Annotated in this window: 76 protein-coding genes (1 of these 76 cut by a window edge); 53 read left to right on the plus strand and 23 right to left on the minus strand. The window is 71.9% G+C overall.

The window, feature by feature from the left end; genetic code table 11:
• Nucleotides 1-719, minus strand: the 5' portion of a protein-coding gene (locus ABT127_RS08945) for a peptidylprolyl isomerase (protein ID WP_351446093.1). The gene continues 73 nt to the left of window position 1, outside the view; 719 of the gene's 792 nt are visible here — the first part of the coding sequence; its start codon is at nucleotides 717-719; the stop codon falls past the left edge of the window.
• Nucleotides 720-885: 166 nt separating this feature from the next.
• Here ABT127_RS08945 and ABT127_RS08950 point away from each other — a divergent pair, with 166 nt between their 5' ends.
• On the plus strand, nucleotides 886-1,596 hold the full coding sequence (locus ABT127_RS08950) for an MBL fold metallo-hydrolase (protein ID WP_351446095.1): 711 nt from the start codon (nucleotides 886-888) through the stop codon (nucleotides 1,594-1,596).
• 12 nt (nucleotides 1,597-1,608) lie between these two features.
• Entirely contained in the window at nucleotides 1,609-2,871 is a 1,263-nt protein-coding gene (gene hisS / locus ABT127_RS08955; RefSeq protein ID WP_351446097.1) for a histidine--tRNA ligase, read from the plus strand.
• Between the two features lie 76 nt (nucleotides 2,872-2,947).
• Here the strand turns inward: hisS and ABT127_RS08960 are convergent, their stop codons facing one another.
• Genes ABT127_RS08960 through ABT127_RS08975 form a run of 4 tightly spaced genes read right to left on the minus strand, consistent with a single transcriptional unit; the run spans nucleotide 2,948 to nucleotide 6,475 of the window.
• Nucleotides 2,948-3,571, minus strand: a complete 624-nt coding sequence (locus ABT127_RS08960; RefSeq protein ID WP_351446099.1) for a response regulator — start codon at nucleotides 3,569-3,571, stop codon at nucleotides 2,948-2,950.
• Complete coding sequence (locus ABT127_RS08965) at nucleotides 3,568-4,764, minus strand: sensor histidine kinase (RefSeq protein WP_502971669.1); 1,197 nt, start codon at nucleotides 4,762-4,764, stop codon at nucleotides 3,568-3,570. The genes ABT127_RS08960 and ABT127_RS08965 overlap by 4 nt, the downstream gene beginning before the upstream one ends.
• Nucleotides 4,761-5,606, minus strand: coding sequence for an ABC transporter permease (locus ABT127_RS08970; protein WP_351446103.1), 846 nt, complete (start codon nucleotides 5,604-5,606; stop codon nucleotides 4,761-4,763). Before ABT127_RS08970 ends, ABT127_RS08965 begins: the two co-directional genes overlap by 4 nt.
• Nucleotides 5,603-6,475: an ABC transporter ATP-binding protein gene (locus ABT127_RS08975; RefSeq protein WP_351446105.1), complete on the minus strand. Its 873-nt coding sequence runs from the start codon at nucleotides 6,473-6,475 to the stop codon at nucleotides 5,603-5,605. The genes ABT127_RS08970 and ABT127_RS08975 overlap by 4 nt, the downstream gene beginning before the upstream one ends.
• A 140-nt stretch (nucleotides 6,476-6,615) precedes the next feature.
• Between ABT127_RS08975 and ABT127_RS08980 the strand changes: the two genes are divergently transcribed.
• The 4 genes from ABT127_RS08980 (at nucleotide 6,616) to rpsD (ending at nucleotide 10,556) form a co-directional block, all read left to right on the plus strand.
• The gene (locus ABT127_RS08980) at nucleotides 6,616-7,263 is read left to right on the plus strand and encodes a vitamin K epoxide reductase family protein (RefSeq protein WP_351446107.1); all 648 of its coding nucleotides are present in this window, start codon (nucleotides 6,616-6,618) and stop codon (nucleotides 7,261-7,263) included.
• A 45-nt stretch (nucleotides 7,264-7,308) separates the two neighbouring features.
• Nucleotides 7,309-8,670, plus strand: coding sequence for a replication-associated recombination protein A (locus ABT127_RS08985; protein ID WP_351446109.1), 1,362 nt, complete (start codon nucleotides 7,309-7,311; stop codon nucleotides 8,668-8,670).
• A 246-nt stretch (nucleotides 8,671-8,916) separates the two neighbouring features.
• A complete protein-coding gene (locus tag ABT127_RS08990; RefSeq protein WP_351446111.1) occupies nucleotides 8,917-9,600 on the plus strand; it encodes an HNH endonuclease family protein in 684 nt (227 codons plus the stop codon).
• 341 nt (nucleotides 9,601-9,941) lie between these two features.
• Nucleotides 9,942-10,556, plus strand: coding sequence for a 30S ribosomal protein S4 (gene rpsD / locus ABT127_RS08995; protein WP_018534860.1), 615 nt, complete (start codon nucleotides 9,942-9,944; stop codon nucleotides 10,554-10,556).
• Nucleotides 10,557-10,586: 30 nt separating this feature from the next.
• On the opposite strand, the gene ABT127_RS09000 is transcribed toward rpsD, so the two are convergent.
• Nucleotides 10,587-12,797: an ATP-binding protein gene (locus ABT127_RS09000; protein ID WP_351446113.1), complete on the minus strand. Its 2,211-nt coding sequence runs from the start codon at nucleotides 12,795-12,797 to the stop codon at nucleotides 10,587-10,589.
• 173 nt (nucleotides 12,798-12,970) lie between these two features.
• On the opposite strand from ABT127_RS09000, the gene ABT127_RS09005 reads away from it, so the two are divergent.
• The 15 genes from ABT127_RS09005 (at nucleotide 12,971) to ABT127_RS09075 (ending at nucleotide 28,713) form a co-directional block, all read left to right on the plus strand.
• Complete coding sequence (locus ABT127_RS09005; protein ID WP_351446115.1) at nucleotides 12,971-13,417, plus strand: DUF948 domain-containing protein; 447 nt, start codon at nucleotides 12,971-12,973, stop codon at nucleotides 13,415-13,417.
• A 7-nt stretch (nucleotides 13,418-13,424) separates the two neighbouring features.
• Nucleotides 13,425-13,778, plus strand: a complete 354-nt coding sequence (locus ABT127_RS09010) for a DUF6167 family protein (protein WP_351446117.1) — start codon at nucleotides 13,425-13,427, stop codon at nucleotides 13,776-13,778.
• Complete coding sequence (alaS, locus tag ABT127_RS09015; protein ID WP_351446119.1) at nucleotides 13,778-16,450, plus strand: alanine--tRNA ligase; 2,673 nt, start codon at nucleotides 13,778-13,780, stop codon at nucleotides 16,448-16,450. The genes ABT127_RS09010 and alaS overlap by 1 nt, the downstream gene beginning before the upstream one ends.
• Entirely contained in the window at nucleotides 16,450-16,914 is a 465-nt protein-coding gene (gene ruvX, locus ABT127_RS09020; RefSeq protein WP_351446121.1) for a Holliday junction resolvase RuvX, read from the plus strand. Before alaS ends, ruvX begins: the two co-directional genes overlap by 1 nt.
• Before the next feature lie 132 nt (nucleotides 16,915-17,046).
• A complete protein-coding gene (gene mltG / locus ABT127_RS09025; RefSeq protein ID WP_351446123.1) occupies nucleotides 17,047-18,738 on the plus strand; it encodes an endolytic transglycosylase MltG in 1,692 nt (563 codons plus the stop codon).
• Nucleotides 18,716-19,555 (plus strand): shikimate dehydrogenase, encoded by an 840-nt coding sequence (locus tag ABT127_RS09030; protein ID WP_351446124.1) that lies wholly within the window; start codon nucleotides 18,716-18,718, stop codon nucleotides 19,553-19,555. The genes mltG and ABT127_RS09030 overlap by 23 nt, the downstream gene beginning before the upstream one ends.
• A gap of 163 nt (nucleotides 19,556-19,718) precedes the next feature.
• Complete coding sequence (gene aroC, locus ABT127_RS09035) at nucleotides 19,719-20,903, plus strand: chorismate synthase (RefSeq protein ID WP_351446126.1); 1,185 nt, start codon at nucleotides 19,719-19,721, stop codon at nucleotides 20,901-20,903.
• Nucleotides 20,900-21,415, plus strand: coding sequence for a shikimate kinase (locus ABT127_RS09040; RefSeq protein WP_351446128.1), 516 nt, complete (start codon nucleotides 20,900-20,902; stop codon nucleotides 21,413-21,415). Before aroC ends, ABT127_RS09040 begins: the two co-directional genes overlap by 4 nt.
• Nucleotides 21,412-22,503: a 3-dehydroquinate synthase gene (gene aroB, locus ABT127_RS09045; protein WP_351446130.1), complete on the plus strand. Its 1,092-nt coding sequence runs from the start codon at nucleotides 21,412-21,414 to the stop codon at nucleotides 22,501-22,503. The genes ABT127_RS09040 and aroB overlap by 4 nt, the downstream gene beginning before the upstream one ends.
• Before the next feature lie 134 nt (nucleotides 22,504-22,637).
• Complete coding sequence (locus ABT127_RS09050; RefSeq protein ID WP_351446132.1) at nucleotides 22,638-23,465, plus strand: Pro-rich N-terminal domain-containing protein; 828 nt, start codon at nucleotides 22,638-22,640, stop codon at nucleotides 23,463-23,465.
• Nucleotides 23,466-23,570: 105 nt separating this feature from the next.
• The gene (locus tag ABT127_RS09055) at nucleotides 23,571-24,689 is read left to right on the plus strand and encodes a M24 family metallopeptidase (RefSeq protein WP_351446134.1); all 1,119 of its coding nucleotides are present in this window, start codon (nucleotides 23,571-23,573) and stop codon (nucleotides 24,687-24,689) included.
• A 61-nt stretch (nucleotides 24,690-24,750) separates the two neighbouring features.
• On the plus strand, nucleotides 24,751-25,317 hold the full coding sequence (gene efp, locus ABT127_RS09060; protein WP_111665655.1) for an elongation factor P: 567 nt from the start codon (nucleotides 24,751-24,753) through the stop codon (nucleotides 25,315-25,317).
• A gap of 2 nt (nucleotides 25,318-25,319) precedes the next feature.
• On the plus strand, nucleotides 25,320-25,754 hold the full coding sequence (gene nusB, locus ABT127_RS09065) for a transcription antitermination factor NusB (protein ID WP_351446136.1): 435 nt from the start codon (nucleotides 25,320-25,322) through the stop codon (nucleotides 25,752-25,754).
• A 102-nt stretch (nucleotides 25,755-25,856) separates the two neighbouring features.
• The gene (locus ABT127_RS09070; protein WP_351446138.1) at nucleotides 25,857-27,227 is read left to right on the plus strand and encodes an MFS transporter; all 1,371 of its coding nucleotides are present in this window, start codon (nucleotides 25,857-25,859) and stop codon (nucleotides 27,225-27,227) included.
• A gap of 46 nt (nucleotides 27,228-27,273) precedes the next feature.
• Nucleotides 27,274-28,713: a pyridoxal phosphate-dependent decarboxylase family protein gene (locus ABT127_RS09075; protein ID WP_351446140.1), complete on the plus strand. Its 1,440-nt coding sequence runs from the start codon at nucleotides 27,274-27,276 to the stop codon at nucleotides 28,711-28,713.
• Nucleotides 28,714-28,800: 87 nt separating this feature from the next.
• On the opposite strand, the gene bldD is transcribed toward ABT127_RS09075, so the two are convergent.
• A complete protein-coding gene (gene bldD / locus ABT127_RS09080) occupies nucleotides 28,801-29,301 on the minus strand; it encodes a transcriptional regulator BldD (RefSeq protein WP_093894511.1) in 501 nt (166 codons plus the stop codon).
• Between the two features lie 243 nt (nucleotides 29,302-29,544).
• Between bldD and pyrR the strand changes: the two genes are divergently transcribed.
• The 14 genes from pyrR to ABT127_RS09150 all read left to right on the plus strand — a co-directional run bounded on the left by pyrR (nucleotide 29,545) and on the right by ABT127_RS09150 (nucleotide 46,114).
• Nucleotides 29,545-30,105, plus strand: a complete 561-nt coding sequence (pyrR, locus tag ABT127_RS09085; protein ID WP_351446142.1) for a bifunctional pyr operon transcriptional regulator/uracil phosphoribosyltransferase PyrR — start codon at nucleotides 29,545-29,547, stop codon at nucleotides 30,103-30,105.
• Nucleotides 30,106-30,207: 102 nt separating this feature from the next.
• Entirely contained in the window at nucleotides 30,208-31,185 is a 978-nt protein-coding gene (locus tag ABT127_RS09090; RefSeq protein ID WP_351446144.1) for an aspartate carbamoyltransferase catalytic subunit, read from the plus strand.
• A gap of 5 nt (nucleotides 31,186-31,190) precedes the next feature.
• The gene (locus ABT127_RS09095) at nucleotides 31,191-32,480 is read left to right on the plus strand and encodes a dihydroorotase (protein WP_351446146.1); all 1,290 of its coding nucleotides are present in this window, start codon (nucleotides 31,191-31,193) and stop codon (nucleotides 32,478-32,480) included.
• On the plus strand, nucleotides 32,477-33,049 hold the full coding sequence (locus tag ABT127_RS09100; protein ID WP_351446148.1) for a PH-like domain-containing protein: 573 nt from the start codon (nucleotides 32,477-32,479) through the stop codon (nucleotides 33,047-33,049). The genes ABT127_RS09095 and ABT127_RS09100 overlap by 4 nt, the downstream gene beginning before the upstream one ends.
• The gene (gene carA, locus ABT127_RS09105; RefSeq protein WP_351446150.1) at nucleotides 33,046-34,203 is read left to right on the plus strand and encodes a glutamine-hydrolyzing carbamoyl-phosphate synthase small subunit; all 1,158 of its coding nucleotides are present in this window, start codon (nucleotides 33,046-33,048) and stop codon (nucleotides 34,201-34,203) included. Before ABT127_RS09100 ends, carA begins: the two co-directional genes overlap by 4 nt.
• On the plus strand, nucleotides 34,196-37,504 hold the full coding sequence (gene carB, locus ABT127_RS09110; RefSeq protein ID WP_351446152.1) for a carbamoyl-phosphate synthase large subunit: 3,309 nt from the start codon (nucleotides 34,196-34,198) through the stop codon (nucleotides 37,502-37,504). The genes carA and carB overlap by 8 nt, the downstream gene beginning before the upstream one ends.
• A gap of 80 nt (nucleotides 37,505-37,584) precedes the next feature.
• Nucleotides 37,585-38,688 carry a quinone-dependent dihydroorotate dehydrogenase gene (locus tag ABT127_RS09115; protein ID WP_351446154.1) on the plus strand — a complete coding sequence of 368 codons (1,104 nt, stop codon included), beginning with the start codon at nucleotides 37,585-37,587 and terminating at the stop codon, nucleotides 38,686-38,688.
• Complete coding sequence (gene pyrF, locus ABT127_RS09120) at nucleotides 38,685-39,533, plus strand: orotidine-5'-phosphate decarboxylase (protein WP_351446156.1); 849 nt, start codon at nucleotides 38,685-38,687, stop codon at nucleotides 39,531-39,533. The genes ABT127_RS09115 and pyrF overlap by 4 nt, the downstream gene beginning before the upstream one ends.
• A 274-nt stretch (nucleotides 39,534-39,807) precedes the next feature.
• Nucleotides 39,808-40,131, plus strand: coding sequence for an integration host factor (locus tag ABT127_RS09125; RefSeq protein WP_026246651.1), 324 nt, complete (start codon nucleotides 39,808-39,810; stop codon nucleotides 40,129-40,131).
• Between the two features lie 62 nt (nucleotides 40,132-40,193).
• A complete protein-coding gene (gmk, locus tag ABT127_RS09130; RefSeq protein ID WP_351446158.1) occupies nucleotides 40,194-40,751 on the plus strand; it encodes a guanylate kinase in 558 nt (185 codons plus the stop codon).
• Between the two features lie 50 nt (nucleotides 40,752-40,801).
• Nucleotides 40,802-41,074 carry a DNA-directed RNA polymerase subunit omega gene (rpoZ, locus tag ABT127_RS09135; protein WP_005319902.1) on the plus strand — a complete coding sequence of 91 codons (273 nt, stop codon included), beginning with the start codon at nucleotides 40,802-40,804 and terminating at the stop codon, nucleotides 41,072-41,074.
• A gap of 106 nt (nucleotides 41,075-41,180) precedes the next feature.
• Nucleotides 41,181-42,395: a bifunctional phosphopantothenoylcysteine decarboxylase/phosphopantothenate--cysteine ligase CoaBC gene (gene coaBC, locus ABT127_RS09140; RefSeq protein ID WP_351446159.1), complete on the plus strand. Its 1,215-nt coding sequence runs from the start codon at nucleotides 41,181-41,183 to the stop codon at nucleotides 42,393-42,395.
• A gap of 253 nt (nucleotides 42,396-42,648) precedes the next feature.
• Nucleotides 42,649-43,857, plus strand: a complete 1,209-nt coding sequence (gene metK, locus ABT127_RS09145; protein ID WP_351446161.1) for a methionine adenosyltransferase — start codon at nucleotides 42,649-42,651, stop codon at nucleotides 43,855-43,857.
• 106 nt (nucleotides 43,858-43,963) lie between these two features.
• The gene (locus tag ABT127_RS09150; protein WP_351446163.1) at nucleotides 43,964-46,114 is read left to right on the plus strand and encodes a primosomal protein N'; all 2,151 of its coding nucleotides are present in this window, start codon (nucleotides 43,964-43,966) and stop codon (nucleotides 46,112-46,114) included.
• Nucleotides 46,115-46,211: 97 nt separating this feature from the next.
• On the opposite strand, the gene ABT127_RS09155 is transcribed toward ABT127_RS09150, so the two are convergent.
• On the minus strand, nucleotides 46,212-46,772 hold the full coding sequence (locus tag ABT127_RS09155) for a hypothetical protein (protein ID WP_351446165.1): 561 nt from the start codon (nucleotides 46,770-46,772) through the stop codon (nucleotides 46,212-46,214).
• A 276-nt stretch (nucleotides 46,773-47,048) separates the two neighbouring features.
• On the opposite strand from ABT127_RS09155, the gene fmt reads away from it, so the two are divergent.
• The 6 genes from fmt to ABT127_RS09185 all read left to right on the plus strand — a co-directional run bounded on the left by fmt (nucleotide 47,049) and on the right by ABT127_RS09185 (nucleotide 52,261).
• The gene (gene fmt / locus ABT127_RS09160; RefSeq protein WP_351446167.1) at nucleotides 47,049-47,978 is read left to right on the plus strand and encodes a methionyl-tRNA formyltransferase; all 930 of its coding nucleotides are present in this window, start codon (nucleotides 47,049-47,051) and stop codon (nucleotides 47,976-47,978) included.
• Between the two features lie 103 nt (nucleotides 47,979-48,081).
• A complete protein-coding gene (locus tag ABT127_RS09165) occupies nucleotides 48,082-49,539 on the plus strand; it encodes an RsmB/NOP family class I SAM-dependent RNA methyltransferase (protein ID WP_351446169.1) in 1,458 nt (485 codons plus the stop codon).
• A 146-nt stretch (nucleotides 49,540-49,685) separates the two neighbouring features.
• Entirely contained in the window at nucleotides 49,686-50,363 is a 678-nt protein-coding gene (gene rpe, locus ABT127_RS09170) for a ribulose-phosphate 3-epimerase (RefSeq protein WP_351446170.1), read from the plus strand.
• Between the two features lie 206 nt (nucleotides 50,364-50,569).
• Nucleotides 50,570-51,553 (plus strand): sugar-binding transcriptional regulator, encoded by a 984-nt coding sequence (locus ABT127_RS09175; protein WP_351446250.1) that lies wholly within the window; start codon nucleotides 50,570-50,572, stop codon nucleotides 51,551-51,553.
• Nucleotides 51,554-51,608: 55 nt separating this feature from the next.
• Nucleotides 51,609-51,953, plus strand: coding sequence for a guanyl-specific ribonuclease (locus ABT127_RS09180; RefSeq protein ID WP_502971661.1), 345 nt, complete (start codon nucleotides 51,609-51,611; stop codon nucleotides 51,951-51,953).
• Nucleotides 51,950-52,261 carry a barstar family protein gene (locus ABT127_RS09185; protein WP_351446172.1) on the plus strand — a complete coding sequence of 104 codons (312 nt, stop codon included), beginning with the start codon at nucleotides 51,950-51,952 and terminating at the stop codon, nucleotides 52,259-52,261. Before ABT127_RS09180 ends, ABT127_RS09185 begins: the two co-directional genes overlap by 4 nt.
• A 56-nt stretch (nucleotides 52,262-52,317) precedes the next feature.
• Here ABT127_RS09185 and ABT127_RS09190 read toward each other — a convergent pair whose 3' ends face one another.
• From ABT127_RS09190 to ABT127_RS09200, 3 genes are all read right to left on the minus strand, one after another.
• Nucleotides 52,318-52,872, minus strand: coding sequence for a DUF1097 domain-containing protein (locus ABT127_RS09190; RefSeq protein ID WP_351446174.1), 555 nt, complete (start codon nucleotides 52,870-52,872; stop codon nucleotides 52,318-52,320).
• Between the two features lie 81 nt (nucleotides 52,873-52,953).
• On the minus strand, nucleotides 52,954-54,204 hold the full coding sequence (locus tag ABT127_RS09195) for an amidohydrolase family protein (protein ID WP_351446176.1): 1,251 nt from the start codon (nucleotides 54,202-54,204) through the stop codon (nucleotides 52,954-52,956).
• On the minus strand, nucleotides 54,201-55,265 hold the full coding sequence (locus ABT127_RS09200) for an acetamidase/formamidase family protein (RefSeq protein WP_351446178.1): 1,065 nt from the start codon (nucleotides 55,263-55,265) through the stop codon (nucleotides 54,201-54,203). The genes ABT127_RS09195 and ABT127_RS09200 overlap by 4 nt, the downstream gene beginning before the upstream one ends.
• Before the next feature lie 204 nt (nucleotides 55,266-55,469).
• Between ABT127_RS09200 and ABT127_RS09205 the strand changes: the two genes are divergently transcribed.
• The 4 genes from ABT127_RS09205 to ABT127_RS09220 all read left to right on the plus strand — a co-directional run bounded on the left by ABT127_RS09205 (nucleotide 55,470) and on the right by ABT127_RS09220 (nucleotide 61,702).
• Nucleotides 55,470-57,041, plus strand: coding sequence for a PucR family transcriptional regulator (locus ABT127_RS09205; RefSeq protein ID WP_351446180.1), 1,572 nt, complete (start codon nucleotides 55,470-55,472; stop codon nucleotides 57,039-57,041).
• Nucleotides 57,042-57,141: 100 nt separating this feature from the next.
• Nucleotides 57,142-58,683 (plus strand): AllF/FdrA family protein, encoded by a 1,542-nt coding sequence (locus tag ABT127_RS09210; protein WP_351446181.1) that lies wholly within the window; start codon nucleotides 57,142-57,144, stop codon nucleotides 58,681-58,683.
• The gene (locus tag ABT127_RS09215; protein WP_351446183.1) at nucleotides 58,680-60,086 is read left to right on the plus strand and encodes a YlbE family protein; all 1,407 of its coding nucleotides are present in this window, start codon (nucleotides 58,680-58,682) and stop codon (nucleotides 60,084-60,086) included. The genes ABT127_RS09210 and ABT127_RS09215 overlap by 4 nt, the downstream gene beginning before the upstream one ends.
• A 173-nt stretch (nucleotides 60,087-60,259) precedes the next feature.
• The gene (locus ABT127_RS09220; protein ID WP_351446185.1) at nucleotides 60,260-61,702 is read left to right on the plus strand and encodes a GuaB1 family IMP dehydrogenase-related protein; all 1,443 of its coding nucleotides are present in this window, start codon (nucleotides 60,260-60,262) and stop codon (nucleotides 61,700-61,702) included.
• A gap of 24 nt (nucleotides 61,703-61,726) precedes the next feature.
• Here ABT127_RS09220 and ABT127_RS09225 read toward each other — a convergent pair whose 3' ends face one another.
• Genes ABT127_RS09225 through ABT127_RS09255 form a run of 7 tightly spaced genes read right to left on the minus strand, consistent with a single transcriptional unit; the run spans nucleotide 61,727 to nucleotide 66,448 of the window.
• Nucleotides 61,727-62,083 (minus strand): ATP-binding protein, encoded by a 357-nt coding sequence (locus ABT127_RS09225; protein ID WP_351446188.1) that lies wholly within the window; start codon nucleotides 62,081-62,083, stop codon nucleotides 61,727-61,729.
• Between the two features lie 21 nt (nucleotides 62,084-62,104).
• Nucleotides 62,105-62,497, minus strand: a complete 393-nt coding sequence (locus tag ABT127_RS09230) for an STAS domain-containing protein (RefSeq protein WP_351446190.1) — start codon at nucleotides 62,495-62,497, stop codon at nucleotides 62,105-62,107.
• The gene (locus ABT127_RS09235; RefSeq protein ID WP_351446192.1) at nucleotides 62,494-63,714 is read right to left on the minus strand and encodes a PP2C family protein-serine/threonine phosphatase; all 1,221 of its coding nucleotides are present in this window, start codon (nucleotides 63,712-63,714) and stop codon (nucleotides 62,494-62,496) included. The genes ABT127_RS09230 and ABT127_RS09235 overlap by 4 nt, the downstream gene beginning before the upstream one ends.
• Complete coding sequence (locus tag ABT127_RS09240) at nucleotides 63,711-64,727, minus strand: SpoIIE family protein phosphatase (RefSeq protein WP_351446194.1); 1,017 nt, start codon at nucleotides 64,725-64,727, stop codon at nucleotides 63,711-63,713. The genes ABT127_RS09235 and ABT127_RS09240 overlap by 4 nt, the downstream gene beginning before the upstream one ends.
• A complete protein-coding gene (locus ABT127_RS09245; protein WP_351446196.1) occupies nucleotides 64,724-65,182 on the minus strand; it encodes an ATP-binding protein in 459 nt (152 codons plus the stop codon). The genes ABT127_RS09240 and ABT127_RS09245 overlap by 4 nt, the downstream gene beginning before the upstream one ends.
• Nucleotides 65,166-65,564 carry an STAS domain-containing protein gene (locus ABT127_RS09250; RefSeq protein WP_351446254.1) on the minus strand — a complete coding sequence of 133 codons (399 nt, stop codon included), beginning with the start codon at nucleotides 65,562-65,564 and terminating at the stop codon, nucleotides 65,166-65,168. The genes ABT127_RS09245 and ABT127_RS09250 overlap by 17 nt, the downstream gene beginning before the upstream one ends.
• On the minus strand, nucleotides 65,564-66,448 hold the full coding sequence (locus ABT127_RS09255; protein WP_351446198.1) for an STAS domain-containing protein: 885 nt from the start codon (nucleotides 66,446-66,448) through the stop codon (nucleotides 65,564-65,566). The genes ABT127_RS09250 and ABT127_RS09255 overlap by 1 nt, the downstream gene beginning before the upstream one ends.
• 425 nt (nucleotides 66,449-66,873) lie before the next feature.
• Between ABT127_RS09255 and ABT127_RS09260 the strand changes: the two genes are divergently transcribed.
• From ABT127_RS09260 to ABT127_RS09280, 5 genes are all read left to right on the plus strand, one after another.
• Nucleotides 66,874-68,349: an amino acid permease gene (locus tag ABT127_RS09260; RefSeq protein ID WP_502971663.1), complete on the plus strand. Its 1,476-nt coding sequence runs from the start codon at nucleotides 66,874-66,876 to the stop codon at nucleotides 68,347-68,349.
• Nucleotides 68,350-68,359: 10 nt separating this feature from the next.
• On the plus strand, nucleotides 68,360-68,812 hold the full coding sequence (locus ABT127_RS09265; RefSeq protein ID WP_351446200.1) for an Lrp/AsnC family transcriptional regulator: 453 nt from the start codon (nucleotides 68,360-68,362) through the stop codon (nucleotides 68,810-68,812).
• Between the two features lie 286 nt (nucleotides 68,813-69,098).
• Complete coding sequence (locus ABT127_RS09270) at nucleotides 69,099-70,793, plus strand: flavin monoamine oxidase family protein (protein WP_351446202.1); 1,695 nt, start codon at nucleotides 69,099-69,101, stop codon at nucleotides 70,791-70,793.
• A gap of 307 nt (nucleotides 70,794-71,100) precedes the next feature.
• Entirely contained in the window at nucleotides 71,101-71,256 is a 156-nt protein-coding gene (locus ABT127_RS09275; protein ID WP_351446204.1) for a hypothetical protein, read from the plus strand.
• A 26-nt stretch (nucleotides 71,257-71,282) separates the two neighbouring features.
• Nucleotides 71,283-72,989 (plus strand): RecQ family ATP-dependent DNA helicase, encoded by a 1,707-nt coding sequence (locus tag ABT127_RS09280; protein WP_351446206.1) that lies wholly within the window; start codon nucleotides 71,283-71,285, stop codon nucleotides 72,987-72,989.
• 13 nt (nucleotides 72,990-73,002) lie between these two features.
• On the opposite strand, the gene ABT127_RS09285 is transcribed toward ABT127_RS09280, so the two are convergent.
• From ABT127_RS09285 to ABT127_RS09295, 3 genes are all read right to left on the minus strand, one after another.
• Nucleotides 73,003-73,665: a DUF4232 domain-containing protein gene (locus ABT127_RS09285; protein WP_351446208.1), complete on the minus strand. Its 663-nt coding sequence runs from the start codon at nucleotides 73,663-73,665 to the stop codon at nucleotides 73,003-73,005.
• 218 nt (nucleotides 73,666-73,883) lie between these two features.
• Nucleotides 73,884-74,813, minus strand: coding sequence for an LLM class F420-dependent oxidoreductase (locus tag ABT127_RS09290; RefSeq protein ID WP_351446210.1), 930 nt, complete (start codon nucleotides 74,811-74,813; stop codon nucleotides 73,884-73,886).
• 99 nt (nucleotides 74,814-74,912) lie between these two features.
• The gene (locus ABT127_RS09295; RefSeq protein WP_351446212.1) at nucleotides 74,913-75,635 is read right to left on the minus strand and encodes a DUF5995 family protein; all 723 of its coding nucleotides are present in this window, start codon (nucleotides 75,633-75,635) and stop codon (nucleotides 74,913-74,915) included.
• Between the two features lie 171 nt (nucleotides 75,636-75,806).
• Here ABT127_RS09295 and ABT127_RS09300 point away from each other — a divergent pair, with 171 nt between their 5' ends.
• Nucleotides 75,807-76,931 (plus strand): glycoside hydrolase family 6 protein, encoded by a 1,125-nt coding sequence (locus ABT127_RS09300; RefSeq protein WP_351446258.1) that lies wholly within the window; start codon nucleotides 75,807-75,809, stop codon nucleotides 76,929-76,931.
• Nucleotides 76,932-76,947: 16 nt separating this feature from the next.
• On the opposite strand, the gene ABT127_RS09305 is transcribed toward ABT127_RS09300, so the two are convergent.
• Complete coding sequence (locus ABT127_RS09305; RefSeq protein ID WP_351446214.1) at nucleotides 76,948-78,336, minus strand: uracil-xanthine permease family protein; 1,389 nt, start codon at nucleotides 78,334-78,336, stop codon at nucleotides 76,948-76,950.
• A 190-nt stretch (nucleotides 78,337-78,526) separates the two neighbouring features.
• On the opposite strand from ABT127_RS09305, the gene ABT127_RS09310 reads away from it, so the two are divergent.
• On the plus strand, nucleotides 78,527-78,991 hold the full coding sequence (locus ABT127_RS09310) for an acyl-CoA thioesterase (RefSeq protein ID WP_351446216.1): 465 nt from the start codon (nucleotides 78,527-78,529) through the stop codon (nucleotides 78,989-78,991).
• Here the strand turns inward: ABT127_RS09310 and ABT127_RS09315 are convergent.
• Entirely contained in the window at nucleotides 78,954-80,174 is a 1,221-nt protein-coding gene (locus ABT127_RS09315; protein ID WP_351446218.1) for an MFS transporter, read from the minus strand. The two genes, ABT127_RS09310 and ABT127_RS09315, sit on opposite strands and share 38 nt — an antisense overlap.
• A 116-nt stretch (nucleotides 80,175-80,290) precedes the next feature.
• Here ABT127_RS09315 and ABT127_RS09320 point away from each other — a divergent pair, with 116 nt between their 5' ends.
• Complete coding sequence (locus ABT127_RS09320; RefSeq protein WP_351446220.1) at nucleotides 80,291-81,454, plus strand: ROK family transcriptional regulator; 1,164 nt, start codon at nucleotides 80,291-80,293, stop codon at nucleotides 81,452-81,454.
• The last annotated feature ends 106 nt before the right edge of the window (nucleotides 81,455-81,560 follow it).

Raw genomic sequence — 81,560 nt, forward strand, 5'->3', positions numbered from 1 at the left:
CCGGCGGCCACCCCGCCCTTCGCGACGGCCTGCACGGCCTTGAGACCGGCCGCGTCCATCTTGCCGAACGGCGTGTACGACGGCGGCAGCTTGCTGTCCTTGTAGACGAGGAAGAACTGGCTGCCACCGGTGTGCGACTGGCCCGTGTTCGCCATCGCGACCGTGCCCGCGGGGTAGGTGACCGTGCCGTCCTTGCCGGCCTTGCCGAGCCCGTCCAGGTTCTCGTCCGGGATCGTGTAGCCGGGGCCGCCCGCGCCGGTGCCCTCGGGGTCGCCGCACTGCAGCACGAAGATGCCGGACGTGGTGAGCCGGTGGCACTTCGTGTTGTCGAAGAACTTCTTGTCGGCGAGGTGCTTGAACGAGTTGACGGTGTGCGGCGTCTTGGCCGCCTCCATGGCGATCTTCACCTCGCCCTGGCTCGTCTTCATCGCCATCGTGTACGCGGCCTTCTTGTCGATGGCCATCTTCGGCTCGGGCTTCTCCGTGGAGGAGGGGCTCGGGCTGGGGCTCGCCTCGGGGCCCGCGGTGTCCTTCTTGTCGTCACCGCTGAAGGCTCCGGCGGCGTACGCGCCACCGGTGCCCAGGACGGCCACCGCGAGCACGGAGGCGATCACGGTGTTGCGGGTGCGCGCCTTGCGTCGCGCGGACTCGCGCCGCTGCTGCTGGCGCAGGAACTTCTCCCGGGCGAGCTGACGCTGCCGCTGATCCTTGCTGACCACCGGATCTTCTCCTCGTACGTGTGTATGACCATGACCGGGCTCTTGATTGTGCCCCGTACCGTATATGGGTTCGCTGTGGAATCGGCAGCGCCGGTAGGCTCTCATCTGCCGCATTGCCGTATTGCCGCATTTCGGCGGCACTTCCGACGACACATGAAGGACGATCGTGCTGATTGCCGGGTTCCCCGCCGGGGCCTGGGGCACCAACTGTTACCTGGTTGCCCCCGCCGCGGGTGAGGAGTGCGTGATCATCGACCCGGGCCACCAGGCCGCCGAGGGAGTCGAGGAAGCGCTCAGGAAGCACCGGCTCAAGCCGGTCGCCGTCGTCCTCACGCACGGGCACATCGATCATGTCGCCTCGGTCGTCCCGGTGTGCGGGGCGCACGACGTCCCGGCGTGGATCCACCCCGAGGACCGCTACATGATGAGCGACCCGGAGAAGGGCATCGGCCGCACCATCGGCATGCCGCTCATGGGCGAGCTCACGGTGGGGGAGCCCGACGACGTGCGGACGCTCACCGACGGCGCCCGGCTGGAGCTCGCCGGACTCGACTTCGGCGTCGCGCACGCGCCCGGCCATACCAAGGGGTCGGTGACCTTCCAGATGCCCGAGACCACGGACGTCCCGTCGGTGTTCTTCTCGGGAGATCTGCTCTTCGCCGGCTCCATCGGACGCACCGACCTTCCCGGTGGCTCCATGGACGACATGCTCGAATCGCTGGCCCGCGTGTGCCTGCCGCTCGACGACTCGACCGTGGTGCTCTCCGGACACGGCTCCCAGACGACCATCGGCCAGGAGCGCGCCACCAACCCGTATCTGCGGCAGGTGGCCGCCGGCCAGGGACCCTCCACCGAGGCTCCCCGACGAGGAATGTGACGAAGACTTCCTGTGAGTACCTTCCAGGCCCCCAAGGGCACGTACGACCTGCTCCCGCCGGTCTCGGCGACGTACCTGGCGGTGCGTGAGGCGATCTCCGCTCCGCTGCGCAACTCCGGCTACGGCTACGTCGAGACGCCCGGCTTCGAGAACGTCGAGCTGTTCGCGCGCGGTGTCGGTGAGTCCACCGACATCGTGACCAAGGAGATGTACGCCTTCGAGACCAAGGGCGGCGACAGGCTCGCCCTGCGCCCCGAGGGCACGGCCTCCGTACTGCGCGCCGCCCTGGAGGCCAATCTCCACAAGGCCGGCAACCTCCCCGTCAAGCTCTGGTACTCGGGCTCGTACTACCGCTACGAGCGCCCCCAGAAGGGCCGCTACAGGCACTTCTCGCAGGTGGGCGCCGAGGCGATCGGCGCCGAGGACCCGGCCCTCGACGCCGAGCTGATCATCCTGGCCGACCAGGCGTACCGCTCGCTGGGCCTCAGGAACTTCCGCATCCTGCTGAACTCGCTGGGCGACAAGGAGTGCCGTCCGGTGTACCGGGAGGCGCTGCAGACCTTCCTGCGCGGCCTCGACCTCGACGAGGAGACGCTGCGCCGCGCGGAGATCAACCCGCTGCGCGTCCTCGACGACAAGCGGGCCGACGTCCAGAAGCAGCTGGTCGGCGCGCCCTCGCTGCGCGACTACCTGTGCGACGCGTGCAAGGCGTACCACGAGCAGGTGCGCGAGCTGCTGACGGCCGAGGGCGTCGTCTTCGAGGACGACGAGAAGCTCGTCCGCGGGCTCGACTACTACACCCGTACGACCTTCGAGTTCGTCCACGACGGGCTCGGCTCGCAGTCCGCGGTGGGCGGCGGCGGCCGCTACGACGGCCTCTCCGAGATGATCGGCGGTCCCTCGCTGCCGTCCGTCGGCTGGGCGCTCGGCGTCGACCGCACGGTCCTCGCCCTGGAGGCGGAAGGCGTGGAGCTCCGGCTCCCGTCCACCACCAGCGTGTTCGCGGTGCCGCTCGGCGACGAGGCGCGGCGCGTGCTGTTCTCCAAGGTCACCGAACTGCGCCGGGCCGGGATCTCGGCGGACTTCTCGTTCGGCGGCAAGGGGCTCAAGGGCGCCATGAAGAACGCCAACCGCAGCGGCGCGCGGTTCACGCTCGTCGCGGGCGAGCGGGATCTCGCCGAGGGTGTGGTGCAGCTCAAGGACATGGAGTCCGGCGAGCAGTCCGCGGTGGCGGTGGACCAGGTCGTCGAGGTGCTCCGGGCCCAGCTGGCCTGACGTTCGTCTGCAGGCCGGTGGCCTCTTCCCGCGCAGTTCCCGCGCGGGGAACTGCGCGGGAAGCCACGACGAACCCCTACTCCAGCAACCCGTACCGCATCGCACTGGTGACGGCCGCCGTCCGGTCGTCCACCCCCAACTTGCCGAACGCCCGCAGCAGATGCGTCTTCACCGTCGACTCGGCGACATGAAGACGCCGCCCGATCTCGGCGTTCGTACACCCGTCGGAGACCAGCCGCAGCACCGCCGTCTCCCGCTCGGACAACCGCGGACGCTCCGGATTCGTCCTGAGCTGGTCCACGAGCCGCGCCGCGACCGAGGGGGCCAGCACGGTCTCGCCCCGCGCGGCGGCGCGTATCGCGCCGGTCAGCTCGGCCCGGGCCATGTCCTTGAGCAGATAGCCCGCGGCGCCCGCCTCCACGGCCCGCAGGATGTCCCGGTCCGTCTCGTACGTGGTCAGGACGATCGTCCGGCACGGCAGCCCGGCCGCCGTCATCCGGACGATCGACTCGACGCCGTCGCCGCCGGGCATCCGCAGATCCATCAGGACGATGTCCGGGGCGAGTTCGGCGGCGAGCGCCTCCGCCCGCGGCCCGTTCGCCGCCTCGGCCACGACGGTCAGGTCCGGCTCGGCGTCGAGCATGGCGCGCAGGCCCTCGCGCACCACGGGATGGTCGTCGGCGAGCAGGATACGGATCACGGAAGGGTCCTTTCGGGTACGGGAAGCCGGACGGTGACGGTGGTGCCCGTGCCGGGCGCGCTGTCGACGACGGCGGTGCCGCCGACCTCGGCGGCGCGCGCCCGCAGCCCGCGCAGCCCGAAGCCGTCGCCGCCCGCGCCCGGCACGAAGCCGGGGCCCGCGTCCCGTACGACCAGGGTCAGGTCCGCCGCGGCGTAGGCGAGCCGGACGTGCACGGCGGTGTCGGGAGCCGCGTGTTTGCGGACGTTGGACAGGGCTTCCTGACAGCCGCGCAGCACCACGACCTCCAGGCCGGGGGCCAGCGGCCGGGCCGCGCCGGTGATCCGCACGTCCGCGCCGTGCCGGGACGCGAGCCGGTGCAGCGCGTCGGGCAGGGACGCGCCGTCCAGGTCGGCGGGGGCACCGCCGGCCACCAGCGCCCGCGCCTCCGCGAGGTTCTGCCGGGCGGTGTCCGCCATCAGCCGCAGGTGGCGGCGGGCCTGCGGGACGTCCGTCGTCAGCTCGGTCTCGACGGCCTGGACGAGCATCAGCATGCTGGTGAAGCCCTGGGCGAGGGTGTCGTGGATCTCCCGGGACAGCCGCTCGCGCTCGGCCAGGGCCCCGCGGTCCGCGGAGAGCTGGGCGATCTCCTCGCGGCTCGCGTCCAGCTCCGCGATGAGATCGGCCCGCTCCTGGCTCTGCTCCATGATCCGGATCGTCCAGCCGCCGAAGGCCGCCGAGAAGACGAGCGTCACCACGGCGAACACGGAGTTGAAGAAGAGGTCCCGGCCGCTGATCTCCCACAGGAGGGCCCAGCCCACGACCGGCGCGAGGTTGACGACGGTGACCGCGACCATCGCCCTGCGGTAGCGCAGCGCCATGAAGCACTGCGGGACGAGGGCGAACGCCATCAGCCGTGTCTCGCCGACCAGGACACCCGGCATCAGGTACACGGCGACGGCCCCTGCGACGTACGTCACCGCCCGTCGCTCGTCCAATCCCTCGGTCACCAGTACGGACCGGCCGTAGCCCAGGTACCAGGGGACGAGCAGGACCATCAGACACCCCGCGCCGAGCCGGACGGGCCACGCCGGCTGGGCCGTGCCCAGGACGAACACCAGCGTGGCCAGCCACACGACCGCGAAGTAGCCGTCCCAGAGCCGGAAGGTGCGGTCCCAGGCGTGCTCTCCCCGCGGATCGGTACGGGCGGTCACCCGGCGCGTCGGTTGTTCCAGCGGAAGGTCAGCAGGCACAGCACCAATCCTCCGACGCACCAGGCCCCGAGCACCAGAGCCGCCTTCCCGAACTCCCAGCTGCCCGCCTGCTCCAGGACGTGCGCCGAGTCCGGCAGGAACACCCCGCGCAGCCCCTGGCACAGCCACTTCAGCGGGAACACCGCCCCGATGTTCAGCATCCAGTCCGGAATCGTGTCGATCGAGATGTAGACCCCGGAGATGAACTGCAGGACCAGGAACGGCAGAACGACGACGGAGGTCGCGCTCCGGCCGGACTTCGGTACGGAACCGATCGCGATGCCGAGCAGCGCGCACGCCGTGATGCCGAGCAGGAACAGCCAGCCGAACGTCAGCCACTTGCCGAGGCTCGACGGCAGCGAGACGTCGTAGAACGCCGTGCCGACGGCCAGCAGGATCGCCGTCTCCAGCAGGCCCGTGACGAGCACGAGCCAGACCTTTCCCAGGAAGTAGGCGGCCGCCGGCATCGGCGTCCCGCGCAGCCGGCGCAGCACCTTCTCGTCGCGCTCGATGGCGATCGAGATGCCGAGCGACTGGAAACTCGTCGACATGATGCCCGCCGCCATCATCGCGGGCACGTACAGCTGCGACGCGGTGACGCCCGCGCCCCGCACGTCGTCGCTGAAGATCGACGCGAACAGGAACAGGAAGACGACCGGGAAGGCGAAGGTGAACACCACCTGCTCCCGCAGCCGGAAGAACTGCTTGATCTCCAGTGCGCCGCGCCGCAGCCCCAACCGCCAGGCGCCGGGAAGGCGTTCGGCGCCTCTCGTGCCGGTCTCCGCCAGCGTGTCCGTGGTCATCGTCCCGTCTCCTGTTCCTGTCCGGTGAGGCGGAGGTACACGTCCTCCAGCGTCGGGCGGCCGACCCGCAGGCCGGGGATCTCGCCGTCGAAGCGCCGGGTGAGTTCGGCGATCGTGCGGGTGGGGGTCTCCGTGCGCTCGCTGCGCGGGGTTCCGTCGGGCTCGGTCCACTCCACGGTGGCGTCGCTGCCGTAGCGGTCCCGCAGCTCGGCGGGGGCGCCCTCCGCGACGACCCGGCCGGAGGCGATCACCGCGAGCCGCTGCGCGAGCGCCTCGGCCTCCTGGAGGTAGTGCGTGGTCAGCAGGATCGTGGTGCCCTCGGCGGCGAGCATCCGGATCAGCTCCCAGAACTGGTGACGGGCCGCGGGGTCGAACCCGGTCGTCGGCTCGTCCAGGAGCAGCAGCTCCGGATCGCCGATCACACCGAGCGCCACGTCGAGGCGGCGCCGCTGCCCACCCGAGAGCGCCTTGATCCGGGCGTTCGCCTTCTTCTCCAGACCCACCAGCTCGATGACCCGGTCCGGGTCGCGCGGCTTCGGGTAGTAGTGCGCGAAGTGCCGTACGGTCTCGCGCACCGTCAGCTCCGCGGGCGCCGACTCGTCCTGCCAGACGATGCCGACCCGGGCCCGCCAGGCGCGGCCCGCGCTGCCCGGGTCCGCGCCGAGCACGGTCACCTCTCCGCCGTCCCGGGCCCGGTTGCCCTGGAGGATCTCCACCGTCGTGGACTTGCCCGCGCCGTTCGGCCCGAGCAGGCCGAACACCTCGCCGGTCCTGATCGTCAGGTCGAGGCCGTCGACCGCGCTCACGTCGCCGTACTGCTTGCGCAGCCGCCGTACGTCCACCGCGAGTTCCGCTGTCTGTGGGGTCATGCCGACGAGCGTCCCGTCGAACCACGCGTTCCGGGCCCTACGGGAGGACATCCTTATGTCCATCGAACGGTGGACACCCGCACCCGTACGGCAGAATGAGCGTGCCCGCAGGCCTCACCTCTCACATACGGATCGGCGTGATGAGCAAGACGACCACAGCAAGCGACAGCGACAGCGTCTCCCGCGGCATCGACACCGCGGGCGCCCCACGCACGGTCGGCGGCAGTCGTGGGTTCGGACTGCTCCTGGTGATCACGGGAGCGGCCGGGCTGCTCGCCGCCTGGGTCATCACGCTGGACAAGTTCAAGCTGCTGGAGGACCCGAACTTCATCCCGGGCTGCTCCATCAACCCGGTCATCTCCTGCGGCAGCATCATGAAGAGCGACCAGGCGTCGGTCTTCGGCTTCCCCAACCCGATGCTGGGCCTCGCCGCCTACGCCGTCGTGATCTGTGTGGGCATGAGCCTGCTCGCGCGGGCCAGCTTCCCGCGCTGGTACTGGCTGACGTTCAACGTGGGCTGCCTGTTCGGCGTCGGCTTCGTCACCTGGCTGCAGTTCCAGTCCCTGTACCGGATCAACGCGCTGTGCCTGTGGTGCTGCCTGGCCTGGGTCGCCACGATCCTCATGTTCTGGTACGTCACGTCGTCCAACATCCGCAACGACCTCCTGCCGGCCCCGCGCTGGCTGAAGACGTTCTTCGAGGACTTCACGTGGGCGCTGCCCGTCGTGCACATCGGCATCATCGCCGTCCTGATCTTCACGCGCTGGGGCGACAAGCTCTGGGCCTGACGCCTCCCCGCGGGGTTGTCAGTGGGGTGACTTAGGGTTTTGTCCGTGGAACCCGACCTCTTCACCGCCGCAGCCGAAGAACGCCAGGAGAAGGACCCCTCCGCGAGCCCCCTGGCCGTCCGGATGCGCCCGCGCACCCTCGACGAAGTCGTCGGACAGCAGCATCTGCTCAAGCCGGGGTCGCCGCTGCGCCGCCTGGTCGGCGAGGGCGGCGGCGGTCCGGCCGGCGCGTCGTCGGTGATCCTCTGGGGTCCGCCCGGCATCGGCAAGACGACCCTGGCCTACGTCGTCTCCAAGGCGACGAACAAGCGGTTCGTGGAGCTGTCCGCGATCACCGCGGGCGTCAAGGAGGTCCGGGCCGTCATCGAGGGCGCCCGGCGGGCGATGGGCGGCCACGGCAAGGAGACCGTCCTCTTCCTCGACGAGATCCACCGCTTCAGCAAGGCCCAGCAGGACTCGCTGCTGCCCGCGGTGGAGAACCGCTGGGTGACCCTGATCGCGGCGACGACCGAGAACCCGTACTTCTCGGTGATCTCACCGCTGCTCTCGCGCTCCCTCCTCCTCACCCTCGAACCGCTGACCGACGACGATCTGCGCGGGCTGCTCGCGCGGGCGCTGACGGACGAGCGAGGGCTCGGCGGAGCCGTGACCCTGGCCGAGGACGCCGAGGAGCACCTGCTGCGCGTCGCGGGCGGGGACGCCCGGCGGGCGCTCACCGCGCTGGAGGCTGCCGCCGGGGCCGCCCTCGCCAAGAGCGAGGACAGCATCACCCTCGAAAGCGTCGAGGAGACCGTCAATCGCGCGGCGGTGAAGTACGACCGCGACGGCGACCAGCACTACGACGTCGCCAGCGCCCTCATCAAGTCCATCCGCGGCTCGGACGTGGACGCCGCGCTGCACTATCTGGCCCGCATGATCGAGGCCGGCGAGGACCCCCGCTTCATCGCCCGGCGGCTGATGATCTCCGCCAGCGAGGACATCGGTCTCGCCGATCCGACGGCCCTGCCCACGGCGGTCGCCGCCGCGCAGGCCGTCGCCATGATCGGCTTCCCGGAAGCCGCTCTGACGCTGAGCCACGCCACGATCGCGCTGGCGCTGGCCCCGAAGTCGAACGCGGCGACGACCGCGATCGGCGCCGCCATGGAGGACGTCCGCAAGGGTCTCGCCGGCCCGGTCCCGGCCCATCTGCGCGACGGCCACTACAAGGGCGCCGCCAAGCTGGGGCACGCCCAGGGGTACGTGTACCCGCACGACGTCCCCGGCGGTATCGCGGCCCAGCAGTACGCGCCGGACGCCATCGCCGGCCGGCGGTACTACGAGCCCACGCGGTACGGGGCCGAGGCGCGGTACGCCGATGTGGTCGAGCGGGTCCGCGAGCGGTTGCGGGGCGAGTCGGGCACCGGTTGACCCGTTGCCGTCCGGGTTGTTTTTCCGGGTGCCGCTCTCGTCGTGGCTGGTCGCGCAGTTCCCCGCGCCCCTGAGATGCGCACTTCGTGCGCCATCTCATCAAGGGGAGGCTGCGCGGAGCGCATGCCTCAGGGGCGCGGGGAACTGCGCGAGAAGCGGCCACCGGCCCGCAGCCCGCGACGAGGCCGCCACCCGGCAGACGGCGCTCGGCGGGCACTCCGGCCCGCTCCCACCTAGGCTCACCCCATGCGCATCACGGCCGCCGGCGCCACCGCGATCCTGCTGCTCGGCGCCGCCGCATGCGGCACCGGGCAGCAGAAGAACCCGGCACAGGCGGCAGCCCTGAGCCAGGGATTTCCCCCCACCGCGGCGCAGGCCAAGGCCCAGCTCACCACCCTCACCGTCGCCTGGGGCAAGAACTGGCAGACGTACAAGAGGAGCGAGTTCGGCGACGGCTGGAGCGACGACGTGGACGCCCCGGGCGGGCACAACGGCTGCGACACCCGCGACGACGTCCTGCGCCGCGACCTCGCCGACCTGCGCGAGGGCGACCGCAACCGCTGCGTGGTGATCTCCGGCACGCTGCACGACCCGTACACCGGCAAGAACCTGCCCTACTACTACCGCCGGGCCTCCCAGATCCAGACCGACCACGTCGTCGCGCTCGGCGCCGCCTGGCGGGCCGGAGCCTGGGCCTGGACACCGAAGAAGCGGCTCACGTACGCCAACGACCTCGACGTCCTGCTGGCCGCCGACAAGACGGCGAACTACGACAAGAGCAGCAAGACCCCGGACAAGTGGAAGCCCGCGAACAAGGCGTTCTGGTGCGAGTACGGGCGGCGCTGGACCGGGATCAAGACCAAGTACGCGCTGACGGTGACCCCGCCGGAGAAGCAGGCCCTCCAGGACCTGCTGGCAAGCTGCCGCTGAGCCATCCGGTAGACTTCCCCGAAGTGCTGTGTCCTGTGCCCGGTGTCCCGAAAGGGAGACAGGGCGTCACCAGAGCAGGACATCCAGCCGGATCCCCCGAACCGCGAGGCACAGGGGGTCCAGGAGCGTCGCGCACCTTCGAAGGTGTCGCGGGCAGCCCACCACCCTCCCGTACTCCGGGACCAGGTCGGTGGGCCACTCGCGTGCTGCACGTATGTGCCCAGTATCCGGGAGCGGCTGCCCACCCATCCTCGTGATGGACGGGTTTCCCGGGCTGCGGATGCGACCTCCCAAACCCTGGTGAAGCCGTATTCGCATCAGAAACATGAGGTGTTTGGTTCATGGCGAACCAGTCCCGCCCCAAGGTCAAGAAGTCGCGTGCCCTCGGCATCGCGCTGACCCCGAAGGCCGTCAAGTACTTCGAGGCCCGCCCCTACCCGCCGGGCGAGCACGGCCGTGGCCGCAAGCAGAACTCGGACTACAAGGTCCGTCTGCTCGAGAAGCAGCGTCTGCGCGCGCAGTACGACATCAGCGAGAAGCAGATGGCCCGCGCCTACGACCGCGCCAAGAAGGCCGAAGGCAAGACCGGCGAGGCCCTGGTCATCGAGCTGGAGCGCCGTCTCGACGCGCTGCTGCTGCGTTCGGGCATCGCCCGCACGATCTACCAGTCGCGCCAGATGGTCGTCCACGGCCACATCGAGGTCAACGGCCAGAAGGTCGACAAGCCCTCGTTCCGCGTCCGTCCCGACGACGTCGTGATGGTCCGCGAGCGCAGCCGCGAGAAGCCGCTGTTCCAGGTCGCGCGTGAGGGTGGCTTCGCCCCCGAGGGCGAGACCCCGCGTTACCTCCAGGTGAACCTGAAGGCCCTGGCCTTCCGCCTGGACCGGGACCCGAACCGCAAGGAGATCCCCGTGATCTGCGACGAGCAGCTCGTCGTCGAGTACTACGCCCGCTGACCGACCAGCGGACGTAGTCTCACCTGCGTTTCAGCCCGTCGTCTCCCCGCCGTTCGCGGTGGGGGAGGCGGCGGGTTCTCGCTTTTCCGGGGCGAGCGCACGGGCCGGCCGCGGCACCGTCACCGGGGCCGCCGGCGAACTCCCGCCGAGCGCCCGCGCCACCGTCTCGTCGTGGCCCAGCAGCCCGCCCTCGTGCGTCAGTTCCTCGAAACGGGCGTCGCCCAGCGCCTCGCGGGACCGCGCCTCGCACAGCTCGTGCGGCACGTTGTAGTGGCCCGAGCCGAACAGCCGCAGGCCCACCGACGACCACATCCGGCCCGCCGCGCCCTGGAGCACCGCCGCCTCGGCCGCGTCCCCCTCCGCCACCGTGACCAGCGCCAGCAGCTCCACGGCCAGCACCGTGCCGAGCAGATCACGGAACTCGTGGTCGATGGTCAGGCACTCGTCGAGGAGCCGCCGGGCGGCGGCCGGCTCGCCCTCGGTCCACCGCGCGTAGGCGAGCACATAGAGCGCGTACGCCCGGGTCCACCGCTCCCCGTGGTCCTCGCACACCTGCCGAACGTCCTCGCACAGCGCGACGGCCTGGCCCAGCTCGCCCCGGAAGGCCAGCGCCATCGCCAGCTCCACCTGCCCCATCAGCACATTGCTGTTGAGCTCACCGATCTCCCGGTAGCGGGTCAGCGACTCGCGCAGCAGCAGCTCCGCGCGCGACATGTCGTCCGTGACCAGCGCCAGGCAGCCGGTGCGGTGCACGGCGTAGGCGAGCGCCGTCGCGTTGCCCGTGCGCTCCGCCTCGTCGCGGCACTCCTGCAGCGCCGCGAGCGCGGGCACCGTGTCGCCCTGGAGGATCGCCACATAGCCGAGCACCCACAGCGCCTTGAGCCGGGAGTCCGGGTACGCGGACTCGGCGTGCCCGCCGTTCGCCGCGTCCAGCTCGATGCTGTGCTCCAGCCAGTGCCGGCCCTCCGCGAGATGCCCGCAGCCCGCCCAGTAGAACCACAGCGTGCCCGCCAGGTACTGGCCCAGATGGGTCTCGCCCGGCTCGTTCAGACAGAACTCCATGGCCGCGCGCAGATTCGGCAGCTCTCCGTCGATCCGGGCCGCCACCTCGCCCTGCCGCGGGGAGAACCAGTCCAGCTCGCACCAGGTCGCGAGGCCCATGTACCAGTCGCGGTGCCTGCGCCGCATCCGGTGGGTGTCGCCGGCGCCGTCCAGCCACTCGGCGCCGTACGCGCGGACCGTGTCCAGCATCCGGTAGCGCACTCCGGCGGGCGTCTCCTCGCGGGTCACGACGGACTGGCCGATGAGTTCCTGGAGCACGTCCAGGAGCGCGTCCGCGTGCAGCCCGTCGCCGCCGCAGATGTACTCGGCGGCCTCCAGGTCGAACGAGCCGGAGAACACCGAGAGCCGCGCCCACAGCAGCCGCTCCCGCGTCGTGCACAGCTCGTGGCTCCAGCCGATGGCCGTGCGCAGGGTCTGATGACGGGGCGGCGTGTCCCGCCCGCCGCCCGTGAGCAGCCGGAACCGGTCGTCGAGCCGCTCCGCCAGCTGAGCGGGCGACAGCGCCCGCAGCCGCCCCACCGCCAGCTCCACGGCGAGCGGCAGACAGTCCAGGCGGCGGCACACCTCCAGGACGTCGGACCGGTTGCCGTCGTCGAGGCGGAAGCCGGGCAGCAGCTCCGCCGCCCGGTCGGCGAACAGCTCCGCCGCGCCCTCCAGCGGCAGCGGCGCCAGCGGCAGCAGCCGCTCGCCGCCCAGCGCGAGCGGCCTGCGGCCCACCGCGATCACCCGCAGATCCGGCGCCGCGCCCAGCAGATCCCGTACGAGACGGGCGCAGGCGTCGACCAGGTGCTCGAACCCGTCCAGGATCAGGACCAGCGAGCGCTCGGCGAGATGCTCGAGCAGCACCTCGCGCGAGGGCCGGGTGGTGTGGTCGGTGAGGCCCAGGGCCTCGGCGAGCGCGTACTCCACCAGCTCCGGCCGGCGGACCGCCGTCAGCTCCGCCCGCCACACCCCGTCGGTGCACAGCTCCCGCGGGATCCGCGGGGCCGCGTGCGCGGCGAACCGGGACTTGCCGACCCCGCCCGGCCCGGTGACCGTGAGCAGCCGCGCGGCCGTCAGCGCCTCCTGGAGGGCCGCGAGTTCGGCGGTCCGGCCGACGAAACGGTTCACTTCATGGGGGAGGTTGCCGGGGCGCAGGGGACCTGCGGAGGCGGGGTCGGGGCGCGGAGTGCGTGACATAGCACACGGAGCGTACTCATCCGTACTCACTCCGTACAATCGGTTCGATCAAAGTGCGGCGGTACCGAGGGGAATGCGGTGTGGAGCGCGGGGCGGGGCGCGATAGGCTCGGGGGACGACTTTTCGATGTTCAGCAGCGGTGTCAACAGCAGACAACCAGGGAGCGGTGCCAAGTGTCCGGTGGAGAGGTGGCCGGGATCCTGGTGGCCGTCTTCTGGGCGATCCTGGTCTCCTTCCTCGCGGTGGCACTCGCGAGGCTGGCCCAGACGCTCAGGGCGACCACCAAGCTCGTCGCGGACGTGACCGATCAGGCCGTCCCGCTGCTCGCGGACGCCTCCACGGCGGTGCGCTCCGCGCAGACGCAGATCGACCGGGTCGACGCGATCGCCTCGGACGTCCAGGAAGTCACGTCGAACGCGTCGGCGCTGTCCTCCACCGTGGCCTCCACCTTCGGCGGCCCGCTGGTCAAGGTGGCCGCGTTCGGCTACGGGGTGCGCCGGGCCATCAGTGGCCGCGGCAAGGAAGCGCCCGCGAAGCAGACCCGCCGTACCGTGATCGTGAGCCGCGCGATCCCGCAGTCGCGCCGCGCCAAGCGGGCCAACCGGAACAAGAGGGACTGACCAAGCTATGTTCCGCCGTACGTTCTGGTTCACCGCGGGCGCAGCCGCCGGCGTGTGGGCCACCACCAAGGTCAACCGCAAGATCAAGCAGCTGACGCCGGAGAGCCTCGCCGCCCAGGCCGCGAACAAGGCGGTCGAAGCGGGCCACCGGCTCAAGGACTTCGCTCTCGACGTCCGCGACAACATGGCAGAGCGTGAGGCCCAGCTCGGCGACGCGCTGGGCCTGAGCGAGCCGGCCGAGGGCGAACTGCCCCCGCAGCGCCGCTTCGCGGTCGTCGAGAACACCTTCAGCGCCAAGCAACCCAAGCCCATCGAGTACAACGCGCGCAACGCGTACAACAACCGGAATGAGGACCACTGATGGAGTCGGCTGAAATCCGTCGCCGCTGGCTGAGCTTCTTCGAGGAGCGTGGCCACAAGGTCGTGCCCTCGGCGTCGCTCATCGCCGACGACCCGACTCTGCTGCTCGTCCCTGCGGGCATGGTCCCGTTCAAGCCCTACTTCCTGGGCGAGGTCAAGCCGCCCGCGCCGCGCGCCACTTCGGTCCAGAAGTGCGTGCGCACGCCGGACATCGAAGAGGTCGGCAAGACCACCCGGCACGGCACGTTCTTCCAGATGTGCGGCAACTTCTCCTTCGGCGACTACTTCAAGGAAGGCGCCATCAAGTACGCCTGGGAGCTGCTCACCAGCCCCCAGGACAAGGGTGGTTACGGCCTGGAGCCGGAGAAGCTCTGGATCACCGTCTACCTCGACGACGACGAGGCCGAGCGGATCTGGCACGAGGTCGTCGGCGTGCCGAAGGAGCGCATCCAGCGCCTGGGCAAGAAGGACAACTTCTGGTCCATGGGCGTCCCCGGACCCTGCGGCCCGTGCTCCGAGATCAACTACGACCGCGGCCCCGACTTCGGCGAAGAGGGCGGCCCGGCGGTCAACGACGAGCGCTACGTGGAGATCTGGAACCTGGTCTTCATGCAGTTCGAGCGCGGCGCCGGTACCGGCAAGGACGACTTCGAGATCCTCGGTGACCTGCCCTCGCAGAACATCGACACGGGCCTCGGCCTGGAGCGTCTCGCCATGATTCTGCAGGGCGTGCAGAACATGTACGAGACGGACACCCTGCGCGTCGTCATCGACAAGGCCACCGAACTGACCGGTGTCGCCTACGGCGCGAAGCACGACTCGGACGTCTCGCTGCGCGTCGTCGCCGACCACATGCGGACGTCGACGATGCTCATCGGCGACGGCGTCACGCCGGGCAACGAGGGCCGCGGCTACGTGCTGCGCCGCATCATGCGCCGCGCCATCCGCAACATGCGCATCCTCGGCGCCACCGGACCGGTCGTGCAGGAGCTCCTCGACGTCGTGATCAACACGATGGGCGAGCAGTACCCGGAGCTGATCACCGACCGCAAGCGCATCGAGCAGGTCGCGCTCGCCGAGGAGGCCGCGTTCCTCAAGGCCCTCAAGGGCGGCACGAACATCCTGGACACCGCCGTCACCGAGACGAAGGCCGAGGGCTCCACCGTCCTCGCCGGCGACAAGGCGTTCCTGCTCCACGACACGTGGGGCTTCCCGATCGACCTCACCCTGGAGATGGCCGCCGAGCAGGGCCTCTCCGTGGACGAGGACGGCTTCCGCCGCCTGATGAAGGAGCAGCGGGAGCGCGCCAAGGCCGACGCCCAGGCCAAGAAGACCGGCCACGCCAACGTCGGCGCGTACCGCGAGATCGCGGACGCCGCGGGCGCCACCGACTTCATCGGCTACACGTCGACGGACAGCGAGTCGACCGTCGTCGGCCTGCTGGTCAACGGCGTCTCCTCGCCGGCCGCCACCGAGGGCGACGAGGTCGAGGTCGTCCTCGACCGCACCCCCTTCTACGCGGAGGGCGGCGGCCAGATCGGCGACACCGGCCGCATCAAGCTGGACAACGGCGCGATCGTCGAGGTCCGCGACTGCCAGAAGCCGGTCCCGGGCGTCTACGTCCACAAGGGCGTCGTCCAGGTCGGCGAGGTGACCGTCGGCGCTCCGGCCCAGGCGATCATCGACGTGACCCGTCGCCGCGCCATCGCTCGCGCCCACTCCGCCACCCACCTGACCCACCAGGCGCTGCGCGACGCGCTCGGCCCGACGGCCGCCCAGGCCGGTTCGGAGAACCAGCCGGGCCGCTTCCGCTTCGACTTCGGTTCGCCGTCCGCCGTGCCCACGGCCGTGATGACGGACGTCGAGCAGAAGATCAACGAGGTGCTGGCCCGCGAGCTCGACGTGCAGGCCGAGGTCATGTCGATCGACGAGGCGAAGAAGCAGGGCGCCATCGCCGAGTTCGGGGAGAAGTACGGCGAGCGGGTGCGTGTCGTCACCATCGGCGACTTCTCCAAGGAGCTGTGCGGCGGCACCCACGTGCACAACACCGCCCAGCTGGGCCTGGTGAAGCTGCTCGGCGAGTCGTCCATCGGCTCGGGCGTCCGCCGTATCGAGGCGCTGGTCGGCGTCGACGCGTACAACTTCCTGGCCAAGGAGCACACGGTCGTCGCCCAGCTCCAGGAACTGGTCAAGGGCCGCAGCGAGGAACTGCCCGAGAAGATCTCCGCGATGCTCGGCAAGCTGAAGGACGCCGAGAAGGAGATCGAGAAGTTCCGCGCGGAGAAGGTCCTGGCGGCCGCCGGCGGGCTCGTCGACTCCGCCAAGGACGTACGCGGCGTCGCCCTCGTCACCGGTCAGGTGCCCGACGGCACGAGCGCCGACGACCTGCGCAAGCTGGTCCTCGACGTCCGCGGCCGCATCCAGGGCGGCCGCCCCGCGGTCGTCGCGCTGTTCACGACGGTCAACGGCAAGCCGCTGACGGTCATCGCCACGAACGACGCGGCCCGCGACCGCGGCCTCAAGGCCGGCGACCTGGTCCGCACCGCCGCGAAGACCCTCGGTGGCGGTGGCGGCGGCAAGCCGGACGTCGCGCAGGGCGGTGGCCAGAACCCGGCCGCGATCGGCGACGCCATCGACGCCGTCGAGCGCCTCGTCGGGGAGACCGCAAACTGATGCGCAGAGGCCGCCGGCTGGCGATCGACGTCGGGGACGCCCGGATCGGGGTCGCGTCCTGCGACCCCGACGGGATCCTCGCGACTCCGGTGGAGACCGTGCCGGGACGAGACGTCCCGGCCGCCCACCGGCGGTTGAAGCAGCTCGTCGAGGAGTACGAGCCGATCGAGGTGGTCGTCGGACTGCCCCGCTCCCTCAAGGGGGGCGAGGGTCCGGCCGCCGCCAAGGTCCGCGGCTTCGCCCAGGAACTGGCGCGAGGCATCGCACCCGTTCCGGTGAGGCTCCTGGACGAGAGGATGACCACAGTGACGGCCAGTCAGGGCCTGCGCGCCAGCGGCGTAAAGTCCAAAAAGGGCCGTTCTGTCATCGACCAGGCGGCGGCCGTCATCATCCTCCAGCAGGCACTGGAGTCCGAACGGGCGTCAGGAAACGCCCCTGGCGAGGGCGTCGAAGTGGTTGTCTGATCGCGATACGGTAACGTTCCGCGCGATCGGCGGCGTTCGAACAGCTGCCGCACAGCATCAAGAGGCGGAACGGTTGCCCTCCCGATCGGACATCGGGTCCTCCCTCCCCGCCTCGCGGCTTGTAGGGGACCGATGACTGATTATGGCCGGGGCCAAGGCTCCGAACCGTGGCACCCCGCGGACCCGTTGTACGGGGACCAGGGGTGGGAGCAGCAGGCCGGCCACGGCCAGGCTGCCTACGGCGGCCAGGGGAGTTACGACCCGCAGCAGCCGCAGCAGGCCTACGGCGGGGAGTGGGGCCACGGCCAGCAGCAGGGCGGTCACGGCTACGGCCAGGAGCCCGGTTACGGCCAGGACCCCGCCTACGGTCAGGGCTACGGTCAGAACCAGGAGTACGGCCAGGACCCGGGCTACGGACAGCAGGGGTACGGCGGTCAGCAGCAGGGCCAGGGCGGCTGGGACGCCGGCGGCCAGGGCCAGATGCCGTACGGCGTCGACCCCACGGACCCGTACGGAACCGGCCACCAGGCCGCGTACAACGGTGGCGATCAGCCGGACTACTACAGCACCCCCGACGCCTACCCGCCGCCGGAGCCGCCCGGCCGCCGTCGCGCGCCCGAGCCGCAGACCGAGTGGGACGCGGGCCCCGACCAGGGCGAGGACGCGTTCTTCAACGGCGGCGGCGATGACGACGACGAGGGTGACGACCGGGGTGCCCGGCGCGGCGGCCGCAAACCGAAGAAGCGCCGCAGCGGCTGTGCCTGCCTGGTGCTCACGGTGATCTTCGCGGCCGGTGTCGGCGGCGTCGGCTATTTCGGCTACCAGTTCTACCAGGACCGCTTCGGTACGGCGCCGGACTACTCGGGCGACGGCAACGGCGAGACGGTCAGTGTCGTCATCGACAAGGGCTCCGACGGCTACACCATCGGCCAGAAGCTCAAGGCGGCCGGTGTCGTGCAGAGCGTCGACGCCTTCGTCGCGGCCCAGTCCGCGAACCCGCAGGGCAAGACGATCCAGGCGGGCGCCTACATCCTCGAGCGCGAGATGTCGGCGTCGAGCGCGGTCAAGCTGATGCTCAGCCCGAAGAGCAAAGCCAACATGATCGTCTCCGAGGGCATGCGCAACGCCACGGTCTACAAGAAGATCGACAAGAAGCTGGGCGTCGACGCGGGCACCACGGCCAAGGCCGCCAGGAGCGGCTACAAGGACCTCGGCCTGCCGGCCTGGGCGCTCAACCACAAGGACGTGAAGGACCCGCTGGAAGGGTTCCTGTATCCGTCCAGCTACGCGGTCGCCAAGGGCATGAAGCCCGAGGACGTGCTGAAGCAGATGGTCGAGCGGGCCGACGAGAAGTACAAGCGGCTCGACCTGGAGGGCCAGGCCAAGAAGCTGAACCTCGACGGTCCGTGGCAGCTGCTCACCGTCGCCAGCCTCGTGAACGCCGAGGGCAAGACCCACGACGACTTCCGCAAGATGGCCGAGGTCGTCTACAACCGGCTCAAGCCCGGCAACATGGAGACGGTCGGCAAGCTCCAGTTCGACTCGACGTACAACTACGCCAAGGGTCAGAGCAAGATCGACATCGGCGAGTCCGAGATCAACACCGACTCGGACCCGTACAACACCTACTACCACAAGGGTCTGCCGCCCGGCCCGATCGGCAACCCCGGTGACGAGGCGCTGGCCGCCACGCTCAATCCGACCACCGACGGCTGGCTGTACTTCGTGGCGACGGACGGCATGCACAAGACCGAGTTCGCCAAGACCAACGCAGAGTTCGAGAAGCTGAAGGACAAGTTCAATGCCAGCCAGCAGGGCAACTGACGCACGCAGGGCGGCAGTTCTCGGTTCCCCGATCGCCCACTCGCTCTCGCCTCAGCTGCACACCGCGGCGTACCGGGCCCTCGGCCTGGACGGCTGGACGTACGACCGGTTCGACGTCGACGAGGCGGCGCTGCCCGGGTTCTTCAGGAGCCTCGGCGCCGAGGAGTGGGCCGGGCTCTCGCTGACGATGCCGCTGAAGCGGGCGGTGATGCCGCTGCTCGACGGGATCACCGACACCGCGGCGTCGGTCGAGGCGGTGAACACCGTCGTCTTCCACGCCGACGGACGGCGGACCGGCGACAACACCGACATCCCCGGGCTCGTCGCCGCGCTGCACGAACAGGGCGTCGAGAAGATCGGGTCCGCCGCGATCCTCGGCGCGGGCGCCACCGCCTCCTCGGCGCTCGCCGCGCTGGCCCGGATCTGCACGGGCGAGGTCGTCGTCCATGTCCGCAGCCGGCAGCGGGCCGACGAGATGCGCGGCTGGGGCGAGCGGCTCGGCGTCCCCGTGCGCATCGCCGCCTGGGACGACGCGGCCCGCGCCTTCGAGGCGCCGCTGGTCATAGCGACGACGCCCAAGGGCAGCACCGACCACCTGGTCGACGCGGTGCCCGCGCGCGTGGGCACGCTGTTCGACGTGATCTACGACCCGTGGCCGACACCCCTCGCGGCGGCCTGGCAGCAGCGCGGCGGGCCCGTGCTCAGCGGCCTCGACCTGCTCGTGCACCAGGCCGTCTTCCAGTTCGAACAGTTCACCGGCGACACCCGCCCGGTGCTGGGCGCGATGCGTGCGGCGGCGCTGGGCTCGCTGGGCTGATCCCTCCGCGTGTTCCCCGTCTCACCCCGCGTCCGCAGGGCGGACACGGGGACGAGTGCCCGGCCGGGCATGGGAGGATCAGAGGATGCGCGGTGGGCCGGACATGTGCCGTCCGGGGCCGCCCGCAGAGCCGTAACGCAGAGCGCGAGCATGAGGAGCACCGTTGAGCAGGTTGCGCTGGCTGACCGCGGGGGAGTCGCACGGACCCGCACTTGTCGCGACGCTGGAGGGGCTTCCCGCCGGCGTTCCGATCACCACGGAGATGGTGGCGGACCACCTGGCACGGCGGCGCCTCGGCTATGGCCGCGGCGCGCGGATGAAGTTCGAGCGGGACGAGGTCACCTTCCTGGGCGGCGTCCGGCACGGCCTGACCCTGGGCTCCCCGGTCGCGGTCATGGTGGGCAACACCGAGTGGCCGAAGTGGGAGCAGGTCATGGCGGCCGACCCCGTCGACCCCGAGATCCTCAAGGACCTCGCGCGCAACGCGCCGCTGACCCGCCCCCGCCCCGGCCACGCCGACCTGGCGGGCATGCAGAAGTACGGCTTCGACGAGGCGCGGCCGATCCTGGAGCGCGCCTCCGCGCGCGAGACCGCGGCCCGGGTCGCCCTCGGCGCGATCGCCCGGTCGTACCTGAAGGAGACGGCGGGCATCGAGATCGTCAGCCACGTCGTCGAGCTCTGCTCCGTCAAGGCCCCGCACGGCGTGTACCCGACGCCGGCCGACGTGGAGAAGCTGGACGCCGATCCGCTGCGCTGCCTGGACGCCGTCGCCTCGAAGGCGATGGTCGCCGAGGTCGACCAGGCCCACAAGGACGGCGACACCCTCGGCGGCGTCGTCGAGGTGCTGGCCTACGACGTGCCGGTGGGCCTCGGCTCGCACGTGCACTGGGACCGCAAGCTCGACGCCCGGCTCGCGGGCGCCCTCATGGGCATCCAGGCCATCAAGGGCGTCGAGATCGGCGACGGCTTCGACCTGGCCCGGGTGCCGGGCTCGCAGGCCCACGACGAGATCGTCAACACCGCCGAGGGCATCCGCCGCGTCTCCGGCCGCTCCGGCGGCACCGAGGGCGGCCTGACCACCGGTGAGCTGCTGCGGGTCCGCGCCGCGATGAAGCCGATCGCGACCGTGCCGCGCGCCCTGAAGACCGTCGACGTCGCCACCGGCGAGGCCGCGCAGGCCCACCACCAGCGCTCCGACGTCTCCGCCGTGCCGGCCGCCGGCATCGTCGCCGAGGCCATGGTCGCCCTCGTCCTCGCGGACGCCGTCGCCGAGAAGTTCGGCGGCGACAGCGTGCCCGAGACCCGGCGCAACGTGCGGTCCTACCTCGACAACCTCCAGATCCGGTGAGCGGGCCGAGGGTCGTCCTCGTCGGGCCCATGGGCGTGGGCAAGTCGACGGTGGGCGCGCTGCTCGCCGAGCGGCTCGGCTGCTCCTACCGGGACACCGACGACGACATCGTGAGCGCGCAGGGCCGGACCATCGCGGACATCTTCGTCGACGAGGGCGAGGCGAGCTTCCGCGCCATCGAGAAGGCGGCCGTCGCCACGGCGCTGGCCGGGCACGAGGGGGTCCTCGCGCTCGGCGGCGGGTCGATCCTCGACGCCGACACCCGGGCACTGCTCGAGGGACAGCCCGTGGTCTTCCTCTCGATGGACGTCGAGGAAGCCGTCAAGCGGACCGGTCTGAACGTGGCGAGGCCGCTGCTCGCCGTCAACCCGCGCAAGCAGTGGCGGGAGTTGATGGAGGCGCGCCGCCATCTGTACACCGAGGTCGCCCGGGTGGTCGTCGCCACCGACGGCCGCACACCCGACGAGGTCGCAGCGGCCGTCCTCGACGCACTGGAGCTGAAGCAGGCATGAGCGAGCAGATCACCCGTATCCAGGTCGGCGGCACCGCGGGCACCGACCCCTACGAGGTGCTGGTGGGCCGTCAGCTCCTGGGCGAGCTGGGCCAGTTGATCGGCGACCGGGTCAAGCGGGTGGCCATCGTGCACCCCGAGGCGCTGGCCGAGACCGGCGAGGCGCTCCGCGCCGACCTGGCCGACCAGGGCTTCGAGGCCGTCGCCATCCAGGTGCCGAACGCGGAGGAGGCCAAGACCGCCGAGGTCGCCGCCTACTGCTGGAAGGCGCTCGGCCAGTCGAACTTCACGCGCTCCGACGTCATCGTCGGCGTCGGCGGCGGTGCCACCACCGACCTCGCCGGGTTCGTGGCCGCGACCTGGCTGCGCGGAGTGCGCTGGATCGCCATCCCGACCACCGTGCTGGCCATGGTGGACGCGGCGGTCGGCGGCAAGACCGGCATCAACACCGCCGAGGGCAAGAACCTCGTGGGCTCCTTCCACCCGCCGGCCGGCGTCCTGTGCGACCTGGCCGCCCTCGACTCGCTCCCGGTCAACGACTACGTGTCCGGGCTCGCCGAGGTCATCAAGGCCGGGTTCATCGCCGACGAGCGGATCCTGGAGCTGGTGGAGGAGGACCCGCAGGCGGCACGGACGCCCGCCGGGCCGCACACCTCCGAGCTGATCGAGCGTGCCATCAAGGTCAAGGCCGAGGTGGTCTCCTCCGACCTCAAGGAGTCGGGCCTGCGCGAGATCCTCAACTACGGTCACACGCTCGCCCACGCCATCGAGAAGAACGAGCGCTACAAGTGGCGGCACGGCGCGGCCGTCTCCGTCGGCATGCACTTCGCCGCCGAACTCGGGCGTCTGGCGGGCCGGCTGGACGACGCGACCGCCGACCGGCACCGCACCGTCCTGGAGTCGGTGGGGCTGCCGCTGTCGTACCGCTACGACCAGTGGCCCAAGCTGCTGGAGACGATGAAGGTCGACAAGAAGTCCCGCGGCGACCTGCTGCGCTTCATCGTCCTCGACGGCCTCGGCAAGCCCACCGTCCTGGAGGGCCCGGACCCCGCCGTCCTGCTCGCCGCCTACGGTGAAGTGGCCGAATAGCCACGCTCGTTGAGGGCCGGGCACTTTGCGGCCGCCCGGGCCGTTCACACAACGACGGCCCGGGACGGTACCGTTCGATAGCGCTCGGTTCGCCGACGCCTCCCTGACGGTTGTACGAGACGGAGTGGCACCGGATGCAGCACGCAGTGGGGTCTCCGCTGCCACCGCCCCATCAGCCGGGGCACGGCCCGGGCCCGGGCCCGGCCACCGCCGGGAGCCCGGCGCAGCAGCAGCCCGGCGCGCCCGGTTTCACCGGCGCCCCGCACCACCCGCCCGCCCCGCCGCCGCACCCGTATCCGCCGGTGCCGCCGCACCGGGACACCACGGGACACGTGCAGCTCCCGCCCGGCGGCCCGGTCGCCGTGCCGAGCCCGCCGCCCGCACAGGCACCGGCCGACCCGGGCGCCATCACCCTCGCCGTCCTGCTGATCGGCCCCGCGGGCGCCGGCAAGACCAGCGTCGCCAAGTACTGGGCGGAGTGCCGCCGGGTGCCCACGGCGCACATCAGCCTGGACGACGTACGGGAATGGGTGCGGTCCGGATTCGCCGACCCGCAGTCCGGGTGGAACGACCACAGCGAGGCCCAGTACCGGCTGGCCCGCCGCACCTGCGGCTTCGCCGCGCGCAACTTCCTGGCGAACGGGATCTCGTGCATTCTCGACGACGCCGTCTTCCCCGACCGGCCGGTCGTCGGCCTCGGTGGCTGGAAGCGGCACGTGGGGCCCGGGCTGCTGCCCGTCGTGCTGCTGCCGGGCCTGGAGATCGTCCTGGAGCGCAACGCCCAGCGCAGCGGCAACCGCCGGCTGACCGACGAAGAGGTCGCCCGCATCCACGGCCGCATGGCCGGCTGGTACGGCTCGGGCCTGCCGATCATCGACAATTCCCAGCTCGACGTGGCCGGCACCGCGCAGGTGCTCGACGACGTGCTCGCCCGGGCCATCGCCAGCCCGCCCCAGTGGTGAATCGTCACCCCTGAGCCACTCCGGTCCCCTGGAGAACGTACGTCCCGTCCCCGTCCGGACGCGCTGAACCGGCCGGGTCGCGCGCCCGCTCGTACGCTCGGCCTCATGGCAGAGGTGTACGCGGCCCGACGGGACCGGCTGAGAGAGCGTGCGGCAGCGGGCGGCAGTGCGGCCGCCCTGGTGTCGCGGCCCGCCAATGTCCGCTATCTCGCCGGAGCGGCGCCGCACGGCGCGGTGCTCCTGCTGGGCCGGGAGCCCGGCGGCGGCGAGGACGTGCTGCTGTGCGGGCGCCCGCCCAGCGGGCAGACCGCGGAGGGCCGGGCCGACGAGGATCTGCGGGTGCAGGTGCTGTCCGCGCCCGCCGGGGACGCGGCCGTCGCCGCCGCGGACGTGGCCGCCGCCCGGGGCGCCGACTCGCTCGCCGTCGAGGAGCACCATCTGACGGTGGCCCGGCACCGGGCGCTCGGCTCGGTCGCCCCCGGGCTGCGGCTCGCCGATCTCAACCGGGCCGTCGAGCAGCTGCGCCTGGTCAAGGACGCGGAGGAGCTCTCCTGTCTGCGGATCGCCGCGGAGATCGCCGACCAGGCGCTGGGCGAACTCCTCGAATCGATCCTCGTGGGCCGCACCGAGCGGCATCTCGCCCTGGAGCTGGAACGTCGACTTGTCGATCACGGCGCCGACGGCCCCGCCTTCCCCACCTCGGTCGGCACCGGACCGAACTCCGGGCGCGGCGGGCACCGGCCCGGCGACCGCAGGGTCGAGGAGGGAGATTTCCTCTCCGTCTGCCTGGGCGCCACCTACCGCGGCTACCGCTGCGAGATCGGCCGCACCTTCGTCATCGGGACCTCGCCCGCCGACTGGCAGATCGACCTCTACGACCTGGTCTTCGCCGCTCAGCGGGCCGGCCGGGAGAGCCTGGCGCCGGGCGTGGAGTGCCGGGAAGCGGACCGGGCCGCCCGTCAGGTACTGGACGCCGCAGGGTATGGTGACGGACTCGCGCAGCTGACCGGACACGGGGTGGGACTCGAAATCGAAGAGGACCCGCAGTTGGCCCCCGCCGCCATGGGTAAACTTGACGCTTGTGTGCCGGTCACCGTCGAACCGGGGGTCCACCTCCCGGGCCGGGGCGGCGTCCGGATCGATGACACGCTCGTCGTCCGCCCCGAGGCGGACGGCGGACCCGAGCTACTCACCATCACGACCAAGGAGCTGCTCGCGCTCTAGCCCCGTAGGGCTGGGCGCGGGACCCGGGGTCGTCCACGTCAGTCCAGGAGATTCCGCAACCGTGGCTTCCACGAACGACCTCAAGAACGGCCTGGTGCTCAAGCTCGACGGGGGCCAGCTCTGGTCCGTCGTCGAGTTCCAGCACGTCAAGCCCGGCAAGGGCCCTGCCTTCGTGCGCACCAAGCTCAAGAACGTGCTCTCCGGCAAGGTCGTCGACAAGACGTTCAACGCCGGCGTCAAGGTCGAGACGGCCACTGTCGACAAGCGCGACATGCAGTTCTCGTACATGGACGGCGAGTACTTCGTCTTCATGGACATGGAGACCTACGACCAGCTCATGGTCGACCGCAAGGCCGTCGGCGACGCCGCCAACTTCCTGATCGAGGGCTTCACCGCCACGGTCGCCCAGCACGAGGGCGAGGTGCTCTTCGTCGAGCTGCCGGCCGCCGTCGAGCTGGTCGTCAAGGAGACCGAGCCGGGCGTCCAGGGCGACCGGTCCACCGGTGGCACCAAGCCCGCCACGCTGGAGACGGACCACCAGATCCAGGTCCCGCTCTTCATCACCACGGGCGAGAAGATCAAGGTCGACACCCGTGACAGCAGCTACCTCGGCCGGGTGAACAGCTAACCGTGGCCGCCCGTAACACGGCCCGCAAGCGAGCCTTCCAGATCCTCTTCGAGGCCGACCAGCGCGGCGCCGACGTCGTCACGGTGCTCGCCGACTGGGTCAAGAACTCGCACAGCGACCCGCAGCAGCCGCCGGTCAGCGAGTACACGATGGAGCTGGTCGAGGGGTACGCCCCCAAGGCGCGCCGGATCGACGACCTGATCTCGCAGTACGCCGTCGACTGGACCCTCGACCGGATGCCCGTCGTCGACCGCAACATCCTGCGGCTCGGCGCGTACGAGCTGATCTGGGTCGACGGGACCCCGGACGCCGTGGTGCTCGACGAGGCCGTCTCCCTGGCCAAGGAGTTCTCCACCGACGAGTCCCCGGCGTTCATCAACGGACTTCTGGCCCGCTTCAAGGACCTGAAGCCGTCGCTGCGCCGCGACGAGGCATAAAAGCCGCAGTCGATCAGCAAGCTCGCAGGCCCGAAGCAGAACCTGAACATTGTTCTGCTTCGGGCCTGGTGCGTTCCGGGGGATCCTGCGTAAGTTCTCGCCATGTCCCCAACAGGCCTCTCCGCCCGGGTCCGGATCGGCTACGGCCTCGGCTCCTTCGCCACCGGCACCTTCGGTACCGTCCCCGGTCTGCTGCTGCTCTACTACCTGACCGACGTCCTCGGCGTCGGCGCGGGCCTCGCCGGACTCCTGGTCTTCCTGCCCAAGGCGTGGGACGTGCTGCTCAACCCGTGGATCGGCAGCCTCTCCGACCGCAGCACCCGCTCCCGTTTCGGCCCGCGCCGCTCCTGGATGCTGCTCGGGGCCGTCACCATGCCGCTCTGCTTCGCCGCCATGTTCGCGGCGCCCGGCGGCCTCGAAGGCGGGCCCGCCGCCGCGTACGTCGCCGTGCTCTTCCTGCTGACGGCCTCCGCGTACGCCTTCTTCCAGGTCCCGTACGTCGCGCTGCCCGCGGAACTCACCGCCGACCCCGACGAGCGCGCCCGCGTGATGTCCTGGCGCGTCGCCTTCCTCGCCGTGGCGATCCTGCTGTCGGGCGCCGTCGCTCCGGTGCTCGCGGGCTCCACGGCCGACGACCGGGGGAGTGCGGGCGGCTACCGGCTGATGGGCCTGGTGATCGGCGCGGTCCTCGCATGCGGGATGCTCGCCGCCGTGGGCGCGACGGCCGGGACCCGGACCGTCATCCGCACCACCAGCGAGCCCGGCCTGCGGGCCCAACTGCGCGCCGCCCGCGGCAACGCGCCCTTCTTCTGGCTGCTCGCCGCCTTCGTGGTGCAGGCCGCCGCGACCGGCCTGATGCTCGCGGGCACCCAGTACTTCGCCACGTACATCCTGGACCGGCCGAGCGCCACGACCGTCCTCTTCGCCTGCCTCATCGTGCCGTCGCTGCTCGCGATGCCGCTGTGGCTGGCCGTCGGCCGCCGGGGCGGCAAGCGCGACGCGGCCATCGGCGCCTCGCTCTGCTTCCTCGTCGGCGCGCTGGGCGCGGCTGCGGGAAGACACCTGCCCGACGCGCTGATCTACGCTTCCGTGGCCCTGGCCGGCATCGGGTACGCGGGCATGCAGATGCTGCCGCTCGCCATGCTCGGCGACGCGATCGCCGCCGACGCGTACACCAGCGGACGGCGCCGGGCGGGCGTCTTCACCGGACTGTGGACCGCGGGCGAGACGCTCGGACTCGCCCTGGGGCCCGGCCTGTTCGGGCTCGTGCTCTCGCTCGGCGGCTTCGTCTCCTCCGACGCCGACCACCGGGTGGCCCAGCCCGGCTCGGCGCTCACCGCGATCGTGACCGGCTTCGGCGTGCTGCCCGCCGTGCTGCTCCTCCTGAGCCTTCCGCTGCTGGCCCGCTACCGGCTCACCGAGGCCGGGCTGACCCGCCTGCGGGACGCGGCCGAGACGCGTTCCGCCGCCTGACCCCTTCCGGCAGTGCCATCGCCCCGTACGACGAGGAGAGTCCCGCATGAGTACCGATCACGACGCGATCCTGGAGCGTCTCGCCGAGCTGCGGTCGGGCGACCTGCCCGTGCGCGGCGGACGCACCATGGCCTACGTCTACGACTCCGGGCTCGACGGCCTCGAAGAGCTCGGAGTCGCCGCGCAGGCCGCCTTCGCCGGAGTCAACGGACTCGACATGACGGCCTTCCCGAGCGTCGTCGAGCTGGAGAACGACCTGGTGCGGCGCGCCACCGCGCTGCTCGGCGGGGGAGCGGGCACCTTCACCAGCGGCGGCACCGAGAGCTGCCTCCTCGCCGTACTGACGGCCCGCCAGCACGCGTGCAGGACACGGGGGGTGACCCGTCCCGAGCTGGTCCTCCCGGACACCGCGCACGCGGCGTTCCACAAGGCGGCCGAGCTCTTCGGTCTCGACGTGGTGACCGTGCCCGTCGATCCGGCCACCTTCAAGGTGCGCCCCGCCGACGTCGCGGCGGCGATCACCGAGCACACGGCCCTGGTCGTCGTCTCCGCCCCTTCGTACGCGCACGGTGTCGTCGACCCGGTCGCCGAGGTCGCCGCCCTGGCCGCGCGGCGCGGGGTCCTCTGCCATGTCGACGCCTGCATCGGCGGCTGGTACCTGGGCCACCTCAGGCGCGCGGCGGACGCCCCGGACGTCCCCGACTTCGACCTCACCGTCCCGGGCGTCACCTCGCTCTCCGTCGATCTGCACAAGTACGGCTACGCGGCGAAGGGCGCCTCGCTGCTGCTCTTCGCGGACGCCGAGCTGCGCCGCCACGGATGGTTCGCGCACGCCTCCTGGCCCGGCTATCCCGTCGTCAACTCCACCCTCCAGGGCACCAAGTCCGCCGGACCGCTCGCCGCGGCCTGGGCGGTGACCGAGCGCGTCGGGACCGATGGTTACACCGCGCTGTCGACGCGCGTACACCGCACGACCCTCGACCTCGCCGACGGTGTTCGGGCCATCGACGGTCTGCGACTGCTCGCCCGGCCCGAGGCGTCGCTCATCGCGGTCGCCTCGGACGACCCGGAGGTGGATGTCTTCGTCGTGGCGGACGAGATGCGCGAGAGCGGCTGGTACCTCCAGCCACAGCCGGCCTTCGGATCCTCGCCGGCCAATCTGCATCTGACGGTGACGGCGGCGGTCGCGGACGAGGCGACCGTGCGGCTGCTCCTCGGCGAGCTGGAGAAGGCCGTGGGACGGGCGCGGGCGGCCGGTCCGGTGCGGGTCGATCCGGCGATCGTCGAGGCCGCGGCCTCGCTGGACCCGGACGCGCTGACACCCGAGGAGGTCGAGATCGCGCTGGCTCTCGCGGGCGTGGGGGAGGGCGGGGTGCTGCCGCGGCGGATGGCACCGGTCCTCGCGGTCCTCCAGGCGCTGCCGCCGAAACTGAGCGAGCGGCTGCTGCCCGAGGTCATCGGGCGGCTGTACAAGGCGGGGCAGTGACGCCCGAGGGGCGGAGCCGGTCGGCTCCGCCCCTCGGTGTGACGTTTCTTCTGATAACCCTCAGCGGGTCCGCCGGACGGGTCCGGATCAGGCCTCTTCGTGGGCCACGGCGCGGCGCGCGTCGGCGTCGAGCACGCCCCAGCTGATCAGCTGCTCGGTCAGGACCGAGGGCGACTGGTCGTAGATGACCGCGAGCGTGCGCAGGTCGTCCTGGCGGATCGACAGCACCTTGCCGTTGTAGTCACCGCGCTGCGACTGGATCGTGGCGGCGTAGCGCTGCAGCGGGCCCGCCTTCTCCGGCGGCACGTGGGCCAGCCGCTCAAGGTCGAGAACCAGCTTCGGCGGCGGCTCGGCGGCACCGCCCGGGGTGGTGCCCGGAAGCAGCTCCTGAACCGGCACGCCGTAGAAGTCCGCCAGCTCGGCGAGGCGCTGCACGGTCACGGCACGGTCGCCGCGCTCGTACGAACCGACCACGACCGCCTTCCAGCGGCCCTGGGACTTCTCCTCGACACCGTGGAGGGAAAGGCCCTGCTGGGTACGGATCGCGCGGAGCTTCGCCCCGAGCTGTTTGGCGTATTCGCTGGACATATAGCTCCCCGGACACTGCATCACTTAGCGGCTGCGCCGCGTGGCTGGTAACTCACTGTGAGGTTACGCAGCGTTACTTGGCCGCGTCAAGCCGAATGGTCCGTACCGACCATCTCCCGAATCCGGCGTTCTCGCACCTTCAGGCGGGTGATCAGCGGTGTTGCGGGCCTGGTAGTGTGGATGGCGCAATTCCGACGTCCTTTAAGGTCCGTCCCGTGAGGCGGAGAAGGGGGTCCGTTTCGTATGGACACACAGAATTCCGATGCCCGGTCCGTTCTCGAAGGCCCTGACATCGCGCGGGTACTGACCCGTATCGCCCACGAGATCGTCGAGCGCGCCAAGGGTGCCGAGGACGTGGTCCTCCTGGGCATTCCCACGCGGGGCGTCTTCCTCGCCCGCCGCCTGGCCGACAAGCTCGAAGAGATCACCGGCCGCGCCATTCCCGTCGGCTCGCTCGACATCACGATGTACCGCGACGACCTGCGGATGCACCCGCCGCGCGCGCTGGCCCGTACCGACATCCCCGCCGAGGGCATCGACGGCCGGCTCGTCGTGCTCGTCGACGATGTGCTCTTCTCGGGCCGCACCATCCGCGCCGCCCTCGACGCGCTGAACGACATCGGACGCCCGCGCGCCGTGCAGCTCGCGGTCCTCGTCGACCGCGGCCACCGCGAACTGCCGATCCGCGCCGACTACGTCGGCAAGAACCTCCCCACGTCGCTGCGGGAGGCGGTCAAGGTCCAGCTCGCCGAGGAGGACGGCCGCGACGCCGTGCTGCTCGGCGCCAAGCCGGCCGAGCAGTAGCCACCTCTCCTGCCGTACGTGTGCCACGTACGGCGAGACAGGTGCGCCCGCGCGCGCCCGTATGCCCCGAAACGTCCTGAACTTCCTTACGGAGCACCCCCGATGATGCGACACCTCATCTCGGCCGCCGACCTCACCCGCGACGACGCCGTCCTCATCCTCGACACCGCCGAGGAGATGGCGCGGGTCGCCGACCGGCCCATCAAGAAACTGCCCGCCCTGCGCGGCCGGACCATCTGCAACCTCTTCTTCGAGGACTCGACGCGGACGCGGATCTCGTTCGAGGCCGCCGAGAAGCGCCTGTCCGCCGACGTCATCAACTTCGCCGCCAAGGGCTCCAGCGTCTCCAAGGGCGAGTCCCTGAAGGACACCGCCCAGACGCTCGAGGCCATGGGCGTCGACGCGGTCGTCATCCGGCACAGCGCCTCCGGCGCCCCGTACCGGCTCGCGACCTCCGGCTGGATCGACGCCCCCGTCATCAACGCCGGCGACGGCACCCACCAGCACCCCACCCAGGCGCTGCTCGACGCCTTCACCATGCGCCGCCGCCTGGTCGGCCGGGACGCCGGGATCGGGCAGGGCCTGGACGGCAAGCGCGTCACCCTCGTCGGCGACGTCCTGCACAGCCGCGTCGCCCGCTCCAACGTCGACCTGCTGCACACGCTCGGCGCCGAGGTCACCCTCGTCGCGCCGCCCACCCTGCTGCCGGTCGGCGTCGAGTCCTGGCCCTGCGAGGTCAGCTACGACCTGGACAGCACGCTGCCGAAGACCGACGCCGTGATGATGCTCCGCGTGCAGCGCGAGCGCATGAACGCCGCGTTCTTCCCGACCGAGCGCGAGTACAGCCGCCGCTACGGCCTCGACGGCGACCGCATGGCGAGGATGCCGGAGCACGCCATCGTGATGCACCCGGGCCCGATGGTCCGCGGCATGGAGATCACCGCCGAGGTCGCCGACTCCGAGCGCTGCACGGTCGTCGAACAGGTCGCCAACGGGGTCCACACCCGGATGGCCGTCCTCTACCTGCTTCTGGGCGGCAACGAGCCCGCCGTCACGCACACCCGTACCGAGGGGAACTGAACGACATGAGCAAGATCCTGATCCGTGGTGCGAAGGTGCTCGGCGGCGAGCCGCAGGACGTCCTGATCGACGGAGCCGTCATCGCCGAGGTCGGCACCGGCCTCAGCACCGAGGGCGTCGAGACCGTCGTCGAGGCCGGGGGCAAGGTGCTCCTGCCGGGCCTCGTCGACCTCCACACCCACCTGCGCGAGCCGGGCCGCGAGGACTCCGAGACCGTCCTGACCGGCACGCAGGCCGCCGCCTCCGGTGGCTACACCGCCGTCTTCGCCATGGCCAACACCTTCCCCGTCGCCGACACCGCCGGCGTCGTCGAGCAGGTCTACCGGCTCGGCCAGGAGCACGGCTACTGCGACGTGCAGCCCATCGGTGCCGTCACGGTCGGCCTGGAGGGCAGCAAGCTCGCCGAGCTCGGCGCCATGCACGAGTCCGCCGCGGGCGTCACCGTCTTCTCCGACGACGGCAAGTGCGTCCACGACGCCGTGATCATGCGCCGCGCCCTGGAGTACGTGAAGGCCTTCGGCGGCGTCGTCGCCCAGCACGCGCAGGAGCCCCGGCTCACCGAGGGCGCCCAGATGAACGAGGGCACCGTCTCCGCCGAGCTGGGCCTGGGCGGCTGGCCCGCCGTCGCCGAGGAATCGATCATCGCCCGGGACGTCCTGCTCGCCGAGCACGTCGGCTCCCGCGTCCACATCTGCCACCTGTCGACCGCGGGCAGCGTCGAGATCGTCCGCTGGGCCAAGTCCCGCGGCATCGACGTCACCGCCGAGGTCACCCCGCACCACCTGCTCCTCACCGACGAGCTGGTGCGCTCGTACAACCCGGTGTACAAGGTGAACCCGCCGCTGCGCACCGAGAAGGACGTCATGGCGCTGCGCGAGGCGCTGGCCGACGGCACCATCGACATCGTCGCCACCGACCACGCCCCGCACCCGCACGAGGACAAGGACTGCGAGTGGGCCGCCGCCGCCATGGGCATGGTCGGCCTGGAGACCGCGCTGAGCGTGGTCCAGCAGACGATGGTCGAGACGGGCCTGCTCGACTGGGCGGGCGTCGCGGACCGGATGTCCGTCAAGCCCGCCGAGATCGGGCAGGCGGCCGGCCACGGACGCCCCGTCTCGGCAGGTGAGCCCGCCAACCTGGTTCTGGTCGACGCCGACTACCGTGGAGACGTTGACCCCGCGGGCTTCGCCTCCCGCAGCCGCAACACCCCGTACGAGGGCCGTGAGCTGCCGGGGCGCGTCACCCACACCTGGCTGCGGGGCAAGGCCACCCTCGCCGACGGGAAGCTCGCGTGACACCTCTGCTGCACCTGGCCGCCGAACAGAAGTCGGCGGACGTGACCGACTGGCCCGACCGGATCGGCTGGATCGTCGGACTGCTGCTCTTCATCGCGCTCGTCTACTGGCTGATGCGCCAGGGCTGGAAGTGGCGCGGCACGCTCCAGAGCGACCTGCCGCCGCTGCCCGCCGCGCCGAGTGAGCGGGGCCCGGCGAAACTGGAGCTGAGCGGCCGCTACCACGGCTCGACCACGGCCGGGCAGTGGCTCGACCGCATCGTGGCGCACGGCCTCGGTACCCGCAGCCGCGTCGAGCTGACGCTGACGGACGAGGGCCTGGACGTCGTACGCCCCGGAGCGGCCGACTTCTTCGTCCCGGCGCAGGCGCTGCGCGAGGCCAGGCTCGACAAGGGCATCGCCGGCAAGGTGCTCACGGAGGGCGGTCTGCTGATCGTCACCTGGGCGCACGGCGACAAGCTGATCGACTCCGGCTTCCGCTCCGACCAGGCGGCCGAGCAGGCCGAGTGGGTCACCACCATCAACAACATGATCAACACGCCCATCACGACGGAAGGCACCGCACGATGACCACCTCACAGCAGGGGAGTCCCTCGAAGAGGACAAAGGTGCTTCCCGCCGTTCTCGTCCTGGAGGACGGCCGCGTGTTCCGCGGCCGCGCCTACGGGGCCGTGGGGGAGACCTTCGGCGAGGCCGTGTTCTCCACCGGCATGACCGGCTACCAGGAGACCCTCACCGACCCGTCGTACGACCGCCAGATCGTGGTCGCCACCGCCCCGCAGATCGGCAACACGGGCTGGAACGACGAGGACGACGAGTCGAGCCGCATCTGGGTCTCGGGCTACGTCGTGCGCGACCCCGCCCGCATCCCGTCGAACTGGCGCTCGCGGCGCTCGCTCGACGACGAGCTGGTCGCCCAGAGCATCGTCGGCATCAGCGGCGTCGACACCCGCGCCCTCACCCGCCACCTGCGCGAGCGCGGCTCCATGCGCTCCGGCATCTTCTCCGGCGAGACGCTCCCGGCCGACGCCGAGCTCGTCGCGAAGGTCCAGGCGCAGCCGCAGATGAAGGGCGCGAGCCTGTACGAGGAGGTCGCCACCAAGGAGGCCTACGTCGTCCCGGCGGTCGGCGAGAAGAAGTTCACCGTCGCCGCCGTCGACCTCGGCATCAAGGGCATGACCCCGCACCGCATGGCCGAGCGCGGCATCGAGGTGCACGTGCTGCCCGCCACGGCGACCGTCGACGACGTCTACGCCGTCGGCCCCGACGGGGTGTTCTTCTCCAACGGCCCGGGCGACCCGGCCACCGCCGAGGGCCCGGTCGCGCTGATGACCGCCGTCCTGGAGCGGAAGACGCCGCTGTTCGGCATCTGCTTCGGCAACCAGATCCTCGGCCGCGCCCTCGGCTTCGGCACGTACAAGCTGAAGTACGGCCACCGCGGCATCAACCAGCCGGTGCAGGACCGCACCACCGGCAAGGTCGAGGTCACCGCGCACAACCACGGCTTCGCCGTGGACGCGCCGCTCGACAAGGTGAGCGAGACGACGTTCGGCCGCGCCGAGGTCTCGCACGTCTGCCTGAACGACCAGGTCGTCGAAGGCCTCCAGCTGCTCGACCAGCCGGCCTTCTCCGTCCAGTACCACCCGGAGGCGGCGGCCGGTCCCCACGACGCCGCCTACCTGTTCGACCGTTTCGTCTCCCTGATGGAGGGCCAGCGTGCCTAAGCGCTCCGATATCCAGTCCGTCCTGGTCATCGGCTCGGGCCCGATCGTCATCGGCCAGGCCGCCGAGTTCGACTACTCCGGCACCCAGGCGTGCCGCGTCCTGAAGTCCGAGGGCCTGCGGGTCATCCTCGTGAACTCCAACCCGGCGACGATCATGACCGACCCGGAGATCGCCGACGCCACGTACGTCGAGCCGATCACCCCCGAGTTCGTCGAGAAGATCATCGCCAAGGAGCGCCCCGACGCGCTCCTCCCGACCCTCGGCGGTCAGACGGCCCTCAACACGGCCATCTCCATGCACGAGCAGGGCGTCCTGGAGAAGTACGGCGTCGAGCTGATCGGCGCCAACGTCGAGGCGATCAACAAGGGCGAGGACCGCGACCTCTTCAAGGGCGTCGTGGAAGAGGTCCGCAAGAAGATCGGCCACGGCGAGTCCGCCCGCTCGGTCATCTGCCACTCCATGGACGACGTGCTCAAGGGCGTCGACACGCTCGGCGGCTACCCCGTCGTCGTCCGCCCCTCCTTCACCATGGGCGGCGCCGGCTCCGGCTTCGCGCACGACGAGGAGGAGCTGCGCCGCATCGCCGGCCAGGGCCTCACGCTCTCCCCGACCACCGAGGTGCTCCTGGAGGAGTCCATCCTCGGCTGGAAGGAGTACGAGCTGGAGCTGATGCGCGACAAGAACGACAACGTCGTGGTCGTCTGCTCCATCGAGAACTTCGACCCGATGGGCGTCCACACCGGCGACTCGATCACCGTCGCGCCCTCGATGACGCTCACCGACCGCGAGTACCAGCGGCTGCGCGACATCGGCATCGCGATCATCCGCGAGGTCGGCGTCGACACCGGCGGCTGCAACATCCAGTTCGCGATCAACCCCGACGACGGCCGTGTCATCGTCATCGAGATGAACCCGCGCGTCTCGCGCTCCTCGGCGCTCGCCTCCAAGGCGACCGGCTTCCCGATCGCGAAGATCGCCGCGAAGCTGGCCGTCGGCTACACGCTCGACGAGATCCCCAACGACATCACCGAGAAGACGCCGGCCTCCTTCGAGCCGACGCTCGACTACGTGGTCGTCAAGGCCCCGCGGTTCGCCTTCGAGAAGTTCCCGAGCGCCGACTCCACGCTGACCACGACCATGAAGTCGGTCGGCGAGGCCATGGCCATCGGCCGCAACTTCACCGAGGCGTTCCAGAAGGCGCTGCGCTCCCTGGAGAAGAAGGGCAGCCAGTTCACCTTCGTGGGCCCGGTCGGCGACAAGACCGCGCTCCTCGAAGAGGCCGTGCGCCCGACCGACGGCCGGATCAACACCGTCATGGACGCGATCCGCGCCGGTGCCACGCCCGAGGAGATCTTCGACTACACGAAGATCGACCCGTGGTTCGTCGACCAGCTGTTCCTGATCAAGGAGGTCGCCGACGAGCTCGCGGCCGCCGAGCGCCTCGACGCGTCCCTGCTCGCCGAGGCCAAGCGGCACGGCTTCTCCGACCACCAGATCGCCGAGATCCGCGGCCTGCGCGAGGACGTCGTCCGCGAGGTCCGGCACGCGCTCGGCGTCCGCCCGGTCTACAAGACGGTCGACACCTGCGCCGCCGAGTTCGCCGCGAAGACCCCGTACTTCTACTCCTCGTACGACGAGGAGTCCGAGGTCGCGCAGCGCACCAAGCCCGCCGTGATCATCCTGGGCTCCGGCCCGAACCGCATCGGCCAGGGCATCGAGTTCGACTACTCCTGCGTCCACGCCTCCTTCGCGCTCAGCGACGCGGGCTACGAGACCGTGATGGTCAACTGCAACCCGGAGACGGTCTCCACGGACTACGACACCTCCGACCGCCTGTACTTCGAGCCGCTGACGCTGGAAGACGTGCTGGAGATCGTGCACGCCGAGTCCCTCGCGGGCCCGATCGCGGGCGTCATCGTGCAGCTCGGAGGCCAGACCCCGCTGGGCCTCGCCCAGGCGCTCAAGGACAACGGCGTGCCCGTCGTCGGCACCTCCCCGGAGGCGATCCACGCCGCCGAGGACCGCGGCGCCTTCGGCCGGGTGCTCGCCGAGGCCGGTCTGCCCGCGCCCAAGCACGGCACCGCCACCACCTTCGCCGAGGCCAAGGCCATCGCCGACGAGATCGGCTACCCGGTCCTCGTCCGCCCGTCGTACGTGCTCGGCGGCCGCGGCATGGAGATCGTCTACGACGAGACCCGCCTGTCCGCGTACATCGAGGAGTCCACCGAGATCAGCCCCTCGCGGCCGGTCCTCGTGGACCGCTTCCTCGACGACGCCATCGAGATCGACGTCGACGCCCTCTACGACGGCGAGGAGCTGTACCTCGGCGGCGTCATGGAGCACATCGAGGAGGCCGGCATCCACTCCGGCGACTCGGCGTGCGCCCTGCCCCCGATCACCCTCGGCGGCTACGACATCAAGCGCCTGCGCGTCTCGACCGAGGCCATCGCCAAGGGCGTCGGCGTGCGCGGCCTGATCAACATCCAGTTCGCGATGGCGGGAGACATCCTCTACGTCCTGGAGGCCAACCCGCGCGCCTCGCGCACCGTCCCCTTCACCTCGAAGGCGACCGCGGTGCCGCTCGCGAAGGCCGCCGCCCGCATCTCGCTGGGCGCCACCGTCGCCGAGCTGCGCGCCGAGGGCCTGCTCCCGAAGAACGGCGACGGCGGCACCCTGCCGCTGGACGCGCCGATCTCCGTCAAGGAGGCCGTCATGCCGTGGTCGCGGTTCCGCGACATCCACGGCCGCGGCGTCGACACGGTCCTCGGCCCGGAGATGCGCTCCACCGGCGAGGTCATGGGCATCGACTCCGTCTTCGGCACGGCCTACGCCAAGTCGCAGGCGGGCGCCTACGGTCCGCTGCCGACCAAGGGCCGCGCGTTCATCTCCGTCGCCAACCGCGACAAGCGTTCGATGATCTTCCCGGCGCGCGAGCTCGTCGCCCACGGCTTCGAGCTGATGGCCACCTCCGGCACCGCCGAGGTCCTCAAGCGCAACGGCATCAACGCCACCGTCGTGCGCAAGCAGTCCGAGGGCGAGGGCCCGAACGGCGAGAAGACGATCGTCCAGCTCATCCACGACGGTGACGTCGACCTGATCGTCAACACGCCGTACGGCACCGGCGGCCGCCTCGACGGCTACGAGATCCGCACGGCCGCCGTCGCCCGCTCCGTGCCCTGCCTGACCACGGTCCAGGCCCTCGCGGCCGCCGTCCAGGGCATCGACGCGCTCAACCACGGCGACGTGGGCGTCAGCTCACTGCAGGAACACGCGGAACACCTGACCGCGGCCCGCGACTAGCAGCCCAAGAGGGGGACACCACAACGGTGTCCCCCTCTTCATGAGCCCACCGCCTCGCGCGCACCACTAGGACTTCAGTCATGTACAAGCTGTTCTTCAACCTCGTCTTCAAGCGCATGGACCCCGAGAAGGCCCACTACCTCGCCTTCCGCTGGATCCGCCTCGCGGCCCGCACCCCGGTCCTGCGCACCTTCGTGGCGGCCGCCCTGGCCCCCCGCCACAAGGAGCTGCGCACCGAGGCCCTCGGTCTCCGGATGCACGGGCCCTTCGGCCTCGCCGCCGGCTTCGACAAGAACGCCATCGCGATCGACGGCATGTCGATGCTCGGCTTCGACCACATCGAGATCGGCACCGTCACCGGCGAGCCGCAGCCCGGCAACCCCAAGAAGCGCCTCTTCCGCCTCGTGCAGGACCGCGCCCTCATCAACCGCATGGGCTTCAACAACGAGGGCTCGCTGGCCGTCGCCGCCCGGCTGGCCTCGCGCAACCCGGTCTTCAGGACCACGGTCGGCGTGAACATCGGCAAGACCAAGGTCGTCCCCGAGGCCGAGGCCGTCGGCGACTACGTGAAGTCCACCGAGCGGCTCGCCGCGTTCGCCGACTACCTCGTCGTGAACGTCTCGTCGCCGAACACGCCCGGCCTGCGCAACCTCCAGGCCACCGAGGCGCTGCGCCCCCTGCTGACCGCCGTGCGCGAGGCCGCCGACCGCACCGTGCGCGCGCGCCGCGTCCCCCTCCTGGTGAAGATCGCCCCCGACCTCGCCGACGAGGACGTCGACGCCGTCGCCGACCTGGCCGTCGAGCTGGGCCTGGACGGCATCATCGCCACCAACACGACGATCTCCCGCGAGGGCCTGAAGACCACGGGCGACGTCGTGAACGAGACCGGCGGCCTGTCCGGCGCGCCCCTCAAGGAGCGCTCCCTGGAGGTCCTCAGGCGCCTCTACGCGCGCGTGGGGGACCGGATCACCCTCGTCGGCGTCGGCGGCATCGAGAACGCCGAGGACGCCTGGCAGCGCATCCTCGCCGGGGCCACGCTCATCCAGGGCTACTCGGCCTTCATCTACGAGGGCCCGTGCTACGCCCGCGCGATCCACAAGGGCCTCGCCGCCCGCCTGAACAACTCCCCGTACGCCACGCTCGCCGACGCCGTCGGCGCCGATGTGAAGAAGGTGTCCGCATGACCGTCCTGGAGCCCTTCGGCGCACGTCTGCGCCGCGTCATGGACGAGCGCGGCCCGCTCTGCGTCGGCATCGACCCGCACGCCGCCCTCCTGGCCTCCTGGGGCCTGAAGGACGACATCGCGGGCCTGGAGGCCTTCACCCGGACCAGCGTCGAGGCGCTGGCGGAGACGGTCGCCGTGGTCAAGCCGCAGATGGCCTTCTTCGAGCGGTTCGGCTCACGCGGCGTCGCGGTCCTGGAGCAGGCGGTCGCCGACCTGCGCGCCGCCGGCACCCTCGTCGTCATGGACGCCAAGCGCGGCGACATCGGCTCGACCATGGCCGCGTACGCGCAGACCTACCTGCACCAGGACTCCCCGCTGTTCGTGGACGCCCTGACCGTGTCCCCGTACCTCGGCTACGGCTCGCTCAAGCCGGCCGTGGACCTGGCGCGCGAGTCCGGCGCCGGACTCTTCGTGCTGGCCCTGACCTCCAACCCGGAGGGCGGCGAGGTCCAGCACGCCGTGCGGGCCGACGGACGGAACGTGGGCGCCACGATGCTCGCGCACCTCGCCGAGGAGAACGCCGGCGCGGCCCCCATGGGCTCCTTCGGCGCGGTCGTCGGCGCGACCCTGGGCGACCTCTCCTCGTACGCGCTCGACATCAACGGCCCGCTCCTCGCGCCCGGCATCGGCGCGCAGGGCGCCACGGCGGCCGATCTTCCGGCCGTCTTCGGCTCCGCGGTCCACAACGTCGTACCGAACGTGAGCCGGGCCGTCCTGAAGGAAGGGCCCTCCGTGACGGCGCTGCGGGACGCGGCCGTGCGGTTCGCGGACGAGGTGCGTGAGGCGGTCGGGACCGCGAATTGAGGCTGCTCAGGGGTGGCACTGCGTGCCGACCTTTGGCCGAGCGTCCGAATCCTGACCGATTTAGCAGACGATATGCCCGAAATGCGCGGCCTGGGAGAGGCTGACCAGGACTTTTCCTCTGTTCTCGCTGACTCTGACCGCCGTGGCCGCTAGTCTCCGACGAGAGCGAACGGGCGAACGCAGGCAAGCGCGTTGCTCGTAGCTCACCAGGTGTGGGGCGACTAGGTTCCTCACCGGTCCGTATCCGACAGTTGACATCCGAGGTGACGTAGGCGTGGCTCTTCCGCCCCTTACCCCTGAACAGCGCGCAGCCGCGCTCGAAAAGGCCGCCGCGGCTCGCCGGGAGCGGGCCGAGGTCAAGAATCGACTCAAGCACTCCGGCGCCTCCCTGCACGAGGTCATCAAGCAGGGCCAGGAGAACGACGTCATCGGCAAGATGAAGGTCTCCGCCCTGCTCGAGTCCCTGCCGGGCGTGGGCAAGGTCCGCGCCAAGCAGATCATGGAGCGCCTCGGGATCTCCGAATCCCGCCGGGTCCGCGGTCTCGGTTCCAACCAGATCGCCTCCCTGGAGCGCGAGTTCGGCAGCACCGGCGCCTGAGTGACTCCGGACCGGCCCCGGGGCTGGTCCGGGCACTCCGGAACAACTGGAATAATCGCTGCATGAGTGAACGTCCGCGGCTGACCGTGCTCTCCGGCCCCTCCGGGGTCGGCAAGAGCACGGTCGTCGCTCATATGCGCAAGGAACACCCCGAGGTCTGGCTCTCGGTGTCGGCGACGACCCGCAAGCCGCGCCCGGGCGAGAAGCACGGAGTCCAGTACTTCTTCGTCACCGACGAGGAGATGGACAAGCTGATCGCCAACGGCGAGCTCCTTGAGTGGGCCGAGTTCGCGGGGAACCGCTACGGCACCCCGCGGCGTGCCGTCCTCGACCGCCTCGACGCGGGCGAGCCGGTGCTCCTCGAGATCGACCTCCAGGGCGCCCGCCTGGTCCGTGAGTCGATGCCCGAGGCGCAGCTGGTCTTCCTCGCCCCGCCGAGCTGGGACGAGCTGGTGCGCCGGCTCACCGGGCGCGGTACCGAGTCCGCCGAGGTGATCGAGCGCCGCCTCGACACCGCGAAGGTGGAGCTGGCCTCGGAGGCGGAGTTCGACACGACCCTTGTCAACACCTCCGTCGAGGACGTGGCCCGCGAGCTGCTAGCCTTGATGAAGGTCCTTTGATCTTTACCCCAGTCGGGACTCCGGTCCCGGCCCCCATCGGAAGGCAGAGAGTGTCCTCTTCCATCACCGCGCCCGAGGGCATCATCAACCCGCCGATTGATGAGCTGCTCGAAGCAACCGACTCGAAGTACAGCCTGGTCATCTACGCCGCCAAGCGCGCGCGTCAGATCAACGCGTACTACTCGCAGCTCGGTGAGGGCCTGCTCGAGTACGTCGGCCCGCTGGTGGACACCCACGTCCACGAGAAGCCCCTCTCGATCGCCCTTCGCGAGATCAACGCGGGTCTGCTGACGTCCGAGGCCATCGAGGGCCCGGCGCAGTAACACCCTCGTTCGTCGTCACCACAGGCCCGACAGCGCCGCTGTCGGGCCTGTGGTGTGTCATGGAGTCGTACGTTTCCTCGTACGCAGTGGAGTCAGGGGAGAGCCGGTGTCGTCGAAGCCGAAGGTCGTTCTGGGAGTCAGCGGCGGGATCGCCGCCTACAAGGCGTGCGAGCTGCTGCGTCGCCTGACGGAGTCCGGCCACGACGTACGCGTCGTGCCCACGGACTCGGCGCTCCACTTCGTCGGCGCCGCGACCTGGTCCGCGCTGTCCGGCAACCCGGTCTCCACCGAGGTCTGGGACTCCGTCCACGAGGTCCCGCACGTGCGGATCGGCCAGCACGCGGACGTGGTCGTCGTCGCCCCGGCCACCGCGGACATGCTCGCCAAGGCCGCCCACGGCCTCGCCGACGACCTCCTGACGAACACCCTGCTGACCGCCCGCTGTCCGGTGATCTTCGCGCCCGCCATGCACACCGAGATGTGGGAGCACCCGGCGACCCAGGAGAACGTCGCCACGCTGCGCCGCCGCGGCGCCCTCGTCATCGAGCCCGCCGTCGGCCGGCTCACCGGCGTGGACACCGGCAAGGGCCGCTTCCCCGACCCGGTCGAGATCTTCGAGTACGTGCGCCGGGTGCTCGCCCGCGGCGCCGAGGCCCCGGATCTGACCGGCCGGCACGTCGTCGTCAGCGCCGGCGGCACCCGCGAGCCCCTCGACCCGGTCCGCTTCCTCGGCAACCGCTCCTCCGGCAAGCAGGGCTACGCGCTCGCCCGCACCGCCGCCGCGCGCGGCGCCCGGGTCACGCTGCTGTCCGCGAACGCGGGCCTGCCCGACCCGGCCGGTGTCGACGTCGTCCACGTGGGCACCGCCGTCCAGCTGCGGGAGGCGGTCCTGAAGGCGGCCGCCGACGCCGACGCGGTCGTCATGGCGGCCGCCGTCGCCGACTTCCGCCCGGAGACGTACGCCACCGGGAAGATCAAGAAGAAGGACGGCGAGGAGCCCGCGCCGATCGTCCTCGTCCGCAATCCCGACATCCTCGCCGAGATCTCCGCCGGGCGGCCGCGCCCCGGCCAGGTGGTCGTCGGCTTCGCCGCCGAGACCGACGACGTCCTCGCCAACGGACGCGCCAAGCTCGCCCGCAAGGGCTGTGACCTGCTCGTCGTCAACGAAGTGGGGGAGCGCAAGACGTTCGGCGCGGAGGAGAACGAGGCCGTCATCCTCGGCGCCGACGGCCGTGAGACCCCGGTGCCCCACGGCCCCAAGGAAGCCCTCGCGGACCGGATCTGGGATGCCGTCGTGCCCCGGTTGCCCCACGAGGGATGAAAAAACGCTTTCGCCCCATTGGATGCATCGAAACCACGGAAACGCCGTAATTTCGGGCGTCCGGCACTCTTCCTAAGACCGATCGTCATATCGGAGAATGCGGTGTCGCAGGTCACAGCGCTCCCAGTAGGCGAGACACGTGGTCCGGCGAGCGAGCACGACCGATAAACTGTTTCCCGGACGTCGTCGGGCGCAGCTCCCGAACCCGTCCGCAAATGATCAGCCAGCAGCCGCTGCAACCACAGGGAGCGTTGTGTCCCGTCGCCTGTTCACCTCGGAGTCCGTGACCGAGGGTCACCCCGACAAGATCGCTGACCAGATCAGCGACACCATTCTCGACGCGCTGCTCCGCGAGGACCCCACGTCCCGCGTCGCCGTCGAGACGCTGATCACCACGGGCCTCGTGCACGTGGCCGGCGAGGTCACCACCAAGGCGTACGCGCCGATCGCGCAGCTCGTGCGCGAGAAGATCCTGGAGATCGGCTACGACTCGTCGAAGAAGGGCTTCGACGGCGCCTCGTGCGGCGTCTCCGTCTCGATCGGCTCGCAGTCCCCGGACATCGCGCAGGGCGTCGACACCGCGTACGAGAAGCGGGTCGAGGGCGATGACGACGAGCTCGACAAGCAGGGCGCGGGCGACCAGGGCCTGATGTTCGGCTACGCGTGCGACGAGACCCCGGAGCTGATGCCGCTCCCGATCCACCTCGCGCACCGCCTGTCGCGCCGCCTGTCCGAGGTCCGCAAGAACGGCACGATCCCCTACCTGCGCCCCGACGGCAAGACGCAGGTCACCATCGAGTACGACGGCGACAAGGCCGTCCGCCTCGACACGGTCGTGGTCTCCTCGCAGCACGCCTCCGACATCGACCTGGAGTCGCTGCTCGCTCCCGACATCCGCGAGTTCGTCGTCGAGCCGGAGCTGAAGGCGCTCCTGGACGACGGCATCAAGCTGGAGACCGAGGGCTACCGCCTGCTGGTGAACCCGACCGGCCGCTTCGAGATCGGCGGCCCGATGGGCGACGCCGGCCTCACCGGCCGCAAGATCATCATCGACACGTACGGCGGCTACGCCCGCCACGGCGGCGGCGCCTTCTCCGGCAAGGACCCGTCCAAGGTCGACCGCTCGGCCGCCTACGCCATGCGCTGGGTCGCCAAGAACGTCGTGGCCGCCGGTCTGGCCTCGCGCTGCGAGGTCCAGGTCGCGTACGCGATCGGCAAGGCCGAGCCGGTGGGTCTGTTCGTCGAGACGTTCGGCACGGCGACGGTCGACACCGACAAGATCGAGTCGGCGATCTCCGAGGTCTTCGACCTCCGTCCGGCCGCGATCATCCGCGACCTCGACCTGCTCCGCCCGATCTACTCCCAGACGGCCGCCTACGGCCACTTCGGGCGCGCGCTGCCCGACTTCACGTGGGAGAAGACCGACCGCGTCGACGCGCTGCGCAAGGCCGCCGGGCTGTAGGCCCCGCGTCCCCGCCCTGTGGGCCCGGTTCTCCTTCGGGAGAGCCGGGCCCGCTTGCTTTCCCGGACCCGGACCACTGTCGGTGCCCTCTGGTAGGAATGCACCTGTGAGCAGCGAGAACGGCAGGTCCGAGCGGGACGGCGGAGCGGAGGAGCCCGAGCAGCTCGCGCTGATCCGGGAGAGCGTGCGCCGGGCCAGGGCGCCGAAGGCCAAGCCGCGGACGTGGCGGGGGGCCGCGCTGGCCAAGGAGCTGCCCGTCGCGCGGGTCCTCGTCGACAAGGGGGTGCTGCATCTCGACCGGTACTTCGAGTACGCGGTGCCCGAGGAGCTGGACGCGGTCGCGCAGCCGGGGGTCCGGGTCCGGGTGCGGTTCGGAGCCGGGTCGAAGAACGTGCGGGACGGGCGGCGCGAGGGCGGCGGGCTCATCGACGGGTTCCTCGTCGAGCGGGTCGCCGAGGCCGAGTACCAGGGCCCCCTTGCCGCCCTGGCACAGGTCGTCTCACCCGAGCAGGTGCTCGGCCCGGAGCTGCTGGGGCTGACGCGGGCGGTGGCCGACCGGTACGCGGGGAGCCTCGCCGATGTGCTGCAACTGGCGATCCCGCCCCGGCACGCCAAGGCCGAGGCGCGCACGTTCCCGCCTCCGCCCGCGCCGCCCACGGCGCCCGAGCCCGGTTCCTGGCAGCGGTACGAGCGGGGGGCCGACTTCGTCGCCGCGCTCGCCGCGGGGGGCGCGCCGCGGGCCGTGTGGACCGCGCTGCCCGGTCCCGAGTGGGCCGAGGAGATCGCCCGGGCCGTGCGGGCCACCCTGGCCTCGGGGCGCGGGGCCCTGGTCGTCGTACCGACCGTGCGGCTCGCGGCCCGTGTCGACCGGGCGCTCCAGCAGGAGCTCGGGCCGGGACAGCATGCGCTGCTGACCGCCGAGGCCGGGCAGCAGCGGCGGTACTCGGAGTGGCTCGCCGTGCGGCGCGGGGTGGTGCGGGCCGTGGTCGGGACCCGGGCCGCCATGTTCGCTCCCGTACGTGATCCGGGGCTCGTCGTGGTGTGGGACGACGGGGACGCCCACCACAGCGACGACCATGCGCCGTTCCCGCACGTGCGGGAGGTCCTCGAACTGCGGGCCGCCCGGGACAAGTGCGCCTTCCTGGCCGGGAGTTGGAGCTGCACCGTCGAGGCCGCGCAGCTGGTGCGCAGCGGATGGGCCGCCGCGATCGCCGCTCCGCGGGCCGAGGTCCGGCGGGCCGCGCCGCTCGTGCGGACCGTCGGCGACCTCGATCTCGCGCGGGACGAGGCGGCGCGGGCGGCCCGGCTGCCCAGCATCGCGTGGGAGACGGCGCGGACGGCGCTGCGCGAGGGACCCGTCCTGGTGCAGGTGCCCCGGCGCGGATACGTGCCCCGGCTCGCCTGCCAGCGCTGCCGGGAGCCCGCCCGGTGCCGGGCGTGTGCCGGGCCGCTGGAGGCGCGGGAGGCGACCGGGGTGCTGGCCTGCGGCTGGTGCGGCCGCGAGGAGCCCGGCTGGAGCTGCGCCGAGTGCGGCGGCACCCGGCTGCGGGCCCAGGTCGTCGGCGCCCGGCGGACCGCCGAGGAACTGGGGCGGGCGTTCGCCGCCGTGCCGGTGCGGACGTCGGGGCGCGAGCAGGTGCTCGACACCGTCTCCGGGGAGCCGGCGCTCGTGGTGAGCACGCCGGGCGCCGAGCCGGTGGCCGAGGGGGGCTACGCGGCGGCCCTGCTGCTTGACGGCTGGGCCATGCTCGGGCGGCCCGATCTGCGGGCCGGTGAGGAGGCGCTGCGGCGCTGGATCGCCGCGTCCGCGCTGGTCAGACCCCAGGAGGCGGGCGGCACCGTCGTCGTCGTGGCCGAGCCGACGCTGCGGCCCGTGCAGGCGCTGGTGCGCTGGGACCCGGTGGGCCACGCGGTGCGGGAACTCGCCGACCGCGCCGAGCTGGGGTTCCCGCCCGTGTCACGGATGGCCGCGGTGAGCGGGGCGCCGGACGCGCTGGCCGCCTTCCTGGCGGCGGTCGAGCTGCCCGCGGACGCCGAGGTGCTGGGGCCCGTTCCGGTGCCCGAGAGCGGCGGCGGGGGGACACGCAGGCCGGGCGCGCCCCCGCCCGGTGAGCACTGGGAGCGGGCCCTCGTGCGGGTCCCGCCGGGCAGCGGCGCCGCCCTGGCGACCGCCCTCAAGCAGGCGCAGGCGGCACGGATGGCGCGCGGCGGGGTCGAGCCGGTGCGCGTGCGGGTGGATCCGCCCGACATCGGGTGACCCGGCGTCAGGCCCGGTTGCCGCACGGGCGTCAACATGGCGAGGCCTCCCCGGACATGAGGTGCGGGGAGGCTGCGTCGAACGGGGACCGGCCGTGTCAGCCGTTGCGCGGACCGGGGAAGGCGGTCGGCCGCGCCTCCTCGCGCAGACCCGAGCTGCCCGCGGTCGGCTGGGTCGGCATCGACCGGGCGGCGGGCACCGAGGGCAGCGGGCCCGTGGTCAGGGGCAGCGGCAGCGGCGGCCGGGGGGCGGTCGCGGTCGGGGTCGGGGTGTCGGTGGCGCGCTCGGCCTCGGCAGCGGCCTGGGTCGCGGCCCGGCGCGCCCCGTAACGGCGGTGCACCGCCTGCTTGGTGACTCCGAGCGCGGAGCCCACCGCGTCCCACGAGAATCCCAGCGAGCGGTCGAAGTCCACGGCCGCTGTCACCAGGGTCTCGACACTGTCCCGCAGCTCCTGGGCGAGGCGGACGGTCGGGGCGGGTGCCCTGCCGTAGACGACGAAGCCCGCGGAGGGGCCTGAGCGGCGCGGGCGGTAGACGTTGCCGAGCTGTGCGGTGAGGGTGCGCAGTGCGTCCACCTGCCGTCGGACCCGCTCGATGTCCCGCACAAGGAGGTGCAGGCTGGCCCGTGCCTGGGCGTCGTGGGTTGCGTGGTCGGCCATTTACAAGCCTCTCGAACCGGCGATGAAAGATGAGAATGATGGGCCGGTCACGCACCGAACGGCGACCGTGTCCGGCGACGATCGAGTGCTGACGGCCCGCTGACTGGTCAACTCTTTCTTGACCAACGCGCCATGCGGTGAGGGGTCACGCTGTTCGGGCGTATCCGCATATGCGCAGGGCGCACGTTCTGGCGTGCGCCCCATGCGTGTGTGCGAGCGGGCCCCCATAGACTGGTGCGCTGCCCGTCACCCCGCCCGAGAGGCCACGATCCACCGATGAAGCTCGTCTTCGCCGGCACCCCCGAGGTCGCCGTTCCCGCCCTGGACGCCCTGATCGCCTCCGACCGGCACGAGGTCGCCGCGGTCGTCACCCGGCCCGACGCCCCCGCCGGGCGCGGCCGCCGCCTGATCGCGAGCCCGGTCGCCGAGCGGGCCGAGGAGGCGGGCATCGAGGTGCTCAAGCCCGCCAAGCCCCGCGACGAGGAGTTCCTGGCCCGGCTGCGCGAGATCGGCCCGGACTGCTGCCCGGTCGTCGCCTACGGCGCGCTGCTGCCCAAGATCGCGCTCGACGTGCCCGCCCGCGGCTGGGTCAATCTGCACTTCTCGCTGCTGCCCGCCTGGCGCGGCGCGGCGCCCGTGCAGCACTCGATCATGGCGGGCGACGAGATCACCGGGGCGTCGACCTTCCTCATCGAGGAGGGACTCGACTCCGGACCCGTCTACGGCACGGTGACCGAGGCGGTCCGGCCCACGGACACCAGCGGGGACATGCTGACGCGGCTCGCGTTCGCCGGTGCCGGGCTGCTCGTCGCGACCATGGACGGGATCGAGGACGGGTCCGTGCTGGCCGTGCCGCAGCCCGTCGACGGCGTCTCCCTCGCCCCGAAGATCACTGTCGACGACGCCCGGATCGACTGGGTCGCGCCCGCGCTCCGCGTCGACCGCGTGGTGCGCGGCTGCACGCCCGCGCCCGGCGCCTGGACCGAGTTCCGCGGGGAGCGGCTCAAGGTCCGCTCCGCCACGTTGGCGGCGGACCGCACCGACCTGGCGCCGGGCGAGCTGGCCGTCGGCAAGAAGAATCTGTACGTCGGTACCGGCAGCCATGCCGTCGAGCTGCTCTGGGTGCAGGCCCAGGGCAAGAAGCCGATGGCGGCGGCGGACTGGGCGCGCGGGGTGCGGATCGCGGCGGGGGAGCGGCTGGGCTGAGCCCGGAGCGGCCCGGGAGGCGGCCGGGCCGTAGGCTGGGAGGGTTCACATCGGCGTACGCCCGTGTGCGTGACGCCCGTACGAATCCAGCAGCGGAGCACCTTTGAACGACCAGCCGACCTCGTCGAACCGTGGCGCAGGCAAGCCCGGCAAGCCCGGCAAGCCCGGCAAGCCCCACCGCCGTCCCAAGAAGGACCCGGTGCGCATCCTCGCCTTCGAGGTGCTGCGCGCGGTCGACGAGCGGGACGCGTACGCGAATCTCGTGCTGCCGCCGCTGCTCAAGAAGGCCCGCGCCAAGGGCGACTTCGACGGGCGGGACGCGGCGCTCGCGACCGAGCTGGTCTACGGGACGCTGCGGCGGCAGGGCACGTACGACGCGATCGTGGCGGCCTGCATCGACCGGCCGCTGCGTGAGGTCGATCCGCCCGTCCTGGACGTGCTGAACCTGGGTGTGCACCAGCTGCTCGGGACCCGGATCCCGACGCACGCCGCCGTCTCCGCGTCGGTGGAGCTGGCGCGGGTCGTGCTCGGCGACGGGCGGGCCAAGTTCGTCAACGCCGTGCTGCGGAAGGTCTCGCAGCACGATCTCGACGCCTGGCTGGAGCGCGTCGCGCCCCCGTACGACGAGGACCCCGAGGACCATCTCGCCGTCGTCCATTCGCATCCGCGATGGGTGGTGTCGGCGCTGTGGGACTCGCTGGGCGGAGGCCGCGCGGGGATCGAGGACCTGCTGGAGGCGGACAACGAACGGCCCGAGGTGACGCTCGTGGCACGCCCCGGCCGGACCACCGCCGAGGCCGTCCTCGCCGAGGTCGGTGAGGAGTCGGGGCTGCCCGGACGCTGGTCGCCGTATGCCGTGCGGCTCGCCGAGGGCGGCGAACCGGGGGCGTTCGATGTCGTCAGGACCGGCCGCGCCGGAGTGCAGGACGAGGGCAGCCAGCTGGTCGCGCTCGCGCTCGCGAACGCCCCGGTCGAGGGCTCCGACCGCACGTGGCTCGACGGGTGCGCCGGGCCGGGCGGCAAGGCCGCCATGCTCGCCGGGCTCGCCGCCGAGCGCGGCGCCGTGCTCCTCGCCTCCGAGAAGCAGCCGCACCGGGCCGGACTCGTCGGCAAGGCGCTGGCCGGGAACCCGGGGCCGTACCAGGTGATCGCGGCGGACGGGACCCGGCCGCCGTGGCGGTCCGGGACGTTCGACCGCGTCCTCATGGACGTGCCCTGCACCGGCCTCGGCGCCCTGCGCCGGCGGCCCGAGGCGCGCTGGCGGCGGCGGCCGGAGGACCTGGACGGGTTCGGGCCGCTCCAGCGGAGCCTGCTGCGGACGGCGCTCGACTCCGTGCGGGTCGGGGGTGTCGTGGGGTACGCGACGTGCTCGCCGCACCTCGCCGAGACGCGGGCCGTCGTCGACGACGTGCTGAAGTCGGTCGGCGGGGCCGAACTCATCGACGCGCGGCCGCTGTTGGAGGGTGTGCCGGGGCTGGGGGACGGGCCCGATGTGCAGTTGTGGCCGCATCTGCACGGGACCGACGCGATGTATCTGGCGTTGATCCGGCGGACCGCCTAGGAACGTGCGGGTGGGTGGGGGCGAGGTCCTGGGGCTCCGCCCCGGGCCCCGGTCCTCGAACGCCGGACGGGCTCGAACGGTCCGCGAATGCGGGACCGGTCCGGACCGAGGAGGGAAAGCGGCCGTGGGCATGGCAGTCTTGGGGCATGGCCGTTCAGATCAACCCCAGCATCCTCTCCGCGGACTTCGCGCGCCTGGCCGACGAGGCACAGGCGGCGGCGGGCGCCGACTGGCTCCACGTCGATGTCATGGACAACCACTTCGTCCCGAACCTCACCCTGGGAGTGCCGGTCGTAGAGTCCCTGGCGCGGGCGACGGACATCCCGCTGGACTGCCATCTGATGATCGAGAATCCCGATCGCTGGGCTCCCCAGTACGTCGAGGCGGGGGCCGGATCCGTCACCTTCCACGCCGAGGCCGCCCACGCGCCCGTACGGCTCGCCCGTGAGATCCGCGCCAAGGGCGCCCGCGCCTCGATGGCGCTCAAGCCGGCGACGCCCATCGAGCCGTACGAGGATCTGCTCCCCGAGCTCGACATGCTGCTGATCATGACGGTTGAGCCCGGGTTCGGCGGGCAGGCCTTCCTGGACATCATGCTGCCGAAGATCCGCCGGACGCGTGAGCTGATCTCCAAGCACGGTCTCGAGCTGTGGCTGCAGGTCGACGGCGGGGTCTCCGCGTCGACCATCGAGCGGTGCGCGGAGGCGGGGGCGGACGTGTTCGTCGCCGGTTCGGCCGTATACGGGGCGAGCGACCCGGCCGAGGCGGTCCGGGGCCTGCGCGAGCAGGCGGCGTCGGCGTCGACCTGGGCATGCGGACACTGAGCCACGGTTCCGTGAACGGCGTTCCATCGGGGCTGATCGAGTCCGCGGGATCTGCAAGGATGAACGGCGTATCCAGGTTGTGAACAGAAGAGTGTGCGGTGGGCGCGGTATCAGTGCTTGTGTCCACAGTTGTCGTGTGAGTCGTGAAGAAGAGCAGTGAGGAGATCGCCGTGTCCGCATCATCGGCGGGACGCGCAGCCCTGCGGATGGGACCCGCGGAGCTGATGCAGGCGGCGGCCATGGCCCGTCGCTTCTATCTGGAGGGCAAGTCCAAGATCCAGATCGCCGAGGAGTTCGGCGTCAGCCGCTTCAAGGTGGCCCGGGTCCTGGAGACCGCCCTGGAGCGAGATCTCGTGCGCATCGAGATCCGGGTCCCGGCCGAGCTGGACGCCGATCGTTCCGACGCGCTGCGCGCGCGGTACGGACTGCGGCACGTGGTGGTCGTCGAGTCGCCGGCCGAGGCCGAGGAGTCGCCCGACCCGGAGAACCTGGGCGAGGTCGCCGCCGATCTCCTGGGCGAGCTGGTCACCGAGGGCGACGTCCTGGGTCTCGCGTGGGGCCGCTCCACCATTCACATGGCCGCCGCTCTCGACCGGCTGCCGCCGTGCACCGTCGTGCAGCTGACCGGTGTGTACGACGCCGGGACCGCCGAGCGCGGCTCCGTGGAGGCCGTGCGGCGGGCCGCGCAGGTCTCGGGCGGGGACGCCCACCCCATCTACGCGCCGATGCTGCTGCCGGACGCCGCGACCGCCGGGGCGCTGCGCCACCAGACCGGCATCGCCCGCGCCTTCGAGTACTTCGACAAGGTCACCGTGGCGTGCGTGTCCATCGGCTCCTGGGAGCCGGGCATCTCCACCGTGCACGACATGCTCAGCGACGAGGAGCGCGCGCACTACGCGTCGCTGGGCGTCGCGGCCGAGATGTCGGCCCACCTGTTCGACGCCCAGGGGCGCCGGGTCGGCCGGGACCTCGGCGAGCGCTGCATCACGGTGGAGGCGGACCGGCTGCGTCGCATACCGGAGGTCGTCGCGATCGCGGGCGGGCAGCGGAAGGCTGCCGCCATCGATGCCGTGCTGCGGTCGGGGCTGGTGACCAGTCTGGTCACCGACACGTCCGCGGCCGATTTTCTGCTGACAGCGGGGCCGACGCCGAAGCCCGCGTTGCAGCGCGCCGATCCCGACGGAGTGTGAGGTCGCGGGGCTCCGCCCCGGGCCCCGCTCCTCAATCGCCGGAGGGGCTTGATCCGTGGCTCGTCGTCTCCTTTGCCTGCTGCTGGCCTGCTGTGCCCTTCTCGTGGGGTGCTCCGAATCCGGCATGGGCACCGTGCAGGCGAGCCGGCTGCCCGTCGAGGCGCGGCGGACGCTCACCCTCATCGATCAGGGCGGGCCGTTCCCGTACGAGAAGGACGGCAGCGTCTTCGGGAACTACGAGCACGAGCTGCCCGAGCACCGGCGCGGCTACTACCACGAGTACACCGTGCCCACCCCGGGCTCGCGCGACCGTGGTGCCCGGCGCATCGTCACCGGTGACGCGAGGGAGACGTACTACACCGATGACCACTACGAGTCGTTCAAGGAAGTGCTGCGATGAGCGCGCGCGGTGACTGGACGGTCCGCGTCCTCGACCTCGACGGGGCCGTGGACAAGGCCGCCCTCATGGACCGCTGCGCCGCCGCCCTCGACCTGCCCCGGTGGTTCGGGCGGAACTGGGACGCACTGGCCGACGCGCTCGGCGACCCCGGACAGCTGCCGGAGGAGGCCGCCGAGCGCGGACTGCTGCTCGTCGTCACCGGATGGCGGGAGTACGCGCGGCGGGAGCCCGGCCAGTGGGAGATCGCCCAGGAGATCTTCGAGCAGGCCGGAGCGGTGCGCGTGGCCCTGGCGCTCGGCCCCCTCTAGGGCGTGTGTCGAAAGTCCCGCCCTCCGGGCGGACGACGGGACTTTCGACACACGCCCTAGGCCTGCCGCACCGGCTCGGTCCCGGGGGCGGCCGAGGAGCGGGGAGCGTCCGCCGTCGCGAAGGTCAGCTTCGTCGACAGGTACGCGAAGACCGGTCCCAGGGCGTTCATCGCGACGACGCTGAGCCAGGCCACCCACACGTTCCCCGGGTCGTGGCCGAAGCCGCCGAAGTACGTGGCGAAGTAGCAGGCGAACCCGAAGAACATGCCGGGGATCAGGGCAAGGGCCTTCAGCCGGCCCGCGTACATCAAGGCGCTGTTGACGACCAGGATGACCAGCGCCTGGAACGTGTTGCGGGCCCACTGGCCGTCGCCGAACGCCCCGCCCGCGTGGTTCTCGATCACCACGATGACCAGGGCGAACGTCGAGCCCGCGGGCATCGCGAACCACAGCTTCCTGGCGTTCGCCAGGCTCGGGCCGCCCAGCAGGAAGGTGCCCGCCCACGAGATGAAGATCGCCCAGGGCGGCAGATGGAGCGCGTTGCCGCCGATGAACGCCGTGAGGCCGGCGAGGACGGAGGCGACGATTTCGTGCGGGAGGCGTTCGCGCATGAGGACTCCTTGGCGGAGGGGAGGGGTGGGATGCGTGCGCGGGTGCCGTGCGGGTGCGGGTGAGCGGTCGGCCCATGGGGCTCAGGGGGCCAGTAGTTCCGATGTGCGGGTGGTGCGCGCCACGATCCGGCCCGCCTTGATCACGTAGGCGCGGTCGGGGCGGTCCAGGACGATGTCGTCGTACGTGGTCGAGTCCAGGACCACCAGATCGGCGCGGGCGCCGGGGCGCACGCCGTAGGTGTCGGCGGTGCCCGTGACCCGGGCCGCGTCGTGGGTGACCATGCGCAGGATCCGGGCCAGGTCGGCGGGGCCCGACAGATGGCCGGTCTGGGCGAGCAGCAGCGCGGTGTCCAGGGCGTCGGCGCTGCCGTACGGGGTGAAGGCGTTGCGGATGTTGTTCGAGGAGCAGGCGGTGAGGACGCCCGCGTCCCACAGCTCGCGCACCGGGGCGATGCCGCGGCGGACGGCCGTGGAGTCGTGCCGGCCGCCGAGGTACAGGTCGGTGGCGGGGAGCGGGACCACGGCGACGCCCGCGTCGGCGAGCGCGGCCAGCGCACGGCCGCGGTCGGCGGGCGGACGGCCCGCGAGGGAGGTGGCGTGGCCCAGCGCGACCCGCCCGGACAGGCCGCGGCGCGCCGTCCCCTCCGCGATGAACTCGGCGAGCGCGTACCGGGGATCGCTCGCGTCGTCCGCGAAGTCCGCGTGCAGATCCGCGGGCAGACCGTGCTCCACCGCGAGATCCAGGACGAGGTCGACATGGCGGCGGGCGTCGGCGAGGGAGTCCTCGTTGTACGGGCAGCCGCCGACGACGTCCGCGCCGGCCGCCACGGCTGCGGTCAGCAGCTTCTCGGTGCCGGGGGAGCGGAAGATGCCCTCCTGCGGGAACGCCACGATCTGGAGGTCCACCAACGACCGGTAGGTCTCCCGGAGTTCGAGCAGCACCTCGACGCCGAGCAGGCCAGCGAGGGGGTCGACGTCGGGGTGGGCGCGGATCAGGGTCGTGCCGTTGCGGACCGCCGTCTCCAGGACCGTACGGGCCCGGTCGCGGACGCCGTCGCGGGTGAAGGACCGCTTCAGCTCGCCGGTCACCGCGATGGCGCCGGCCAGGGTGCCGTCGGGGTTCGGCCGGACGGAGTCCAACAGCGCCTTGTCCAGGTGCAGATGGGGTTCGACGAAGCCGGGCAGGACGATGCGGCCCGCGCAGTCGACGGTCTCGTCGGCCGTCGTGTCGGGGACGGTACCGATGGTGTGGATGATTCCGTCGGCGAGGAGGAGGTCGCAGGGGGTTGCCGCGTCCTCGACGCGGGCCCGGCGCAGGATCAGCCGGCTCACCGGGCACCCCCGGAGCCGAAGTCGGCCTTGCGGATCAGGCAGTGCACGCCCTGCACCTGGTCGACGACCTGGGAGACCTCGAAGTCGGCGGCGGCGCTCAAGTAGGCGTAGGCGGCATGCGGTTCCATGCCGAAGCGGTCGGTGAGGAAGGCGAGGGCGGAGCGCACCGCGGCCTTCATGGCGAGGTTCAGGTCCTCGTGCAGGCCGATGGGGATCCAGTGGCGGTCGGTCTCGCCGAACGGTTCGGCGAGGGTCGCGGCGGCGGCGCGGGCCCGCGCGCCCTTGAGGACGGTGAGCCGGAACGTCGCGCGCAGCGGCGCCTCGAACGCGGTGAGGGCGACCTCGCCGTTGCCCTGGGCGTAGTGCGGATCGCCGGTGTGGAAGCCCGCGCCCTCGGTCTGCACCGGCAGGTAGACGGTCGCGCCGGAGCCGAGGTGCTTCACGTCGATGTTGCCGCCGTGCCGGCCCGGCGGAACGCTGTGCGCGGGCTCGGCGGTGTCCGTGGCGACGCCCATGATGCCCAGGAACGGCTGGAGCGGGAAGCGGGCCGCGCGGTCGCTGCCGTAGCGGATGACGCCGGACCCGCCCTCCACCGCGCAGAACGTGAACTCCGGCCCGTCGAGCGCGAATTGCTCCGGCAGTGCGCCGCGCCCGTGGCGGCTGGAGACCAGGCCGTAGTCGGCGCGGCGGTGCAGCGCGAGGACGTCGACGCGCAGCAGGTCGCCCGGTTCGGCGCCGCGCACGTGCACCGGCGCGGACACCACGTGCGGGCCGTCGCGGTCCGCGTCGCGCAGGTGCGGGGTCTTGGCGAGCAGCCGGGCGTCGGACAGGACGTCTCCGGCGGCGACGCCGTACCGGCCGAAGAACTCCACCGGATCGCTGCCCTGGTCCTCCAGGATGCCCTCGTGCGACACCGTGTCGAAGGTGACGGTCGCGCCGGAGTCGAGGGTGAGGGCTGCGGGGGTGGCGCCGCAGGGGAGCCTGCCCCACAGGACGTGTTCCGGGGTGGCCTCCAGATAGTGTGCGCCGTCGATCGGGCCCTGCCCGGATTCCAGAGTCACTGCGGCCTCCCAGCCGTGCGCGGTCCCGAGATCATGCGGTCAAGGTAGGCGCGGCGCTCCGGGGCGTCATGGGCAGCGGACGCCAGGAAGTCGGGCCCCGCGCTGACATCGGATGACAACGCTTCCGACATGCCCGGCCGGGACACACGGAAGTAACGCGCGGTGTCTTACGGATGGCATCGGGCGGTCGCATAGTGACTGGACATGACAGGTATCGGCACCGGTACGGGCCAGGCCCGCGGCCACGATCTCTCGGCGGGGCTCACCGTGCGCGAGGCGCTCGACCTGCCGTGCCTGGGCGGCGCCCGGCTCGTCGCCGGAGCCCGCGGCGGGGCGCGCCGCATCCGCGTCGTCAACATCATGGAAGTACCGGACATCGTGCGCTGGATGCGCGGCGGTGAACTGCTGCTCACCACCGCCTACGCGGTCCGTGACGACCGGGCGGCGCTCACCGCCCTCGTGCCCACCCTCGCCGGGCGCGGGCTCGCCGCGCTCGGTGTCAAGGTCGGCCCCTACCTGCCCGAACTCCCGCCGGACATGCTGGCGTTGGGGGACCGGCTCGGCTTCCCGGTGATCGCGCTGCCCGGCGACGTCATGTTCAACGACATCCTCTCCGAGGTCCTCGGCACCGTCCTGAACCGGCACGCGCTGGAGCTGGAGCAGTCCCGCGCCCTGCACGAGCGGCTCACCGCGGTCGCCGTCGAGGGCGGCTCCTACCAGGAGCTGATGAACGTACTCCTGGAACTGTCCGGCTGCGCGGCCGCCGTCCACGACTCGCAGGGCGGCGTCCTCGCCTCGGCCGGCGCCCCGCCGCGCGACGTGCCCGCCACCGCCACCCGGCCCCTCGACACCGGCCTGCGGCGCGGCGGCGCCGTCGCACTGTGGGCCGAGGGCGGGGCCCGGCTCACCCCGCACCAGCGGATGGCGCTCGACCACGCCACCACCGTCGCCTGCATGATCGCCGCCCAGGAGCAGGCCGCCGCCAGCCGCCAGCAGCACTACCGGACCACGCTGCTGACGGACCTGGTCTCCCGCGCGCCCCGGGACCGCGCCGACACCCTGAGCCGGGCCGCCGCGCTCGGCTGGAACCTGCGGCTGCCGCGCGCCGCCGTACTCCTGGAGGCGACGGCCGCCGACGGCTCCGCACCCCTGCCCGGACCGCTCTTCGAGGAACGCCTGCTGAGCCTGGTGCGCTCCGCTGCCGGGCCACAGGCGCTGCTGTGGGGCAACCAGACCGGCCTCGCGGGGCTCCTCGAACCCGGCGACTCGCTCCCCGCCCGCTGCCAGGCCCTGCACACCGCCGTCACCGCCGCCCACCCGGACTGGAACGTGGTCGTCGCCGCCGGTACCGAACAGAGCGACTTCGCCGCCTACCACCGCAGCTACGAGGAGGCCGTGCAGACCCTCGGGCTCGGCCGCGAGGTGCACGGCGACGACTTCGTGCGGACCTACGCGGACATGGGCGTCTACCGGCTGCTCGGCCAGGTGCCCGACACCGAGCTGCACCGCATGGTCGACGACGCGCTCGGCCCGCTCATCGACCACGACGCCCGTACGGACGGCGCCCTCGTCGAGACCCTCGGCGCCTATCTGCTCCACGACCGCAACGGCGTCGCCGCCGCGGCCCGGCTGCACATCCACTACAACACCCTGCGCTACCGGCTGCGCCAGATCGAACGCCTCACCGGCGGCCTGGAGCGGCACGCCATGGCCCGCCTGCAGACCGAACTCGCCGTGTACGCCCAGCGGTTGCTCGCGGTGCGGGAGAGCGGCTGAGGGCCGCGTCAGGCCTTGTCATCCGGTGCCGGTAAACCCACGGGGGCACTGGCAACGAGAGCCATGTCCCGGGGCCGCGCGCCCTGCCTACAGTCGGCCCATGGTGCTGCGAAACGCCGTGCACAACGACCTGTACGCCGACTCCGTCGCCCTGATGAGAGTGGCCGCGCGCCTCGCCGGATCTCCCGGCGTGGACGCCGCCGGCCTCGTCATGGGCACCCCCGCCAACCGCGAAGTCCTCGCCGACGCCGAGCTGTTGGGCGAGGAGGGACGCCTCGCCACCCCCAACGACCTGATCGTCGCCGTGCGCGGCACCCCCGACGCCGTGGAGCGCGCCCTGGCCGAGGCCGTCACCGCGCTGCGCGACACCGGCGGTCCCTCCGACGACACCGCCGCGTCCACCGCGCCGCGGCCGCGCTCGCTGGCCGCCGCACCCGCCGACGCCGACCTGGCCCTGATCTCCACCCCCGGCGCCTACGCGGCCGCAGAAGCCCGCAAGGCGCTCCGCCGCGGCCTGCACGCCTTCGTCTTCAGCGACCACGTGCCGCTCGACGACGAGGTGGCGCTGAAACAGGAGGCCGCCCGCCGCGGCCTGCTCGTGATGGGCCCCGACTGCGGCACGGCCGTCATCGGCGGCGTCCCCCTGGGCTTCGCCAACGCCGTCCGGCGCGGCACCATCGGCCTCACCGGCGCCTCCGGCACCGGCCTGCAACAGGTGTCGACGCTGCTGCACGCCCTGGGCGCGGGGGTCAGCCACATCATCGGCACCGGCAGCCGTGACGTGAGCGAGGCCGTCGGCGGCCTGACGACCCGGGCCGCGCTCGACGCGCTCGCCGCCGACCCGGGCACCGACTCCGTCGTCCTCGTCTCCAAACCGCCCGCGCCCCGCGTCGCCGAGCGGCTGCTCGCCCGGATCGGCGAGCTGGGCAAGCCAGCCGTCGTCTGCTTCCTCGGCTGGGACCCCGCGGGAGTGCCGGTGCCGCCCGGCGTCACCCTCGCCCCGACCCTGTACGAGGCCGCGCGCGCCGCGGCGGAACAGGCCCTGGGACACCCGGTCCCCGCCGAACCCGTACCCGCGCCGCCCGCGCCGCCGCCCGGCCGCCGACTGCTGCGCGCCCTGTACACGGGCGGCACCTTCGCCCACGAGGCGGAACTGCTGCTCGGCCCCGTGCTCGGGCCGCTGGACCGCACCGCCGGGCGGCCCGGCGCACCGCCCGCGCTGCCGCCCCGCCACCTCGTCCTCGACCTCGGCGACGACGCCTACACCGCGGGCCGCCCGCACCCGATGATCGACCCGGCGGTGCGCGCGGCCTGGCTGCGGGCGGCGCTCGCCGATCCGGCCGCCGCCGTGGTCGTGCTCGACCTCGTCATCGGCCACGGCGCCGCCCCCGACCCGGCCGCCGCCGTCGCCGAAACCCTGGCCGGGACCGGCCCCGACCGGCCCGCCGTGCTCTGCTTCGTCGTCGGCACCGACGACGACCCGCAGCGGGCGGGCGCCCAGCGCCGCGTGCTGCGGGAGGCGGGCGCCGAGGTCGTCGGCAGCAGTACGCAGGCGGCCCTCGCCTGCGCCCGCCTGCTCGGCGGGGAGCGGACCGCGCGGCCGCCCGCGCCGCGCCCCGCCATGATCGGAGGCCCCGCATGACCCCGTCCGCCCGCCCGCTGCTCGCCGCCCCGCCGCACGTCGTCAACGTGGGCGTCGAGGAGTTCGCCGCGGCGCCGCGCACCGCCGGGGCGACCGTCACCCAGATCGACTGGCGGCCGCCCGCCGCCGGGGACGCCCGCCTCGCCGCCAAACTCGCCCGGCTCACCGCCCGCCCCGACATCGAGGCCGCCAACGCGACCGCGCTTGCGCGCGTCCTGGACGTACAGCCGCTGTGGACCGACGTCCGGGCGGCCGGTGAGCTGATTCCCGAACTCGCGGGCGAGCGCATGCTGTTGCACGCCGGGCCGCCCGTCGCCTGGGAACGGATGTGCGGACCCATGCGGGCCGCCGTCGTCGGCGCGGCCCTCCTCGAAGGCTGGGCCGCCACCGAGGACGAGGCGCTCCGGCTCGCCGGATCCGGCGCCGTCCGCTTCGCGCCCTGCCACCACCACGACGCGGTCGGCCCGATGGCGGGGATCGTCTCCGCGTCCATGCCGCTGATGGTCGTGGAGGACCGGGCGAGCGGACTGCGCGCGTACTCCAACCTCAACGAGGGGCAGGGGCGTTGCCTGCGGTACGGCGCGCTCGGCGACGACGTGCTGCGGCGGCTGCGCTGGATGGGGGAGCGGCTCGGACCCGCGCTGCGCGCGGCACTGCGCTCCCTGCCCGAACCGGTCAACCTCCGTACCGTCACCGCCCAGGCGCTCCAGATGGGCGACGAGTGCCACAGCCGCAACACCGCCGCCAGCGCCCTGCTCACCCGGGAGCTCGCCGCCGCCCTCGCCCGCCACGCGGACCTCGGCGGCATCGAGGCGCTCGACTTCCTGCGCGACAACAACTACTGGTTCCTGAACTTCTCCATGGCGGCCAGCAAGCTGGCGCTCATGGCCGGGCACGGTGTGGAGCACTCCACCCTCGTCACCGCCTTCGCCCGCAACGGCGTCGACGTCGGCATCCGGGTCAGCGGCCTCGGCGACGCCTGGTTCACGGCGCCCGCCGCGCCCGTCGACGGGCTGTACTTCGCCGGGTACGGTCCGGACGACGCCAACCCCGACGTCGGCGACAGCGCGATCACCGAGACCCACGGCCTCGGCGGGTTCGCCCTCGCGGCCGCCCCGGCGATCGTCGGCTTCGTCGGCGGCACCCCTGAGCGGGCCCGCCGGGTCAGCGAGGAGATGGCGGCGATCACCCTCGGCCGGCACCGCGACTACCGGCTCTCCGGGCTCGACTTCGCGGGCAGCCCGGTCGGCATCGACGTGCGCAAGGTCGTCGACACCGGACTCGAACCCGTCGTCACCACCGGCATCGCCCACCGCGAGCCCGGCATCGGCCAGATCGGCGCCGGCCTCACCCACGCGCCCCTGAGCTGCTTCACCGGGGCGCTGGACGCCTTCCCCGAATGACCGCCCCGACCTGCGACGACACCCCTCTCGGATGATCATCCAAGTGGGTCTCGCGCCCTTGGGACGTTCGGCCCGAAGACGTGACCATGGCCCACGTGGGAAAATGAAGTACGTGCTTTGTGCCCCGGCGGCATCCTTCCGGGGCTCCCTTCTAGCGATCGGGACCTGCGCACGTGCGTTTCCTCAATGACATCCAGCCCGCGTACGACCTGACGTACGACGACGTCTTCATGGTGCCGCGGCGCAGCGCCGTCGGCTCCCGCCAGGCCGTGGACCTCTCCTCCCCGGACGGCACGGGCACCACGATTCCGCTGGTCGTCGCCAACATGACCGCGATCGCCGGCCGCCGGATGGCCGAGACCGTGGCCCGCCGCGGCGGCATCGTCGTCATCCCGCAGGACATCCCGATCGAGGTCGTCACCGACGTCATCTCCTGGGTCAAGACGCGCCACCTGGTGCTCGACACCCCGATCGTCCTCGCCCCGACCCAGACCGTCGCCGACGCCCTGGCCCTGCTGCCCAAGCGCGCGCACAACGCCGGTGTGGTCGTCGACGACGAGCAGCGGCCCGTCGGTGTCGTCACCGACGAGGACCTGACCGGCGTGGACCGCTTCACCCAGCTGTCCGAGGTCATGTCCCGCGACCTGCTGCTGCTCGACGCGGACATCGACCCGCGCGACGCCTTCAACAAGCTGGACGGCGCCAACCGCCGCTACGCCCCGGCCGTCGGCAAGGACGGCAGGCTCGCGGGCATCCTCACCCGCACCGGCGCCCTGCGCGCCACCCTCTACACCCCGGCCACCGACGCCGAGGGCAGGCTGCGCATCGCCGCCGCCGTCGGCATCAACGGCGACGTGGCAGGCAAGGCCAAGCAGCTCCTCGACGCGGGGGTCGACACCCTCGTCATCGACACCGCCCACGGGCACCAGGAGTCGATGATCTCCGCGATCAGGACCGTGCGGGCGCTCGACCCGCAGGTCCCGATCGTGGCGGGCAACATCGTCGCGGCCGAGGGCGTCAAGGACCTCATCGAGGCCGGAGCGGACATCATCAAGGTCGGTGTCGGCCCCGGCGCCATGTGCACGACCCGCATGATGACCGGTGTCGGCCGCCCGCAGTTCTCCGCCGTCCTGGAGTGCGCCGCCGAGGCCAAGAAGTACGGCAAGCACGTCTGGGCCGACGGCGGTGTCCGCCACCCGCGCGACGTCGCCATGGCCCTCGCGGCCGGTGCGTCGAACGTGATGATCGGCTCCTGGTTCGCCGGGACCTACGAGTCCCCGGGCGACCTCCAGCACGACGCCAAGGGCCGCGCCTACAAGGAGTCCTTCGGCATGGCCTCCGCCCGCGCGGTCAAGAACCGCACCTCGGACGAGTCGGCGTACGACCGTGCCCGCAAGGCGCTCTTCGAGGAGGGCATCTCCACCTCCCGCATGTTCCTCGACCCGCAGCGTCCCGGCGTCGAGGACCTGATCGACTCGATCATCGCGGGCGTCCGCTCCTCCTGCACCTACGCCGGTGCCAACTCGCTGGCCGAGTTCGAGGAGAAGGCCACCGTCGGCATCCAGTCCGCCGCCGGCTACGCCGAGGGCAAGCCGCTGCACGCCAGCTGGAGCTAGCGCAGCCGAGGGCGGCGCCCCGGCTCACACCGCCGTCGGCGCCGCCCACCCGGCAGCGATGCACTTCCCGTCGGCCGACGGACGCACCGTGAGGTGCTCGGCCAGCCGCTCCACCATGTGCCAGCCGAAGCCGCCCCCGCCGCCGAGATCCGGCGTCCGCGGCACCGGAGCGCGCGGATCCGCGTCCTCCACCTCCACCGCGAGCCCGCTCGCGTCCGCGCGCAGCCGCAGCCTGGCCAGCGCGCCCGTGTGCCGGGACGCGTTGGTGACCAGCTCCGACACGACCAGGAGCACCGCGTCCGCGTCGGCCCAGGGGCAGTGCTCGGCAAGAAACCGGGCAGCTGAGTGCCGCGCCTCGGTCCCCGTCAGGGGACCGTCCATCACGATCTCCATCTGTACCGGCTACCCCGCCGACGGCACGGTACCGGTGCCGGTTCCGGCCGGTCCGCCGGGAATCAGGACCGTGTCGAGCCCGGTGATCCGGAAGATCCGCTCGACGACCGGTGAGAGCCTGCACACCGCCAGGTCGGAGCCCCGCTCCTGCAACGCGTTGCGCGCCCGCAGCAGGGCGTTGATGCCGCCCGAGTCGAAGAACCGTACGTCCGACAGGTCGAGGGTCAGCGTGTCCCCGTCCGTCATCGTGACCCGGGTGAGGGCGTCGAGCAGCCGTGGCGCGCTCTCGTAGTCCAGGTCGCCGGTGAGGGCGACGACCGGACCGTCCGGGCCCGGCACGGTGGCCAGGCGCAGCACGTGGGACGGGTCCCCGGGTATCGCCCCGGGCGCGGCGTGGGTCATCGGCTTCTCCGTACGGTGAGGGCGAGGGTGTCGTCCGGGTGCAGGATCACGGTGTGCATCTCCCGTGCGACGGCGCCGGGGATCTCTTCGGTGGGGCGGTGCCGGTGGCGGACGGCCGCCGCGGTCAGCCGCCGTTCCCCTTCGTAGGGGTCGCGGCGGCTCTCGGTCAGACCGTCCGTGTACAGGACGAGGAGGTCGTCCGGGGCGAGCTGTTCGTGGCGCAGCCCTTCGCTGCCCGCCATCGGATAGCCGATGCCCCGGCCGCGCACCTCCAGGAAGCGGGCGCTGCCGTCGCCGCTCACCAGCAGCGGCGGCGGATGGCTGCCGTTGGCCAGGGCGACCCGGCCGGAGACCGGGTCGATGCGGACCAGCTGCACCGTCGCCATCAGCTCCCGGTCGTAGGGGAGCAGGATCTCGTCGGTGCGCCGCACGATCGTCTCCAGCGAGTGGCCCTCCAGGGTGAGGGTGCGCACCGCGTGGGTGACGTTCAGGGCGCTGCGGGTACTGGTGACGCCGTGCCCGAGGGCGTCGACGACCGTGATGTGCACGGTGCCGTCGGGGAGTTGGAACCAGTCGTAGAGATCGCCGCCCGTCGGGGCGTCGGTGCCGGCCGGCGCGTAGTGGATGGCCAGCTCCAGGCCGTCGGCCTTGATCGGCGCCGGGCGCAGCGCGTCCTCCAGCTCGCGCAGCATCTGGCCGTGTGCGCGCCGCAGTTGCTCGTCGCGCTCCTCCAGCTGCACGTACAGGGCGAGGACCCCGCTGTTGGTCTCGTCCAGCTCGTGGGTGAGGCGGCGCCGGTCCGCCTCCAGCGTCTCGGCCCGGTGCACCGCCGCGCGCAGCTCCTCCTCCAGCAGCTCCACGGGGGAGGATTCCGCCGCTCGCCGGGCCGGGGTCTGCGCGGGCAGCGGGATGCGCCACACCGTGGTGTCCGCCTCGCGCCGGGCGGGCAGCGGCAGGTTCTCCACGGCGGGTGCGGACGGGGCCCGCAGCCGCACCGTCAGCTCGCGGTCGGCCGCGGCCTGGTCCGGCACTGCCTCCAGGGTGACCAGCCGGCCCGCCCGCAGCTCGGTCTCGGCCACCCGGGACACGGACTGCGCCAGGCGGGTGCGCAGCTCGACGGGCAGCTGCACCCGGGCCGCCAACGCCCGTACCGCCGAGCGCAGCTCGGGCAGCGACCGATGCGTCGTGCGCTGGTGCGCGGCCGCCTTGTCGGTCATGGACTCCTCCTTGCCGCCCCGGAGACCAGAGCGGTCGCGTCGTCGCGTGCGCTGCGGTGGCCGTGCCCGAGGGCGGCGGCGAGCAGCCGGGGCGGCAGGCCGAGCAGGAAGGGCGTGGCGGTGTCCGGCCAGCGGGCCGTGATGCCGTCGCTGTGCACGACCGCGGCGCACTCCTCGGGCATGGGCAGCGTGCGGGCCTGCGGCTCGGGCATGTTCCAGCCGACCACGCCCGGCTGGCCGAGCGCCCGGGAGCGCACTCCGTCCTGGGAGACCAGCAGCAGTCGCACGTTGCCGATGCCGCAGTGCTCCACCGAGCCGGGCCGCAGCCGCACCAGGCCGACCGCGGCGCCCCGGCCCGAGCGCAGCGCGTGGTCCATCGCCGTGAGGATCCCGGGCAGCGGGCGGTCGGGCGCGGCCCGGAACGCGGCCACGGCGGCGGCACTCGCCTCGGCCGCCTCCACCCCGTGCCCGAGCCCGTCCACGACGACCGCGGTGCGCCCGCCGGGCGCGTCCACCACGGCCGCGCTGTCCCCGCAGGCCCGCTCGCCGCGCACCGGCAGACACAGCAGGCCCAGGTCCGACAGGGGCGGGCGGGCGCCGGGCGCGTGGAAGCGGGCGCAGATCAGGGTGCCGACGCCGGGCAGGGTGCGCAGCGTCAGCTCGTCGGCGAGCCGGCGGGCCGCGCCCATGCCCGAGCCGAGCGTGCCGGTGGTGCTGAATCCGTCGACCATGGCCCGGTCCGGGCTGGCCATGCCGGGGCCCCGGTCCACGGCGACCACGTCCAGGCCGTCGCCCAGCGGATGGCACTGCACGTACACGGCGCCGCCCACCGCGTGGTGCAGCAGGTTCCCGGCGAGTTCGGTGGTGAGCACCGCGGCCCGCTCGACGGCCGTGTTGTCCAGGCCGCCGAGCCGGGCGGCCCGCCGGGCCAGCGTCGCCGCGTGGTGCACGGCACTGGCGTGATCGACGACGACGTGCGCGGTGACCGCGGGGTCGCTGAGCTCGCTGGTCATCGCAGCGTCCAGCGCACCACGGTCACCGTCGTCCCCGCTCCCGGGCGGGTGTCGACATGGAACTCGTCCATCAGCCGACGCGCGCCGCCCAGGCCGTGGCCGAGACCGCCGCCGGTGGTGAAGCCGTCCTGGAGCGCGGCGCCGAGGTCCGCGATGCCGGGGCCCTCGTCCCCGATCACCAGCCGGATGCCGCTGCCGCCGGGCCGGGTCAGCAGCTCCACCGTGAGGGTGCCGCCCTTGCCGTGGACGTAGGCGTTGCGGGCGAGTTCGCTCGCCGCGGTCACCACCCGGGTCTGGTCGACCAGGCCGAAGCCGCACTCGACCGTTGCCGCCCGTACGGCATGACGCACCGTCAGCAGGTCGTCGTCCGAACGGACTTCGTAGGCGCGCTGCACGGTCACCTGCGGACCCGGGGAGTGGGCCGCGGGTGCCGCGTGCTCATCCGACAAGGTCATGGCCGGGAGCCTCCAGGGTCCGCTGCCAGCCGAGCGCGGTCAGGGCCTGCTCCGCGTTGAGCGCGGTCTCCACGCCCGTCAGCCGGATGCCGAGTTCGACCAGCGTGATGGCGACGGCGGGGCGCATCCCGGCGACGATCACCCGGGCGCCGAGCAGCCGCGACATCGTGGTCAGTTCCATGAGCGTACGGGCCACGAACGAGTCGATGATCTCCAGGCGGGAGATGTCGATCAGCACCCCGCGGGCGTGGTCCGACACGATCCGCTCGGTCAGTTCGTCCGTGAACAGGACGGCGGACCTGTCGTCCAGCTCGGCGAGCAGACCCGTCACCAGGACGTCGCCCAGCCGGAGAATGGGAACGCCCTGCGGGCGGGGGGTGATCACCGGGCTGCCGACTCGGCGACGGCCAGGCCCACGGCGGGCCGGTCCGTGATGCTGATCGCCGCGGACAGCGCGTCGGCCAGGGTGGCACGGGTCAGGATGGTGGACAGGTCGATTCCCAACTGGGCGATGGTCTGGGCGATGGGCGGCCGGATCCCGCTGATGACACAGTCCGCGCCCATCAGCCGGACCGCGTTGACCGTGTGCATGAGGTGCTGGGCGACCGCGGTGTCGACGGTCAGCACCCCGGTGATGTCGATGATGGCGACCTTCGCCTCGTCGTCCTGGATGGCCTGGAGCAGCGACTCCATGACGATCTGGGTGCGCGCCGTGTCCAGGGTGCCGATCAGCGGCACCGCGAGCACGTGCTTCCACAGCCGCACCACCGGCGTGGACAGCTCCATCAGCTGCCGGCTCTGCCGCCGGATGATCTCCTCGCGGCCCTCGACGTAGGTCTCGAAGGAGAGCGCGCCCGCCGTGTCCAGCATCCGGTTCACCAGGATCGCCGCCGAGAACAGCTCGCCCATGTCCCGCGTGGTGTGCTGGACGGCAGCGAGCAGCGCCTCCTTGAGGGAGAGCACGGCGAGCGAGGTGTCGGTGGGGGTGGCACCCGCGCGGACCCGGCGCAGCGACAGCTCCGTGATCGCCGAGCGCAGATCGTGGTGCGAGGCCACCACGCGCTCGACCGGGACGTCGCCGGCCAGGGCGTCCGTGAGCGCGTCGATGAGGGTGCGGGCCTCTTCGCGCAGTTCGGCCTCGGTCATGTCCGTGCCGAGCGCGGCCTGTTCCAGCTGGAGCGCCGTCCAGCGGGCGGCGATCTGGTCCTCCTGATCCCTCAGCGCCTCGAGCAACAGGGTGCGGATGTCGGTGTCGCTGGTACTCACAAGCCTCTCTCACATCGTTTCTACGGACATGTGCGTCGAGCACATGATGCCTTTCCCGAACCACCCCTGCCGAAGCCCGGGTTGATGTCAGGTCGTCTTCCCGGTCCAGGGCAGGGGTGGCCGTACCGAATACCCCGGTCCTGAGCTTTCACTCGTCCGGGCCCGGTGTGGTCTCGACCACACCGGGCGCCCCCGGTGCGAGACGGCAACGCAATGAACACGTGCAGGGCGACGGTACGCGCAACGATCTTGCGGGTGCACGCAAGGTTGCTGCATTACAGATGGGAACGGACGTCCTCTAGAGTCATCCGCTGTACGTGGCATGGCGGGGGACGGCCTGCTCGGCGGTCCCCGGCCAGGGTGTGGACCGTCACGTCTCCTTCCGTCACGGCCGACTCCACCGGCAGCGATCAAGGAGCCAGCGCGTGCTCGACCAGGGAACCCCACCCGCAGCAGGAACCCCCGCAGGGCTCGGCGCCCGTCTCATGCGGCGCAAACCAGTGGAACGCCTGGTCGCGGAGGGCGGCCAGGGCGAGGGCGGCAGCCTGCGGCGCTCGCTCGGCCTCTGGCAGCTGACCATGATCAGCATCGGCGCCACGCTCGGCACCGGCATCTTCGTCGTCCTCGGCGAGGCGGTCCCGAAGGCCGGCCCCGCGGTCACGCTCTCCTTCGTGATCGCCGGCCTGACCGCCCTCTTCTCGGCGCTGTCGTACGCCGAACTGGCCGGGACCATCCCGGTCGCGGGCTCCTCGTACTCGTACGCATACGCAACGATGGGGGAGTTGGTCGCCTGGGTCTGCGGCTGGTGTCTGATCCTCGAGTACGGCGTCTCGGTCGCCGCCGTCGCCGTCGGCTGGGGCGAGTACCTCAACGAACTCCTCGACGGCACCATCGGCGTCACCATCCCGGACGCCCTCTCCGCGCCGCCCGGCGACGGCGGCGTCTTCAACCTGCCGGCACTCATCGTGGTCCTGCTCGCGATGGTCTTCCTGCTCGGCGGTGCCCGTGAGTCCGCCCGCGCCAACACGATCATGGTCGTCGTGAAGATCGTCTCACTGCTGCTCTTCTGCGCCATCGGCCTCAAGGGCTTCGAGTCCGGGAACTACGCGCACTTCATGCCGCTGGGCATGGCCGGAGTCAGCGCGGCCGGTGCCACGCTCTTCTTCTCCTACATCGGCTTCGACGCCGCCTCCACCGCGGGCGAGGAGGCGAAGAACGCCCAGCGCGACCTGCCCCGCGCGATCATGCTCTCGCTGGTCATCGTCACCGCGCTGTACGTGCTCGTCGCCGCGGTCGCCGTCGGCGCCCGGCCCTGGAAGCAGTTCGACGACACCGAGGCCACCCTCGCCGGGATCATGCAGGACGTCACCGGCCAGTCGTTCTGGGCGACGCTGCTCGCCGCGGGCGCCGTCATCGCGATCGCCTCGGTCGTGCTGACCGTGCTCTACGGCCAGACGCGCATCCTCTTCGCGATGTCCCGGGACGGGCTCGTGCCGAAGGTGTTCGCCAGGGTCCACCCGAAGACGGGCGCGCCCCGCGTCAACACCGTCATCGTCTCCCTGTTCTGCGGGGTGCTGGCCGCCGCGATCCCGCTCGGCCAGCTCGCCGACGCCACCAGCATCGGCACGCTCTTCGCGTTCGCCCTGGTCAACGTCGCCGTGGTGCTGCTGCGCCGGACCCGCCCCGAGATGGACCGCACCTTCCGGGTGCCGCTCTTCCCGCTCCTGCCGGTTCTCGGCTTCGGCTTCTGCGTGTGGATGATGGGCAGTCTGTCCACGATCACGTGGATCGTCTTCGGTGTCTGGATGGCCGTCGGCCTCGTGTTCTACTTCTGCTACGGGATGCGTCGCTCCCGTCTCGCCGCCCCGGAAGTCACCGCTGACCCCGCAGCCCAGAAGTGAACCTCCTGCCTTGCTGAACGAGCTCGACGAACGCATCGTGCACGCCCTCGCCGAGGACGCCCGCCGCTCCTACGCCGACATCGGCCAGCTGGTCGGCCTGTCCGCGCCCGCCGTGAAGCGGCGCGTGGACCGGCTGCGGGCCACCGGCGCCATCACCGGTTTCACCGTACGGGTCGACCCGGCCGCGCTCGGCTGGGAGACCGAGGGCTTCATCGAGGTCTACTGCCGCGGCAACACCTCGCCGGACGCGATCCGGCGGGGCCTGGAGCGGTATCCGGAGATCGTCGCCGCGTCCACCGTCACCGGGGACGCGGACGCGCTGGTGCAGGTCTTCGCCTCCGACATGCGGCACTTCGAGCGGGTCCTGGAGCGGATCGCGGGGGAGCCGTTCGTCGAGCGGACCAAGTCCGTGCTCGTCCTGTCGCCGCTGATGCGCCGCTTCACCTCCGGCTCGCCCGCCTGACCGGACGCCGGCCCGCGGGGGCCGGCGTACGCGATGCGCCGCGGACGGCGTCCGGCGCGCAACGAATCGCCGCCCGGGGCGCCGCGCACGCAACAGATCGCACACGCAGACGCAACAGTCCCGTCTTGTCCGGTTGACCAGCGAAAACGTACCGTTTTCGAGGCCTGCTGATCTGTCGTGGGCCGCGCCCCGGCTCGTCCGTGCCGGGCACTGTTCTGTCTCGACCGCGTCGGCTGTCCCGGCTGTCCCGACGCTCTCGACCGCGTCCGCAAGGAGTCCGCACCCCATGACGTCCACGGTGCCCACCGCCGTCCAGCACACCGACGCCCAGCCGCCGATCACCATGTTCGGACCGGACTTCCCCTACGCGTACGACGACTTCCTCGCGCACCCGGCGGGCCTGGGGCAGATACCGGCGACCGAGCACGGCACCGAGGTCGCCGTCATCGGCGGCGGCCTGTCGGGCATCGTCGCCGCGTACGAGCTGATGAAGATGGGCCTCAAGCCCGTCGTGTACGAGGCCGACCGGATCGGCGGACGGCTGCGGACGGTGGGCTTCGACGGCTGTGACCCGGCGCTGACCGCCGAGATGGGCGCGATGCGCTTCCCGCCGTCGTCGACGGCGCTGCAGCACTACATCGACCTGGTGGGTCTGGAGACCCGGCCGTTCCCGAACCCGCTCGCCGAGACGACCCCGTCGACCGTCGTCGACCTCAAGGGCGAGAGCCACTACGCGGAGACGGTCGACGACCTGCCGCAGGTCTACCGCGACGTCGCCGCCGCGTGGAACGCCTGCCTGGAGGAGGGCGCCGACTTCTCCGACATGAACCAGGCGATGCGCGAGCGGGACGTGCCGCGCATCCGGGAGATCTGGGCGAAGCTGGTCGAGAAGCTCGACAACCAGACCTTCTACGGGTTCCTGTGCGACTCCGAGGCCTTCGGCTCCTTCCGGCACCGGGAGATCTTCGGCCAGGTCGGCTTCGGTACCGGCGGCTGGGACACCGACTTCCCGAACTCGATCCTGGAGATCCTGCGCGTCGTCTACACCGAGGCCGACGACCACCACCGCGGCATCGTCGGCGGCTCGCAGCAGTTGCCGCTGCGGCTGTGGGAGCGCGAGCCGCGCAAGCTCGTGCACTGGGCGCCGGGCACGTCCCTCGCCTCGCTGCACCCCGACCGGACCCCGCGTCCCGCCGTGACCCGGCTGTCCCGCACCGCGGGCAACCGCATCACCGTGACCGACGCCGAGGGCGACATCCGCACGTACAAGGCCGCGATCTTCACCGCCCAGTCGTGGATGCTGCTGTCGAAGGTGGCGTGCGACGACGCGCTCTTCCCGATCGACCACTGGACCGCCATCGAGCGCACCCACTACATGGAGTCGAGCAAGCTGTTCGTGCCGGTCGACCGGCCGTTCTGGCTCGACAAGGACGAGACCACCGGGCGGGACGTCATGTCGATGACGCTCACCGACCGCATGACGCGCGGCACGTACCTCCTGGACGACGGCCCGGACAAGCCCGCCGTCATCTGCCTCTCCTACACCTGGTGCGACGACAGCCTGAAGTGGCTGCCGCTGTCGGCGAACGAGCGGCTCGAGGTGATGCTGAAGTCGCTCGGCGAGATCTATCCGAACGTCGACATCCGCAAGCACATCATCGGCAACCCGGTCACCGTGTCCTGGGAGAACGAGCCGTACTTCATGGGCGCCTTCAAGGCGAACCTGCCCGGCCACTACCGCTACCAGCGCCGCCTGTTCACCCACTTCATGCAGGACACGCTGCCGGTCGACCGCCGCGGACTCTTCCTCGCCGGCGACGACATCTCCTGGACCGCGGGCTGGGCCGAGGGGGCGGTGCAGACCGCGCTGAACGCCGTATGGGGCGTCATGCACCACCTGGGCGGCCGGACCGACGCGACCAACCCCGGCCCGGGCGACCTGTACGAGTCGCTCGCACCGGTCGAACTGCCCGAGGACTAGGGGCTTTTCTGCGGATACGGATCACTTCGGTCCCCCCGGACACCCCGAGGAACCACACTCCGTGAGATCTGATGAAGGTTGTATGCGTGCACGGAGTGTTGTGGGGCAATCGTGCCTGCGGAAGGCGCCAGTACGAGTGCTCGAGGTGGTGGGTGAAGATGGCGAAGGAGGCGACTGATGTGTCTCCGGTGGCCATTTCTCTCCCGATCGGCACTCACCGCGATTCTTCTTCTCGGCCGCATATGCGGTTCGGGTCGGGGTACGCGGACTGGGCTCGTAGAAATCGACTCGGACGAATGGACTCGTGATGATTCTCCTTGGACTGATCCTGCTGATCATCGGCCTGCTGGTGGGCATGGGCCTGCTGACGACCATAGGTGGAATCCTCATCCTGGTCGGCGCCATTCTGTGGATTCTCGGTGCCACCGGTCGGGCCGTCGGCGGTCGGAAGCACTACTTCTAGTTCGCCCGTTACGAAGCGGGAGAACCATGCCCCTCAGGAACCTGTCCCTCCGTCGACGGCTCCGGCGCAGCGCCCGTGAGGTGTTCGGCTGGAAGCAGCTGAGAGCCGCACAGCTCGACGCGATGACCGCCGTGATGTCGGGGCGGGACACCATGGTCGTGATGCCCACGGGCGCCGGTAAATCGGCTGTCTACCAGGTGCCGGGCGTCCTCCTGAGCGGGCCCGCCGTGGTCGTGTCGCCACTGATCGCGCTGCAGCGCGATCAGGTGGCCACGCTCACGGGTGCACGCGGCCGCCCCGACGCGCGGGCGGTCAACTCCGCGCAGGGCGACCGGGCCAACGAGGGCGCCTGGGAGCGGATGCGCGAAGGCGCCCTGGACTTCCTGTTCGTCTCGCCCGAGCAGCTGGCCAAGGACGACGTGGTGGCCGAGATCGCCGCCGCGCGCCCCGCCCTGCTGGTGGTCGACGAAGCCCACTGCGTCTCGACGTGGGGCTACGACTTCCGGCCCGACTATCTCGCCCTGGGCCGCGTCCGCGAGCGGATCGGCCGGCCGCCCCTGCTGGCCCTGACGGCCAGCGCCGCCGCCCCGGTGCGCACCGACATCATCGAGCGCCTCGGCATGCGCGACGTGCATCAGGTGATCGCGGGTTTCGATCGCCCCAACCTTCACTTGGAAGTCGTCCGTCACCAAAAGGACGCGGAAAAGCGCCGCTGGGTCGTGGAACGCGCCGCAGCGGAAGCGAAACCCGGAATCATCTACACCGGTACGCGCCGAGAGGCCGAGCAGTACGCCGAAGAACTGTCCGATCTTGGATTCGACAGTGCCGCCTATCACGCGGGACTTTCTGCCGCGGAACGCACCCGTACTCATGAGAATTTCCGCGACGGCACACTCGATGTCGTCGTCGCCACTTCGGCTTTCGGAATGGGAATCGACAAAGCGGATATCCGTTTCGTGCTGCACGCGACCGTTCCCGGCTCGCTGGATGCCTACTACCAGGAGATAGGCCGGGCCGGCCGTGACGGCGACCCGGCGGCCGCGATCCTCGCGTACCGCCCCGAAGACCTCTCGGCCCAGCGCTATCGCGCGGGCGGCCGGCCCGACGCGGACACGCTCCTGCACGTGATGGACGCCGTCCGCGCCCACGCGGGAGGCGTCTCCGGAACGACTCTGCGCGAGGAGACGGACCTGTCACAGACGGCGCTGACCTCGCTGCTGCACCTCTTGGAGGAAGCGGGCGGCGTCCGGCTCGCCGCCGACGGCGTCGTCCACGTGGTCCCCGGTGCCCGACGCGACACCTGCGGCAAGGAGGCTCTGCGCATCGCGGGAGCCCGCGTCCAACTGGAGCGCTCCCGCCTGGAGATGATGCGGTCGTACGCGGAGGGGAACGGCTGCCGCCGACGCCATCTGCTGGGCTATTTCGGCGAGGTTCCGGAGAAGGAGAACTGCGCGGGCTGCGACGTGTGCGTCCCCGCGCGTCCCGAGTCCGCCTCCCGCGAGGAGCAGCACGGTGTCCTGGCCGGCACCGGCGGCGTGGCACCCCGCCGGGACGAACCGCGCGACGGCGGGTTCCTTCCGGGGCAGCGCGTGCGGCACACGTCCTGGGGGGAGGGCGAGGTCATGAGCCAGGAGGACGGTCACGTCACGGTGCTGTTCGCCGACGCGGGATACCGCACGCTCTCGCTCGCCGCGGTCGGCGAGCGCGGGCTGCTGACGCCCGCCTCGCCCTGAGTCCGGGCCCGGTTCACTGCTTGCCGGTGCCGACCGGGTCCACGGTGACGCCGCCGGAGGGCTTGTCGGAGGCCGGCAGGTTCAGGGAGACCGGCACGCTCTTGGAGTGGGTCTCGTTCGGGGGCGTGACGACGAGGCTGGTGATCGTGACGCCGGAGCCGCCCGTGGTGTTCGGCGTGTAGTGCAGGTGGAAGCGGGTCTCCTCGCCGTTCTTGAGGACGACCGTGACCGGGGCGACCCCGGTGCGTCCGGCGCTGATGCTGCCCCCGCCGTTGCCGGCCTTGAGGTCGACGCCGGGGAAGCCCTTGAGGTAGCAGGCGTCGCCGGTGTTCTTCAGGGCGACCATGAAGTCGCCCTCGCCCATGCCGTGGGCGGTGCTGAAGCCGAGGGCGGCGGTCTTGCAGGGGCCGGTGTTGATCTGGCCGCCGCCGCTGCCCGGGGCGTCGTCGTCGGCCGACGAGCCGCTGCCCTTGGAGGACGTCGAGCCCCCTGCTGTGGACGCCGCGGAGGAGGACGAGGAAGCAGCCGACGACGAGGACGACGAGGACGACGAGGACGAAGTCGCCGCGCCCGAGTCGTTCGAGGCCGACGCCGAGTCCCCGTTGTCCTGGCAGGCGGTGAGGGCGAGGCCGGCGGTGAGGGCGACGGCGGCGAGGGTGAGCTTCTGGGCGCGCATCGTGGCTTCCTTCGTGGTCGGTGACGGCCACTCGGCGTGAGCGGCTCACTGATCATCAAGACTCACCGGCCGCGCGGCCCGTTCCACCCTCCACGTTCCCCATACATGCCTGTTACACGCGGCACGGGAAGGCAGTGGTGGAACGGGTTTCCCCCGCATCCCTGTTCGGGCCACCGGCACCGATTCGTGACACGGTCGCCCTTGACCTGTGGAAACGGTCAGACGCCCGCGGCCCGCGCCTTCTCGTAGACCTCCGCCGCCACGTCCTTCAGCTCCTCGGCGTCGCGCAGCGGACCCTGGAGCTCGATGAGGATCTCGTCCAGACCCACCTCGTCGTGCGCCACCAGGTCCTCGACGATCTGGTCGACGCTGCCCTGGAAGGGCCGGCGGTCGTCGCCCGTGTACGGCTCGCGCGTGCGGAGCGTGTTCACCCGCAGCACGCTCTGCAGCGGCTCCGTCCGGCCGCGCTCCTCGGCCAGCTCCCGCAGCTGCGCCCACTCCCGCTTCAGCGGCTCGACCCCCATCCCGACCGGCATCCAGCCGTCCGCCCGGTCGACGAGGCGGCGCCGGGCCTTCGGACTGCTCGCCGGGAGCAGGATCGGCACCGGCCCGGCGGGCTTGGGGCCGACCACGGACGGGGCGATCGTCGTCAGTTCGCCCTCGTACGCGACCGGGTCCGGGCCCCACACCGCTCGGCACACCTCGATCAGCTCGTCGAGGACCCGGCCGCGCCGCTCGAAGGGCGCCACGCCCGCCGCCGCGTACTCGTCGTGCGACCAGCCCGTGCCGAGACCCGCCACCACCCGGCCGCCGCTCGCCGCGTCCAGCGAGGCGAGCGAGCGCGCCAGCTGGAACGGCACGTGCAGCGGCGCCACCAGCACGCTGGTGCCGAGGCGGACGGTCGAGGTGACCGCCGCCGCCAGGGTCAGCGAGACGAGTGGGTCGGCGACCGAGCGGTATCCGTCGGGCCACGGCATCCCGGGTATCCCGTACAGCCCCTGCCGGGCGGGCTCGGGGTAGAGGATCCGCTCGAAGACCCACAGGCTCTCGTAGCCGGTCGCCTCGGCGGCCCGCGCCACCTCGGGTATGTCGCGGCCGATGGCGTACTGCCGCATCTGCGGGAGTCCGAGTCCGAGTCGGGTCGTCATCCAGGTCTCCTTCTCGTCGCGTACGTGTCCGGTGCAAAGGAACGTGCACCTTCAACGTATCCGTGGGACAAGGGAGTTCCGGATCCGGAACGGCTGGTTTCAGCCGCGGAAGGCGGGCAGCGGGGTGAGCAGCATGCGGCCGACCAGCCCCGCCGACGCGTCGAGACGCTGCGCGAACTCGTCCTGGAGCGGCGGTAATGCGCGCAGGGCCCACAGGGCGCGGGCCGCCGCCCATGCCCCGTCGCGGGCCCGCTCCAGGCTCCAGGAGCCGAGCAGGTGGGTGAGCGGATCGGCGACCTGGAGGAGGTCGGGGCCCGGCATCAGCTCCTCGCGGATGTGCTCCTCCATCGAGACGAGGACATCGCCGACGCGGTCGAACTCGTCCTCCAGGGTGGCCGGTTCGCAATCGAGCGTACGGCAGGTGTCCACGACGGCCAGGGCGAGATCGTGGCCGATGTGCGCGTTGATGCCCGCGAGCGCGAACTGCAGGGGACGTACTCCCGGATGGCTGCGGAACTGCAGGACCGGCCGCCAGCAGGCCGGTGGCCGCACCCCGCGGGCCGCCGCGTCGACCGCCGTCAGATAGCGCTCGGCGAACCGGACGTCCAGCGCGACAGCGGCCGAGCGGTCCGGGAACCCGCCGCGTACTCCCTGGTCGATGGCGTGATCCACGGCCTCCGTGACGGACAGGTAGACCCGGTTGAAGACCGCCACACCGTCCTGCGGCGGCAGCTGCGCGGCGACCGCGCGCATCCGTGCGATCACCGAGTCGACTCCTTGGGCCGGGATGTGCGGCCCCGCGATGCGTTCCAACTGCGCCATGCACGAAGCGTCCCAGCCCTAGGGTGACGCGGGTGTCGGCTGGCCGGGGGCTTCCCCGAAACGAGGGAACCGGCGGCCGGGAAGCCGGGGGAGAGCACGGTGCCAGGGAGCAGAGCGCGACGGCTCGCCGAGCGGCGGTCGGCCCGGCGGCGGTCGGCGTGGCGGGGTGCGATGGTCACCGCCGCCGCGGCCGTGGCCGCCGTCGGGACCGTCGCGGGTCTGCTGTCCGCCCTCGACCGGGGCGGGGGCGACGGCGACTCGGCGCGGCCCACCGCGAGCCCGGTCCCCAGCCGGGTGCCGCTGCCCGCCGTGCCGAGCGCGACGCCCACCGCCGACTCGCCCTCCCCGGCGCGGAGTTCCGCGCGGCCGGAACCCGGGCCGACGAAGCCGACGGCCGGCCGTCCGGCGCCGTCCACCGCTCCGCCCGCGCCCGCCGGCCTGTACCGGTACGGCGGCTCCCAGGTGCTCGACTGGGTGCGGGCCCATCCCTCCGACCCGCGCCGCCCGCTCATCGAGTCCCGGATCGCGGCCCGCCCGGCCGCCGTCTGGTTCGCCGACTTCACGCTGGACACCATCGCCTCCCGGGTGCGCGCGGTGACCTCCGGCGCGGCGCGCGCGGGCCGCGTGCCGGTCGTCGTCGCGTACGCGATCCCGATGCGCGACTGCGGCGGCGCCTCCGACGGCGGGGCGCCCGGCATCGGCGCGTACGACGAGTGGATCGACCGGTTCGCGGCAGGGCTCCGCTCCCACGAGGTCATCGTGATCCTGGAACCGGACGCGCTCTCCCAGACGGAGTGCCTGAGCGGCCGCCAACGGGCGGAGCGCTACGCGGCATTGGCGCGCGCGGGCCGCGTCATGAAGACGGCGAACCCGCGGGCGCGCGTCTACTACGACGCCGGGCACTCCGACTGGAACCCCGCCGGGGCGCAAGCGGCCCGGCTGCGCGCGGCGGGCGCCGCCGCACCGGCCTCGTCCGACGGGGTCTTCACCAACGTCTCCAACTTCAACCGCTCCGAGGACGAGATCGCGTACGCCCGCCGGGTGCTCAGCGCGATGGACGCCCCCGACTCCCTGGGCGCGGTCGTCGACACCAGCCGCAACGGCAACGGCGCGGCGCCGGGCGGCGCGTGGTGCGACCCCGCCGGCCGCAGGATCGGGCAGCCGCCCACCCTCGCCACGGGCCGGTCGCGGATCGACGCCTATCTGTGGGTGAAGCTGCCGGGGGAGTCGGACGGCTGCAAGGGCGAGCCGGGCACCTTCGCGCCCGGCTACGCCTACGAACTGGCGGCCGGCTGAGGCGGCCCCGCCGGTCCTACTGCTGGTCGGGCTTCTTCCCGTCGTACGTGGACGTGCCCTGGTCGAGCAGCGGCTCCTGCTGCTTGAGGTGGGCGGGGGCCATCGCCCGCAGCGCGTGATAGCCGGTGATGACCACGATCGTGCCGAGGGCGATGCCGCTCAGCGAGAAGTTGTCGGTGAACTTCAGGGAGACGTTGCCGACGCCGATGATGATGCCCGCGGCGGCCGGTACCAGGTTCAGCGGGTTGCGCAGGTCGACCCCGGCGTTGATCCAGATCTGCGCGCCGAGCAGGCCGATCATGCCGTAGAGGATGACGGTGATGCCGCCGAGCACACCGCCCGGGATCGCCGCCACGATCGCGCCGAACTTCGGGCACAGGCCGAAGAGCAGCGCGAATCCGGCCGCCGCCCAGTAGGCCGCCGTCGAGTAGACGCGGGTCGCGGCCATGACGCCGATGTTCTCGGAGTACGTGGTGTTGGGCGGGCCGCCCACGGCGGTGGAGAGCATGGACGCGACGCCATCGGCGGAGATCGCGGTGCCCAGCTTGCCGTCGAGGTTGTCGCCGGTCATCTCGCCGACGGCCTTCACGTGTCCGGCGTTCTCCGCGATCAGCGCGATGATCACCGGCAGCGCGACGAGGATCGCCGACCACTCGAACGACGGGGCGTGGAAGGAGGGCAGTCCGATCCAGTCGGCCTTGCCGACGCCGGAGAGGTCCAGGCGCCAGTGGTCCACGGCCGCGGTCCCGCCGTTCGTGGAGTGGATCTTGCCGAAGATCTCGTCGAGGAGCCACGAGAGCACATAGCCGAAGATCAGGCCGAGGAAGATCGCGATCCGGGACCAGAAGCCGCGCAGGCAGACCACGGCCAGACCGGTGAACAGCATGACGAGCAGCGCCGTCCACTGGTCGGTCGGCCAGTACGTGGAGGCCGTGACGGGCGCCAGGTTGAAGCCGATCAGCATCACGACCGCGCCGGTCACGATGGGCGGCATCGCGGCGTGGATGATCCGCGCCCCGAACTTCTGCACCGCAAGACCGACGACGAAGAGCAGCACACCGACGACGAAGACCGCGCCGGTGACCGTGGCGCTGGAGCCGCCGGAGGCCCGGATCACCGCGGCGACGCCCACGAAGGAGAGCGAACAGCCCAGGTAGCTCGGCACCCGGCCGCGCGTGGCCAGCAGGAAGATGACCGTCGCGACACCGGACATCATGATCGCGAGGTTCGGGTCCAGACCCATGAGCACCGGAGCCACGAACGAGGCGCCGAACATCGCGACCACATGCTGGGCGCCGAGCCCGATCGTGCGCGGCCAGGACAGCCGCTCATCGGGGCGGACGACGGCTCCCGGGGCCGGGACCTTGCCGTCCCCGTGCAGTTTCCAGCGGACGCCGAGGTCCATGTGCGCACTCTGCTTTCTGTGGCCTGAAACGATCGCCTCATGTTAATGCGACGTAAGTGCGCGCTCCTGTTGTGTCCTTCGCCCGGCCCGAGCGCCGCTGAGGTGCAGGTCACGCCAGACTTCTGAGCGTTTGCTTAGCCCGTGGCCGTACGATGACGCTCCCATCCGCACCGCACCAGGAGCCCCATCCGTGACCGCCGTCGCCCCCGACCACACCACCGGCAGCACCGGCCGCCCCGTCCCCGCAGTTCCCGTCGAGGTGCATTTCGACGACCTCGACGCGCTCGGCATGCTGCACAACGCCCGCTACCCGGTCCTCGTCGAGCGCGCCTGGACGGCCCTGTGGAACGAGCGCGGGCTCGTCTTCGAGGGCGACTGGGACGCGGCCGGCGACTTCTGCAACGCGGTCAAGGAACTCACCGTCAGCTACGAGGCCCCGGTCCTGCGCCCGGGCACGTACGCCGTGCACCTGTGGATCGAGCGGCTCGGCAACACCGGCCTGACCTACGGCTTCCGCTTCTGCTCCGCGGACGGCGCGACCACGTACGCGCGCGGGCGGCGCGTCCTGGTCCGGCTCGACCCCGGGACGCTGCGCCCCACGCGCTGGAGCGACGGATTCAGGGCTTGCGCACAGGATCTGCTGCCGCAGGGCTGACCTGCTCCGGCACCGTCGCCCGGGTCCGGTCGCCGGCGCGCAGCACCCCCGCGAACACCGCGAGCCCGCAGGCCAGCACGGTGACCACACCGAACGACACCACCAGGCTCGTCGTCTCCGCGATCGTGCCGATCGCGGACGGTGCGACGAGGCCCGAGGTGTACGTGATCGTGGCGACACCGGCGATGGCCTGGCTCGGGTTCGGCCCGCTGCGCCCGGCCGCCGCGAAGGCGAGCGGTACGACCACCGCGATGCCGAGGCCCAGCAGTCCGAATCCGGCCATGGCGACGGCCGGGTTCGGCGCGACGACCACCATCAGCGCGCCGAACGCCGCCCCGATGCCGCTGATCCGTACGGTGCGCACCGCCCCGAACCGGTCCACGATCCGGTCGCCCGCGATCCGCGCGACCGCCATGGTGAGGGTGAAGCCGGTGGTGCAGGCGGCCGCGAGCCCCGCCGAGGTGCCGAGCACGTCCTTCAGGTAGACCGCCGACCAGTCCAGGCTGGCGCCCTCGGCGAACACCGCGCAGAACCCGACCGCGCCGATCAGCAGCGCGGACTTCGGCGGCAGCGCGAAGCGCGGCGGCGGCTCCTCGTCCTCGGTCGGCCGCAGATCCAGTACCCACCGGCAGGCGGTGAATCCGGCGACGGTCAGCACCGCGGCGGCGAGCACGTGGTGGAGCCGGGCGTCCGCGCCCAGATGCGCGGCGAGCGTGCCGCCCGCCGAACCGATCAGGGCGCCCGCGCTCCACATGCCGTGCAGCCCCGACATGATCGACTTGTCGAGCCGGGTCTCGACCTCCACGCCGAGGGCGTTCATCGCCACGTCCGACATGCCGGCCGTCGCCCCGTAGACGAACAGGGCCACGCAGAGCGTGAGCAGGTTCGGCGCGAGGGAGGGCAGGGTCAGTGCCAGCGTCCACAGCGCGAGCAGCCCGCGCAGCGCGGTCCGCGCCCCGAACCGGTGGCTGATGCTGCCGGCCAGCGGCATCGCCACGGAGGCACCGATCGCCGGGAAGGCCAGCGCGAGCCCGAGCTGGCCCGCACTGACGCCCGCGTGCTCCTGGATCCAGGGCACCCGGGTCGCGAACGAACCGGTCACGGCCCCGTGGACGCAGAAGACGGTCGCGACGGCGTACCGCGCCCGCTTCAACTCCCCTGTTCCGTATGTGACTTCACTCATCTCGCGGGCCCCTCCCGGTGTGTCCCCGTGCTCGTCCGTCACGATGCCGCCGTAAACTATCAGGAACCCTGCCTGATAGTTAACCTGTTTGCGCCGCCGAGCCGTAGGATCCCGCCATGCCCGCATCGCCGAGGACCGCCCGAGCCATCAACGACCGGCTCGCGCTGCGCTTCCTCCAGGAAGAGGGGCCGCTCACCGCGGGCCAGCTGAAGGAGCGCACCGGGCTGTCCCGGCCCACCGTCGCCGACCTCGTCGAACGCCTCACGGCCTCCGGCCTCGTCGCGGTCGTCGGGGAGGCCGGGGCGCAGCGCCGCGGCCCGAACGCCAAGCTGTACGGGATCGTGGCCGACCGCGCCCACCTCGCCGCCCTCGACGTGCGCACCGAAGGGGTCCGGCTCGTCGTCGCCGACCTGCTCGGCACCGTCCTGGCGGAGGCCTCCGCCCCCGTCGCGCCGGGGGAGGAGACCGGCGCCGCCGTCGAGCGTGCCGTCGCCCTCCTGGAGCACACCGCCAAGGAGGTCGGCGCAGGCCCCCTGCACACCGTCGGCGTCGGCGCCCCCGGCCTCATCGACCCGGCGACCGGCGAACTGCGTGACTCCTCCGGCCTGCCCGAATGGCATCGCCGCCTGATCGCGGCCCTCCAGGAGCGGCTCCCCGCGCGCGTCCTCGTGGAGAACGAGACGAACCTTGCCGCCCTCGCCGAACAGCGCGACGGCGCCACCCGGGACCGCGACACCTTCGTGCTGCTCTGGCTCGGCCTCGGCATCGGCGCGGCCGTCGTCCTGGACGGCAGGCTGCGCCGCGGGGCCTCCGGCGGCACCGGCGAGGTCGGGTTCCTGCCGGTGCCGGGCACCGGCGGTGTGCCGTCCGCCGTCAACTGCGACGGAGGCTTCCACTCGCTGGCCGGCTCGGCCGCGATCCTCGAACTCGCCGTGGAGCACGGGCTCGTCGGGCCGGGGGAGCCCGTCGTCCGTGCCGCCGAGGTCGTCCGCGCCGCCGTCGCCTCCGGCGCGGACCGGTTCCTCGACGTCCTGGCCGACCGGGTGGTGCTCGGCGCGGCCGCCGTCGTCGCCGTGCTCGATCCCGGTTGTGTGGTGCTCGCCGGGGAGGTCGGCCGGGCGGGCGGTGACGTGCTCGCCGAGCGGGTCGCTTCGCGGCTGGCCTCGATGTCACCGCTGGCCACCGAGGTGCGGGCGGGGGAGTTGGGGGGTGGGGCCGTGTTGCGCGGGGCCCTGTTGATGGCGCGGGAGGCTGCGCAGGAGGTCGTGTTCGCGCCGTAGGGGTGCGCTTGCTTCGACGTCCGCGGCTCTCGTCGTGGCTGGTCGCGCAGTTCCCCGCGCCCCTGAAGCGAGCGAAGCTCGCTGTTCAGGGGCGCGGGGAACTGCG

This window comes from Streptomyces sp. NPDC001904 (assembly GCF_040297005.1).
Classification (GTDB): Bacteria; Actinomycetota; Actinomycetes; order Streptomycetales; family Streptomycetaceae; genus Streptomyces.

What these genes read in the sequence shown, in the direction of transcription:
- ABT127_RS08970 (WP_351446103.1), bottom strand. Translation starts at nt 5,606, where the DNA reads ATGACCACGGACACGCTGGCGGAGACCGGCACGAGAGGCGCCGAACGC.
- ABT127_RS08975 (WP_351446105.1), bottom strand. Translation starts at nt 6,475, where the DNA reads ATGACCCCACAGACAGCGGAACTCGCGGTGGACGTACGGCGGCTGCGC.
- ABT127_RS08980 (WP_351446107.1), top strand. Translation starts at nt 6,616, where the DNA reads ATGAGCAAGACGACCACAGCAAGCGACAGCGACAGCGTCTCCCGCGGC.
- ABT127_RS08990 (WP_351446111.1), top strand. Translation starts at nt 8,917, where the DNA reads ATGCGCATCACGGCCGCCGGCGCCACCGCGATCCTGCTGCTCGGCGCC.
- rpsD (WP_018534860.1), top strand. Translation starts at nt 9,942, where the DNA reads ATGGCGAACCAGTCCCGCCCCAAGGTCAAGAAGTCGCGTGCCCTCGGC.
- ABT127_RS09000 (WP_351446113.1), bottom strand. Translation starts at nt 12,797, where the DNA reads ATGTCACGCACTCCGCGCCCCGACCCCGCCTCCGCAGGTCCCCTGCGC.
- ABT127_RS09010 (WP_351446117.1), top strand. Translation starts at nt 13,425, where the DNA reads ATGTTCCGCCGTACGTTCTGGTTCACCGCGGGCGCAGCCGCCGGCGTG.
- alaS (WP_351446119.1), top strand. Translation starts at nt 13,778, where the DNA reads ATGGAGTCGGCTGAAATCCGTCGCCGCTGGCTGAGCTTCTTCGAGGAG.
- ruvX (WP_351446121.1), top strand. Translation starts at nt 16,450, where the DNA reads ATGCGCAGAGGCCGCCGGCTGGCGATCGACGTCGGGGACGCCCGGATC.
- mltG (WP_351446123.1), top strand. Translation starts at nt 17,047, where the DNA reads ATGACTGATTATGGCCGGGGCCAAGGCTCCGAACCGTGGCACCCCGCG.
- ABT127_RS09030 (WP_351446124.1), top strand. Translation starts at nt 18,716, where the DNA reads ATGCCAGCCAGCAGGGCAACTGACGCACGCAGGGCGGCAGTTCTCGGT.
- aroB (WP_351446130.1), top strand. Translation starts at nt 21,412, where the DNA reads ATGAGCGAGCAGATCACCCGTATCCAGGTCGGCGGCACCGCGGGCACC.
- ABT127_RS09050 (WP_351446132.1), top strand. Translation starts at nt 22,638, where the DNA reads ATGCAGCACGCAGTGGGGTCTCCGCTGCCACCGCCCCATCAGCCGGGG.
- ABT127_RS09055 (WP_351446134.1), top strand. Translation starts at nt 23,571, where the DNA reads ATGGCAGAGGTGTACGCGGCCCGACGGGACCGGCTGAGAGAGCGTGCG.
- ABT127_RS09070 (WP_351446138.1), top strand. Translation starts at nt 25,857, where the DNA reads ATGTCCCCAACAGGCCTCTCCGCCCGGGTCCGGATCGGCTACGGCCTC.
- ABT127_RS09075 (WP_351446140.1), top strand. Translation starts at nt 27,274, where the DNA reads ATGAGTACCGATCACGACGCGATCCTGGAGCGTCTCGCCGAGCTGCGG.
- bldD (WP_093894511.1), bottom strand. Translation starts at nt 29,301, where the DNA reads ATGTCCAGCGAATACGCCAAACAGCTCGGGGCGAAGCTCCGCGCGATC.
- pyrR (WP_351446142.1), top strand. Translation starts at nt 29,545, where the DNA reads ATGGACACACAGAATTCCGATGCCCGGTCCGTTCTCGAAGGCCCTGAC.
- ABT127_RS09090 (WP_351446144.1), top strand. Translation starts at nt 30,208, where the DNA reads ATGATGCGACACCTCATCTCGGCCGCCGACCTCACCCGCGACGACGCC.
- ABT127_RS09095 (WP_351446146.1), top strand. Translation starts at nt 31,191, where the DNA reads ATGAGCAAGATCCTGATCCGTGGTGCGAAGGTGCTCGGCGGCGAGCCG.
- carA (WP_351446150.1), top strand. Translation starts at nt 33,046, where the DNA reads ATGACCACCTCACAGCAGGGGAGTCCCTCGAAGAGGACAAAGGTGCTT.
- ABT127_RS09115 (WP_351446154.1), top strand. Translation starts at nt 37,585, where the DNA reads ATGTACAAGCTGTTCTTCAACCTCGTCTTCAAGCGCATGGACCCCGAG.
- pyrF (WP_351446156.1), top strand. Translation starts at nt 38,685, where the DNA reads ATGACCGTCCTGGAGCCCTTCGGCGCACGTCTGCGCCGCGTCATGGAC.
- gmk (WP_351446158.1), top strand. Translation starts at nt 40,194, where the DNA reads ATGAGTGAACGTCCGCGGCTGACCGTGCTCTCCGGCCCCTCCGGGGTC.
- ABT127_RS09155 (WP_351446165.1), bottom strand. Translation starts at nt 46,772, where the DNA reads ATGGCCGACCACGCAACCCACGACGCCCAGGCACGGGCCAGCCTGCAC.
- fmt (WP_351446167.1), top strand. Translation starts at nt 47,049, where the DNA reads ATGAAGCTCGTCTTCGCCGGCACCCCCGAGGTCGCCGTTCCCGCCCTG.
- rpe (WP_351446170.1), top strand. Translation starts at nt 49,686, where the DNA reads ATGGCCGTTCAGATCAACCCCAGCATCCTCTCCGCGGACTTCGCGCGC.
- ABT127_RS09175 (WP_351446250.1), top strand. Translation starts at nt 50,570, where the DNA reads ATGGGACCCGCGGAGCTGATGCAGGCGGCGGCCATGGCCCGTCGCTTC.
- ABT127_RS09185 (WP_351446172.1), top strand. Translation starts at nt 51,950, where the DNA reads ATGAGCGCGCGCGGTGACTGGACGGTCCGCGTCCTCGACCTCGACGGG.
- ABT127_RS09190 (WP_351446174.1), bottom strand. Translation starts at nt 52,872, where the DNA reads ATGCGCGAACGCCTCCCGCACGAAATCGTCGCCTCCGTCCTCGCCGGC.
- ABT127_RS09205 (WP_351446180.1), top strand. Translation starts at nt 55,470, where the DNA reads ATGACAGGTATCGGCACCGGTACGGGCCAGGCCCGCGGCCACGATCTC.
- ABT127_RS09210 (WP_351446181.1), top strand. Translation starts at nt 57,142, where the DNA reads ATGGTGCTGCGAAACGCCGTGCACAACGACCTGTACGCCGACTCCGTC.
- ABT127_RS09215 (WP_351446183.1), top strand. Translation starts at nt 58,680, where the DNA reads ATGACCCCGTCCGCCCGCCCGCTGCTCGCCGCCCCGCCGCACGTCGTC.
- ABT127_RS09225 (WP_351446188.1), bottom strand. Translation starts at nt 62,083, where the DNA reads ATGGACGGTCCCCTGACGGGGACCGAGGCGCGGCACTCAGCTGCCCGG.
- ABT127_RS09230 (WP_351446190.1), bottom strand. Translation starts at nt 62,497, where the DNA reads ATGACCCACGCCGCGCCCGGGGCGATACCCGGGGACCCGTCCCACGTG.
- ABT127_RS09235 (WP_351446192.1), bottom strand. Translation starts at nt 63,714, where the DNA reads ATGACCGACAAGGCGGCCGCGCACCAGCGCACGACGCATCGGTCGCTG.
- ABT127_RS09240 (WP_351446194.1), bottom strand. Translation starts at nt 64,727, where the DNA reads ATGACCAGCGAGCTCAGCGACCCCGCGGTCACCGCGCACGTCGTCGTC.
- ABT127_RS09245 (WP_351446196.1), bottom strand. Translation starts at nt 65,182, where the DNA reads ATGACCTTGTCGGATGAGCACGCGGCACCCGCGGCCCACTCCCCGGGT.
- ABT127_RS09270 (WP_351446202.1), top strand. Translation starts at nt 69,099, where the DNA reads ATGACGTCCACGGTGCCCACCGCCGTCCAGCACACCGACGCCCAGCCG.
- ABT127_RS09275 (WP_351446204.1), top strand. Translation starts at nt 71,101, where the DNA reads ATGATTCTCCTTGGACTGATCCTGCTGATCATCGGCCTGCTGGTGGGC.
- ABT127_RS09280 (WP_351446206.1), top strand. Translation starts at nt 71,283, where the DNA reads ATGCCCCTCAGGAACCTGTCCCTCCGTCGACGGCTCCGGCGCAGCGCC.
- ABT127_RS09285 (WP_351446208.1), bottom strand. Translation starts at nt 73,665, where the DNA reads ATGCGCGCCCAGAAGCTCACCCTCGCCGCCGTCGCCCTCACCGCCGGC.
- ABT127_RS09290 (WP_351446210.1), bottom strand. Translation starts at nt 74,813, where the DNA reads ATGACGACCCGACTCGGACTCGGACTCCCGCAGATGCGGCAGTACGCC.
- ABT127_RS09295 (WP_351446212.1), bottom strand. Translation starts at nt 75,635, where the DNA reads ATGGCGCAGTTGGAACGCATCGCGGGGCCGCACATCCCGGCCCAAGGA.
- ABT127_RS09300 (WP_351446258.1), top strand. Translation starts at nt 75,807, where the DNA reads ATGGTCACCGCCGCCGCGGCCGTGGCCGCCGTCGGGACCGTCGCGGGT.
- ABT127_RS09305 (WP_351446214.1), bottom strand. Translation starts at nt 78,336, where the DNA reads ATGGACCTCGGCGTCCGCTGGAAACTGCACGGGGACGGCAAGGTCCCG.
- ABT127_RS09315 (WP_351446218.1), bottom strand. Translation starts at nt 80,174, where the DNA reads ATGAGTGAAGTCACATACGGAACAGGGGAGTTGAAGCGGGCGCGGTAC.
- ABT127_RS09320 (WP_351446220.1), top strand. Translation starts at nt 80,291, where the DNA reads ATGCCCGCATCGCCGAGGACCGCCCGAGCCATCAACGACCGGCTCGCG.